Origin of the sequence: Corynebacterium sp. AOP40-9SA-29 (genome assembly GCF_052377405.1) — a bacterium.
GTDB lineage: Bacteria > Actinomycetota > Actinomycetes > Mycobacteriales > Mycobacteriaceae > Corynebacterium.
The window spans coordinates 57370-138482 of the sequence record NZ_JBQSWR010000008.1 but is presented as its reverse complement, the minus strand read 5'-3'; the positions used below and the strand labels follow the sequence as shown (position 1 = coordinate 138482).

The window sequence follows — 81113 nt, the reverse complement described above, 5'->3', positions numbered from 1 at the left end:
CGCTGCTCGCCCGCGACCCGGAGACGTGGGGCTTCCTGGCCGGCACGAACGCAATGGTCTACACCGGTCTGCTCACCTGCGCGGTCACCGGGTTCGTGTTCTATCTCGTCGGACGTACTCCGGTGATCAAGTGGGTGCTGCACCCGCCAGCCCTGCCGCGCAGGACGCCCCGACGTACCCGCGAGGCGGTCCGGGAGAACGTCGCGGTCTAGACTGGCTCCCCGTGCGATATTTTTACGACACCGAGTTCATCGAGGACGGCACCACGATCGACCTGGTGTCGATCGGGGTGGTGGCCGAGGACGGCCGGGAGTTCTACGCGATCTCCACGGAATTCCGCGAGCGTAAGGCCGGGGACTGGGTGCGACGCAACGTCCTTCCTCTGTTGCCGCCGCGCACTGACCCCGCCTGGATGTCGAGGGCGGAGATCCGTGCACGGCTATTCGCCTTCCTGGTCCCGGGGCACCGCGAGGGGGACTGGCTGCCGGCGTCGAAGCGTCCGGAGCTGTGGGCGTGGGTGGGAGCCTATGACCATGTGGCGCTGGCCCAGCTGTGGGGGGACATGACCGCATTGCCGCAGGAACTGCCACGGTTCACCCGCGAACTCAAGCAGTTGTGGGAGTCGGCGGGGCGTCCTGAATTGCCGGAGGCACCCGCCCGAGCGCACGACGCGCTGGAGGACGCCCGCGCCAATGTGGTGAAGTTCCGCCTGTCAAGATAGGGCGGTTCACCATTCGGACAGAGCGTCTCGTATGATGACGCTCATGGGTTGGACAATAGACGCACCTCTCGAAGAGCTTCCTGATCTGCCGCCGCTGCCCGGCGCCCTGGAACGGGTCTTTCAGGACACCATTGCACGTGACGCGCAGCAGCAGCCGTCATGGGACCAGGGGCACGCCGACCGCGTGCGCAAGATCCTGGAATCCGTGCCGCCGATCGTCGTAGCACCGGAGATCCGCCGACTGAAGGCAGAGCTCGCCGACGTGGCGCTGGGCAAGGCATTCCTGCTGCAGGGTGGTGACTGCGCCGAGACCTTCGAGTCCAACACCGAGCCGCACATCCGCGGCAACGTCAAGACGCTGCTGCAGATGGCTGTCGTGCTGACCTACGGTGCGTCCACGCCCGTGGTGAAGATGGCACGTATCGCCGGGCAGTACTCCAAGCCGCGCTCGGCCGACCGCGACTCCAATGGCCTGCTCAACTACCGTGGTGACCTGGTCAACGGGATCGGTGCCACCGAGGAGGATCGTCGCCACGATCCGTCGCGCATGGTGCGCGCCTACGCCAACTCCGGTGCAGCGATGAACCTCATCCGTGCACTGACCAGCTCCGGAACCGCCGACCTGGCGAAGCTTCACCTGTGGAACCGCGAGTTCGTCGCGAACTCCCGTGCAGGGGCCCGCTACGAGGCCCTGGCCGGCGAGATCGAGCGTGGCCTGGAGTTCATGAGCGCCTGTGGTGTGCAGGACTCCACCCTGCAGACCGCGAACATCTACTGCTCCCACGAGGCCCTGGTGCGCGACTACGAGCGTGCCATGCTGCGTCTGGCCCACGGTGACGACGGGGAGGACGTGCTCTACAACCTCTCCGCCCACCAGATCTGGATCGGCGAGCGCACCCGTGGGCTGGAGGACTTCCACATCGCCTTCGCCGCGATGGTCGGCAACCCGGTCGGCGTGAAGATCGGGCCGACGACCACCCCGGAGGAGGCCGTCGCCTACGTCAAGAAGCTCGACCCCCACAACGAGCCGGGCTCGCTCACACTGATCACCCGCATGGGTTACGACAAGATCCGCGATGTGCTGCCCCCGATCGTCGAGGCCGTGGAAGCCACCGGCCACAAGGTCATCTGGCAGTGCGACCCGATGCACGGCAACACCTACACCTCCTCCAACGGCTACAAGACCCGCGACTTCGACCGCATCATCGACGAGGTCCAGGGCTTCTTCGAGGTGCACCGGGCTGCCGGTTCACACCCCGGCGGCGTGCACATCGAGTTCACCGGTGAGGACGTCACCGAGGTCGTCGGCGGCGCCCAAGACATCACCGACCTGGACCTGCCGTCGCGCTACTCCACCGTGGTGGACCCCCGCCTGAACACCCAGCAGGCTCTGGAGCTGTCCTTCCTCGTCGCGGAGATGCTGCGCAAGTAAGCGGTAAGTAGCACCCCCGCGCGGTGCGCTCTACAGCGTGCGCACCGTCACCGTGTCGCCGACGGCGGCACGGGAGGTCGGCCCGGGCGACTGGGTGATGACCCGTCCGTCGGACCGTCCGTCGACCTCCATCGAGAGGCCCTCGTCTTCGAGGGCCTCTCGAGCGCTATCTACCGACCGTCCGATGATGAAGGGGACGCGCACCATCGTCGACTCGTTCAGGGTCACCGTGGTGGACGACGAGGGGTCCACGCGAGTACCCGCGGAGGGTTCCTGGGCGGCGATGTCGCCGCGGGAGACCGAGGTGTCGGCCACGCCGTCACCGGTGGTGGGGGAGAGCCCCAGGTCGCGCAGTTCCGCGGCCGCCTCCTCGGCGTCCATCCCCTCGAGGTCGGGCACGGTGATCGCATTGGAGAGCACCAGCGTCACCGAGGAGGAGCCGGGGACCTCGGTCCCGGCGTCAACGTCGGTACCGATGGCGTCGTCACCGTCGACATCGGCGTCGAAGCGGCGGGTGACCTCGCCGACCTCCAAGCCGGCGGCCTCGATGGCGCGACGCGCCTGACTCTCGGACATGCCGTTCACATCGGGCACGGTAACCGGTCGAGCACCCTTGCTGACCTGCACGGTGACCACTGTGCCGATGTTGACTTCCTGGCCGGCCTGCGGAGAGACTTCGGCGACGATCCCCTCGGCGACGTCGTCGGAATACACCGACTCTTCCACATTCCAGGACAACGTCCGGTCGGAGAGTTTCGCCTGGTAGGCACTGAGACTATCGGTCTCCCCGGGGGTGGGGACGGTGGGACGTCCCCGGGAGACGAGCACGGCGACATCGTCGCCGCGCACGGCGCGTTCCCCCGCGTCGGGGTCGGTGCCGGTGACGGTTTCCTGCGGTTCGTCGTCGGAGTAGACGTCGTTGACCACCGCGGTGAACCCGGCCGCCTCCACGGCCGCCCGCGCGCCGCTGACGTCCTGCCCCAGGACCTGGGGGATCTCCCCGTAGCGTCCGGAGGTTCCCCACCAGCCGGCAATGGCGACGGCGACGACCAGGACGACAAGCAGGACGCCCCACACCAGGGTGGCGGCCCCGCTGCGGTTGGTTAGCGGACGCTTGCGGCGCGGCGCCGGGGAGTTTTGGACGCCCTCCTGCGGGGCGTGCTCCTCGGCTTGAGGGGCAGGGGGCTCGTCCGCTGGTTCGGGATAGTAGGGCGGGACGAGGTTCGTTTCGGCGGTGTGGGCGGCCGGAAAGTCCTGTCGGGTCTCATTGGTGCCGAAGACGCCGGTGGCCATCGCGTCGTCGTCCCAACTCAGCCGGTCGGAGACGTGCGAGCCCTCCAATGCGCGGTGGACCGCGCTGGTGGTGGGGGCGGGGACGAGGAAGTCCGGGAGGTTGAGGTCGCGTCGGGTGGTACGCACCGCCGCCAGGAATCCATTTCCGTCGGGGAAGCGTGCGGAAGGATCGCGCCTGGTGGAGCGCAGGACAAGGTCATCAAGTTCCGGCGGGACCCCGGCGATGAAGGAGGAGGGGGCGGGGACCTCGTTGTCGAGGCGCATCAGCGCGGTCTCTTCCGGGGTCGACCCGCGGAAGGGAGTACGTCCGGTGAGGAGTTCGAAGAGGAGGATACCGGCGGAGTAGACGTCGCCCTGCGGGCCCACGTGGCCGCCCTGCACCTGCTCCGGGGCGAGGTAGGCGGCGGTGCCGATGACCGGGCCGCCGGCAGAGACATCGCGCCGTGAGGCCCGAACCAACCCGAAGTCGGCGAGTTTTACCTGGTGGTCGTCGCGGATGAGCACATTGTCGGGTTTGACGTCGCGGTGCACCATCCCCTCGTCGTGCGCTAGTGCCAGGGCCTCCAGAACGGGTCCCATCACCGCGAGAGCGGCATGCGGGGGCATGGGTCCGCGCTCGCGCAGCAGTTCACGCAGGGTTCCGCCGCTGATCAGCTCCATGACCAGGAATACGTGATCGCCGTCGGGGCGGCGGTCCACCCCCTGGTCGAAAACATTGACCAGGCACGGGTGGTTGAGGCGCGCCACGGCGCGGGCCTCGCGTTCGAACCTGGCGCGGAAGGCCGGCTCGCGGGCGTACCCAGGGTCCAGGACCTTGGCGGCGAGATCGCGGTCCAGACGGGTGTCTACGCAGTGGTAGACCACCGACATTCCTCCGCGGGCGATCGTCTCGCCGATGCGGTACCGGTTGTCCAGCAGGTCACCCGGCTGTAGCTGGGGCTCCATGATGCTCGGCCCGCCTCCTTTCTTCTACGGCTATCGGGGAAGTATACGGGGCGGGCGGGCAAAGCCCGGAAAGTGCGTGGGACGGGATAGGCTGGGTGCCGTGAGTGAGAAAAACGACGGCGTCGGTTCCGACGCCACCTCCGAGAACAATCAGCCCGACAATTCCACCGAGTCCACCGAGTCCACCGGCCGTCGCCTCGCCGAGGCGATCTCGGGCCTGCCCGCAGGAACGCAGGTCCTCAACGTGCCCGAGGTCGCCGAGGTGCTCGACGTCCTGGTGACCCGTGTGATGGACGATCTGAACAGTCACCGTCTCGTGGCCGTGCAGGTCGACGGCGTGCGTCAGGTCCCCGCCCGGTTCTTCACCGACGGCGGCGAGATCAACCGCTTCGTCCCGGGGCTCGTCGCACTGCTGGCCGACGGTGGTTACAGCGATGCGGAGATCCTGGAGTTCCTGTTCACCGAGGATGAGTCACTGCCGGGCCGTCCCGTCGACGCCCTGCACGGGCACCTCGCCCGGGAGGTCATGCGCCGCGCCCAGGCCATGGCCATCGCCTGACCTCTCCGACCGGTCCTCGCTGCTCCGCAGGCAGGACGTCGCGGCCCACCACATCAGCAGGCCGACGACCACGAGCCACCACAGGGAGTAGAGGCGGTTGTTTCCGCCGCCGTCGAAGGTCATCGACATCACCATCGACAGCCACGCCACCACGATCACCGCGCGGCGGTCGCGGATCCACACGCCGAACAGTGCCAGCGGTGCCATGTAGTACCAGGGCAGGACGACGGCGTTGAGGACGCAGGTGACCGCGTAGGCCGCTGTCGCCCCGACCATGGCGTCCCTGGCATTGCGCCGCCAGATGAGCCAGCAGGCCACGAGTCCGAGGAGCATGAGGACCATCGTGACCGGCCGCAGTACGGCGACGATCTCGTTGAAGTAGATCTCCTCGGTGAACAGGCTCAGGGGGCGTACCAGCAAGCCTGCCAGCAGGGACGCCAGGGACAGCGGGTTGATCACCTTGGTATTGCCGCTGATCTCGGCGACCCACCCCCAGGTCTGGCCGCTGGCCCAGGTGATCACTGCGACGGAGACCAGCATTACCGCCAGCGAGCCCAGCCCGCCGAGCAGCATGGAGACCAGACGGGCCGGGGAAATGCGGGTCAGGTCGCGCAGTATTTCACGGCCGCTACGGCGGGGACCGTCCGCCCCGGGGGCCTCGCCGGCACGACGTGCCACGAAGACCCACACCAAAAACGGCAGCGCGAACAGAGCCGTCGCCTTCAACGCCACACCCGCGCCGATCAGGGCGGAGCCGTAGATCAGACCGCGGACCGGGGCGGCGCGCAAGCCCAGGTACAGGCCAGTGCACACGAGGGCCATCATCGTGACTTCGTTGTGCATGCCGCCGATGAAGTGGATGACTGCCAGCGGGTTGGCCACACCGATCCACACGGCGAGGTCGGGGGAGCTGCCGAGCCTGCGGGCCAAGCCGGCCACCGCCCACACGAGTACGGCGAAGCTGGCCAGGGAGAGGATTTTGTAGGCGATGATCCCGGCGGTGATGTTGTCCCCGGTGATGCGGGTGATCCCGTCGCCGATCCACAGGTGCAGTGGACCATATGGGGTGGTGGTGTTGCGCCAGTCGCCACTGACCTCGAAGAACATGCGTCCGGGGTTGGCGGAGGCACCCACCTCGTAGGCGTTGAGGCCATCGCGGGCCAAGGTGCCCTGCATCAGGTAGGAGTAGATGTCGCGGCTCATCAGCGGGCCGGCGAAGAACAGCGGGGCGACCCAGGCGACGATGGTCGGGGTGCCGAGTTTCTCGCCCAGCCGGATGATCCGTCCACCGACAACGATCCACGAGGTGATCATCAGCAGGATCGCCACCCACATGAACACCACCACGATGCCGTAGAGGTGGCCGAAGCCCAGGTTGGACCAGCCCAGTTCCTGCAGGATGCCACCGCGGTTGCGTGTGGCACCCACGGAGTGCGAGCACAGCGCCAGCAGCACAGAGCCAATCACCCCGAGGAGGACGGCCGTGCGCCGTGGCATATCCCGTAGCCGGGCTCCGGTCCGTGTCAGCACGTTTTAGCTCCTTCGCTCCGTGAGTTGCTCGGCCACGCCGACGAGGTCGTCGGTGACGGCGTCGCCGAGGCCGCCGGCGCGCAGAGTCTCCACAGCCCGGTCGGTGAGGGTGCGGATCAGCGCGTTCGACTCGGTCGCCGCGCCGGAGTCGACGATAATTCCGCGCAGGACGTCGACCTCGTCCTCCGTGGTCGCCGTCCCCATGCCGGCGCGCAGCCGCGCGGCGGCGGACGGGTCGGCCGCGTCGGCGGCCCGCAGGGCGCTGGCCACCAGGTAGGTTCGTTTACCGGAGCGCAGGTCGTCGCCGGACGCCTTGCCGGTGAGCGAGGGGTCACCGAAGACGCCCAGGTGGTCGTCCTCCAGCTGGAAGGCGATGCCGATGTCGCGGCCCACCGAGCGCAGCATCTGGACGGTCTCCGCCGGCGCGTCCGCCAGGACGGCTCCCAGGTGCAGGGGACGCTCCACGGTGTAGGCGGCGGTCTTGTAGGTATTGACCTTCCACGGTGCCTCAGGATCCTCGGAACCGCTGGCCTCCACGGAGATGTCGAGCATCTGCCCGGCGATGACCTCGGTGCGCATGGCGCGCCACGGTTCGCGCGCGCGTCGCAGCGCGGCGGCGGAAACCCCGGAGTCGGCGAGCATGTCATCGGCCCAGGCAAAAGCGAGGTCGCCGACGAGGATCGCCTGGCTCACCCCGTAGCCTGCGGCGTCGCCGAGCCACCCGTCGTGCCGGTGCCGGGCTTCAAAGGAACGGTGCACGGTGGGACGTCCGCGGCGGGTGTCGGAATGGTCGATGATGTCGTCGTGGACCAGGGCGCAAGCCTGGATGAACTCCAGGGAACTGGCCGCGGTGATCAGTGAGGTGGCGTCCGTTCCCGCGTCGAGGGAACCTCCACCACCTTCCAGGGCGCACCGCACCCCGGCCCAGGTGAAGAGGGGACGCAGGCGCTTGCCGCCGACGATGAACGCCGAGAGCTCGTTGATGCCCTGCTCGATAACGGGGTCGATGCCATCGAATTCCGTGTGCCTGGCGGCAAGGAAGTCGGTGAGGGTGGCGTCGACGACCAGCGGGACGTCGGACAGCGGGCTGTCCACGCGCCAGGTCGGCGCCGGGGCCGCGTCGGCCATCAGGTGTGCCTCCGTAACAGGGGAATGAGGGGACTGGGTGATTCCTCCCCATAGTAGGGACCGGGGTGACGAAAGCGGACCTCGACCTGCCCGAGACTCCGGGTGGTCTTCTAGGATGGGGCGCTATGGTCAACGAAATTCACCGCGAAACTCACCGCCCCGCCCCGGCGAGCCTGCAGGTCGCCGTCGCAGACACCCTCAAGTGGGGTACTCCCGGACGGGTGCCGTTCTCGGTGGAGTTCATGCCCCCGCGCAATGACGAGGCCGAGCAGCGCCTGTGGTCTGCGGCGGAGGCCTTCCACGATCTCGGTGCAAGTTTCGTATCGGTCACCTACGGTGCCGGCGGCTCGAGTCGCGAGCGTACCGAGCGGGTGGCGTCGCGGCTGTCCGTGAAGCCGTTGACGACGCTGCTGCACCTCACCCTCGTCGATCACCGAGAGGAGGAGCTCCGCGACATCCTGCGGGAGTTCGCCTCCCTGGGCCTCACGAACCTCTTGGCCTTGCGTGGCGATCCGCCGGGTGATCCCACGGGTGACTGGTCGCCGGTGGACGGCGGACTGAACTTCGCCCACGAACTCATTGAACTCGTCCGGTCGATGCCGGAGTGCTCGGACTTCGACATCGGCATCGCGTCCTTCCCGGAAGCGCACTACCGTGCCGGAAGCCTGGAGAATGACACCCGCTACACACTGCAGAAACTGCAGGCGGGGGCGAGTTACTCGATTACCCAGATGTTCTTCGACGTCGACCACTACCTGCGGCTGCGCGACCGGCTGGCGGCGGCGGACCCGGTGCACGGGGCCAAGCCGATTATCCCGGGCCTGATGCCGATCACGTCGCTGCGCTCCGTGCGTCGACAGATGGAGTTGGCAGGGGCGTCGCTGCCAGCCTCGCTGGAAGACGAACTGACCAGGGCGGCTGCCGGTGACGAGGTGAAGAACGCCGCGTCCATCCGTGCAGCGGGCATTGAGGTGACCTCGAGGATGGCAGAGCGGCTCATCGCCGAGGGTGCGCCCGACCTCCACTTCATGACGATGAATAATGTGCGCGCCACCCAGGAGGTGCTGCACAACCTGGGCATGGCACCGGCCTGGGGCCCGGAACTCGGGCAGGACATGGTGCGTTAAGACGGGACTGTCGGGACCTCAGCCCCTGGGGAGGGTGAGGATCCCGAACGGGCGGGGGTCAGAGCCGAAGCGGAAGCTGCGCAGCAGGTCCTGGAAACCCACGGTCCGGTAAAGCGACCAGGCCGCGTTGGACTCGTCGGGAACCTCCGGAGTGGAGAGCATCGCCACTGGACTGTGGAGATGGGGGAGTAGGGCGTCCAGCATCGCCCGTCCGGTGCCGTGCCCTTGAAAGTCGGGGTGGACGTGGACCTCGGAGATCTCGTCGTAGTCGCTGAGCAGGTCGTCCGCCTCGTCGGGCGTATGCCCGGACAGTCGTAGCCCGCGGTGGACTTCCCGGTACCACCAGCTGTGCCGGTCGCCAGGGAAGCCGTATGCCACGCCGACCGCGCGGTGCCGGGAGCTGCCGGGGTCCGGGGTGGAATGAGCTGGGTGGGTCAGGGCAACGACGCACCGAAACCCCGGTTTCCGGGCGTTGGAAATCCAGAGTTGGCGGCGTTGGCTGAACGTCTCCGGCGGGTAGTCCATGGCCCGGAGGTGGATGTCGACGAGCTGGTCGATCCTCCTCACGTAGTCCTGGGCGGACAGAGGGCACACGCTAATTCGGAGGTCGTCGTTCACTCCACCATTGTGACAAATCGGAGCCCGAGGGGCCGGAAGTTCCCTTAAACTAGAACACATGTTCGAGGTATGCTTTGTTTGTCGATCTCATGTCCGGGGTGCCCGGTAGTTTCATCTTCAACATCGCAACGTGGAACGGGACGAAGGAGGCGGTCATGGTTCAGGGAGCAGGCGACAATGTCGCAAGGATGGCGCGGTCGCGCCGGGGTGGGGCAGTCCTGCCGGAGACGTTCATCATTGAGGCGGAACGTCTGCTGGAACTCAGTAGGACGGACCTCGTCCGGGAGGAGCGGCTCACGTGGGCCTACCGGGCGGCGCTGCGTGCCGCTGGCGCGGTCATCCAGTTCGCCAGGAAGAAGCGTCGTCGACTTCCTCCGGGTAGTGCCTGGGAGAAGGTCCGGGCCCTGGCGGGCGATGAGGACATGGATCGCTGGTGCGCACGCTTCGCCCCGCATGCGCGGTTGGTCGCACAGGTGGAGATGGGCCTGGTTCCCGATCTCGGAGAGCAGGCCGTGGCGGAGGTCTACCACGACGCCTGCGAGTTCCTCGATGCCGTTCGGGGCATGGTCGGATACCTGCCTGAGGTAGCGTGACGGCTCTTCGTTCACCCTGGGGTAGGCTGGTGGTCATCGAGCCGGAACTTTTCTCACTCCTTGTGCGTTAACACGGTAGAGACAGAACAACCGTCAACTTCTACACCCGACACCTCAGGGGAGGACGATCGTGGCACTTTCGGAACAGGAACGGCGCATGCTGCAGGAGATCGAGCAGGCGCTGATTGCCGACGACCCCAACCTCGCTCGGCAGGCCGCCGGGGACGGCTCCGTCGGCGGCGGCAGCTTCAACATCGGTATCCGCTCTGTGGCGGTATTCCTCCTCGGCGTCTGTCTGCTGATCGCCGGTATCGCACTCTCGCAGAACAGCCTCTGGTTTGTAGGCCTCAGTGTTGTCGGGTTCCTCGTGATGTTCGGCGGAGGCCTGCTGGCCTTCCGTGGGCCGTCCGGGGGAGGGCGTGGTCGAGCGAAGGCCAGCCCCGCCTCCAACAAGAAGGGCCAGGGTTCCAACGGCGGCGGAGTGGCCGACCGTATGGAAGACAGCTTCCGTAAGCGCTTCGAGTAGACCTCCGGAGTAGTTCGGCGGACAGGGGACCGCCAACCTGTCGCACACACCAACAGCGGGCGGGTCCGATCACTGATCGGGCCCGCCCGCTGTTTTTGTATGCCACCCCACCCTCCTGTCCGCCCGCCCTCCCCACTTTGCTCCACCTGGCCCGGTGGGTGCGGACCCCACTGCGGCACGGGAGGGCTCTGGCGTGCCGAAAGTGCGTCGATCTGCCCGTCCGATACGTCGGCGACACGGGCCTGCGGGTACTCCCAGCGAGTTCTACGAAAACTTCCCCCACCTTCCCCCACCTTGCACCTGTTCTTATACCTGCAGTTCACGCGGTCGGAGCATAGAGGCTATTGTCAGGTACCTGGCGCCATATGCAACTTCTGTGGTCTCGTGTGACTGGTGGGCTAGTCAGTGTGGTTGGAAGTGGGGTACTGTGGGGCGCACTGGGGCACAATGGTCCCCGGGACAACTTCACAGAGAACGCATACGGCAACAACATTTCAGATGCCCGGGACGTCCGGGGGAGGGAGCCGACATGTTCTTCGGCACCTTCACCCCGAAGCTTGACGACAAGGGTCGGCTGACTCTTCCCGCCAAGTTCCGCGAGCAGCTCTCGGATGGCCTCGTCGTCGTCAACGGTCAGGATCACAGCCTGGCCGTACACACGAAGGCGGAGTTCCAGGTGCGCGCGTCGAAAGCAGCCGCAGCGTCCCGGTCGAATCCGCAGGCGAGGGCCTACGTCAGGAATCTGGCGGCCAGCGCCGACGAGCAGGAGCTCGACAAGCAGGGCAGGATCACCCTCTCTGCGGGGCACCGGGGCTACGCAGGGCTCAACAAGGACTGCGTAGTCATCGGTTCGGTCGATTTCATCGAGATCTGGGATGCCGAAGCATGGGACGCCTACCTGGCCGAACATGAGTCGGATTTTGCTGACGGTGACGACGACTCCCTCGCCGGGATCATCTAAGCCACCGCCTATCCCTTAGCCGTATGCCCCGCGACGCCGGTGGGACTGTGTGCCGGCCCTCATCTGCGCGGACGACCTTGATTTTGATGTACTTCCCCGACATCAAACCTGGCCCGTGCAGGTGAGGCCCCGTGTACAGTCCCGGCGGCGTTGCCACGACCACGTGAAGACAACAGGACCGGACGAGCGCCCCTGACGAAAGGACCACCCCGATGACCGTCGCCGACGACGAGAAGCAGCCACGCGTCTCTGGCGAGCACGGGCACGTCCCGGTCATGCGTGACCGCATGGTCGACCTCGTCGGCAAGGGCGTCGATTCCGAGCAAGCACCCGAGAACCCCGTCATCGTCGACGGGACGCTGGGTGCCGGTGGGCACACCGAGGTCTTCCTCGAGCGTTTCCCGCAGGCCGTCGTCGTCGGACTCGACCGTGATCCGGCCGCCATTGCCCAGGCAGAGCAGCGGCTCGCCCGGTTCGGCGATCGTTTCGTCGCCTTCCGTACCCGCTTCGATGGTCTCGGCGACGCGATCGACACCCTGGTGGAGCAGGGGAGGATCCCCACCACCGCCCGTGAGGTCGGTGTGTCGGGCTACCTCTTCGACCTGGGTGTCTCGTCCATGCAGCTCGACCAGGCTGGTCGCGGCTTCGCCTACTCGCAGGACGCACCGCTGGATATGCGCATGGATCCGGACCTGCCCGTCACCGCCGCGGACATCCTCAATACCTACGCCCACGGCGACCTGGCCCGGATCCTCAAGACCTATGGGGACGAGCGCTTCGCCGGCAAGATCGCTTCGGCGGTGCTGCGCGAGCGCGAGGTCGAGCCGTTTACCACCTCGGCGCGCCTGGTCGAACTGCTCTACCGCACGATCCCCGCGGCATCGCGTCGCACCGGTGGGCACCCGGCGAAGCGCACCTTCCAGGCCTTGCGGATCGAGGTCAACGCCGAGCTCGACTCCCTGGCCGCGGTCATCCCCGAGGCAACGGCACGCCTGCACATTGGCGGGGTGGCGGTCTTCATGAGCTACCAGTCCCTGGAGGACCGCATCGTCAAGAAGGCTCTCGCCGATCTGACGGTGGATCACACGCCACCCGGATTGCCAGTGGCCCTGCCCGAGTTCGCACCCGATTTCGAGCTGGTCACCCGCGGTTCGGAGAAGGCTTCCGAGGCCGAGATCGAACAGAACCCCAGGGCCGCTCCGGTCCGTGTCCGGGCCGTGACCCGTATCCAGAACTCCGAGAACCCCCACCGAGACGCACAGCGAGGAACCAGATGAGCACCGCCACCGCAGCCCGTCAGCGCACCCGCGAGCACTCCGGCACGACCGGCCACGAGGACTTCGGTTCCGAGGGAGACGTCCGTCAGGGGCATCCGACCCAGGGCGCGCAGGCGCCCTCGCGCCGCAGGACGCACAGCAGTCCGGTGCGTCGCCGCGGCTCGCGCCAGCAGGTCTCCGTTCGCGGCCGGCGGGTGTCGGTGCCGACGGCGAAGGAACGTTCTGTCGTCCGCACGTGGGTCGTCCTGCTGTTGATCTTCGTCGCCGGTGTGGCGTTCGCCATGTACCTCTCCGGCAAGACCACCGAGCAGTCCTTCCAGCTGTCTGAGGCACAGGAGACGAGCACGTCGCTGTCCAATGAGCTGGAGTCGCTGCACCGCGACGTGGAGGACGCCTCCTCGACCCAGCGCATCGCCGCCGAGGCGTCCCGGCTGGGCATGGTCGCCCCCGGGCAGGCCGGCGTCCTGAACGTGGAGGGCGACGAGGTCAACGAACTTCGCGCCGCGGATCCCAGCTCCACGCTGCCGGTCACCGATATCAACGGTGAGGTCACCGCCCAGCGTCCCACCAGTGATCCCGATGCCACCGACCAGGTCCCGGGGCTCGCCCCGCAGGCGCTGGAGAACGAGAACACCGGCGACACCGGTAATAACGGTAATAACGCCGAGGCTCCCGCCGATCAGAACAACGGTGCGGCCTCGACCGGAGAGCTTCCCTACTGAGACACTTCGAAGACACGCCCGGAGTCCAATGCCCCGGGTGTAGCGTCCGTGGCACGACAATGGACGGCATGCATTCGCTGCGGGTCGTCAGGGGCCCGGTCGAGACGATCTTGTGTTGAGTTTCGCGGAAGGGAGAGGTCACATTGGCCCAGGACAGGGACCGGAATAGGCACGCCGGGCGCGACAGCCGAGATCAGCGACCCCCGCAACGCCAGTCCCGTCCGGGGCAGGGCGGTGTCCCCGGCAACTCCTGGCGGACCCTCGACATCGGTGTCGGCAGTTTCGGTCGGCGTGGCACGGCGGTGCTCATCATCGTCGCCGTCCTGGTGCTCGCCCTGTTGCTCAGGCTGACATGGGTGCAGCTGGTCAAGGGCCCGGAACTCTCGGCGATGGCCAGTGAGCAGCGCACCGCGGTCATCACTGAACCTGCCCACCGTGGCGACATTGTCGACCGCAATGGGCAGCGTATGGCCTACACCATGGAGGCCCGCTCACTGTCGGTGAACCCGCACCTGCTGGAGTCGTATATGCAGGACCGCCACGACCTGGACCCTGAGGGAGTCTCGGAGCCCGAGGAGCGCATCAAGGAGATCGCCGACGGTCTGCCGGACCTGCTGGAAGAGTCGGACGCGCAGTCCGGCGAGTCCGAGTCTGATGACACCTCCACCGCCTCAGAGGTGAAGTCCGACGAGATCCTCGAGAAGCTCACCTCCGACTCCACCTATGAGGTGCTGGTGCGCGACGTCGACCCGGACGTGGCGGAGAAGGTCAGTGCGGAGTTCCCGGAGATCACCGTGGAGCGCCAGGACATCCGCCAGTACCCGAATGGTGCGGTGGGCCAGAACGTTATTGGCAAGATCAGCCGGGACAACGAGGGCCAGTTCGGCATGGAGCTCTCCCAGGACTCTCGCCTGCAGGGAACCAATGGTTCGCGCACGGTGGACGTCGGTGCCAACGGTCTGGCCATCCCGGGTTCTACCCGCGACCGGCACCCGGCGGTCGACGGCGACGCCTATGAGCTGACCCTCGACCTGGAGGCGCAGACCTACATCCAGCAGCTCGTGCAGCAGGCCAAGGACAACTCCGGGGCGGACTCCGCCTCGGCGGTGGTGCTGGACTCGTCCACCGGCGAGGTTGTCTCGATGGCCACCTCGGACACCATCAACCCGCAGGGCAATATCGACGAGCAGCTGGAGGACGGCAAGGTCTTCGGCAACCGTGTGGTGCAGGACGCCTACGAGCCCGGGTCGGTCGCCAAGGTGATCACCGCCGCCGCGGCGATCGAGGACGGCAAGACCACCCCGGACGAGGTCCTGCAGGTCCCGGGCAGCATCGACATGTCCGGTGTCACGGTGAAGGACGCCTGGGACCACGGTGTGGTGCCGTACACCACCACCGGTGTCTTCGGTAAGTCCTCCAACGTCGGCACGCTGATGCTGGCCGACCGGGTGGGCGAGGAGAGCTTCTGGGACTACGTGCAGAAGTTCGGCATCGGCCAGGCCACCGACCTGGGCCTGCCGAGCGAGACCAGTGGCTATGTACCGGACCTCTCCCAGTGGTCGGGCGGTACCTTCGCCAACCTGCCGATCGGGCAGGGTATGTCGATGAGCCTGCTGCAGATGGCCAGCATCTACCAGACCATGGCGAACGACGGTGTGCGGGTGACTCCCAGCATCATCAAGTCCGCCACGGATGCGGCCGGCAACGAGATCCCGCAGGACGAGCCGGAGTCGGTGGAGGTCGTCTCCCCGGAGACGGCCCGTACCGTGGTGGACATGTTCCGCGCGGTCAACCAGTCCGATCCCACCGGCGTCCAGCAGGGTACCGCGCCCACCGCGGGCATCGAGGGCTACCAGACGAGTGGCAAGACCGGTACCGCCCAGCAGATCGACCCGGAGACCAGGGCTTACTCGAACTCGGACTACTGGATCACCTACGCCGGTATCGCGCCGGCGGACGACCCCCGCTTCGTCGTGGCGATCATGCTCGACGATCCTGAGCGGGGCACCGACGGCAGCGGTGGACAGTCCGCCGCCCCGTTGTTCCGGGACATCACGTCCTGGTTGCTCGACCATTACAATGTGCCGCTCTCCTCGGAGGCCGCACCTCGACTGACGTTGGAGGCGCAGTGAGCGTGAAACCACCCACCCTGTCCGCACTCGCGGAACTGACAGGAGGGCGCCTGGTGGCGCTCGGCGAGAGCGGTGACTCCGGTGACTCCGGAAACACCGTCGTCGCCGGCGCGGCGATCGACGCGCGCTCGGTGCCGTCCGGCGGCATGTTCATGGCCGTGCCCGGCACCCGGGCGCATGGTGCGTCCTACGCGGGCCAGTCCGCCGGCGCGAGCGTGCTCACCGACGAGGCCGGCCTGGAGGTGCTGCGCGCCGAGGGCGTGACCACCGATGTGCTGGTGGTCGACGACTGCCGTGCCTGGCTCGGCCCGGTGTCCGCGGAGATCAACGGCCACCCCTCCCGGTCGATGACCGTAATCGGCGTAACCGGTACCAGCGGCAAGACCACGACCTCCTACATGGTCGAGCGCATGCTGCTCGACGACCACGGCGTGGGCCTCATCGGCACGACCGGTACCCGGATCAACGGCACCGCGGTGCCCACCTCGCTGACCACGCCGGAGGCCCCGACGCTGCAGGCGTTGTTCGCCCGGATGCGCGACGAGGACGTGACGCACGTGGTCATGGAGGTCTCCTCCCACGCGCTGGTGATGGGTCGGGTGCGCGGAGTGGACTTCGACGTCGCCGCCTTCACCAACCTCAGCCGCGACCACCTGGACTTCCACCCCACGATGCAGGACTACTTCGAGGCGAAGTCCCTGCTGTTCACCACCCCGCAGGATCCCGGTGCGGGCTTGCCCGCCGCGGTGGTCTGCGTGGATGACGAGTGGGGACGCAGCCTCGCCGGCACGCTCTCGGCCAGCGGCACCGCGCCGGTCACGGTCTCGACCACCGGCACCCACGGGCAGGACGCCGCGACGTGGTCGGTCTCCTCGGTGGAGGTCGGTGCGGACGGTCTGCAGCACGTCACCGCCATCCACGCGGGGCAGGACGTAGCCTTCCCGGTCTCGCTGCCCGGCACCTTCAACGTAGCCAACGCAACGGTGGCGCTGGCCTGCGTGGCCGCCGCCGGCGGCACAGCAGAGACCGTCGCCGCCAAGCTCGGCGACGTCCGCGTCCCGGGCCGCATGCAGTCGGTCACGGTGGAGGCCAATGGTTCGCGCTACCCGGATGACTTCCTCGTCCTGGTCGACTACGCCCACAAGCCGGGCGCCGTCGCCGCGGCCCTGTCCACCCTCGCCGACCAGATCGAGCGGGCCGGCCATGGTGGACGTGTCGGCGTCGTTCTCGGTGCCGGCGGCAATCGGGACCATGAGAAGCGTCCGCTGATGGGGGAGGAAGCGGCGAAGGTCGCCGACCTCGTGATCGTCACGGACGACAATCCACGCGATGAGGACCCGGCGACGATCCGTTCCGAGGTTCTCGCCGGGGCCCGCGAGGAGCTCGCGAACCGCCCCGAAAACACGGGCGTGGACTTACGCGAGATCGGTGACAGGGCCGACGCGATCAGGGCCTCGGTCGCCTGGGCCCGTCGGGGCGATATCGTCATCATTGCCGGAAAGGGTCACGAGACCGGTCAGATCGTCGGGGACACCGTTCTCGAGTTCGACGACGTGGCTGAAGTTGCACAAGCACTCAGGGATAGACAGGACGGACAGGAACCGACACGATGATTGAGATGACAAGCGGCACCATTGCCGAGGTCACCGGAGGGCAGCTCGTTGACGGAGCTACCGCGGAGACCGTCGTGACGGGGCCTGTCGAGTTCGACTCCCGTCGGATCACCCCAGGCAGCGTCTTCATGGCGCTGCCGGGCCAGCGCGTCGACGGCCACGACTTCGTTCCCGGTGCCCTGCGCGACGGCGCGGCTCTGGTCATGGTCGGACGCCCCGTCGGGGCGCCGTCCTTGCTGTGCGCCGAGAACGCCGGCGAGAACGCTGGTGAGGGTACCGACTCCGCCCAGCGCAATGCCGCCTACCTGGACAGCGATCCGGACGGGGTCGGCGAGCGCGTGCTCACCGCCGTCGGACGTCTGGCCCGCTACAACACCGATACCCTCGTCGCCGAAGAAGGTCTCACCGTGGTCGGTGTGACCGGTTCGGCCGGCAAGACCTCCACGAAGGACCTGCTCGGCGCCGTGCTCACCCGTGGTGGTGAGACCGTGGCACCTCCGGGGAGCTTCAACAACGAGATCGGCCACCCCTATACCGCGTTGAAGGCAGGACGCAGCACCCGCTTCCTCGTGGCCGAGATGTCCGCGCGCGGCCAGGGCCACATCGCTCATCTGGCACGCATCGCCCCGCCGCGGGTCGGCGTCGTCCTCAACGTCGGCACCGCCCACCTCGGCGAGTTCGGCTCCCGCGAGGCGATCGCCCGCGCCAAGGGTGAGCTCGTCGAGTCGCTGCCCTCGGCGGCGGACGGCGGCCTGGCCGTGCTCAACGCCGACGATGACTTCGTCTCGGCGATGCGCTCGCGCACCGACGCCCGCATCGTCCGGTTCTCCATGCACGGCAATGAGGCGGACTACAGCGCCACCGACATCACCCTCGACGAGGTGGCGCGCGCGTCCTTCACGATGCACCACCCGCATGGCGAGCCGGTGCAGGTCACCCTGGGCGTCTTCGGCGCCCACCAGGTGTCCAACGCCCTGGCCGCCGCCGCGGTCGGCATGGAGAGCGGGCTGGATGCCGCCACCGTCGCCGGTGCCCTGAACAGTCACGTCGCTGCCAGCGAGAACCGGATGGACGTGCGGACCCGCGCGGACGGCGTCACCGTGATCAACGACACCTACAATGCCAACCCGGACTCCATGCGCGCCGGCGTCGACGCCCTGGCCTACACCGCCACGGGACGTCCCGACGCGCAGAGCTGGGCCGTCCTCGGCCAGATGGGTGAGCTCGGTGATGGGGCACGCGAGGAGCACTCCCGGCTGGGAGAGGTGCTGGCCCAGCGCCACATCGGCAATGCCGTCATCGTCGGAAATGGCGTTAACCAGAATGCCCTGGCAGAGTCAGCGGAGGCACACGGGGTTTCCGTGCGTCAGGTAGAAAACGCCGACGCCGCGGTGAACTTCCTGGACCTCAACGTCGGTGCTAACGACGTGGTCCTGGTCAAGGCGTCCTACGCCGATGGCCTGTGGAGTGTCGCCGAAGGCCTTTTCGTCGGTGAAGAAGAGAGCAGGTAACCGCAGCCATGACACAGATCATCGTCGCCGCACTCGCGGCGTTCTTCGTTTCGATCTTCCTGACCCCGGTCCTGATCCGGCGGTTCTCCGCCGAGGGCATCGGCCAGGAGATCCGCGAGGAGGGGCTGAAGTCCCACCTGCGTAAGCGCGGTACGCCCACCATGGGCGGTATCGCCATCCTCGCCGGCATCACCGTCGGCTACCTCGCCGCGGTGCTCGTCGGTCTGTTGACCAATGGCACGGGTCCCGGTGTGTCCGGCTGGCTGGTGCTGGGCCTGACCCTGGCACTCGGTGGGCTCGGCTTCGCCGATGACTACATCAAGGTCATCAAGGGCCGGAACCTCGGGCTGAACGCCAAGGCCAAGCTCGCCGGCCAGCTGGTCACCGCCCTGATCTTCGGTTTCCTGGTGCTGCAGTTCCCCAACGCCGACGGCCTCAAGCCGGCGTCGACGAAGCTGTCGTTCACCCGCGACATCAACACCCTCGACCTCGCCGTCGGTGGCGCGGTCGTCGGCACGATCCTCTTCTTGATCTTCATCTACCTCGTCATCTCGGCGTGGTCGAATGCGGTGAACCTCACCGACGGGCTGGACGGACTGGCCTCGGGCGTGACCGCCATGGTGCTCTCGGCCTATGTGGTCATCACCTTCTGGCAGTTCCGCAACTCCTGCTCCGGCGCCGCCGAGGCCGGCTGTTACGCGGTGCGTGACCCGCTGGACCTGTCGATGCTCGCGGCCGCCGGCCTGGGTGGCTGCGTGGGCTTCCTGTGGTGGAACGCCGCCCCGGCGAAGATCTTCATGGGCGACACCGGCTCCCTGGCCCTCGGTGGCCTGGTCGCCGGGCTGTCGATCGCCTCGCGTACCGAGCTGCTGATGATCATCGTCGGCCTGCTGTTCGTGATGGAGGCCGCCAGCGTGGTCATCCAGGTCGTATCCTTCAAGTCCACCGGTCGCCGTGTGTTCCGCATGGCACCCTTCCACCACCACTTCGAGGCCGGGGGGTGGGCGGAGACCACGGTCACCGTGCGCTTCTGGTTGCTGTCGGCGTTGTTCGCCGTCGTCGGTGTGGCGGTGTTCTACTCGGAGTGGTTGAGCAACTCGCCACTGTAAGATGCATTCAGGACAGGAGAGCGATCACACATGGTGAACCAGACCGTCGAGGCTATGCGCAGCGGGAACGTCCTCGTGGCCGGTGCGGGCGTGGCCGGTGCCGGAGTGGCCCGCATGCTCGGGGGCCTCAGGCACCTCAGCGCGCCCGATCGTGCCGTTACGATCGCCGATGACAATGTTGCCGCCGGTGGCCGCCTCGCTGAGGAGATCGGTGCCCGCGCCGTCACCGTCGTCGACGCTGTCCAACTGCTTGCCGACGGGGCATTCGCCCTCGTCATCACCTCGCCGGGGTGGCGTCCGGACGGACCCGTCGCGGTGGCCGCCGGTGAGGCCGGCGTGCCTGTCATCGGGGACGTCGAGGCGGCCTGGCTGGCCGACCGCGCCGGACTGTTCGGGCAACCGCGGACCTGGCTGGCGGTCACCGGCACGAACGGCAAGACCACAACCACGGCCATGTTGGACGCCATCCTGCGCGCCGATGGACGCAGTTCCCTCGCCGTCGGCAATATCGGTACACCTCCCGGTGAGGCGCTGCTCGCCGAACCGCGGGTGGACGTGCTGGCCGCGGAGGTCTCCAGCTTCCAGCTCCACTGGGCGCCGGACTTCGCGCCGGACGCCGGCTGCGTGCTCAACCTCGCCGAGGATCACCTCGACTGGCACGGCTCCTTCGACAACTACGCCGCGGACAAGATGCGTGCCTTGACCGGTGCTGTCGCCGTGGTCGCCGCCGACGATGTCCGCGTCGTTGCCGGCGCCTCTGGCGGCTCCGGTGTCACCGGGGAGCGCCGCGCATTCACCACCGGTGACCCTGCACAGGTCGTCGAGCCGGCAACGCTCGTCACCGGTGTGCGCGATGGCCGACTCGTCGAACTCGATACGTCCACCGGCACGCTCACCGACCTGGCGGACGCCGAGGGCATCTCGCCTCCCGGGCCTGCCGGGGTGGCCGACGCCGCTGCGGCGGCGGCACTCGCCCGCAGCGTCGGAGTATCCACCACCGCAGTGGCCACAGCGCTGGCGGACTTCCGGGTGCAGGCACACCGCGGCCAGGTCGTTGCCGAGGCCGATGGTGTGCGCTGGATCGACAACTCCAAGGCGACGAACCCGCATGCCGCCTCCGCCGCACTGCGCGGTTTGGCGGACGTCATCTGGGTGGCCGGCGGTCAACTCAAGGGGGCGGCCGTCGACGACCTGGTCGCCGAGGTCGCCCCCGGCCTGCGCGGCGTGGTGCTGCTGGGTGTGGACCGCGCGATCCTGGCCGACGCCCTGGAGCGCACCGCGCCGGACGTCCCGGTGCGAGTCATCGACGAGACCGACCCGGTCGCGGCGATGAGCGCGACGGTCGCCGCCGCCCGCGACCTCGCGGTGTCGGGTATGTCCGTCGTCCTGGCACCGGCGGCAGCCTCGCTGGACATGTACGACGGAATGTCGCACCGCGGTGACCTCTTCGCCGCAGCAGCACGGAAGGACGGCGAGCCATGAGCGTGAAGGACCAGCCCACCCGCACGGAGTCACCGTGGCAGGGCATCCGGGAGCGCGGCCGCCGGGTCCTGGCGACCCCGCAGTTCAACTACAAGGTCATCATGAGCGTGACCGCCATCCTCGTGCTCATCGGCCTCACGATGGTGCTCTCCTCGTCGATGGTCACCTCCATCGACAGCGACACCGGCGTCTTCGGCGAGTTCATGAAACAAGCCGTCGTCGTGGCCGCGGGCCTGGTGGGCATGTGGTTCTTCCTACGGATCACCCCGAGTACTGTTCGCAACCTGTCCGTGGTCTTCCTCGCCATCTCCCTGGTGCTGCTGATCCTGGTGCTGATCCCCGGCATCGGTGTCGGCGGTACCGAGGTCGGCTCGAACTCGTGGATCCGTTTCGCCGGCATTGGCATCCAACCCTCCGAGGTGGCGAAGTTCTCCCTGGCTGTCTGGGGTGCTGCCGTGGTTGCTGCCCGCTCGCGGGTGAGCAATTCTGCCCGCTTCGTGCTGAACCCCTTCTTCGTGGTGTGCGCGGTGATCCTGGGCCTGGTGCTGCTGCAGGACGACCTGGGCATGATGCTGTCCTTGGCCGCCGTGGTCGCCGCGATGCTCTTCTTCGCCGGCGTGAGCACCATGGCGTTGATGTCGGTGGTGGCGGCGGCCGGAGTGGTCTTCGTGATCTACAGCCTCCAGCACACCTTCCGAAGCGCCCGCTTCAGTTCCTGGACCGAGACCTTCACCCTGAGCTTCAACGACGCCACCTCCCGCGGCGCCACCTTCCAGTCCAGGCAGGGCATTCTGTCCTTGTCGGACGGCGGGCTGCTGGGCCAGGGGCTAGGCCAGTCACGGGCGAAATGGCTCTATCTTCCCGAGGCGGCGAATGACTTCGTCTTTGCCATCCTCGGTGAGGAGCTTGGCCTGCTCGGTGCCGGCCTGGTCGTCATCCTCTTCGGCGTGCTGGCCTGGTTCGGCATCCGTACCGCCACGGCGCAGACCGACCCCTTCCTGCGGCTGCTGGCCGCGGCGCTGACGATGGGTATCACCGTCCAGGCGTTCTACAACATGGGCTATGTGGTCGGCCTGTTCCCGATGACCGGTGTGCAGTTGCCGTTGATCTCCGCAGGTGGTTCTTCGGCGGTGGTGACCTTGGCCTCCTTGGGCTTGCTGGCCAATATCGCCCGCCACGAGCCGGCGACGGTGTCGTCGATGCAGCACGAGGGGAGGCCCTTGATCGACCGGATCCTGTTCCTCCCGGAGCCCGAGCCCTACCGCCCCGGCCAGGAGCGTCGGGAGCGTGTCCGGGAGCAGCCGAAGCGGTACGGTGAACCAGTGACTCGTCGGCGTCGGCCGCCGCCCGGCGAACCGTCGGGGGAGCGTTCCAGCGAGCCGCGTTACCGTGGCCAACGGGAACCCCTTCCCGAACCCAGACGTTCCCGAAGTACCAGAAACTCAAACCACACAAACCAGCAGTACAATCGCAGGAGGCGTTGAGCCGTGTCCCCCTCTTCCCGTCCGTTGTCCGTCGTCCTCGCGGGCGGTGGGACGGCCGGGCACATTGAGCCCGCACTCGCCGTAGGCGATGCCGTCCGGCGCGCCCGTCCGGACGCCCGGGTCACCGCCCTGGGCACGACCCGCGGGTTGGAGACAACCCTGGTCCCGGACCGCGGTTTCGACCTGGAGCTCATCCCGGCGGTGCCGGTGCCGAGGAAGCTGAACAAGGATTTGTTTACCCTGCCGTTCCGCCTTGTCGGGGCATTGCGACAGACCCGCCGGACGCTGCGCGACGTGGGTGCGGACGTCGTTATCGGTTTTGGTGGCTATGTGTCCGCCCCGGCGTACCTCGCGGCGAAGTCCCTGCGCCTGCCCATCGTGGTGCACGAGGCCAATGCGCGTGCCGGCATGTCCAATAAGCTCGGCGTGCGTCTGGGCGCCCGCCCGCTGGCGGCGTCCGGGGACTCCGGTCTGAGTAGCAAGTCGGGGGATGCCGAGGTCGTCGGCATCCCGGTGCGTGAGTCCCTGCTGTCGCTGGACCGCGCGGCGCTGCGCGCGCAGGCCCGCGAGTTCTTCGGGCTGGACGCCGAGCGTCCCGTCCTGCTCGTCACGGGCGGCAGCCAGGGGGCGGCGTCGATCAACTCCGCCGTCGCCGCGGCGTCCGGCACCCTTGCCGACGCCGGCATCGAAGTCCTGCACGCCTACGGTCGCAAGAACGATGCGCCACAGGTTGCGTCCTCCGGAACGTACGTCGCCGTGCCCTACATCGACCGCATGGATCTCGCCCTCGCGGCGGCAGACATGGTGCTGTGCCGCTCGGGTGCGATGACCGTGGCGGAGATCTCCGCCTGCGGCCTGCCCGCGGTGTACGTGCCGCTGCCGCACGGCAACGGCGAGCAGGAACTCAACGCCCGCCCCGTCGTCGCCGCCGGTGGCGGGGTCATCGTGCCGGACGCCGACCTGGACGCCGGACGCGTCGCGCGCGAAGTCGTCCCGCTGTTGCGTGACCGCACCCGGTTGCAGGCCGCCGGCGAGGCCGCCGCGGCCGCCGGACATCGCGATGCGGCGGACCGCATCGCCCAGATCGTGATCAGTGAGGCAGGGGAGAAGAAGTGAGCGACAAGTACAGCCTCGGTGACCTCCACCGCGTGCACATGGTCGGTATCGGTGGTGCCGGCATGTCCGGCATCGCCAGGATCCTGCTGGACCGCGGCGTGCAGGTCAGCGGCTCGGACATGAAAGAGTCCCGGGTGGTGCTGGCCCTGCGCGCCGCGGGTGCCGAGGTGGCCGTGGGCCACCGGGCGGAGAACCTCACCCTGGCCGGTGACGGCACCCTGCCGGATGCCGTCGTCACGTCCTTCGCGGCGATCCCGCAGGACAATCCGGAACTCGTCGCCGCCCGCGAGGCTGGCGTGCCGCTGCTGCGTCGTTCCGATGTGCTCGCCCTGCTTATGGAGGACCGCCGGGCGGTGCTCATGGCCGGCACGCACGGCAAGACCTCGACCACCTCGATGGCCGTCGTGGCCCTGCAGCACGCGGGCATGGATCCGTCCTTCGCCATCGGCGGTCAGCTCAACCGGGCGGGCACCAACGCCCACCACGGGACCGGGGACGTCTTCGTCGCCGAGGCCGACGAGTCCGACGGCTCCTTCCTGTCTTACTCACCCGAGGTCGCCGTGGTGACCAATGTGGAGCCCGACCACCTCGACTTCTTCGGCACCGAGGAGGCCTACCGGGACGTCTTCGGCAAGTTCGCGGGACGCGTCGTCGCCGGCGGTGCCCTGGTCGTCTGCCTCGACGATGAGGGCAGCGCCCATCTCGGCGAGGAGGTCGTCGCCGGACGCGTCGAGGTGGCCGAGGGGGTACGCGTGCTCGGCTACGGTACGTCCGACGCCGTCGCCGCACACCCCTCTGTTCCCGTCGGTGCAGAGATCCAGTCGACCTCGCCGCTGCCCGATGGCGGCACGCAGGCGCAGGTGCGGCTCGGCAGTGGCGTCGGTGGTGCTGAGGTCTCCGTGACCGTGCGTACCCCGGGGCTGCACATGCTGTTCAACGGTGTGGCCTCCCTGCTCGCCGGCGTGCTCGTCGGGGCTTCCGCCGAGGGCATGGCCGCCGGTGTCGCCTCCTTTGACGGTGTGCGACGCCGGTTCGAATACCACGGTGCCGCGGGCGGGGTCGAGGTCTACGACGACTACGCCCACCACCCGACCGAGGTTCGCGCGGTGGTCACCGCCGCACGCGAGAAGGTTCAGGCCCGGCAGACCCAGACCGGTGAGGCCGGACGCGTCGTCGCGGTCTTCCAGCCACACCTGTACTCCCGCACGTTGGCCTTCGCCGATGAGTTCGCCGAGGCCTTGTCCCTGGCGGACGTGGCGGTGGTCCTTGACATCTTCGGCGCCCGCGAGGAGCCGGTGGAGGGCGTGGATAGCAGGATCATCACCGATCGGATCGACGCGACCACCGAGACGCACTATGAACCGCATTTCGCCGATGCCCCGGCCCTGGTCGCCGGCTTCGCGATAGACGGGGACGTGGTGCTGACGGTGGGTGCCGGTACGGTCACGATGCTCGCCGACGAGATTCTGCGCGCCCTGGGCGAGGCCTGATCGCCGATGGCAGGCAACAACCGCCGCAACCGCAGCAACCGCAACGCCCGTCGTGACCCGCGGCGGCGTCGCCGTCTGGCCGTCGTCCTGGGCGGGCTCGCCCTGGTAGTCGTCTTGGCGGCCGTGCTCGTCTTCAGCCCCTTGCTGCAGGTGCGTTCCATCGAGGTCGAGGGGACGGAACGGTTGGCCCCGGAGGACGTGATCGCCGCGGCCTCATCGGTGGACGGGCAGAATCTGCTGTTCGCCGACACGGACGAGGCGGCACAGTCGGTGTCGGCCCTGCCGTGGGTGGAGAAGGTGACCGTGTCGCGCGACTGGCCATCCTCGGTGCGGGTGCAGGTGACCGAGTTCGAGGCCGTCGGCGTCGTCGACGGTGACAGTGACGGCCCGCTGGTGATCAATGAGCGTGGCCGGGTCTTCCTGCGCGGCGAGAGCCCCGAGGGGGCTGTCCCGGTACGGGCGTCCGCCGATGATTCGGCGGCCCTCACCGCCGCCGGTGAGGCGCTCGCCGCGCTGCCGGCGGAACTGCGTGACCAGGTCGAGGAGCTGGAGGCGTCCTCCGCCGAGGAACTCACCCTGCGCTTCCCGGAGGGCCGTGAGGTCTACTGGGGTTCGGCGGACCGCGCGGACGAGAAGGCCGAAGCCACGCGGGTGGTTCTTACCCGTGAGGGCGACCGGTGGAACGTCTCGAATCCGGCAATGCCCTCGGTCCGGGAGTGAGAACTCTCAACCCGACGTTGAGGGATACGACACGCACGAAAAATGAGCACGGAAATCACCGCCGTGTCACACACAATTGGTCGCAGAGTTAGCAGCGACAGCACACGGGCAAACACTGGCCGTAACACCGGGAAAGAGAGCGCACACCATGACCCTCTACGACAACCACCTCGCCAAGATCACCGTCGTCGGTGTCGGTGGCGGTGGTGTCAACGCCGTGAACAGGATGATCGACGCGAACCTGCAGGGTGTGGAGTTCGTCGCGATCAACACCGATGCGCAGGCACTCCTGCTCACCGACGCGGACACCAAGCTCGACATCGGCCAGGCCGAGACCCGCGGGCTCGGCGCCGGCGCCAACCCCGAGGTCGGACGCAAGTCCGCCGAGGATCACAAGGAGCAGATCGAGGAGGTCATCGAGGGCTCCGACATGGTCTTCGTGACCTGTGGTGAGGGTGGTGGCACCGGTACCGGCGCGGCTCCGGTCGTCGCCAATATCGCCAAGAAGAAGGGCGCGCTGACCGTCGGCGTCGTAACCCGTCCGTTCACCTTCGAAGGCCAGCGTCGTTCCAAGCAGGCGCTCGAGGGCATCGAGGCCCTGCGCGACGTCTGCGACACGCTCATCGTGATCCCGAACGACAGCCTGCTCAAGATGGGCGATGCGGACCTCCAGCTCATGGATGCCTTCCGCAAGGCCGACGAGGTCCTGCACTCCGGTGTCGAGGGCATCACCCGCCTGATCACCACGCCCGGTGTGATCAACGTGGACTTCGCCGACGTGCGCTCCGTGATGACGGACGCCGGTTCCGCCCTGATGGGCATCGGCAGTTCCCGTGGGGACGACCGTGCGCGCAAGGCCACCGAGCTGGCGATCAACTCGCCGCTGCTGGAGACCACGATGCAGGGTGCCAAGGGTGTGCTGCTGTCCTTCGCCGGCGGTTCCGACCTGGGCCTGTTCGAGGTCAACGAGGCGGCGACGATCGTCCAGGACCTCGCGGACGAAGATGCCAACATCATCTTCGGAACGATCATCGACGACCAGCTCGGTGACGAGGTCCGCGTGACCGTCATCGCCACCGGCTTCGACGATTCGCCGAACGTGGTCGCCCAGCCGCGCCGCGGTCAGCACCGCGCACCGGAGACCTCCAACAACCAGCAGGCACAGCAGTCCCAGCCGGCACAGCGTGCCCAGCAGCCCGCCGCCGAGCAGTCCCAGCCGGGAATCTTCAACGGGGAGGAGGCACCGGCCGCCCAGCGTCAGCAGGAGGAGTCGACGAGCTTCACCCGCCGTACCCGTTCTGGTGTGCCCGGCTCCTCCGAGTCGGCGAACTCTTCGGGCCTGTTCACCTCGAACGGCGACCGCCGTGACAACCGCGACCGCCGCGATGACGGAGACGACGATCTCGATGTCCCGACCTTCCTCTGAGCCGGTGGAACGTAGCGTCCGCAAGGTCGTCACCGACCGTCACGGCGGTGCGTCCACGGGAGATTTCGACTCCTTCAATCTCGCCGCGCATGTCGGCGACGACGAGGCGTCCGTCGCGGCGAACCGCGCACGCCTTGCCGAACTGATTGGCGTGCCCGAGCAGCGCATGGTGTACATGGAGCAGATTCACTCGCCGAATGTCACCGTGGTGACCGCGGAGATGCTCGATGAGTTGGACGGCGAGCCGGTGGAGTTCACCGATTCGCTGGTGACCGCCGAGCCGGGCGTCGCCCTGGTGGTGCTCACCGCGGACTGTGTGCCCGTGCTGCTCTCCGATGAGGAGGCCGGCGTGGTTGCCGCCGTGCACGCAGGACGCATGGGCGCGCGCAATGGCGTGGTGCCCGCGACCTTGCGCCGCATGGTGGAGCTCGGCGCGGTGCCGGCGCGCATCCACGCGCTGCTCGGCGCTGCGGCTGCCGGTGTGGACTACGAGGTGCCTGAACACATGGCTGCCGACGTTGAGGACCGTCTGCCGGGGTCACGGACGACGACCTCACGCGGAACCCCGGGCCTGGACATCCGTGCGGGGATCACCCGTCAACTGCTCGGTGAGGGTGTCCGCTCGGTCGACGCTGACCCGCGCAGCACCATCTCCGAGGAGAGCTTCTTCTCCTACCGGAGGGAGGGGCGGACGGGCCGCCAGGCCTCCGTGGTTTGGATTCCCGACGCTTGACCGGACTTCCCGGTAATTTCGATAGCAGACGACCCCCGCACGACACATCCCAGAGAAAGCGAGACAGACCATGGCAGACGGAATCACCGGGAAGGTCAAGGATTTCTTCGGCTTCGGTGACGTTGACAGCTTCGATGACCCCTACTATCGCGACGAGTTCGAGGAGGACCGCGGCGGCTACCGTTCCTCCGGTCGCTACCAGGACCGCGAGGACGAGCGCGACCGGGACCGCGACTACGAGCGTCCTGAGCGCACCGAGCGTGCCGAGCGCACGGAGCGCGCAGAGCGTCCGGCGCGCTCTGAGCGCTCCGAGTACGACTACCGTTCTTCGCGCACGCCGCGGCGTGCGGAGACCCCCGTCGCCCCGGTGCCGGCCACTCCGTCCCGGGAGCCTCAGGTGGTCCGTATCGCGTTGAGCTCCTTCCAGCAGGCCGGGGAACTGGCCACGGAGTTCAAGGCGGGGGACATCGTGGTACTCAACCTGTCTGCCATGGAGAAGTCCGAGGCCAGTCGCGTGCTCGACTTTTCCGTTGGTCTGGCGAAGGGGCTCGACGGTACGCTGAAGAAGCTCGGCGGGATCCGTAACTTCGCTTTGATTCCTGCTTCCGTGACCCTTGAACAGAGCCAGCTCGACCAGCTGGTGGAGGACCAGTAGAACACCGTGGCTGCCACTCTCTATCTCATTGCCCTGATCCTCCGGCTGTACTGGTTCATCCTCCTGGCGAGGGTGATCATCGAGATGATCCGTTCTTTCTCGCGCCAGTGGAGGCCGTCGCGGAGGTTCACGCTGATCGCCGAGCCGATTTTCAGGATGACCGACGTCATCGTCCGGCCGTTGCGCCGCATCATCCCGCCGTTGCGGCTGGGAGGGGTGGCCTTGGACGTGTCGGTGCTGGTGCTGTTCTTCGGTATCTCGATCCTGACGTCCATTCTGCTGAGCGTCGCCAACGGCATGATGTGATGTCGGGGGCGGGGCGTTCTTGCAGGTGGGAAAACGCCTGCTGTATAACTGACCTGAAAGACTACACATAAGGTTGAACCTGAAGCCTTATGACCGTGGTCGCTGATAAGATCGTGACCGACTCACCGTCCGGCCCCACTAGGCTGGCGGAACACATCGACTGTGAAGGGAACTACCGATGCCGTTGACTCCCGCTGACGTTCATAACGTGGCATTCAGCAAGCCGCCGATCGGCAAGCGTGGCTACAACGAGGACGAGGTTGACCAGTTCCTCGATCTCGTCGAAGACACGCTCGCCGAGCTGCAGGACGAGAACGACGATCTGCGCGGGCAGGCCGGTTCCGGTGCTGCTGCACCGGTTGCCGCCGCCTCTGCCGCAGGTTCGTCGGACGACTCGGCGCTGAGCGCCGAGCTGGACGAGGCCCGTGCCCGGGTCACCGAGCTCGAGGCCGAGCTCGCCAAGGCGCAGGACGCCACGGCCGCCGCCGAGAAGCGCGCGACCGCTGCCGAGGACAAGGCCACCGCCGCTGAGAAGCGCGCGGAGGCTGCACAGTCCCAGGCTGCTCAGGCACAGTCCGCACAGTCCACCAAGGCCCCGGCTGCCGCCCAGGCGCAGGCCCCGGCGGACACCGCCGCAGCGTCCGGCACTGCCAACGCCGACACCCACATGCAGGCCGCCCGCGTCCTGAGCATGGCTCAGGAGATGGCGGACCGTCTCACCGGCGACGCCAAGACCGAGTCGCAGGGCATGCTGGACGATGCCCGCAACGAGGCCAACCGCACCCTCGAGGACGCGAACACGAAGGCGAGCTCGCAGCTCTCCGACGCGCAGAAGCGTTCCGAGAAGCAGCTGGCTGACGCCGATCAGCAGTCCCGCAAGTCCGTTGCCGAGGCGCAGCAGAAGGCCGACACCCTGGTCGCCGATGCGACGCAGAAGTCCGAGACCTTGATCGCGGATGCGACCGCACAGTCCGAGGCTCAGGTCCGCGCGGCCCAGGAGAAGGCCGACGCCCTGCAGAAGGACGCCGAGCGCAAGCACACCGAGATCATGACCACGGTGAAGAAGCAGCAGTCCGCGCTGGAGAGCCGGATCGAGGAACTGCGGACCTACGAGCGGGAGTACCGTACCCGCTTGAAGACCTTCCTCGAGTCGCAGCTGGAGGAGCTCAACAGCCGCAGCACCGCGGCCCCGAACTCCAACATCGACTTCGGCGAGAAGTAGGCCTGACGGCAACCGACATGCTCGCACTGTCCCTGCTGATGTCCCTCCTGGGGTTCCTGGCTCTGCTGGTGGCCCTGTACGTGGGATCGACGTTCTGGGCGTGGGTTTGTATCGGCGTCGCCGTCGTTGGACTGGTCATCTTTGCGGTGGACCTGATTCTCCACCGCAGACGATGACACGTATACTTCATTGATGACCGGCCCCGCACCGCCGTGCGGGGCCTTTCATTCGCACTGATCCGGCCATCACCGGGGAGCGATCCGGAAGAAAGGCGCACTACCACTTAATGGTTGCGCCGAGTAGAGCCGGACGTGGTCGCGGCACGTCACAGCCGTAGGAACAAGTGGGATTGCCCGGTACGGCGGTGTCGTCGGGGAGCCCAAGCGGGGTGGTACCGCGTTGTCCGGTCATTGTGCCGGGCTTACGTCCCCGCGGACCGTGAGAAGCACACTAACTTACGAGGAGTCCGCGATGAGCACCCCCGCAGGCGGAGCGTACCCGCACACCGACATGTCGGACGGCACCAATTCCTTCCCCACAATGGAAGAGAATGTCCTGGACTACTGGGGTCAGGACGACACCTTCCAGGCATCCCTCGACAACCGTGAGGGCGCCCCCGAGTACATTTTCTACGACGGCCCGCCCTTCGCCAACGGTCTGCCGCACTACGGTCACCTGCTGACCGGCTACGTCAAGGACATCGTCCCGCGCTACAAGACGATGCGCGGCTACCGCGTGCCGCGAGTGTTCGGCTGGGACACACACGGTCTGCCGGCGGAGCTGGAGGCGGAGAAGCAGCTCGGTATCACCGATAAGGCCGACATCCAGAAGATGGGCCTGGCGAAGTTCAACGAGTACTGCGCGACGTCGGTGCTGCGCTACGCCGATGAGTGGAAGGACTACGTCACCCGGCAGGCCCGGTGGGTGGACTTCGACAACGGCTACAAGACCATGGACATCACCTACATGGAGTCGGTGATCTGGGCGTTCAAGGACCTCTACGACAAGGGCCTGATCTACCAGGGCTTCCGGGTGCTGCCGTACTCGTGGGCCGAGCACACCCCGCTGTCGAATCAGGAGACTCGCCTGGACGACTCCTACAAGATGCGTCAGGACCCCACGCTCACGGTGACTTTCCCGGTCACCGGCGCGCAGCCCGGCACCGCCGCGGTGGAGACGCTGGCGGCCACCCCGGCGCTCGCCGAGGCCTCCGCCCTGGCCTGGACGACCACCCCGTGGACGTTGCCGTCGAACCTGGCGCTGGCGGTCAACCCGTCGGTGACCTATGTGCTGGTCACCGCCGCGCAGGATGGCGCGGACGCGATCGCCGGACGCAGCGTCCTGCTCGCGAAGGACCTGGCGGGTGCCTACGCCGCGGAGCTCGGCGAGGACGCCGAGGTCGTCGCGGAGTTCACCGGCGAGCAGCTGGTGGGGCTGACCTACGAGCCGATCTTCGGCTACTTCGCCGACCGGGCGGAGCTGGGGGAGAAGCGTGCCTTCCGGATCCTGGCGGCGGACTACGTCACCACCGAGGACGGTACCGGTGTGGTTCACCAGGCGCCGGCCTTCGGTGAGGACGACATGCTGACCTGCAACGCCGAGGGTATCGACACGGTGGTCCCGGTGGACATGGACGGCAAGTTCACCTCCCTGGTGCCGGACTACGAGGGCCAGCTGGTCTTCGATGCCAACAAGGACATCATCAAGGACCTCAAGGCCGCCGGCCGGGTGGTGCGCCACCAGACCATCGAGCACTCCTACCCGCACTCCTGGCGTTCCGGTGAGCCGCTGATCTACATGGCGCTACCGAGCTGGTTCGTGTCCGTGTCGTCCTTCCGCGACCGGATGGTGGAGCTCAACCACGAGCAGATCGAGTGGATCCCGGAGCACATCCGCGACGGGCAGTTCGGCAAGTGGCTGGAGGGCGCGCGCGACTGGAATATCTCGCGTTCGCGCTACTGGGGCTCACCGATCCCGGTGTGGGTGTCCGACGACGACGCCTACCCGCGCACCGACGTCTACGGCTCGCTGGACGAGCTGGAGGCGGACTTCGGGGTGCGTCCCGAGTCGCTGCACCGTCCGTACATCGACGATCTGACCCGTCCGAACCCGGACGACCCGACGGGCCGCTCCACCATGCGCCGCGTGCCGGACGTGCTGGACGTCTGGTTCGACTCCGGGTCGATGCCGTTCGCGCAGGTGCACTACCCGTTCGAGAACAAGGAGTGGTTCGACTCCCACTCGCCGGCCGACTTCATCGTGGAGTACATCGGCCAGACCCGTGGCTGGTTCTACCTGCTGCACGTGCTCTCGACGGCACTGTTCGACCGTCCGGCGTTCACGAAGGTCGTCTCGCACGGCATCGTGCTCGGCGACGACGGACTGAAGATGTCGAAGTCGAAGGGTAACTACCCGGACGTCAATGAGGTGTTCGACCGCGACGGTTCGGACGCGATGCGCTGGTTCCTGATGAGCTCGCCGATCCTGCGCGGCGGCAACCTGATCGTCACTGAGCAGGGCATTCGCGAGGGTGTTCGCCAGGCAATGCTGCCGATGTGGAACGCCTACTCCTTCCTGCGGCTCTACGCGCACACCCCGGCGCAGTACGACACCTCCTCCTCGAACGTCCTGGATCGCTACATCCTGGCGAAGCTGCACGACACGGTCGAGGCGGTCACCGGCTCGCTGGACGCCACGGATATCGCCGCGGCTACGGACGAGATCCGTCAGTTCTGCGATGCGCTGACCAACTGGTACGTGCGTCGTTCACGCGACCGCTTCTGGGCGGGCGACTCCGGTGAGGACGGCCACCCGGAGGCCTTCAACACGCTCTACACCGTGCTGGAGACGCTGTGCCGGATCGCCGCTCCGCTGCTGCCGATGACCACGGAGGTCATCTGGCGGGGTCTGACCGGTGAGCGTTCGGTGCACCTGACCGACTGGCCGTCGGCGGACGACCTGCCGGCGGACGCGGACCTGGTGGCTTCGATGGACGCTGTGCGCGGGGTCTGCTCGGCGGCGTCGTCGTTGCGCAAGGCCCACAAGCTGCGCAACCGCCTGCCCCTGCCGGGCCTGACCGTGGCCCTGCCGGAGTCCGCTGCATTGGCGGACTTCTCGTCCATCATTCGTGACGAGGTCAATGTCAAGGAAATTTCCTTGACTGACGATGTGTCTTCCGTGGGGCGCTTCGAGGTCGTCGTCAACGCGCGTGTCGCTGGTCCGCGACTGGGCAAGAACGTCCAGACCGTGATCAAGGCCGTGAAGACCGGCAACTACACGGTCGCCGAGGATGGCACGGTCACCGCCGACGGCATCGAGCTGGTCGACGGTGAGTTCAGCCGCAAGCTGGTCGCGGTCGACCCGGACAACACCACGGAGATCCCGGGTGGCGATGGCCTGGTCGTCCTGGATACCGCCGTCACCCCCGAGCTGGAGGCCGAGGGCTGGGCCGCCGACCGCGTCCGCGGTGTGCAGGACGCACGCAAGGCCTCCGGCTTCGACGTCTCCGACCGGATCACGCTGACGCTGTCGGTACCGGCGGACAAGCAGGAGTGGGCCGACCGGCACGCCGACACGATCGCCGGTGAGGTGCTGGCGACCTCCGTGACCGTGGTCGTCGACGAGACGCTGAGTCACGATGTGGGCGACGGCGTCACCGCTGAGGTGGCGAAGGTGTAGTCCCCTCCGCCTCGTTGATCTGCCCCGGACGGTTCGCCGTCCGGGGTTTTTGGCGTCTTTGCTCCGAACCCTTGACAGTCGAACACAGCGTCGATAATGTGATTGTCATCGGGAGCGGTTCCATGAATCTGAGGGGCAAGACATGGTGCAGGACGGTACGGGACCAAGCGTCATCGAACGTGATTACGAGGAGTTGTACTTCGACTGCGACGTCGAGTACGTGGAGGAGAACCTCGACGAACCCTGCTGGGCGGTCAGTGCGCAGGAGGTGATGTTCAACGCCAAGCGCGACATCAACGTCCTAGAGCTCGACATCGCCCGGGATGCGGCACCGACACCGGGCATGGAGGTCTCCCGCCACGTCCGGAAGTTGTCGGTCGGGCTGGGGGTATCGAAGGGCAAGGCCTTGGCCTACTGCGACATCGGGACGATGTTGACCAGGATGCACGGGGTTGGCCTGTTGCTGCAGAACGGTGTGTTTTCCTTCGATCACCTGCGCGCCCTGGCAGATTCTGTCGTCGCGGTAGACGACGAGCACCTCGAGGAGGTGGAGCGCGGCCTGCTGGGCGTGCTTACGCCGACGGTGCCGCGTCAGGCGGTGCCCGGGGTGATCACCCTGCGCCGTCTCGTTCAGCAGGTTGTGGCGGAGATCCAGCCCTCGGCGCGTCCGCTGGACCCGGAAGGGTGCGGGGAGGTTCCGCCGCCGCAGTGCCAGCTCGACTTCTCGGTGGACACCCGTGCGGATGCCGCGACGGTCTTCCACGTCACCGTGCCCACTGACGAGGGCATCGGGGCGATCCGCATCATCGACGCCGTTGCCGCTGCCCGCGACTGCTCCCGTGCGCAGGCGTTCATTGACCTGGTGCATGGTCAGGCAGGGGATGTGTCGGTGACCTTGAACTGCTACCGCAACCTGGACAGCGGCACGATGCACCTGGAGAGCACCTGGCTGCACGAGGTGGCCACGGAGCGCTGGATGGAGCGGGTCACCGAGTTGTGCGTCGCCGGCCACAGCGAGGTCTCCGGCTACACGCCCTCGGCCCATCAGCGCGCCACGGACGCGGGGCGGGACGGCACCTGCCGGTTCCCCGGCTGCGATCGTCCTGCCGCGGAGTCGCAGATCGACCATGTGACCCGCTGGACCGGTGACGATGAGGAGGAGAACGAGGAGGAGGACGGGGGAAAGACCGCCACCTGGGCGATGCACTCGCTGTGCCCGGGGTGCCACAGTCTCAAGACCCGCGGTCTCTACGACGTGACCATCAACCCGGACGGCTCCGACTGGTGGACCAGCGTAGAGGACGGTCACGTATACGTGACCACCCCGACCGGCCCGCTGGCCGAGGCGGTCCTGGACTTCGACACCCGCCTGCACCGTAAGGTCCGTACCTTGGCAGCCCACAATGAGGCCAGGTTGCGCCGGATCGGCGAGGTAGTCGAGGCCGCCCGCATCGCGGCACAGGAGGTGCCTTTTTGATGGTGCTCGAGGCCCCCGGAACTACACTCGGGGGCATGAACTCCACGCAGCGATGGGTGGTCCACCTCGACATGGACGCGTTCTTCGCCTCCGTGGAGCAGTTGACCCGCCCGACGCTCGCCGGACGTCCCGTCCTCGTCGGCGGTGCTTCCGGACGAGGCGTCGTGGCTGGGGCGTCCTATGAGTCGCGGGTGTACGGTGCCCGCTCCGCCATGCCGATGCAGCAGGCCGTGCGACTGTGTCGCGGCAAGGCTGTGGTCGTGTCGCCGCGGTTCAGCGTGTATTCCACCGTCTCTGCTCAGGTCTTCGAACTCCTCGGGCGTGAGGAAGACACCGTCGAACAGCTCAGCGTGGACGAGGGGTTCGTGGAGCCGGAATCATTGGTGGGGCTGGACGCCGCGGCGGTCGAACGCTGGGCCCGCGACCTGCAGCACCGGGTCGACTCCGAGATCGGCCTGCCCTGCTCGATCGGTGTGGCCACCACGAAACTGGACGCGAAGATGGCGTCCGACCTCGCCAAGCCGCACGGGGTGACGGTGGTGGGTGCCGACCGGCGGGAGGAGGTCTTCGGACCCCGTCCGGTCGGGGAGTTGTGGGGTATTGGCCCGGTGGCGCAGGGAAAGCTCGCCGACGTGGGCGTCACCACCATCGGCGCGTTCACGGCGATGGATGACGTGGACGTCAAGGGTTTGCTCGGTTCGGTGGGGCTGCAGGTCCTTGGCTACGCCCGCGGCGCGGACACCCGTCCGGTGGCACCGCGGGCCCGGTCGAAGCAGGTATCCGCGGAGCGCACCCTGGAGGTCGACGCGGCGACGACGGTGGAGGTTGACCCGGTGCTGGTGCTGGCGGCCACCGCGGCGCGTCGGCGTCTGCTCGGCGACGGTCGTGCGGCGCGCACGGTGACGGTGAAGACCCGCACCGCCGACTTCAAGGCCCACACCCGCTCGACCACGCTGGTTACCCCGACCGACGACCTGGACGAGATCCTCGCCGCGGCCCGCTCGGTGGTGCCGCGGCCCGAGGTGTCCGGCGCGGTGCGGTTGGTGGGTGTCAGCCTGTCGGGGTTGACCGAGGAGCGCCAGGCCGTGCTCTTCCCGGAGCCCGGCACCGTCGCCGTGGAACCGGAAACCGTGACAGAACCCGAACCCGAACCAGAACCAGAACCGGAGACCCCGGCCATCGCCTGGCGTACCTCCGCGGACGTACACCACCCTGAGTTCGGCCACGGTTGGGTGCAGGGCACCGGCGCGGGCGTGGTGAGCGTGCGTTTCGAGACCCGCTCCACCGGTCCGGGCCGGGCGCGCACCTTCGCCGTCGACGACCCGGACCTCACCGCAGCGGACCCGCTGGACAGTCTCAGCTAGCTGGGCTAGCTAGCGCGACGGACGGCCAATTCACACAGCAGTTCCATGCGCGCTTGCGGGGCGGTGAGTTCGCCGCCGGAGCGCACCCCGGCACGGGCGAGGGAGCGTCCTCCACCGGCGCCGCCGTAGACCAGCTGCACACCGCCGGACGCCACGCGGCTGGCGACGACGACGGGGATGCCGGCCTCGACGGCGCGGTGGGCACCGTCGGCGAGTACACCGATATTGCCGGACCCGAAGGCCTGCACGACCACGCCGTGCGCCCCGGCGGACACGGCGGCGTCGATCGCGGCGGGGTCGGCGCCCTGGCACGCGGACACGATGTCCACCCGCAGTCCGGCCAGCGGGGCCGGGGGAGCGGACGGGTCGGCCAGCCGCGCAGGGCGGGTGATGCTGCTAGGGGTGTCGAAGGCGGCGTCGGCGGTGGTGTGCACCTTGCGCACGCCGTAGGCGGGCGAGGTCCGTCCGCCCAGCACGACGGCCGGGTGCAGGACGCGGCGCGCCGCCTCGATCGCGTCGCGCAGGTTGCCCGGGCCGTCCGGCGCGGGGTCGTCGGCCGGACGCTGCGCGCCGGTGAGCACCACCGGCCCGCCGATGAGACGGTCGACCGCCATGGCGGTCTCCTCCATCGAGTCGGTGCCGTGGGTAACCACGACCGGGCCGGCGCAGCGTGCTTCGTGGATGTGGGCGAGCAGGACGTCGAGGTCAGCGAGACCCATCGTGGAGGAGTCGAGGTGCAGGACGTCCCGGGCGTCGCGGACGGCACCGCTGGCATCGGCGAGGAGGTCGGCGATGGTCCTGGTGGGGACGAGGTCACCGCGGTCGTCGCGGGCGCAGGCGATGGTCCCGCCGGTCGCGAGCACGGTGGGGGCGAGGGTGGTCTGGTCAGTCACGGATTACAAGGCTACCGTCCCATCGGCGGTAGACTCTCGTCATTCGCCGTACATCCACGACTCGAAGGAGCGTCGTCACAGTGAGCATCACGACCACTCTGAACCCCCTGAAGCGACCCCGCGCACTCGCCGCCGTCATTGCCCTCACCGCCGGCCTGTCGGTCACCGCCTGTTCCTCGGACGACTCCGACGACAGCTCGTCGGAGACCACCGCGGCACAGACCACCGAAACGACCCCGCTGCCCGACGCGCAGGAGCTCGGCGACATCCTCGCCCGTGCCGTCGACCCGGGTGTTCCGGCGGAGGAGAAGGCCGACACCGTGGAGAACGGTGAGCAGGCCGTGGACCTCTTCGACGTGATGATCCAGTCGCAGCAGGAGTCCGGCGCAACCTTCGAGGTCATTGATCCGATCCTCCCCGGAAACACCCCGGATGAGGTCATGGCGACCATGAACCTCATCCAGCCGGATGCCGAGCCGGTGCGGATGGACGGCGTGAAGTTCATCAACGACAACGGCCAGTGGAAGCTGTCCCAGGAATGGGCCTGCACCCTGGTCAGCAATGTCGCCCCCGACCAGGTCCCCGAGAGCTGCGCCCCCTTCCTCGAGGAGGCCCCCGACCCCGCTGCCGAGCAGGACGCACCAGCCGAGGACGTCCCCGCCGCCGAGCCTGCCGCTTAAGCAGGTTCCCAGCTGGACCTCGTGCGCGAGGTCTGCACCACGGTGACCGGCGAGTCCGATTCACCGTAGGTCACGCTCGTCGACGTCTCGATCATGCCGGACACCGGCACGGGACGTCGCAGGTCCACCGTGATATTGCCGGTGGACTCGCTGTCGGAGCCCACCACTCTCAGGTCGGAGCCCGACATCTGCTGCACCGAGGGGGTGCGCTCCACGTCGACGTCGAGCTCGATGCGTGAACCCTCCCGTGACACCAGGGTGTAAGTCACCCCCTGTCGCATGGAGATCCCCAGGTTCGGGTCGTCGACCTGGCCGGTGACCGTCCAGCGGGCACCGGTGCCCAGGTCATCGGCGGGGAAGACGACCGGCACGTCCGTCATCTGGGTGAAGGAGCGCTCCACGTTCGATCGTGCCGCGTCCGAGGCCTCCTCGGGCGCGGTGAAGCCGCGCGTGGTGACGCGTCCGTCCTGGTTGTAGTTCTGGGTCATCGTGAAGCCCTCGGCGGTGGAGAGATCCTCATTACCATCGGTGTTATCGCCCGACGGGCTCCCGGCGACGACCTCGGCCTCTAGCTCATCACCGTCGGTGGAGGTGGAGACGGTGACCGGGACCTCCATGGTGACATCCTCGTAGGGCAGGTCGTCCTCGCTGGTCTCGTCAGAATCACCGCCCTCGATGCTCTGCCCCCACCCCTGGGTCGCCTTGTAAACGGTCTCGGTCTCCGTGTCGTCGCTGAACCACACCAGCGGTTCGCGCGGGGCGTCGCCGGTGTCGTCAACGGTGACGGAGACACCGGACACCGGAGCGTCCACCGGTTCTTCGGACGACGCGGAGTCGCCAGAGGAGCATGCGGTGAGGACCGAACCCGCCAGCAGCGTGGTCGTCACGGTGGTCAACAGGGTCGGCAGGAGTCGTTGGGTGCGCACGTGGGTCAGCGTACCAACTGACGGCGGGGCAACAGAGGGTCGCGGGCGGGGACATGCCGCGACGCGATAGGATCATGGCCGTGACTGTTTTCAACGTCCGACCCTGGGCGCTCCTCCCACTGGCCGGCATCGTGGCCGTCGACCAGCTCACCAAGTGGCTCGTCGTGGAGAACCTCGAACCCGCCACCGCGTACCCGGTGGTCGGTGACATCGCCCGGCTGTACCTGATCCGCAACTCCGGGGCGGCGTTTTCCATGGGGGAGAACGCCACCGTGGTGTTCTCCGTGATCCAGATGGTCGCCGTGGTCATCTGCGTGGTGCTGGCCTTCCGGGTCCGCAACCCGTGGGCCGTGGCTGCGGTGGCGTTGATCGGCGGCGGGGCGGCCGGCAACCTCATCGACCGGATCTTCCGCGCCCCCGGCGGGCTGCACGGCCATGTGGTGGACTTCGTGTCCGTCGGCAACTTCGCGATCTTCAACGTGGCGGACGCGGCGATCAGCGTGGGCGTGGTGGTGTACCTGGTGTACGCGCTGATTGTCGAGCCACGGCAGGCGCGCGCTGAGGAGAAGGCAGAATGAGTGGGCAGCGGGAGTCGCGGTTGATGCCGGTGCCGGACGGCCTGGCGGGGATGCGGGTGGACGCCGGGCTGTCGAAGTTGCTCGGGTTGTCGCGCACCGTCGTCGCCGAACTCGCCGAGGCCGGCGACGTGGTGCAGGACGGAAAGACGGCGGGCAAGTCTGACCGGCTGGTCGCCGGGGCGTGGCTGGACGTCACCCTGCCGGAGCCTGAACGGGACCTCGCCGACGAGCCCGCCGAACTCGTCGAGGGCATGGAGATCCTCTACTCCGACGACGACGTCATCGCCGTGAACAAGCCCGTCGGCGTCGCCGCGCACCCCACCATCGGCTGGGACGGGCCCACGGTGACCTCGGGTCTGGCGGCGGAGGGGTTCCGTATCTCCACCTCCGGCCCGCCGGAGCGTAAGGGCATCGTGCACCGGTTGGACGTCGGGACGTCCGGCGTGATGCTGGTCGCCGCCAGCGAGCGCGCCTACACGGTGCTCAAGCGGGCATTCCGCGACCGGACGGTGGAGAAGACCTACCATGCGCTGGTGCAGGGCCACCCGGATCCGACGGTGGGCACCATCGACGCGCCGATCGCCCGGCACCCCGGTGCGGGGTGGAAGTTCGCGGTGCGTGAGGACGGCCGCCACGCCGTGACGCACTACCGCACGCTCGAGGCGTTCCGGCAGGCCACGATGCTGGAGGTGCACCTGGAGACCGGACGTACCCACCAGATCCGCGTGCACTTCTCGGCGCTGCACCACCCGTGCTGTGGGGACCCGATGTACGGGTCGGACCCGGCACTCAGCGAGTTCCTCGGACTGCAACGTCAGTGGCTGCACGCGGTGCACCTGGGCTTCACGCACCCGAACGGGCGGTGGATGGACATCGAGTCGCCGTACCCGGAAGACCTGGACGTGGCGTTGGAACGCCTGCGGGAGGTGAACTGATGCGCGCCTCGCGGCAGATCGCGCCGGACCGTAAGGTGCGGCGTCGGCGTGAGTGGGAGGACACGCGTCGTCCTGCGTGGGTGATGTGGTTGTCGGTGTTGTGCCTGGTGGCGCTGGCCGGCACGGTGATCGCCCTGGCTGGTTCGGACCGTATGTCCCGTCCCCAGGCGATCAACGGCGACATGCTGGGCCCGGACAACAGCGAGACCCTGGACGAGTACGTCACGCGCGCGGGGACGACGCTGCGGGACACATCTGACGAGGCCCGCTGGGCCCTGGTCACCCCTGCCGAGCCGGCCGGGACGCAGGAACTCACGGAGATCTTCTCCGGCATGTCCGGCATGCGCGTGTCGACCCTGCTGTACGCGAACTCGCGGTGGGAGATCGCCGAGCCGGCGGACGGTCACCGGCGGGCGGACGTCTTCGCCGCCGCCCGTGACCAGGTCGCCGCGAACGCGGGGGCGGGGGAGGACGACCCGGCGCTCGACGTCCTCGGCGTGCTCGTGCACGCCACGCCGGACGACCTGGCGACGCTGGACGACCGCGAGGACGTGCTGGCGGTGGAGGCGTTGCCGCCCGATGCGTCCTACGGGCGTTTCGGGCTGCGCGCGGTGACGGCCGACGAGCGAGACCAAGCACAGGAACAGGCGGCAGACCGGTGATCTGGGGTGTCCTGGCCTACTTGATGTGGGGGTTCTTCCCCGCGTTCTTCCCGCTGCTGCGCCCGGCGGTGCCGATGGAGATCCTGGCGCACCGCTTCGTGTGGACGCTCGCCTTCGTTGTGGTGGTCATGGCGTGCACGACCGGTTTCCGCTGGGTGCGTCAGATTTCCGCGGGCCTGTGGCTGCGCATCACCGCGGCCGCGGTGCTCATCGCCGGCAACTGGGGGCTGTACATCTACGCGGTCAACAATGACCACGTCGCCGATGCCGCCCTCGGCTACTTCATCAACCCGCTGGTCAGCGTGCTGCTGGGCGTGGTGGTGCTGCGTGAGAAGCTGCGCCCACTGCAGTGGGTGTCCGTGGGCATCGCGGCGGTGGCGGTGGTGATCCTCACGGTGGCGTTGGGGTCGCCGCCGGTGGTGTCGTTGGGGCTGGCGTTGTCTTTCGCCGGCTACGGGCTGTTGAAGAAGCGGGTGCCGCTGACCCCGCTGCAGTCGTTGACGGCGGAGACCGCGGTGCTCGCGCCGGTGGGTGTGCTTTTCCTGGTGTGGCTGCAGTCCCAGGGGGAGAACACGATGGTGCAGGGCGGGCACGGTGTGGGCCATGTGCTGCTGCTGATCACCGCCGGGGCGATCACGGCGCTGCCGTTGCTGTGCTTCGCGCGTGCGGCCCACGAACTGTCGTTGACCAGCCTGGGGATGCTGCAGTACCTGACTCCGGTGATGCAGATGCTGTGGGCGGTGCTGGTCGTCGGCGAGTACATCGAGCCCGCCCGCTGGGTCGGGTTCGCGGTGATCTGGGTGGCGCTGCTCGTGTTTGTCACCGATACGCTGATCAACGCGCGGCGCACCCGGCTGCGGAAACTGGTCTAGATTCCGAAGACCCGGTCGACCATCGGGTTGCGGAACATGCCGGACGGGTCGACCTGCGCGCGCAGCTCGGCGACGTCCGCCAGATCGGGGTGCACGGCGGCGAGGCCGTCGTGGTCGAGGGTGTGCAGCTTGCCCCAGTGCGGGCGTCCGCCAGCGGCGACGAGGACCGGCTCGACCACGGCGAAGAGCTCACGGTAGTCGTCGCGGTGGTAGCGGTGCACCGCGATGTAGCAAGATTCGCGACCGTTCGCTGTCGACAGCGGGACGTCGTCCGCGGCGGTGCAGCGCACCTCCAGGGGGAAGCCCACGGGCAGCCGGGAGGCGTCCACGGTGCGGTGGACCTCGGCGAGGACCTCCGTGGCGTCGGCCAGGGGCACGGCATACTCCATCTCGTTGAAGCGCACCCGGCGCGGGGAGACGAAGACGTCGTGGGCGGTGTCGGAGTACTCGCGCTGCGCCAGGCTCGCCGCCGCCAGACGGTTCATTGCCCCGGTAGTGCGCGGTACGTGGTGCATCAGCGAGCACATCGCCGCGAAGGCGGCGTTGCTGACGAGTTCGTCGTCGACGAACGCCCGCCAGCGCGGCACGGGGCCGGGCAGGTCGGCGGACGCGGCGTCCTGCAGGCTGTGGCGGGTATTGGTCTTGACGTGGGCGCGGTTGGTGCCGGGGAACCAGTAGTACTCCAGGTGGTCGACGGCGGCGGCGCGGGCGGGGAAGTCGGCGACGAGTTCCGCCAGCGGTTCGGCGCACTCCACGGCGGAGAGCACGAAGGAGTCGACGACCGCCATGGTGATGCGGGTGGTCACCCCGAGGGCACCGAGGGAGACGCGGCCGAGGTCGTAGAGGGGGTCGCCGGGACCAACGTCGTGCACGGAGCCGTCGGCGGTGACGGTGCGCAGCCTGCGGACCATCCCGGCGAAACCGGTCAGCCCGATGCCGGTGCCGTGGGTGCCGGTGCTCACCGCGCCGGCCAGGGACTGCGGGTCCACGTCGCCCTGATTCGCCAGTGCCAGGCCGTGCGGGCGTAGCAACGCCGGGACGTCGCGCAGGCGGGTGCCGGCCAGGAAGGTGACCTCCATGGCGTCGCGGTCCACCGACACGAGGCCCGAGAGGTGGTCGAGGTTGACCAGGATCCCGACGGTCACCGCCACGGGGGTGAAGGAGTGGCCCGCGCCCACGGCCTTGACCCGCAGGCCCTCGCGTGCCGCCCGGAGGACCAGGTCGACGACCCCGTCCTCGGTGGTGGGCTGCTCGAATGCGGCGGGGGTGGCGTGCTGTGTGCCCGACCAGTTGCGCCATCTCATGTGAAGCTCCGTCCTTCGCCCCGGTAGGTGGGCCATTCGTCGATGATGTCTCCGTCGCTGACCACCAGCACGGATTCGGTGAACTCGGCCTGCTCGCCGGCCTTGGCGTGGCGGAACCACACGTGGTCGCCGAGGTCCATCGCCGCGGCGACGTCGCCACGCAGCGGTGTCTGCACCTCCCCGGCACCTTCCGTGGCACTCATGCGCAGGCCGCGGGGGTAGTCGACGACGGGGACGCGGTCGGCGCCGGGAGGGCCGGACGCGATGCGTCCTCCGCCGGCGACGGTGACGATGTCGGGTGCGGGCCGGCGCACCACCGGCAGCACGAACCACTGCGCCGAGACCGGACGGAATGCGGAGTAGTGGTCGAACAGGCCCGGGCCCACGACCCCGGAGCCGGCACCGATCTCGGTGACCACCTCCTCGGCGGTGGTGGACTCGATGGAGCCGGTGCCGCCGCCGTTGACGAACTCCAGTTCGCCGTCCACCGCCTGCACGGCCTGCACGATCGCGGCCCGGCGTGTCGCGAGTTCCTTGGCGGAGACCCGCTTGACCGCGGTGACCAGCGGGGAGGTGTCCGTGGTTCCGGCGATCTGCCCCTCGTAGGCCATCAGGCCGACCAGGCGGAAACCGTCGCGGTCGCTGACGGCCTCGGCCAGGGCGCGGGCCTGCTCCACGGTGTGCACCGGCGAGCGGCGCGCACCCAGGTGCACCGGGCCGAAGGACAGGGAGGCGTCGACATCGATGCACACCCGCAGGACGCCACGTTCGGTCGGCGGGACGACGGCGTCGATGAAGTCGAGGTGCTCCACCGAGTCGACCATCACCGTCACCGACCGCAGGTAGGCCTCCCCGCACATCAGCCGGTGCAGCAGCTGCCGGTCGGCGCTGGGGTAAGCGACGAGCACGTCGTCGCACACCCCCTCGTCCACCAGCCACATGGCCTCGCCCAGGGAGTAGGACAGCAGCCCCTGCACACCATCAAGAGTGAGGAGGCGCTCGATGAGAGCGCGGATACGCACCGACTTCGTGGCCAGACGGATCGGAGTGCCCGCGGCACGCCGGACCATGTCCGCGGCGTTGGCCAGCGCACTGTCCAGGTCGAGGACGGAGAAAGGGGCGTCGAGGTGCGCGACGGCCTCGCGCACCGCAGGTCGTGGTGTACTCACGGGGTTGAGGATACGTCGCGAAACCCCCCGGTGTGTGCCGGTTTCGGATATCATCACCGGACATGACTGTGACGAGTGTTGAACAATTCGGGAGTCCGCTGTTGGAGCGGGTCTTCCGGGCACCGGGGCACACCGGTCCTGAAGGCAACATCGGGCGGTGGGAGGGACTCGCCGGGGACGACGCGTGGGTCGCCGAGATCACCCGCCTGAAGCGAGAACGCAATGCGGTGATCCTGGCCCACAACTACGAACTCCCCGAGATCCAGGACATCGCCGACCACACCGGCGACTCCCTGGCGCTGTCGCGCATCGCCGCGCAGACCGACGCCGAGGTGATCGTCTTCTGCGGCGTGCACTTCATGGCCGAGACCGCCAAGATCCTCTCCCCGGACAAGACCGTGCTGATCCCCGACGCCGAGGCCGGCTGCTCCCTGGCGGACTCGCTGAACGTCGAGGAACTCGCCGAGTGGAAGTCCGAGCACCCCGACGCCCTGGTCGTGAGCTACATCAACACCACCGCCGCGGTGAAGGGCCTGACCGACGTGTGCTGCACCAGCTCCAATGCCGTCGACGTGGTCGCCGGGCTGCCGGAGGACCGCGAGATCCTCTTCGGCCCGGACCAGTTCCTCGGCGCGCACGTGCGACGACAGACCGGGCGCGACAACATTCACGTCTGGGCCGGAGAGTGCCACGTCCACGCGGGCATCTCCGGGCCCGAACTCGCCCGCCGCGCCGAGGAGAACCCGGACGCCGACCTGTTCATCCACCCCGAGTGCGGCTGCGCCAACTCGGCGATCTACCTCGCCGGCGAAGGCGTGATCGACCCCGCCCGGGTGCACATGCTCTCCACCGGGGAGATGCTCACCAGCGCGCAGGACGCCGCGGCCGCCGGACGCGGCAAGGTCCTCGTCGCCACCGAGGTCGGCATGCTCCACCAGCTCAAGGGCGTGGCCCCCGACGTGGACTTCGCCCCTGTCAACGAACGTGCCTCCTGCCCCTACATGAAGATGATCACGCCGGCGGCCCTGCTGCGCTGCCTCGCCCTGGGCACCGACGAGGTCGACGTGGCCGAGGACGTGGCCGCGCAGGCCCGCCTCGCCGTGGAGCGGATGATCTCCGTCGGCACCCCGGGAGGCGGCGAATGAGCGACGCGAGAGCACTGCTTCCGACGACCGACCTCGGCACCCTTGACGGTGACCCCTCCCTGTTCTCCTCCCTGGCGTGGGCGGCACTGCAGGAGGACATCGCCGCCGGCGATGCCACCACCCTTGCCACCGTTCCGCGGGACCTGCAGGGCAGCGCACGCCTCATCGCCCGTGTCCCCGGCGTGATCTCCGGCACCGACGCCGTGCGCGCCGTGCTGGACGCCGGGGCGTCCAACCCCGTGCTCGGCGGACGCGTGGAACTGCAGGACGCCCTGGCCAACGGTGCCCGCGTGGCACCCGGTGACGTGGTCGGCGTGCTGGAGGGACCGGTCCGGGCGATCCTGCAGCTGGAGCGCTCCGTGCTCAACGTGCTCTCCCACGCCTCCGGGGTGGCCACCCACACCGCCGCCTGGGTGGATGCCGTCGCCGCCGCCCGCGACGGGGTGGCCGTACGCGACTCGCGCAAGACCCTGCCGGGGCTGCGTCTCCTGCAGAAACGCGCCGTGGTCCACGGTGGTGGCACACCGCACCGCTACAACCTCTCCGACCAGGCGATGGTCAAGGACAACCACGTCGTCGCCGGAGGGGGAGTGGTCGCCGCCTACCAGGCGGTACGCGCCGAAGACACCGCGCTGTGGTGCGAGGTGGAAGTGGACGACCTGGAGCAGCTGCGTGAGGTGCTGGGCCTGGACCTGCCGCCGCAGCAGGTGCTGCTCGACAACTTCGACGTACCGACCACCCTGTCCGCGGTGCGGCTGCGCGACGAGATCGCGCCGGGTGTGCTGCTGGAGTCCTCCGGCGGGCTGACCCTGGACAGGGCCGGTGACTATGCGGCCGCCGGTGTGGACTCGCTCGCCGTGGGGGCGCTGACCCACTCGGTGACGGCGCTGGACATTGGGCTGGACCTGTAGGGGTTCTCGCCTGGCTGTCCCCGTCCCGGTTCCACTTGGTGCTCCGCCACCTTGAGCCCTCAGGTCGCCCGGAGGGGGTTGAAACGACCTGAGGGCTCAAGGTGCGGTGGGGCGGTTCGAGCATTGCGGAGTCGGGGGCTGTGAACTGCTCAGATGGCCCCTAACCGTCGTCCTGCCGGACTCCTAGTCGTCGTTCCGTCGGATCTGTGGGGTGCAGGCGCGCCGGGAACTAGTATTGAGGTGTGTACGACATGGAGATGGAGGTGACTGCCTGATGCGCATCCGTAGAACAGGGGCAACGACCCTGGCCACGACAGCGGCGACGGCTACGACGGTGTTGTTGCTCGCCGCCTGCACCTCGTCCGGGGAGGACGGGGGACAGGACGGCGCGGACCCGTCAGACACGGTGACAGCGACAGCTACTGTCACGGAGACCGTCGCCGAGCCTGTCACGTCCAGCGAGACTCCCACCGAAACTCCGACCGAGGTGCCCGGCGAAGAGGTCGAGGCCTACTTCTCCACCGCCGGCCAGGAGGTCGGCGTCGCCGGGTTGGAGTCGGAGGAAGAGCCGATCATCGTGCGGGACGTCCCCTCGTCCACCGGCACACAGGTAGCGGAGGTCGACCGGCTCGGGGCCGTGGAACTTGCTGGACGGGAGTGGAACAACACCCAGGACCCCGACGAGGGCTTTTGGGCGCAGGTGCGGGTGGACGGTGTCACCGGCTGGATGCCCAGCGCTCACCTCTACCATTTCGCCGCGACTACGGATGTCACCGACGACTACCGGGACGTGACCGGGGACAGCGAACAGGCCGTGGTGGAGGCGGTTGGTCAGCAGGCGGCGAGCATGGCGGAGTACGTCCTGCTGACTACACCGGACTATGCCGGTGAACCGTTCTACCGGGTGGACGTCACCGGGATGAAGGACGATGCCCAGGCCGGTGAGCGACTATTCGTGACCCTCGGGGAGAATGATGGTGGCTACGCGGTCGACAAGGTGGAGCGCACCCTGCTGTGCCATCGAGGCGTGAGCGGCGGGCTGTGCCTGTAGGAGTTGATAGGTACCTAATCCCGGAGTTCTTCCTGCCGGCGAATCCAGTCGCCCATTCCTGGAGTGATGAAGTGCAGGCCTCCGGCGGGGCTTCGATAGATGGTGCCCTTCTTGATCAAACGTTCGCGAAGATAGCCAACCGAACGCACCGGCACCCCGAGTACCTTGGCGACGTGTCCGCCGTTGGGCTCGTTGTCGTCGATTTCGGCGGTGGCCAGTGCGACGAGATACTCCCGTTCCCGGCGGCTCGCGTCCTCCCAACGGCTGATGAACAGTTGCTCGAGATCCGCCTGAATTCTTGGTGCAGCTTCCGCGACGTGATCGGCCCGAATGGTTGTACAGCCACTGGAGGCGCGCCAGGCGAAATGGCCGGCGACCTGAATCGCGTAGGGGTAGCCCCCGGACATTGACAACAAGGCGTCGGTGGCATCGCTCTGGAGCGGCCGGCCGGACTGTTTCGCCGGACCGGAGAGCGCGTCCCGCGCATCGGGGTCCGATAGTGAGTCGAGCGAATGCCACTCGGCACGTTCCAGGTAAGTGGGGAGACGGCTGCCACGCGTTTCGCGCAAGGACGGGAGCGCCGCCACGGCGACGACAAGTGGCCAGTTTTCGGGCACGTTCTCCTGTAAGGCTCCGCCCAGCTCGTGGAGATCTGCAGGACTGGCGTTCTGGAGCTCATCCAGGGTGAGGAGTAGTCCGCTGTTTCGGGAGCGCGCGACCGTCAGGGTCGTGTGAAACTCCTCAGCTAGGCTGTTTACCTGCTGTTTCTCCGATGTCGAGATGTCCACTCCAGCACCGATGCCGAAGGCGCTTGCCTGGAGTGTCGTACCCGTGATCGCGCGCTTGCCGTTCTTCTCTTGTGGGACCGTACCGTCGAAGACGCTTCGGACAGCGCGGAGCTTGCTCACGAGTTCGGTGAGTATGCCAGTTGATTTCGCCTCGACATGCACCGCAGGCCAGGAGTGCTGTTGGGCGGCGATGTGCGAGATTTCGCCGAGCGTCACTGTTTTTCCAACGCCACGGGGACCCACCAGGATGAGCGGGCGAGGGGTTCTCTTGTCGAGAGCTGCGACCTCGAGTGCCTCTGCGGCAGCGTCGACGACCTCGCCTCGTCCAGCGAAGACCATCGGAGCCTGGTTGAACCCTGGGGTGTAGGGGTTCGGGATTCGTGCCGGGAGCTCACTCATAGAGCAAAGTATAGCGTGTATAGCACTGTAGAGCGTGTATAGCACAGTAGAGCATGTATAGCGCTGTATAGCACCGCGGGGACGACCGGTGCACCCCGATCTGGCGGCCGCCCGACTTGCCCCCACAAGTAGACTGACCCCCATGAAGAAGTCCTCCTTCGTCCACCTGCACAATCACACCGAGTACTCCATGCTCGACGGGATGGCGAAGGTGGACCTGCTCGCCGAAGAGGTGTCGCGGCAGGGCATGCCTGCGGTCGGCATGACTGACCACGGCAACATGTTCGGCTCCGACGCCTTCTACCGGGCGATGACCGGTGCCGGCGTCAAACCCATCATCGGCATCGAGTGCTACATGGCACCGGAATCCCGCCTGATCAAGGACCGGGTGCGCTGGGGTGAGCCGGATCAGAAACGCAACGACGTCGCCGGCGGCGGCTACTACCTGCACCAGACCATGATGGCGGAGAACGCCACCGGGCTGCGCAACCTCTTCCGGCTGTCTTCCCTGGCCAGCTACGAGGGTCAGGTGTCGAAGTACCCGCGTATGGATGCCGAGATCGTCGCCGAGCATGCCGACGGCATCATCGCCACCACCGGCTGCCCATCCGGCGACGTGCAGACCCGTCTGCGTCTGGGCCAGTTCGACCAGGCTCTGGAGGCCGCGGCGATGTGGCAGGACATCTACGGCCGCGACAACTATTTCCTCGAGCTGATGGACCACGGCCTGGAGATCGAGAAGCGCGTCCGCGACGAGCTCCTGGAGATCGGCCGCAAGCTCGACCTGCCGCCGCTGGTCACCAACGACTGCCACTACGTCCTGCAGAAGCAGGCCAAGCCGCACGAGGTCATGCTGTGCGTGCAGACCGGCGCGACGATGGACGAGCCGACCCTGGACGAGGGCGGGCGTCGTTTCGCGTTCTCTGGTGACGGCTACTACATCAAGCCCGCCGAGGAACTGCGCAACTACTGGGACCCGATCGTGCCCGACGGCTGCGACAACACCCTCTGGATCGCCGAGCGCGTCCAGGACTACGGCGAGCTGTGGGAGGAGCACACCCACGACCGCATGCCGAACTACGACGTCCCCGAGGGCCACACTCCCACCACCTGGCTGCGCCACGAGGTCCAGATCGGCCTGGTCGAGCGTTTCAACGGCGGCGAGGTGCCCAAGGAGTACCTCGATCGGGCGGACTACGAGATCGATGTCATCGACATGAAGGGCTACCCGTCCTACTTCCTCGTCGTCGCCGACCTGATCAAGCACGCCCGCTCCATCGGCATCCGCGTGGGGCCGGGCCGTGGTTCGGCCGCCGGTGCGCTGGTGGCCTACGCGCTGACGATCACCAATATCGACCCCATCGACCACGGGCTGATGTTCGAGCGCTTCCTCAACCCGGAGCGTCCGTCCGCACCCGATATCGATATCGACTTCGACGATCGTCGTCGTGGCGAGATGATCCGCTACGCCGCGGACAACTGGGGCCAGGACAAGGTCGCCCAGGTGATCACCTTCGGCACGGTGAAGACCAAGCAGGCGCTGAAGGACGCCGCGCGCGCCCACCACGGCCAGCCCGGTTTCCAGATTGCCGACCGCATCACCAAGACCCTGCCCCCGGCGCAGGCGGCCAAGGACATCCCGCTGTCCGGCATCATGGACCCCAACCACGACCGCTATCAGGAGGCTGCGGAGATCCGCACCCTCATCGAGACCGACCCGGTGGTCAAGGAGATCTATGACGACGCCCTCGGTCTGGAGGGAGTGGTGCGCCAGGCCGGCGTGCACGCCTGCGCGGTGATCATGGCGTCCGTCCCGCTGCTCGACCACATCCCGATGTGGAAGCGTCAGCAGGACGGCGCGATCATCACCGGCTGGCCCTACCCGGCGTGCGAGGCCATCGGCCTGCTGAAGATGGACTTCCTGGGGCTGCGCAACCTCACCGTCATTGGCGACTGCATCGAGAACATCAAGAAGAACCGGGACGAGGACCTCGACCTCGAGAACCTGACTACCGACGACCCGCAGTCCTATGAACTGCTGGCCCGCGGCGACACCCTCGGCATCTTTCAGCTCGACTCCGGCGGCATGCAGGAGCTGCTGAAGCGTATGCGCCCGACCGGCTTCAACGACATCGTCGCCGCCCTGGCGCTCTACCGTCCGGGGCCGATGGGTGTCGGTGCGCACTGGGACTACGCGGACCGCAAGAACGGGCGCAAGCCCATCGAGCCGATCCACCCGGAGCTCGCCGAGGCGCTCCACGACATCCTGGAGGAGACCTACGGTCTGATCGTGTACCAGGAGCAGATCATGAGGATCTCCCAGAAGGTCGCGAACTACACCGCCGGTCAGGCCGATGGGTTCCGTAAGGCCATGGGTAAGAAGAAGCCGGAGGTGCTGGCCAAGGAGTTCGAGAACTTCGAGGCCGGGATGAAGTCGAACGGCTTCTCGGACGCCGCGATCAAGACCCTGTGGGACACGATCCTTCCCTTCGCCGGCTACGCGTTCAATAAGTCGCACGCCGCCGGTTACGGCCTGGTCAGCTTCTGGACCGCCTACCTCAAGGAGCACTACACCGCCGAGTACATGGCGGCCCTGCTGACCTCGGTGGCGGACAAGAAGGACAAGTCGGCGATCTATCTCGCGGACTGCCGCCACCTGGGCATCAACGTGCTCTCGCCGGACGTCAACGAGTCCGACTACACCTTCAAGCCCGTCGGGCTCGACATCCGCTTCGGCCTCGGCGCGGTGCGCAATGTCGGTGAGGACGTCGTCGACTCGATCGTGGCGACGCGCAAGGAAAAGACCCCCTTCACGGACTTCTCCGACTACCTCGACAAGATCGACGCCACGGCCTGCAACAAGCGCGTCACCGAGTCCTTGATCAAGGCCGGAGCCTTCGACTCGCTCGGCCACCCGCGCAAGGGCCTGATGCTGGTCTTCGAGGACGCCGTCGATTCGGTGACCTCCACGAAGAAGGCCGCCGCGCGCGGCCAGTACGACTTGTTCTCCGGGCTCGACGCGGTGGAGGACGACGCCTTCAAGGTCGACGTCCCCGACCAGCACTGGGAGCGTAAGCACGAGCTCACCCTGGAGCGCGAGATGCTCGGGCTCTACGTCTCGGGCCACCCGCTGGACGGGTTCGAGGCGTCCCTGGACTCCCAGATCGACACGCCCCTGACCACGGTGATATCCGGCGAACTGCCGGACAAGCGGGCCATCAAGGTCGGCGGCATTATCTCCAGCGTGGATCGCCGCGTGGACAAGAAGGGCAATCCCTGGGCCATTGTGACCATCGAGGACCAGCACGGTGCGCAGATCGAGCTGCTGTGCTTCTCCCGGACGTATGCGCTGGTCGCCCCGATGATCGCCGAGGACAACATCATCCTCGCCCAGGCCGAGGTCAGCATCCGTGACGACCGCACCAGCCTGTTCTGCAATGACCTCAAGCCCGCCGAGCTTTCCATCGGTGCCGGTGCTGGAGTCCCGCTGCGTCTGCGCATGCGCATCGACCAGTGCACCCCGGACAACATGGACCGGCTCAAGGGCGTGCTGCACAATAACAAGGGCGATTCGGACGTCTACCTCACCCTGTTCGACGGCACGGAGGAGCTGCAGTACATGCTGCCCGCTGACCTGCGGGTGGCGCGCACGTCCTCGCTGATGGGAGACCTGAAGGCGTCGACCTGGGCCGGCGTGCTCGGGTGAGTGCCGCCCCCACCCCGGCCTATCTGCGTCCCGGAACCGACCGGCCCGTCGCCGAGACGGAGGTGAAGCGCTCCCGGTTCATCGCCTGTGCCGCCCGCGTCACCGACGAGGCCGATGCGCGGGACTTCCTCGCCGAGATCCGCGCTGCCTACACGGATGCTCGGCACCACTGCAGTGCCTACGTCCTGCACGTCGATGGTGCGAACCCGGTGGAACGCTCCAGCGACGACGGCGAACCCGCCGGCACCGCCGGCCAGCCGATGCTCGAGGTGCTGCGCGGCTCGGGCCTGCAGGACATCGCCGTGGTGGTCGTGCGCTACTTCGGCGGGGTCAAACTCGGCACCGGCGGACTGGTCCGCGCTTACCAGGACGCCACGCGCGCGGTGCTGGAGCAGGTCCGCGTGCTGCGCCGCGAACCGCGCGATATGTGGACGCTCGACGTCGACCACGCCGAGGCAGGACGCATCGAGGCGGAGCTGCGGGCGCGGGGGCTGGAGGTCGCGGCGTCCTACTCCGCGACGGTGGCGCTTACGCTCACCGTCGCGGCAGGGGAGGACCCTAGCGGGATTGTCAGTGAAATTTCAGGTGGGTCTCTGGAAGTTGTACGCGACGGGTCTCGCTGGGACGACGTGCAACCCCGGTGAACGGGGGTAGACTCCAGGTATGACCATGGACAACAACTCCGACAATCCCGTTGCCCGTCGTAAGGCCGACGTTCGCAAACGTTCGCGGTCGATCCAGGTGTCCGGGGGCATCGCGGTCGCCGGAGGGGTGCTGGCCGTTTTGACCACGGCAACGACGTTCTTCCTCGTCATCGCCATCATCGCCCTGGTCGTGCTGGGCTGGAACGCGGTGAAGGTCCGCGAGGTGCTCAACCACAAGGACGAGTGGTGAGCGATGGCGCGGATCGACGCGTGGGTGTGGTCCGTGAGGCTGTTCAAGACCCGCTCCGCCGCCGCTGACGCCTGCCGTGCCGGCCACGTGAAGGTCAACGATGCGGCGGTGAAACCCGCGCAGACCATCGCGGTGGGCGATACCGTGCGTGCCTGGGTGAACCACCGCGAGTACATCGTGGAGGTCGCCGAGATCGTGAGCAAGCGCGTCGGCGCGCCGCATGCCCGGCAGTGCTACGTGGACCATTCGCCACCACCCCCACCGAAGGAGGTGCTGGCGTCGATCCCGCGGCGCGACCGGGGTGCCGGGCGGCCCACCAAACGGGAGCGCCGCCAGATCGATCAGCTGCGCGGGCGCTGACCCATACGCTGCCACCGGTTGCCCAGTCGGCCCGGCCGCGAAGACGCATGGTCGCCGATATGCACCGTGCGCCGGATGTGGTCACGGCCGTAGGTGAACAGCAGCAGGTCATCGATGAGACGCACCTGCCCGGGCGGGTAGTCGTAGCCCATCGTTTCCTGTAGCCGGGCCAGTGCCTCGGGGGAGCACAGGACGCTGAGTTCGCCGATGGTGGTGACACCGTTGGCCGCGAGCATGTCCACGGCGAAGCGGTAATACTCGGCCTTCGACATGGGGTAGCCGCCGCCCACCAACATCGTGAGCACGCCGGGCAGCATCGTGGCGGTAAGTTCGGTGTCCGCGGTGTCCCCGGACTCGTCGGGGTCCTCTTCGACGCTGGTGGCGTGCGCGACATTGTCGAACTGCTGGTCCGCCAGTTCGATTAGCCCGGCCGCCAGCGTGAACGCACGGTGGACCTCCGGACTGAGCTCGTGGCCGGGGTTCTTGTAGCGCACGTCGTGCTCGAACTCCGCCCACGCGTGCTGCAGCACGGTGCGCACCTGGATCTCAATCAGCCGCCCGTCCAGATCCGTGCCGCCGGATCCCTCGACCAGGGTCGGCAGCCTGCGCCCGCTGATCCTGGCGATCACGTGGGAGGAGGCGTAGCCGAACTCGCCGCGCACCGCCGTTTGCGCCGCCTTGTCGGTGACCGAGACGACGTCGAACAGGCTGCGCATCACCTCTACCAGCAGGACGATGTCGGAGGTGGTGTACACCGTGACCCGCACGCCAAGCACGTCGTAGGCGGAATCGAAGTCCTGGTAGTCGGGGTGGGCGGAGTCGTGGATCTTCGCCAGGTAGCTGCCACGATCCTTGATACGCACCGATACCTGGTCGAAGGCCAGGCCCGCGTCCGAAAGCTCGTCGGAGAGGACCTTCTGGATGTCGGACACCACGGTGGGGTGACCGGCGAGCCAGGAGTCGAAGTCGTGCAGGACGGCGGAATCTTTCATGGCACCGACTCTAGCGCCTTGCAGTGCCCGGCCGAGATGTCGATCGGGCCGGTGCACGGTACTGAGGGTGTCGGTCCCGAGGAGACGAACAGGCGTTGGTCGGCGGTGACGTGAACGGAGGCCGTAGGGGAGAGGTGGTGGTCGTCCCCGCCCAGGATGCGGTGCGTCGGGATTGCGAGCAGGGGGTGGGCGATCAGCCCGGCGGCGGGGAAAGGGGCACCGATGACCGCGATCTCGCGCACGCCCCCTCCGTCGTCGCGGTGGCGCAGGGCTGTGCCGTGTACAGCGGTGAGGTCGCCCAGGATGCTGAGCATGTCCGTGGCGGCCTGCTGCCACAACAGTGCCGCGCTACTGCGGTGCACGCTCAGATCGGCGACGGTGAGTGGGGTGGGCCCGTCGTGCACTACGGCGACCAGGCCGCCACCCAGGGGGACGCTCAGCGGCGCGGTGGGTTCGAAAGGATCGAAGGTGTCGAAGGTGGCGTGCTCGGCGGTGGTGACGGTGTGGAGGTGGAGTTTCCGGCTCATACCGGTAGAGGGACTCCTAGAAGGGCGCGGAGGTTCCCTTCACCTCGTCGAGATCCGGGCGCCGCGGCTTGCCCAACGCGGCGAGGAACTCGTTGAAGGTCCACAGGGAGATCTCCTGGCCCTTGTCCTTGAGCTCGCGGGCGCGCTTCTCCTTGCTGGTCACCGAGTCCCATTCGCCCATGACCAGCAGCGTGGTCTTCTTGGTGACGTTCTTTCCGACCGTGCCGCCGGCCGCAGCGATCATGTCCCACACCTCACCCTTTTCGTAGGGGGCGAAGTCGCCGGTGACGGTCACGTTCTGGCCGAAGACGGGGCCATTGGCGTCCGCTGCGGTATTCGCCTCCGGGACGGTGTCCGGGGTGGCGACGCGCTTCCACGTCTGCTGCGGGGCGGAAGTACTTGTGGAGGCCGGTTTCTCGGCAGCCTTTTCGGCCACCTTCCCCGCCGGCTCCTCCACCGGCTCAGCGGGCGTCTCGGGCACCCTCTCCAAGGGCTGGCCCGACTGCAGGTTCGTCAGCAGCTGGTGCACGGTGGCGAACTCCTCCTGCTGCCCGGGGGCAAAAACCACCACGTCGGACGCCCCGCGCGTCGCGGGGAAACCGCGTACCGGACGCAGTGCGGCGTTCGCTGGCGCGGTCGCCAGGGAGAACTGGATCCAGCCGGGCGAACTCGCCGTCGGCGCGTGGCGGTACCAGCCGCGCAGGTCCGCCGGAGCCACGGTCAATTCGGCGAGCTCGGGTGGCAGCAGTGTCTGGCCCATCGGCGTCCGGCGGACGCGGACCCCGTCGCCGTCGACCGTGACGTCCGCCCCGTGTGCGGTGACCGTGTGCGCTGCTGCCGTGGTGCTCATGGCGTCCGATCCTAGTTGGCGACGCCGTCGAGGACGAGGTCGACCCCGGAGAGCACCTGCGACACCGGACGCGGCGCCCCGCCGGCGGCCTCGGCGGTCTGCAGGTCCGTCGCCGCACCCAGCAGATAGCGGGACAGCACCCAGCCGGTCAGTTCACAGTCCTGTGCCGGGGAGCCCTCCAAGGCAGCGGCCAGGGTGTCGGCCGGGTCGTGGCCGCTGGTGCCGGCCGCCAGCGCGGCGGCGACGACCTCGGCACCGTCCCGTACCGCCAGCAACCCCTCGAGCACACCCTCCGCCGCGGCGTAGGTGCGTGCACGCCAGTCGGGCGGCCCTGCGTCCGTCCCAGCGTCCTGCGTCTGTTCGGTGCCCAGCAGGATCCGCTCCGCGATCCCGCCGAGCAACTCCTGCTTGCTGGGGTAGTGCCAGTACAGGGCGCCGGGGGCGACCTCGAGGGTCTTGGCCAGTCGCCTCATCGTGAGGTCGCCGAGGCCGTACTCGGAGAGGATGTCGAAGGCGGCGGCGTGGATTCGGTCGCGGTTGAGCTGCACCCCGCCCAGTGTAACGACCCAGCGTAATGATCCGGGGGAGTGCGGCTAACGTTCCGGTGACGGGCGACGTTGTAGGGTCGTAGCTGTAGTACGAGTGCGAGAAGGGAACCTTTCATGTCACCACGGGTGTCTGGCCGCCGGCCGGGAATCACCAAGGCGGTCCTCACCGGTGCCGTCGCCGTAACACTGGCGACGACGCTGGGCCTGTCCGCCTGCGGCTCGGACGACGACGCCGACGAGGCGTCAACGAGCACGTCCAGCGCGTCCAGCACAGCCAGCAGTTCGTCGAGCGCTACCAGCGCTGCGGCGTCCTCCGAGAACCCTGAAGGGTCCGAGGATGCTGGTGCCGAGGACGCGGAGGGCGCTGAAGATGCCGATGCCGAGAACCCGGACGGTGCCGAGCCCGCCCCGGAGGACAACCAGGACGGCGTGGACGCCCAGGGTGGCGACAACAGTGCCGCCGGTGCCCCCGCAGGTCAGGACGACGCCGCGCAGATCACGGCTCTTGAAAGGGGGTTCGCTGAGGATCGTACCTACAGTGAGTACCTCCGGTACACCTATGAACACACCTGTAACGCCGATCTTGAACAGACCGTGGGGGGCCGCGAAGCGGCCATGGAGGACGCTGACGCCAACGGTGAACTGGGGCAGAAGCGGGTCAGCGAGGTAATGGCTTCGCTCCCAATCATTCACGGTGTCAATGACATCCGTGTGAATGGTGACCGCGCAACTGCTAATCTCGATCAGACTATGAACGGGAACCGTCAGACTCTGCCGAAGAACTACGTCCGTGAAGACGGACAGTGGAGGACCTGCATCGCCTGATGGCATCTCGTCGAACACTGATCGGACAGTCGGCGAAGACCCTCACGGTCTTCCTGGCTGTCTTCAGCATTTCCGGACTCCTGTGGGGTTGGTGGCGTCCCGCGATCACCGCCGTGATCACCGACACCGGCGCGGCCGAGGTCGACCCGGCGACGTCCGGTGCCCCGTTCCTCTCTTTCGCCGTCTTCGCCGCGGCGACCGGCCTGCTCGGCGCACTGCTGGCCGGCTGGTCGTTCTGGCGATCGCCCCGGCTGCGCGGCCCGGTGATGATGATCGCCGTGATCGTGCTGGCCTTCCTCGGTGCCGCGGTTTTCCTGCTCTTCGGCAACTGGCTGGCCGAGACCCTGCACGGCACGGAGATCACCGCCGGACTTGCCGACAGCCTGAGCCCGGGTCAGGACTTCACCATCGTGTCCCGGGTGACCGGGGCTGCTGGGTTCCTCGCGGCACCGGCTGCGGCGGCGGTCGTCTACTGGACCTGCTCGCTGTTCGCCCCGGACACCGCCTTCGAGCGGTAGGCCATGTCAGCTGGGTCATGCCCCAGGTAAGAAAAACACCGTTTTCCTACCTGGGGCATGACTTAGCTGACATCAGCCCTCGCGCAGCTGCCGCAGTTCGCGGTAGGCCTGCCAGACGGACCCCTCGTCGCCGGAATCCTCTAGGTCTGTCCCTAGCTCATTTCCCAGCTCATCCTCCCCAGCGCCCGTCTCCTCCGGCACGAGGCGCAGCTGCCCGTGAGCTCGGTCCAGGGCCACGTCGCAGGAGGAGTTCTGGCCGAGCTCCAGGTGCAGCGACGCCGCGGCGACCCAGTTCATCGCGGCACTGCTGTGGTCGTGGGCGTCGGTGAAGGACCTGGCGGCACGCGTGGCGTATTCCAAGGCGAGGTCCTCGCGTCCGGCGTCCTCCCAGATCGCCGACATGTCCTCATTCCAGTCACCCAGGTGCCAGGAGAACATCGGGTCGTCGGCGAGCCCGTCGGAGCCCTCCAGGATCCGGCGGGAGCGTTCCATCATCTCCACGGCACGTGAGGTGTCGCCCACGTTGAGGTGCTCGCGCGCGGCCGTGCGCAGCGCCTGCGCCGCGGCTAGCGGGCGGTCGAGTTCGCGGTAGAGCGTGCAGCTGCGCTCCAGCAGGTTGGCGGTCACCACGTGCTGCCCAGAGGTCGAGGCGGCCACGCAGGCCATGGTGAGACAAGCGAGGGTGCGTTCGGTATCGGGGGAGAACATCGACCAGTCGGCCGTCGCTACGGCCAGGGCGAGTCCCTCCTCCAGGTTGCCCACGCCGATCGCGGCGCGGGCGCGTACGGCACGCAGGTTCAGCACGGCAGGGGAGACCGGTGCCCCGGCTGCCGCCTCGTCGACGCGCACGGCCAGGTCGTGGGCGGCGGCGTAGTCGCCGTCGGCGTTGAGCAGCTGGCAGGCCTGCTCCGCCCGGTGCATTCCTTCCAGGGGCGCGCCCAGTTCCAGGGCGATTTCGGCGCACTGGCGCCAATGCTCCAGGACCGTGTCGTTATCGTCCTCGGTGAGGGCGAAGTAGCCGAGCAGGTCGTGGGCCTCGTAGCGGGTGGTGGGGGAGTCGGAGGCCAGCATCGTGGTCGCCACGGCGACAGCGGCCTCCACCTCGCCGTCGGCGTGCAGTTGCTGGGCGCGGGTGAGCTCCCGATCGCCGATGGCTCCATGGCTGGTGGTGAACCTGTCGGCGAGGTCGCGGAAGACCGGACGCAGCGGGACGGTCTGCGGTGTCGCCAGCGACGTCGCGCAGGTCAGCCCACCCATCGCGGCCAAGGACAGGCACGTGGCCTGGTGGCGCGGCAGGGTGGCCCCGGTGATCGAGGCGTCCTCCCCGAGGGTGGGGCCGTCGGCGTCGGGACGAAAGGCGAGGATCGAGGCATGCAGGTCGTCGAGCAGACGGGCAGCCGGCGGCAGATCGGCCAGATCCACGCCATCGGACTCCACGACCATCGCCACCAGGCACAACGCCGAGTCGGCGAGGACGGCAGAGGCGTCGTCACCGGTCTCGCGGGCCAGGTGTCGCCACTGCATGACCGCCTCGGCGGACTCTTCGTGCAGTTCCAGGCGGTCGGCAACGGCGGCGCGCAGGACGTAGAACTCGGTGCGCAGGTGCGCCGGGGCGTCCTGCGGCAGGTCTGTCGCAGGATCGGCGAGCCAGTGGCGAGTGCCGAACTGGCTCGTGAGACGCCAACTGGTGGCGTGGTCGCCGGCGGACGTGGCGGCGACGGACGCCTGCAGCAGGTCGACGAGCGGTAGCGGGTGTGAGGACACCGGCGGTGACCCTCCGTCCTTTCCTCGGTGCGGTAACGGGCTAGAATCACAACACGTTACCCGTTCACCGACCCTGGAGACGATCCCACGCCATGCTCTCGCGCCTGGACCTGAGGGGCCAGACCCCCTCCACCGCCGAACTTCGTCGAATCCTGCCGCGCGGCGGCACCGACATCGACCATGTTCTCCCCGCGGTGACACCGGTGGTCGAGGCCGTCCGCGATCGCGGAGCCGAGGCCGCCCTGGAGTACGGGGAGACCTTCGACCACGTCCGCCCGCCGTCGGTGCGCGTGCCGGAGGACGTCATCGCCGCCGCTCTGCGCGACCTCGACCCGACGATCACCGACGCCCTGGGCGAGGCCATCCGCCGCGTCCGCGCCTTCCACGGCGCCCAGAAGCCGCAGGACGCTTCGGTCGAGGTCGCCCCCGGCGGCGTGGTCTCCGAACGCTGGATCCCGGTCAACCGCGTCGGGCTCTACGTGCCCGGCGGCAATGCCGTGTACCCGTCCTCGGTGATCATGAATGTCGTGCCCGCCCAGGAGGCCGGCGTCGGCAGCCTGGTGGTGTCCTCGCCGCCGCAGGCCGACTTCGGCGGCTGGCCGCACCCCACCGTGCTCGCCGCCTGCGCCCTGCTCGGCGTGGACGAGGTCTGGGCCGTCGGCGGTGGTCAGGCCGTCGCCCTGATGGCTTACGGTGACTCAAGCGATCCCGAGCTCGAGCCGGTCGACATGATCACCGGGCCCGGCAATATCTTCGTCACCGCCGCCAAACGGCTGTGCCGGTCGGTGGTCGGCATCGACTCCGAGGCCGGCCCCACCGAGATCGCCGTGCTCGCCGACTCCACCGCCGACCCCGTCGCCGTGGCCTATGACCTCATCAGCCAGGCCGAGCACGACGTGATGGCCGCCTCCGTGCTGATCACCGACTCCGTGGAACTGGCCGACGCCGTGGACCGCGAGATCGAGGCCCGCTACCAGGTCACCCTCAACGCCGACCGGGTCGCCGAGGCGCTGACCGGCGAGCAGTCCGGCATCATCCTCACCGACAGCCTCGACGAGTCCGTCCGTGTGGCCGACGCCTACGCCGCCGAGCACCTGGAGGTGCAGACCTCCGACTCGGCGGCCGTGGCCGCCCGGATCACCAACGCCGGGGCCGTGTTCGTGGGCCACTACGCGCCGGTGCCGCTCGGCGACTACGCCGCCGGGTCCAACCACGTGCTGCCCACCTCCGGCACCGCCCGGCACTCCTCGGGCCTGTCGACCCACACCTTCCTCAAGCACGTCGACGTCATCAGTTACGACCGTGGCGCGCTCAAGGAGGTCGCCGACACGGTGACTGCCCTGGCCGACGCCGAGCAACTGCCCGCCCACGGCGAGGCCGTGCGTGCGAGGTTCGAGAGCGAGGAACGTTAGATGACTGACAACGCCGCCCAGATCACCCTGTCCGACCTGCCGCTGCGTCCTGAACTGCAGGGCAAGTCCGCTTACGGTGCCCCGCAGCTCAGCGTGACCAACCAGCTCAACACCAACGAGAACCCGTACCCGCCCAGCGAGGGCCTCGTCGAGGACCTCGTCGCCGAGGTCCGTCGCCTGGCGTCCACCCTCAACCGCTACCCGGAACGCGACAGCGTGGAGCTGCGCCAGGAGCTGGCGTCCTACGTGACCCGCCAGACCGGCGTCACGGTCGGGGTGGACAATGTGTGGGCCGCCAACGGGTCCAACGAGATCCTGCAGCAGCTGCTGCAGGCCTTCGGCGGGCCCGGGCGCAGCGTGCTCGGGTTCACCCCGAGCTACTCGATGCACCCGATTCTCGCCGCCGGTACGCAGACCGAGTTCCTCGAGCTGCCGCGCAGCGCGGTGGACTTCGGCATCGACGTCGATGCCGCGGTGCGCACCATCGAGGAGAACCGTCCCGACATCGTCTTCGTCACCACGCCGAACAACCCCACCGGCGGGGTTACCAGCGTGGCCGATCTGCGCCGCATCCTGGATGCCGCGCCCGGCATCGTCATCGTCGACGAGGCCTATGCGGAGTTCTCCGCCGAACCCAGCGCCACCGCGCTGATCGCTGAGTACCCGTCCAGCCTGGTGGTGTCGCGCACCATGTCGAAGGCCTTCGACTTCGCCGGCGGACGCCTGGGCTACTTCGTCGCCGACCCCGCCTTCATCGAGGCGGTGATGCTGGTGCGCCTGCCGTACCACCTGTCCACGCTGTCGCAGGCGGCGGCGACCGTCGCCCTGCGTCACAGCGACGAGACCCTGGCCACCGTCGACGCCTTGCGAGACGAACGCGACCGGGTCGTCGCCGCACTCGTGGACCTGGGTTACGGTGTGGTGCCCAGCGAGTCCAACTTCATCTTCTTCACGCTGCCCGGTACCGGCTCCGGCACCAGTTCCTCGGCCCACGAGGTCTGGCAGCGCTTCCTCGACCGCGACGTGCTGATCCGCGACGTCGGGGTCCCCGGCCACCTGAGGATGACGGTCGGGCTCCCGCAGGAGAACGACGCCTTCCTCGCCGCCGCCGCAACGATCATCGGAGATTTCACGTGAGAACCAGCCGCATCGAACGCACCACGAAGGAGTCCTCGATCACCGTCGAGATCAACCTCGACGGGACCGGGACGACCGACATCGCCACCGGCCTGCCCTTCTTCGACCACATGCTCACCGCCTTCGGCTCCCACGGGTGCTTCGACCTGACCGTGCACGCCGACGGCGACACCGAGGTCGACGCCCACCACACCGTCGAGGACACCGCCATCGTGCTCGGCCAGGCGATCAACGAGGCTCTCGGCGACAAGAAGGGCATCCGCCGCTTCGCCGACTCCCACATCCCCATGGACGAGACCCTCGCCCACGCGGTGGTGGACGTCTCCGGGCGCCCCTACTTCGTGGGTACCGGTGAACCGGAGACCATGCTGACCACCGTGATCGGCGGGCACTACGCCACCGTGATCAACGAGCACTTCTTCGAGACGCTGGCCTTCAACGCCCGCATCGCCTTGCACGTGCGCTGCCTCTACGGCCGCGACCCGCACCACATCACCGAGGCGGAGTACAAGGCGGTCGCCCGGGCGCTGCGTGCGGCGGTCGAGCCGGACCCGCGAGTGACGGGGGTGCCGTCCACCAAGGGGACGCTGTGAGCGTTCTGAAGGTCAGGGGCGTGCCCCTGATGCTGCTGAGCGTGTTCTGCGCGTTCCTCGGCTGGTCGATGCTGCTGCCGGTCATCCCGGTGGCGATGCTCGACGCCGGCTACGGCGACTCGCTGGCGGGCCTGTCCACCGGCATCTTCATGGCGGCGACGGTGATCACCCAGGTCTTCGTGCCGCGACTGCTGCGCCGGTGGGGCTACGTCCCGGTGATGTTCTGCGGTGCGGTGCTGCTGGGTGTGCCGTCGGCGCTCTACCTCATCGACGCCGGGTCCTGGCTGATCCTCGCGGTGTCCGCGGTGCGCGGCGTGGGCTTCGGCGCGGTCACCGTGGCGCAGTCGGCGCTGCTCGCCGAACTCGTGCCTGTGCAGCAGCTCGGCCGGGCGAACGCCTTCTTCGGCGCCTCGATCGGTGTCGGCGAGATCATCGGGTTCACCGTCGGCCTGCCGCTCTACACCGCCGCCGGCGACGTGGTCTTCCTCGTCGCCGTGGCCTGCGGCGTGGTCGGCGGTGCCGGTGCACTCGGCATCCCGTCGCTACGCGCGGCGAGCGTGGGCAAGGACGCTGCGGCGGGAACGCAGGACGCTGCGGCGTCCGATGCGTCTGATGCGTCCGCCACCGTGCGCGCCCCGCTGTGGAAGCTGGTGCTGGTGCCGATTGTGGGACTGTGCACCGGGGCGATGGGCTTCGGCGCCTTCTCCACCTTCACCGCCCCCGCCGTGGGCGGGATCGACGCGTCGGCGGCGGCCACCCTGGCCGGTATCACGCTGGCCGTGATCGGCGCCGGCCAGATCCTGGGCCGCACCATCTCCGGCTGGTGGGCCGACCGCATGGGCGAGCCGGGACGACTGGTCGTGGCAGCCTCACTGTTCTGCGTCGGTGGCATGCTGGCGATGTCCACGCTGATCCACACCGCCCCGGTCGGGGCGGCGCTCATCGCCGGCGCCCTGGGTGCCGCGGCGGTATTCGGACTCGGCTTCGGTGCGATCCAGTCCGAGACCCTGCTGATGATGTTCTCGCGCATGCCCAAGGAGCGGGTGTCCGAGGCCTCGGCGATGTGGAACATCGGCTTCGACTCCGGCACGGGTGCCGGGTCCACGGTGCTGGGTGTCACGGCGACCTCCACCGGCTACGGCGGGGCCTTCCTCGTCGGCGCCGGACTGGTCGGTGTCGGCACCGCCACGCTGGCCGGCGACCGTGTGCTGGGACGCTCCCGCGTCACCGAGCACCAGAACGTCCGCACGCGCCTGCGTAGCTTGCGTACCCGGGGCGGATCCTGAGACCCGCGGCCTTGTAGGATCTCTGCACATGGTGGAAAAAGCAGCTCCCACGGTCGCGCTCCTGGACTACGGTTCCGGCAACCTGCGCTCGGCGCAGCGGGCGCTGGAGCACGCCGGTGCCCACGTCACGGTCACCGCGGACCCGGACACCGTCCTCGCCGCCGACGGTCTGCTCGTGCCGGGCGTCGGCAACTACTCGGCGTGCATGACCGGGCTGCGCGCCGTGCACGGTCCCCGGATGATCGGGGAGCGGCTCGCCGGGGGACGTCCCGTCCTGGGCATCTGCGTGGGCATGCAGGTCCTCTTCGACCGCGGGGTCGAGGGCGGCGGGCTGGACGGCACCGGGGCCGAGGGCTGCGGCGAGTGGCCGGGCACGGTGAGCCGCCTGGAGGCGTCCGTCCTGCCGCATATGGGCTGGAACACCGTCGACGCCCCCGCGAACTCCCAGATGTTCGCCGGCGCCGCCGCCGACGAACGCTACTACTTCGTGCATTCCTACGGTGCGCGCTCCTGGGAACTGGAGACCGACGGGCACACCGTGGCACCGTCGGTGACCTGGTCCACCCACGAGGACTGCCGGTTCGTCGCCGCCGTCGAGAACGGCCCGCTGTGGGCCACCCAGTTCCACCCGGAGAAGTCCGGGGAGGCCGGCGCCCGGTTGCTGCGCAACTGGCTCGCCACCCTGTAGCTTCCTGCCCTGTAACTTCCCAGCCAGACCACCACCAGCACCCTGAACCACGCGATAGGATACTTCTCATGACCCTCACCCTGCTCCCCGCCGTCGACGTCGCCGATGGACAGGCCGTACGCCTGGTCCAGGGGGCCGCCGGCTCCGAGACCAGCTACGGTGCACCACTGGACGCGGCCCTGGCCTGGCAGAACGCCGGTGCCGAGTGGGTCCACCTCGTGGACCTGGACGCCGCCTTCGGCAAGGGGAGCAACTTCGACCTGCTCAACGAGGTCATCGGGCGGCTCGACGTGAAGGTGGAGCTCTCCGGCGGTATCCGCGACGACGCCTCCCTGGAGCGCGCCCTGTCGACCGGTTGCCGCCGGGTCAACATCGGTACGGCCGCCCTGGAGAACCCGGAGTGGTGCGAGAAGATCATCGCCGAGCACGGTGACCGGGTCGCCATCGGCCTGGACACCCGCCAGGTCGACGGCGAGTGGCGGCTGCGCGGGCGCGGCTGGGTCTCCGACGGCGGCGACCTGTGGGAGGTCCTGGAGCGCCTGGACTCCCAGGGCTGCTCGCGGTTCGTGGTCACCGACGTCTCACGCGACGGGATGCTCAACGGCCCGAACATCGACCTGCTGCGTGATGTGGCTGCGGCCACCTCAGCCCCGGTCGTCGCCTCCGGCGGTATCTCCAGCCTTGACGACATCCGCGCCCTGGCCGGCGTGGCGAACGAGGGCGTGGACTCCGCCATCGTGGGCAAGGCCCTGTACGCCAACAAGTTCACCCTTGAGGAGGCCCTCGCGGTCACCAGGGAAGAAGCCCAGGCGGTGCCCGGTGAGTGACAGTAGCGACGAGATCGACACCCGCGCACTGCTGGCCATCGCCGAGGCCGCGGTCGACGAGGCGGAGGCGACGTTCTCTGCCGCCGTCGGCGCCGAACCCTCGGTGATGAAGAGCCCGGGCGACTTCGCCACCGAGGCCGACCTCAGCGTGGAACGCCAGTTGCGTCACCTGCTGACCAGCTACACGGGCCTGCCCGTGCATGGCGAGGAGTACGGGGTGGTACTTCCCGGCGAGCCGGTGGAGGTCAACCCGAACGACGGCATGGCCGACGACCTCGACGGGCCGCGCCGCGACAGGAGCGACAGACCCGCCTCACCAGAGCGCGGCGAGTCGCTCAGCCGCGCCGACGCGGACAAGAACCCCGGCCTCGACGAGCTGCCCGAGACCTGCTGGGTCGTCGACCCGATCGACGGCACCGCCAACTACGCCGTGGGCAATCCGTTCTGCTGCATCCTCGTCGCCCTCGTGCACAAGGGTGAGGCCGTGGTCGCAGTCACCGAGATGCCGCTGCTCGGCCAGCGCATCACCGCGCGCAAGGGCCACGGCCTCTACATCGACGGGCACCCCGCGCGTCCGATGCTGCCGTCGAACCCGGGCATCACGCAGATCAGCTTCGGCTCGATTTTGTCGCAGCGCCGCGGCAACCTGCCGATCTCGTACCGCCAGGACATGCTCAACGCCATCGGCCGGACGTACCCGCGCATGCGCGTCACCGGTTCGTGCGGCATCGACCTGGCATTCACCGCCGCAGGCATCTTCGGCGGCACGGTGACGTTCAGCCCCAACCTGTGGGACAACGCTGCCGGCCTGCTGCTCGTCCGGGAGGCGGGTGGAGTGGTCACCGACTTCAACGGCGACCCGTGGCGTCCCGGCGTCTCCGGCCTGGTGGCCGGCGAGCCGGAGGTGCATTCCATCCTGCTCGACCACATCCGTTCGGTGCCGATCGGCACCGCCGCACGCAATGCCCAGGAGATCATGGACCGGGGAGGAATAAGGTGAGTATCCGATGAGTGTCGCTGTACGGGTCATCCCGTGTCTGGACGTCGACGACGGCCGCGTGGTCAAGGGGGTCAACTTCCTGAACCTGCGCGACGCCGGCGACCCCGTGGAACTCGCCGCACGCTACGACGCCGAGGGTGCCGACGAGTTGACCTTCCTCGACGTGTCCGCCTCGAAGGACGGCCGTGGCACCATGCTCGACGTGGTCCGCCGCACCGCCGACCAGGTGTTCATCCCGCTCACCGTCGGTGGCGGGGTGCGCTCGGAGGAGGACGTCAACCAGCTGCTGCGCGCCGGTGCGGACAAGGTGTCGGTGAACACCTCGGCCATCCACCGTCCGGAACTGCTCAGTGAGCTCTCCGCCCGTTTCGGTGCCCAGTGCATCGTGCTGTCCGTCGACGCCCGCCGCGTGCCTGCCGACGAAGACCCCCAGCCCAGCGGTTTCGAGGTCACCACCCACGGCGGCTCACGCTCCGCCGGCATCGACGCGGTGGAGTGGGCCGTGCGCGGCCAGGAACTCGGCGTCGGGGAGATCCTGCTGAACTCCATGGACGCCGACGGCACCCGCGACGGCTTCGATCTCGACCTGCTCGCCCAGGTGCGCGCCGCGGTGACCATCCCGGTCATCGCCTCCGGCGGGGCAGGACGCGTCGAGGACTTCCCGCCCGCCGTGCAGGCGGGCGCGGACGCCGTGCTCGCCGCGTCCGTCTTCCACTTCGGCGACATCGCCATCGGCGAGGTCAAGGACGCCATGGTGGAGCAGGGGATCGAGGTGCGCCGATGAGCGCGCTGACCAGCAACGAGGATGTTCGCGGCGTCGAGCTCGACGCGGACGTGGCCGCCCGCCTCAAGCGCGATGCGTCCGGCCTGGTCGCCGCGGTCGTGCAGGAGCACGGAACCGGCGACGTCCTGATGCTCGCCTGGATGGACGACCACGCGCTGGCGCACACCCTGGCCACCCGCAAGGCGACCTACTGGTCGCGCTCCCGGGGGGAGTACTGGGTGAAGGGGGAGACCTCCGGGCACACCCAGTACGTCCACGACGTGCGTCTCGACTGCGACGGCGACACCATCCTGCTGACCGTCGACCAGACCGGCGGCGCCTGCCACACCGGGGACCACACCTGCTTCGACGCCGACCGGCTGCTCCAACCTGAAAGACCTGTAGATGACTGAGTACGACACCGCCGACCCCTATACGATCACCGACCGGGCGACCTTCCGCCGCCTGGCCGCGCGCAACCGGGTCGTCCCGGTCGCGCGCAAGGTCCTCGCCGACGGTGAGAGCGCGATGAGCGCCTACACCAAACTCGCCGGCGGACGTCCCGGCACTTTCCTGCTGGAGTCCGCGGCTCCGGGGCAGTCCTGGTCACGCCACTCCTTCATCGGTACCGGCGCGCGCTGCGCGCTGACCGCCAAGGACGGCGACGTGCACTGGATCGGCACCCCGCCGGCAGGTGTTCCAGAAGGTTCCGACCCGCTGGAGGTGATCCGGGAGAGCCTGGAGCTGCTGCACACCGACCCGGTGCCCGGCCTGCCCACCCTGACCTCCGGTCTGGTGGGGTACATGGGCCACGACGTGATCCGCTACATCGAGGACCTCCCCGATACCTGCACCGATGACCTGCAGGTCCCCGATATGGTGCAGCTGCTCGCCGACACCCTGGCGGTCATGGATCACCACGAGGGCACCATCTGGCTCATCGCCAATGCGGTGAACTGGGACGGATCCGACGACCGCGTCGACGCGGCCTACGACGACGCCGTTGCGCGCGTCGACGAGATGGAGCGGCGCCTGGCGTCCGGAGAACACCTGCCCTCGGCGACGTTCAGCACCCCGGCGCCGCAGCCGCGCCGGCAGCGCACCCTCGACGACCACAAGGCCCGCATCGAGACGTGCAAGGAGCACATCCGCGCCGGCGACGCCTTCCAGATCGTCCTGTCGCAGCGCTTCGAACTCGACACCGACGTGCCGGGTGTAGACATCTACCGCATGCTGCGGGTCTCCAACCCCAGCCCCTATATGTTCCTGCTCAACGTGCCGGACGACTCCTTCACCGAGACCGCCTTCCAGATCATCGGCTCCTCGCCGGAGTCGCTGGTGCAGGTCTCCGACGGCCGGGTGACCACCTTCCCGATCGCCGGGTCCCGCCCGCGCGGCGCCAGCTACGAGCAGGACGAGCTGCTGGAGAAGGAACTCGTCAATGACGAGAAGGAGAACTCCGAGCACCTGATGCTCGTGGACCTGGGCCGTAACGATGTGGGCCGGGTATGCACGCCGGGCACGGTGGAGGTCCACGACTTCCGGCATGTGGAGCGCTACAGCGCGATCATGCACCTGGTTTCCGGGGTCAGCGGACGGCTCGCCGAGGGCAAGACTGCCCTGGACGCCTTCGTCGCGACCTTCCCGGCCGGCACGTTGTCCGGCGCGCCCAAGCCCTCTGCCCTGGGCATCATCGACCAACTGGAGGACACGCGACGAGGTGTCTACGGTGGGACCGTGGGATACTTCGACTTCTCCGGCAACGCCGACCAGGCCATCGCCATCCGTACTGGCCTGTACAAGGACGGCACTGTCTACGTACAGGCCGGCGGCGGCATCGTCGCCGACTCCGACCCCGACGCCGAGGACGAGGAGACCCGGAATAAGGCCTTGGCGGTGCTGCGCGCCGTCGCCGCCGCCGAGACCATGCAGGACGTGGCACGGTGAAGCGCCTCGGAGGACGCGGCCTGGCCCTGCTGCTGACCGTGCTCGGTGCCGCCGGACTGTGGGGCGCGGGCCAGATGACCTGGCTGACCGTCACGGTCGAGGACGACAAGAGTGGCGAGTCCGTCAAGAACATCATCGGCTCGGTGTGGGACGCCGCCGGCACCCCGCTGGCCCTGGCCATGCTCGCCGCGGTGATCCTGTCCATGGCGCTGCAGCCCCTGGCCCGACGGATCCTCGGCGGCATCTCCGCACTGTTGGCGGCCGCCGCCGGTTTCGCCGCGGTGAACTTGCTCTCCGGCGACCCGGACCTGGACCGGGCCCAGGCGCTGCTGGTCAGTGGTGCGGGCACGCAGCGCGAGTCCGACCCCGTGCAGATCTCCGAATGGGCCGTGGTGCTCGACGGGCAGGTGCACACCTGGCCGGTCGTGCTCTTCCTGATTTCCGCTGCCCTCGGCGTGATCGGTGGTGTACTGCTGGCGATGAAGCCGGGTGCCGCGCGGTCCGGCCACAGCAAGTACGAGACCCCCGAGGCCCGCCGCGAAGGCGTGGAGAAGGACCTCGACGACAACCCCGGTTCCGGACGAGTCCTCTGGGACGCCCTCGATGCTGGGGTGGACCCGACCGATCGTGACGCGCAGGATCGTGACGCGCAGGATCGTGACACAGGCGACGACGCCCGCCCGGTGTGAGCTTCACATCACCCCGATGTCATTCCCGCCGGGGTGTGGCGTTAGCATTGATTCTTTCAGCTGCACCAGATACTTGACCTCAGATACTTGACCTCCTGGGAGGAACGATGGCAACCGTACTCGACGACATCATCGCCGGCGTGCTCGAAGACACCGCGCGGCGCGAGTCCGCGGTCCCCTTCGCCGAGATCAAGGCCATGTCCCTGGACATGCCGCCAGCCTTGGATGCCCGCGCGGCCCTGGCCGGCCCGGAGGTGAGTGTGATCGCCGAGGTAAAGCGGGCGAGCCCGTCCAAGGGGCACCTCGCCGATATCCCCGAGCCCGAGATCCTGGCCAAGGCCTATGCGTCCAACGGGGCCAGCGTGATCAGCTGCCTCACCGAGGAGCGGCGCTTCCACGGCTCGCTGGCCGACTTCGACAAGGTCCGCGCGGCCGTCGACGTGCCGCTGCTGCGCAAGGACTTCACCGTCAACCCGTACCAGATCCACGAGGCCCGCGCCCATGGTGCGGACGTCGTCCTGCTGATTGTCGCGGCCCTAGACCAGGACCGGTTGACCGCCCTGCTGGACCGCACCGAGTCCCTCGGGATGACCGCCCTGGTGGAGGTCCACTCGGAGGAGGAGGCCGACCGGGCCGTCGCCGCCGGAGCGTCCGTCATCGGCGTCAACGCCCGCAACCTCAAGACCCTCGAGGTCGACCCCGGTGTGTTCTCCCGCATCGTGCCGCGGCTGCCGGACAGCGTGGTCAAGATTGCGGAGTCCGGGGTGCGCAATACCTCCGACCTGCAGGCCTACGCCAACGCCGGGGCGAACGCGATCCTGGTGGGCGAGGGGCTCGTCACCGCGGCGAACCCGGGGCAGGCCTGCCGTGCGCTGGTCGCCGCCGGGCAGCACCCCGCGTTCCGCCCGGAGCCGAAGTGACGTCCGCGGCGTAATGTACAGTTCCTGGGTGTGAGTACACCATCCGGGAACGACAGAAGTGACTTCAAGAACACGCTCGGCCTGCCGACGGCGGGGGAGGTCCTCGCCGTGCCGACCGCGCACGACGCGGACGACAACGGTCACTGGGGCAACTACGGGGGACGCTACATCCCCGAGGCCCTGATGGCCGTCATCGAGGAGATCCAGGACTCGTGGGCGAAGGCCCGGGCAGACCAGGACTTCCTCGACGAGCTCGACGAGCTGCACCGCAACTACACCGGCCGGCCATCGCCGCTCTACTTCGGCGCACGGTTCTCCGAGGCCGTCGGTGCCGACGTGTGGTTCAAGCGTGAGGACCTCAACCACACCGGTTCGCACAAGATCAACAACGTGCTCGGCCAGGTCCTGTTGGCCAAGCGCATGGGTAAGGCCAATGTCATCGCCGAGACCGGTGCCGGCCAGCATGGTGTCGCCACGGCCACGGCGTGTGCCCTGCTGGGTCTGGAGTGCCGGATCTACATGGGTGAGGTGGACGCGCGCCGCCAGGCCCTCAACATCGCCCGCATGCGACTGCTTGGCGCGGAGGTCATCGAGGTGACGGTGGGTTCGGCGACGTTGAAGGACGCCATCAACGAGGCCATGCGTTACTGGGTCGCGAACGCCGATGACACCTACTACTGCTTCGGCACCGCGGCCGGCCCGCACCCCTTCCCGGAGATGGTCCGGGACCTGCAGCGCATCATCGGTGTCGAGGCGCGCGCGCAGATCCTCGCCGCGTCCGGTCGTCTGCCGGACGCGGTCATGGCCTGCGTCGGTGGCGGCTCGAACGCCATCGGCCTGTTCCACCCCTTCATCGACGACGAGGGTGTGGCCCTCATCGGCGGCGAGGCCGGTGGCGACGGGGTGGAGACCGGACGCCACGCCGCGCCGATCACCGTGGGCTCCGAGGGTGTCTTCCAGGGGTCCTTCGCCGCGCTGATGCAGAACGAGGACGGCCAGATCACCGAGTCGCACTCGATCTCCGCCGGTCTGGACTATCCGGGCGTGGGCCCGGAGCACTCCTTCCTGGCCAAACAGGGTCGGGCGGAGTACCTTCCGGTCACCGACACCGAGGCGATGGAGGCCTTCCGACTGCTGACCCGCACCGAGGGCATCATCCCCGCCATCGAGTCCGCCCATGCCGTCGCGCTGGCGGTGAAGGTCGGTGCCGAGTACACCGCGGGGGAGAGGACGACATCGGACGGGGCACGGCCGGTGTTCATCGTCAACGTCTCCGGACGTGGCGACAAGGACGTCGACACCGCCGCCACGTGGTTCGGCATGCACCCGGAGCAGGGCGAGGCACACACGGACGAGGAGAACAACTGATGAGCACACTGTCCGAGGTCTTCACCTCCGCCCGGGCCGACGGCCACGCCGCCTTCGTCGGCTACCTTCCGGCCGGTTACCCTACGCTGGACGACTCCGTGGAACTGGCGACCACGCTGGCCCGCCACGCCGACCTCATCGAGGTGGGCGTGCCCTTCACCGACCCGATGATGGACGGCCCGACGATCCAGGAGGCCGCGACGACCGCCCTGGAGGCCGGTTTCCGCGTCCGCGACACCTTCACCGTGGTCCGCGCGATCACCGAGGCCGGCGGCAATGCGGTCATCATGAGTTACTGGAACCCGATCCTGCAGTACGGTCCGGAGAAGTTCGCCGAGGACCTGGCTGCGGCCGGTGGCCTCGGGTCGATCATCCCGGATCTGCTGCCGGAGGAGTCCGCCCGCTGGAACGACGCCTGCCGGGCCAACGGCCTGGACAACGTCTACCTCGTGGCACCGTCCACCACCGCCGAACGCCTCGACCTCACGGTCAACGCCGGTGGCGGGTTCATCTACGCCCAGTCGCACATGGGCGTCACCGGCGCGCAGGAGGACGTCTCCTCGGATGCCCGCGACCTCGTCGCGCGCACCCGCGCGGCCACGGACCTGCCGGTCGCCGTCGGGCTGGGTGTGAAGAATGGTGACCACGCCGCCGCGATCGCCGACTACGCCGACGGCGTCATCGTCGGTTCCGCGCTGATCTCCGCGGCGTCCTCCGGGGTGGACGCACTGGAGACCCTGGCCAAGGACCTGTACGAGGGGGTCCGTCGGTGAGTACGCAGATCCTCGCCGCGATTCCCTCGCCGCCGCAGGGTGTGTGGCACCTGGGCCCGGTGGCCTTGCGCGCCTATGCGCTGTGCATCCTTACTGGGATCGTCGTGGCGGTGTTCTGGACCGTGCGGCGCTATGTGGCGCGCGGCGGATACCCGGAGACCGTGATCGACTGCGCGATCGCCGCTGTGCCCGCCGGCATCATCGGTGGACGGATCTACCACGTGATCACCGATCACCATCTGTACTTCGGTGAGGGGCGCGACTGGGTTGATGCCTTCAAGATCACCAACGGCGGCCTGGGGATCTGGGGTGCCGTGGTCCTCGGCGGCCTGGCCGTGTGGGCGGTGCTGGCGTACAAGAAGGTGCCGCTGGCTCCCTTCGCCGACGCCGTGGCCCCGCCGATCCTGCTCGCCCAGGCCATTGGTCGCCTCGGTAACTGGTTCAACCAGGAACTCTACGGTGGCGAGTCTGATGCCCCCTGGGCACTCGAGATCTACCGGCGCGTCGACGCCGACGGCAACATCGACCAGATGGACGGGGTCTCCGACGGCACCGTGCTGGCGACCGTGCAGCCCACGTTCCTCTACGAGCTGTTGTGGGCGCTGCTTGTGGTGCTCGTGCTCGTGTGGGCCGACCGCCGGTTCCGCCTCGGCGGCGGGCGGGTGTTCATGCTCTACGTGGCGGGCTACACTTTCGGGCGTTTCTTCATCGAGTCGATCCGAACGGACGCGGCGACGACCGTCTTCGGCGACGTGCGCATCAATAGCGTGGTCTCCGCGGTGGTCTTCGTCGGCGCCGTGGTCCTGTTCGTGCTCACCCGATCGCGTACCCGGGAAGAGCCGGAGTACGTGGCAGGGCCGCCGCGTGAGGATCTTGAGGAGGACAGCGAAGGGGAACGTGAAGGGGACGCTGAATCCGATGCAGAAGCTTCTGAGGCATCCCGTGGTAGCGGTCGCGGGGGCACAGGGTTATCCTCGGACAGGTGAGTAGACGCACCAAGATTGTATGCACCCTGGGCCCGGCAGTGGCCTCCGCCGACAAGATCCGTGAGCTCGTTGGGGCGGGGATGAACGTCGCCCGCCTGAACTTCTCCCACGGTGAACACGCGGATCACCAGCAAAACTACGAGTGGGTCCGGCAGGCCGCCGAGGAGTCCGGCAGCTCCGTCGGTGTTCTCGCCGACCTGCAGGGCCCCAAGATTCGCCTCGGCCGGTTCGCCGAGGAGAAGACCTACTGGGAGACCGGTGAGGAAGTCCGGATCACCGTCGATGACGTGTCTGGCACCCACGACCGGGTCTCCACCACCTACAAGCAGCTCGCCCGTGATGCCCGCCCCGGCGACCGCCTCCTCGTTGACGACGGCAAGGTCGGCCTCGTCTGCAAGGCCATCGACGGTAACGACGTGGTCTGCGAGGTCGTCGAGGGCGGCCCCGTCTCCAACAACAAGGGCGTGTCCCTGCCCGGCATGAACATCTCCGTGCCGGCCCTGTCGGAGAAGGACATCGCCGACCTGCGTTTCGCCCTGACCATGGGCGCGGACGTCATCGCGCTGTCCTTCGTCCGCTCCCCGGCGGACGTCGAGCTGGTCCACGAGATCATGGACGAGGTCGGCCGTCGCGTGCCGGTCATCGCCAAGCTGGAGAAGCCCGAGGCGGTTGACGCACTCGAGCCGATCATCCTCGCCTTCGATGCCATCATGGTCGCCCGTGGCGACCTGGGTGTCGAGGTTCCGCTGGAGGAGGTGCCGCTGGTGCAGAAGCGCGCGGTGCAGATCGCCCGCGAGAACGCCAAGCCCGTGATCGTCGCCACCCAGATGCTGGACTCGATGATCGAGAACTCCCGCCCGACCCGCGCCGAGGCGTCCGACGTCGCCAACGCCGTACTCGACGGTGCGGACGCGGTCATGCTCTCCGGCGAGACCTCGGTGGGCAAGTACCCGGTGGACACGGTCAAGACGATGTCCCGCATCGTCACCGCCGCCGAGATCGACGGCGAGGTGCCGCCGCTGTCCCACGTGCCGCGCACCAAGCGTGGCGTGATCAGCTTCGCGGCGAAGGACATCGGCGAGCGGCTCAACGCCCGCGCGCTCGTGGCCTTCACCGCCTCCGGCGACACCGCCCGTCGTGTGGCCCGCCTGCGCTCTGACCTGCCGCTGCTGGTGTTCACCCCGTACCAGGAGGTGCGCAACCAGCTGGCCCTGACCTGGGGTGCGGAGTCGTACCTGACCAACGAGGTCTCCACCACCGACGAGATTATGAAGGAGGTGGACTCCATCCTGCTGGGCAAGGCGGGTTACACCCGGGAGGACGCCGTGGTCATCGTGGCCGGTTCGCCCCCCGGAACCGAGGGCAACACCAACATGATCCACGTCCACCTGCTCGGCGAGGACACCGCGTAGAAGGAGGCCCCACCAGGATGATCGACGCACGCGACACGGCACTGCTGTTGGAGGGCGGAGGCATGCGCGCCTCCTACAGCGCTGGCGCGGTGGACGTCCTCATGGACCACGACGTGCAGTTCGGCTGGGTCGGGGGCGTCTCCGCCGGCGCGACGCACCTGGTCAGCTACCTCAGCGGAGAGCAGGACCGCCTGCGCCGCAGCTTCGTGGACTTCGCCACCGAACCACAGTTCGGTGGCTGGACCTGGCTGCTGCGCGGCAAGGGTTTCTTCAACGCGGAGTTCATCTACGGTCAGGCCCACACCCTTGATCTTCCGCGGCCCTACGATGCCCGCCTCGCGCTGGAGGGGGACACGGAGTTCCGGATCTGCGCCACCCGCGCCGACAACGGTGACCCGGTCTACTGGGGACGCGAGGACATCAGCTCCGGCCAGGAACTGATGGACCGCGTCCGGGCGTCCTCCACGATCCCGTTCGCGATGCCGGTGCCGCGCATCGACGGGGTGCCCTACGTCGACGGCGCGCTCGGACCGTCCGGCGGGATTCCGTTGGACGCCGCGCTGGCGGATGGCTACGACCGTTTTTTCGCCGTACTCACCCACCCTCGTGGCTACGTAAAGCCGCCGATGGGACGCTCGAAGGTGTGGCGCACGCTGCTGCGCCGCTACCCGGCGGTCGCCGAGGCACTGCTCACCCGGCACATTCACTACAACGCCACGATGCAGCGGCTCTACGCCCTGGAGCGCGCCGGCCGGGCGTTCCTGTACTTCCCGGAGGACGCCGCACCGGTGAGTTCCACCGAGCGCAAGGTCGACGTTCTGCGCGACTCGCTGGCGCGAGGCACGGAGCAGGCGCTGCGCGACTGGGACGGCATGAACGAGTTCCTCGGCCGCGAGGCCGTCGGCTCCGCCTGAGCCTTACTGGCGCGTCAGTCGCGCCAGAGGTAGGCCAGTACGGCCGCCGTCGCCGCCCGCGTGGCGGTGTCCACGGTGCCCGGTGCGGGCAGGAACTGCGGCGAGTGGTTACCCGGGACGTCCTGCGCGACCCGGTCGGCGGCGACCGCAGCGTCCCACACGTCCTGTTCGGTGCAGCCGGTGAGCAGGAACTCGTAGGGCACGCCGAAGTGGCGGGGGATCTCGGAGAAGTCTTCGGACGCCGTCCAGCGGGCGGCGTCCTGCGAACGCTCACCGAAGACCTCATCGAGCACGGGACGCACCCGCTCGTGCACGCCGGCGTCGTTGTCGGTCAGCTCGCCGCGCGCGGAGTAGACGACGTCCGCCGGCTTCGGCGTGCCCGAGGCCGCGCACTCGGCCTGGATGACCCGCTCGATCGCGGCGTAGGTGCGGTCACGCACGCCAGTGTCGTAGAAGCGGCAGTTCAGCACCAGCGTGGCAGTGTCGGGGATGGTGTTGTTCGTGTGGCCGGCGGTGAGCGTGCCGACGGACACCACGGCGAAGTCGTCCGCGGCGACCTCGCGGCCCACGATGCCCTGCAGACGCACCACGATCATCGCGGCGAGGAACGTCGGGTCGATGGAGTTGTGCGGTGCCGACGCGTGCGAGGACACCCCGTGCAGCGTCACCGTGATGGTGTCGCAGGCGGCCATCACCGGGCCGGCCGAGGAGAACACCGTGCCCACCGGGCCGGGCATCACGTGCTGGCCGAGGCAGACGTCCGGGGCGGGGATACGCTCGGCCAGGCCGTCCTCGATCATCGACGTGGCACCGCGGGTGACCTCCTCGGCAGGCTGGAACAGGGCGATGAAGGTGCCCGACCAGGCATCCTGCCGGGCGTCCATGATCTCGCACAGGCCCATCAGGGCGGTGGTGTGCACGTCGTGGCCGCAGGCGTGCATCACGCCCGGGTTCTTGGAGGCGTAGGACGCCCCGGTGTCCTCGGTGACCGGCAGGGCGTCGAAGTCGGCGCGGTAGAGCACCGTCGGGCCGTCCCCGTTGCGCCACACGGCGGTGATGCCGTGGCCGCCGATACCGGTGGTCACCTCGGCGCCGAGGGCGCTGAGGCGCTCGAGGACGTGTGCGGCGGTCTGCTCCTCGTGCTCGCTGAGCTCCGGGTTCTCGTGCATCCACGTGTAGAAACCGTCGGCCCAGGAGAGGTCCACGCCGTGGTTGCCGATGAACTCCGCGATATCAGGTGTACTCATGGCCCCGAGTGTAGTGACGCTGGTGTCCTCTTCTTAGGGGCGGTCCCGGCTCGGGGTCTGTGGTGGCTCTCGTTCGATGTTGGGGCAGGTACTCCTTCTGAGTTATTCGAACATGTGGTTGACCATGTCCGTGGCATGTAGTACACTTCCGTCAAGGAAGCCAACCAAGGGGGACGCTGGCACCATGACTACCGACAACACCACACCCACCATGAGCATGGACGACATCCAACGCCACCTCAACCTCGGCGAAATGCTGCTCATCGCGAAACTCCGCGACATCGCCACCACCGAACGCTTCGCCACAGCGCTGGCACTACGCGGACGTTCCCGAACCGACGCCTCCCGCTTCGCACACGCAGGCGAACTCGCCGCACGTAACCTCGAACTCTTTTGTGCAGTGCTCACCACCGGAATCCTCGCCGCCGACCATCTCGCCCTGATCCGCCGGCTTATCCACGCCCAACTAGACACCGTGCCCCAGGCCCACCACGATGAGATCACCGCACACCTCGACGCCGCCGTGAACAAAGACGTCACCCCCTGGCTACGCGACACCACCGAACTGGTCACCCTGCGCGAACTCCGCGACCGCGTGCGCGCAGCAATCCTCGACGCCGCCCCGGAACTGGCCAACGACACCGCCCTGGCCCAGGAAGACACCGCCACACTCAAACGCCGCGGCAAGCAACTCGTCCTCACCGGCGGCGACGAAGTCACCCTCGCCGCCATCGACGATGAACTCGACAAGAAAGCCCGCGTTCTGCTCGCCGATGCCCGCCGCCGGCAGGAAGACATCCCCGAAGAAGAACGCACCGTGCTGCCGACCCGCTCACAACTCAAAGCACAGGTACTGCTCGAACAGCTCGGCGACAACCCAGCCTCGATGAAAATCCGCGTGAACCTGTACCGTGCGACCCTCGACGGCATTCACGGCACCGGAGCCGGCTACGTCACTGGCGTCGGCTGGATTGACCCTTCCACCGCCCAGCGCCTGGAAAACGAGTCCGGCTATGTACGCGTCCTGCACACCAACCCCGACAAGTACCCCGACACCGAGGCCTACACCTTCACCACCGCGCACAAGGACTACCTCGACGGACGTGATGCGACCTGTCGGTTCCCGAACTGTGATGTGCCGGCCACGCTGTGCGACAACGACCACATCATCAACTCCCCGCACACCGACCCCACCAGCGACGGGATCACCCATCCGAGCAACGGGCAGAAACTGTGCCGCCCGCACCACCGGCTGAAAACCGAGGGGGTGTGGACCTGCTCTACCACCGACGACGGGTTCACCATCGACTGGGAAGGTCCCAACAACAGGCGCTACACCACCCACGCCACCGGCCCGTTGGCCCAGGCCTACGACCCGGACGCGGTCTACCCCGCATATCCCGACGAACCCTCCGAACCGGTCGAAACTCCAGAACCTACCGAACCGGATGAGCCAGTCGAACCGGTTGAACCAACCGGACCAGACGGTCCCGACGACCTCGACCCCACCGAGGACCCACCGGCCTAGAAGCCACCCGCTGCCACACAGAAAGCCCCCGCACCCTCACAGGTGCAGGGGCCAGACGTGCGGGCCAGGGGCCAAGTCGGTGGGTTAGCCCTGCACCGCCGGGTTATAGCGCAGCGAGTTGCGCTGGAATTCGATCTCCCCACCCAGCCGGATCCCCGGGGCAAGGCGCCCCTCGTCACGGGCCGCGGTCAGTTTCTCGAGCACCTGCGACTTGAGGTCAGCGGGGCTCAGGGTGTTGATGAAGATCTTCGTGCCACCCTCGAACCCGGCCATCGTCGAATCCCGCCACTTGATCATGATCCGCCACGGCATCGGCACGTCCACGTCCAACGGCCGGTGCAGCCACTCCTCGTTCGAGGGCATGTGCGGCCCGGCCGCGACATGGCAGGCGTGGACGAGGTCGGCCACCGCATCGCGTTCCTCGACGCTGATCAGCCACGGCTCGGTCGTACCCGAACGGGAGAACACCTCCAGGGTCGGCCAACGGTGCCCGAACCCGGCGAAGGCGATGGCATGGTCGTTCTCCGCGACGATGAGGTTGTGGTGCCCGGCGTAGTCCACCGCCCACTCGTTGTACATGTTCGGGTTCGCCCGCACCTGGGCGATCTCCGTCTCGTTCTGCAGTCCGTGCTCGTCGATGGCTACCAGCTGTTTGTGCAGGTGCTCGATCGATGCGCCGGCGGGCTCTAGCCAGTTCTGGAATGCCGCGACGTAGCGCACGTACGGGTTGGCACGGTAGAGCCTATCCATCGCGTCCACGGTGAAGGCGATGTAGAGCCGGTGGTCCGACCAGCTCATCTCACCGGAGCTGAGCAGCTGGTCGCTGCGTGTGGCCCCAGGGACGTAGTGGTCGCGGGCGAGGATGATGTCGTGTCCGCCGCCGAACAAGGGCCCGCCGAGCTCGTTGATGCTCTGCACCGCCTGCTCTTCGGTGAACAGGGCGTCGATCTCGGACGCAGGACGCCCCGCCGCGGCCAGGCGGATGCGCAGCAGCTGCTCGACGTGGTCGCGTCCTTCCGGTTCGGCGAGGTATTCCGCCATGTGCCGGGCGGCCGTGGCGTCCATCCGGTGGCCGTAGTTCACCAGCCAGTAGTCGTAGGTGAGGATCTCGTAGAGGTTCGCCACCCGCCGGAACAGCGGGTCGGTCGACTCCAGTTGGGAGACCGTGAGGCCGCGCAGGATGCGGGGGTCACCGTTGTCGTCGATGACCATGCGGGCCTTCTCCGGGGTGGTGCGCAGCAGATTGGCGATGCCGAAGTCGGTCTGCGTGTCCCGGTTGCCGTCGTTGACCTCGACGATCTCCTCGGGACGTTCCCGGATGGGGCGGTGGCCGCGGCTGGGCACGGTCCATACCTCGGTCCCGGAGAACGGGTTGA

Annotated in this window: 75 protein-coding genes and 1 pseudogene (1 of these 76 running past the window's edge); 60 read left to right on the top strand and 16 right to left on the bottom strand. The window is 68.1% G+C overall.

The features are described from left to right. The 3 genes and pseudogenes from ACT3SZ_RS13940 to ACT3SZ_RS13930 all read left to right on the top strand — a co-directional run. Positions 1–212 (top strand): annotated as a pseudogene (locus tag ACT3SZ_RS13940) (hypothetical protein); the annotation flags it as partial. Positions 213–223: 11 nt separating this feature from the next. After that, complete coding sequence (locus ACT3SZ_RS13935; RefSeq protein WP_444619570.1) at positions 224–721, top strand: polyadenylate-specific 3'-exoribonuclease AS; 498 nt, start codon at positions 224–226, stop codon at positions 719–721. A gap of 43 nt (positions 722–764) precedes the next feature. Further along, positions 765–2153: a class II 3-deoxy-7-phosphoheptulonate synthase gene (locus tag ACT3SZ_RS13930; protein WP_444619568.1), complete on the top strand. Its 1389-nt coding sequence runs from the start codon at positions 765–767 to the stop codon at positions 2151–2153. Between the two features lie 30 nt (positions 2154–2183). Here the strand turns inward: ACT3SZ_RS13930 and pknB are convergent, their stop codons facing one another. Then, positions 2184–4391: a Stk1 family PASTA domain-containing Ser/Thr kinase gene (gene pknB / locus ACT3SZ_RS13925; RefSeq protein WP_444619566.1), complete on the bottom strand. Its 2208-nt coding sequence runs from the start codon at positions 4389–4391 to the stop codon at positions 2184–2186. A gap of 208 nt (positions 4392–4599) precedes the next feature. Here pknB and ACT3SZ_RS13920 point away from each other — a divergent pair, with 208 nt between their 5' ends. After that, complete coding sequence (locus ACT3SZ_RS13920) at positions 4600–4950, top strand: Rv2175c family DNA-binding protein (RefSeq protein ID WP_444619587.1); 351 nt, start codon at positions 4600–4602, stop codon at positions 4948–4950. Here the strand turns inward: ACT3SZ_RS13920 and ACT3SZ_RS13915 are convergent. Beyond that, the gene (locus ACT3SZ_RS13915; protein ID WP_444619564.1) at positions 4864–6480 is read right to left on the bottom strand and encodes an alpha-(1->6)-mannopyranosyltransferase A; all 1617 of its coding nucleotides are present in this window, start codon (positions 6478–6480) and stop codon (positions 4864–4866) included. The genes ACT3SZ_RS13920 and ACT3SZ_RS13915 overlap by 87 nt on opposite strands. Before the next feature lie 3 nt (positions 6481–6483). Beyond that, positions 6484–7608: a polyprenyl synthetase family protein gene (locus ACT3SZ_RS13910; protein ID WP_444619562.1), complete on the bottom strand. Its 1125-nt coding sequence runs from the start codon at positions 7606–7608 to the stop codon at positions 6484–6486. Positions 7609–7733: 125 nt separating this feature from the next. Here ACT3SZ_RS13910 and ACT3SZ_RS13905 point away from each other — a divergent pair, with 125 nt between their 5' ends. Further along, a complete protein-coding gene (locus ACT3SZ_RS13905) occupies positions 7734–8735 on the top strand; it encodes a methylenetetrahydrofolate reductase (RefSeq protein WP_444619560.1) in 1002 nt (333 codons plus the stop codon). Between the two features lie 18 nt (positions 8736–8753). On the opposite strand, the gene ACT3SZ_RS13900 is transcribed toward ACT3SZ_RS13905, so the two are convergent. Next, complete coding sequence (locus ACT3SZ_RS13900) at positions 8754–9353, bottom strand: GNAT family N-acetyltransferase (RefSeq protein ID WP_444619554.1); 600 nt, start codon at positions 9351–9353, stop codon at positions 8754–8756. 155 nt (positions 9354–9508) lie between these two features. On the opposite strand from ACT3SZ_RS13900, the gene ACT3SZ_RS13895 reads away from it, so the two are divergent. From ACT3SZ_RS13895 to ACT3SZ_RS13785, 23 genes are all read left to right on the top strand, one after another. Next, positions 9509–9946, top strand: a complete 438-nt coding sequence (locus tag ACT3SZ_RS13895; protein ID WP_444619552.1) for an SAV_6107 family HEPN domain-containing protein — start codon at positions 9509–9511, stop codon at positions 9944–9946. 130 nt (positions 9947–10076) lie between these two features. Next, entirely contained in the window at positions 10077–10472 is a 396-nt protein-coding gene (locus tag ACT3SZ_RS13890; protein ID WP_444619550.1) for a DUF3040 domain-containing protein, read from the top strand. A gap of 529 nt (positions 10473–11001) precedes the next feature. Further along, complete coding sequence (gene mraZ / locus ACT3SZ_RS13885) at positions 11002–11433, top strand: division/cell wall cluster transcriptional repressor MraZ (protein ID WP_444619548.1); 432 nt, start codon at positions 11002–11004, stop codon at positions 11431–11433. Positions 11434–11645: 212 nt separating this feature from the next. Then, positions 11646–12710 (top strand): 16S rRNA (cytosine(1402)-N(4))-methyltransferase RsmH, encoded by a 1065-nt coding sequence (rsmH, locus tag ACT3SZ_RS13880; protein ID WP_444619546.1) that lies wholly within the window; start codon positions 11646–11648, stop codon positions 12708–12710. Then, complete coding sequence (locus tag ACT3SZ_RS13875; protein WP_444619544.1) at positions 12707–13432, top strand: hypothetical protein; 726 nt, start codon at positions 12707–12709, stop codon at positions 13430–13432. The genes rsmH and ACT3SZ_RS13875 overlap by 4 nt, the downstream gene beginning before the upstream one ends. A gap of 266 nt (positions 13433–13698) precedes the next feature. Beyond that, positions 13699–15564, top strand: a complete 1866-nt coding sequence (locus ACT3SZ_RS13870) for a peptidoglycan D,D-transpeptidase FtsI family protein (RefSeq protein ID WP_444619585.1) — start codon at positions 13699–13701, stop codon at positions 15562–15564. After that, positions 15561–17177 (top strand): UDP-N-acetylmuramoyl-L-alanyl-D-glutamate--2,6-diaminopimelate ligase, encoded by a 1617-nt coding sequence (locus ACT3SZ_RS13865; protein ID WP_444619542.1) that lies wholly within the window; start codon positions 15561–15563, stop codon positions 17175–17177. Before ACT3SZ_RS13870 ends, ACT3SZ_RS13865 begins: the two co-directional genes overlap by 4 nt. After that, a complete protein-coding gene (locus ACT3SZ_RS13860; protein WP_444619540.1) occupies positions 17174–18688 on the top strand; it encodes a UDP-N-acetylmuramoyl-tripeptide--D-alanyl-D-alanine ligase in 1515 nt (504 codons plus the stop codon). The genes ACT3SZ_RS13865 and ACT3SZ_RS13860 overlap by 4 nt, the downstream gene beginning before the upstream one ends. An 8-nt stretch (positions 18689–18696) precedes the next feature. Continuing rightward, the gene (gene mraY / locus ACT3SZ_RS13855) at positions 18697–19797 is read left to right on the top strand and encodes a phospho-N-acetylmuramoyl-pentapeptide-transferase (RefSeq protein WP_301441983.1); all 1101 of its coding nucleotides are present in this window, start codon (positions 18697–18699) and stop codon (positions 19795–19797) included. Positions 19798–19827: 30 nt separating this feature from the next. Beyond that, the gene (murD, locus tag ACT3SZ_RS13850) at positions 19828–21279 is read left to right on the top strand and encodes a UDP-N-acetylmuramoyl-L-alanine--D-glutamate ligase (RefSeq protein WP_444619538.1); all 1452 of its coding nucleotides are present in this window, start codon (positions 19828–19830) and stop codon (positions 21277–21279) included. After that, a complete protein-coding gene (locus ACT3SZ_RS13845) occupies positions 21276–22763 on the top strand; it encodes a peptidoglycan glycosyltransferase FtsW (protein WP_444619536.1) in 1488 nt (495 codons plus the stop codon). Before murD ends, ACT3SZ_RS13845 begins: the two co-directional genes overlap by 4 nt. Before the next feature lie 3 nt (positions 22764–22766). After that, positions 22767–23879: an undecaprenyldiphospho-muramoylpentapeptide beta-N-acetylglucosaminyltransferase gene (gene murG / locus ACT3SZ_RS13840; RefSeq protein WP_444619534.1), complete on the top strand. Its 1113-nt coding sequence runs from the start codon at positions 22767–22769 to the stop codon at positions 23877–23879. A 38-nt stretch (positions 23880–23917) separates the two neighbouring features. Beyond that, a complete protein-coding gene (gene murC, locus ACT3SZ_RS13835) occupies positions 23918–25369 on the top strand; it encodes a UDP-N-acetylmuramate--L-alanine ligase (protein ID WP_444619583.1) in 1452 nt (483 codons plus the stop codon). Positions 25370–25375: 6 nt separating this feature from the next. Further along, the gene (locus ACT3SZ_RS13830) at positions 25376–26089 is read left to right on the top strand and encodes a cell division protein FtsQ/DivIB (RefSeq protein WP_444619532.1); all 714 of its coding nucleotides are present in this window, start codon (positions 25376–25378) and stop codon (positions 26087–26089) included. 148 nt (positions 26090–26237) lie between these two features. Beyond that, the gene (ftsZ, locus tag ACT3SZ_RS13825) at positions 26238–27515 is read left to right on the top strand and encodes a cell division protein FtsZ (RefSeq protein ID WP_444619530.1); all 1278 of its coding nucleotides are present in this window, start codon (positions 26238–26240) and stop codon (positions 27513–27515) included. Then, on the top strand, positions 27496–28248 hold the full coding sequence (pgeF, locus tag ACT3SZ_RS13820; protein WP_444619581.1) for a peptidoglycan editing factor PgeF: 753 nt from the start codon (positions 27496–27498) through the stop codon (positions 28246–28248). The genes ftsZ and pgeF overlap by 20 nt, the downstream gene beginning before the upstream one ends. Positions 28249–28318: 70 nt before the next feature. Beyond that, entirely contained in the window at positions 28319–28903 is a 585-nt protein-coding gene (locus ACT3SZ_RS13815) for a cell division protein SepF (RefSeq protein ID WP_444619528.1), read from the top strand. A gap of 6 nt (positions 28904–28909) precedes the next feature. Next, positions 28910–29209: a YggT family protein gene (locus ACT3SZ_RS13810; RefSeq protein WP_444619526.1), complete on the top strand. Its 300-nt coding sequence runs from the start codon at positions 28910–28912 to the stop codon at positions 29207–29209. Between the two features lie 178 nt (positions 29210–29387). Then, the gene (locus tag ACT3SZ_RS13805) at positions 29388–30431 is read left to right on the top strand and encodes a DivIVA domain-containing protein (protein WP_444619525.1); all 1044 of its coding nucleotides are present in this window, start codon (positions 29388–29390) and stop codon (positions 30429–30431) included. A 17-nt stretch (positions 30432–30448) separates the two neighbouring features. Next, positions 30449–30607, top strand: coding sequence for a hypothetical protein (locus ACT3SZ_RS13800; protein ID WP_444619523.1), 159 nt, complete (start codon positions 30449–30451; stop codon positions 30605–30607). A 295-nt stretch (positions 30608–30902) separates the two neighbouring features. Further along, a complete protein-coding gene (gene ileS, locus ACT3SZ_RS13795) occupies positions 30903–34109 on the top strand; it encodes an isoleucine--tRNA ligase (protein ID WP_444619521.1) in 3207 nt (1068 codons plus the stop codon). 142 nt (positions 34110–34251) lie between these two features. Beyond that, positions 34252–35586 carry an HNH endonuclease gene (locus ACT3SZ_RS13790; RefSeq protein ID WP_444619520.1) on the top strand — a complete coding sequence of 445 codons (1335 nt, stop codon included), beginning with the start codon at positions 34252–34254 and terminating at the stop codon, positions 35584–35586. 35 nt (positions 35587–35621) lie between these two features. After that, complete coding sequence (locus ACT3SZ_RS13785) at positions 35622–36950, top strand: DNA polymerase IV (RefSeq protein ID WP_444619518.1); 1329 nt, start codon at positions 35622–35624, stop codon at positions 36948–36950. Between the two features lie 5 nt (positions 36951–36955). Here ACT3SZ_RS13785 and ACT3SZ_RS13780 read toward each other — a convergent pair whose 3' ends face one another. Continuing rightward, entirely contained in the window at positions 36956–37843 is an 888-nt protein-coding gene (locus tag ACT3SZ_RS13780; protein ID WP_444619516.1) for an asparaginase, read from the bottom strand. A gap of 80 nt (positions 37844–37923) precedes the next feature. Here ACT3SZ_RS13780 and ACT3SZ_RS13775 point away from each other — a divergent pair, with 80 nt between their 5' ends. Next, positions 37924–38523 carry a hypothetical protein gene (locus tag ACT3SZ_RS13775; protein ID WP_444619514.1) on the top strand — a complete coding sequence of 200 codons (600 nt, stop codon included), beginning with the start codon at positions 37924–37926 and terminating at the stop codon, positions 38521–38523. Here the strand turns inward: ACT3SZ_RS13775 and ACT3SZ_RS13770 are convergent. Continuing rightward, positions 38520–39449, bottom strand: a complete 930-nt coding sequence (locus ACT3SZ_RS13770) for a hypothetical protein (RefSeq protein ID WP_444619512.1) — start codon at positions 39447–39449, stop codon at positions 38520–38522. The two genes, ACT3SZ_RS13775 and ACT3SZ_RS13770, sit on opposite strands and share 4 nt — an antisense overlap. An 80-nt stretch (positions 39450–39529) precedes the next feature. Between ACT3SZ_RS13770 and lspA the strand changes: the two genes are divergently transcribed. From lspA to rarD, 4 genes are read left to right on the top strand one after another with little or no spacing between them, the layout of a single operon-like run. Then, entirely contained in the window at positions 39530–40027 is a 498-nt protein-coding gene (gene lspA, locus ACT3SZ_RS13765) for a signal peptidase II (RefSeq protein ID WP_444619510.1), read from the top strand. Beyond that, on the top strand, positions 40024–40962 hold the full coding sequence (locus ACT3SZ_RS13760; RefSeq protein ID WP_444619509.1) for an RluA family pseudouridine synthase: 939 nt from the start codon (positions 40024–40026) through the stop codon (positions 40960–40962). Before lspA ends, ACT3SZ_RS13760 begins: the two co-directional genes overlap by 4 nt. Beyond that, entirely contained in the window at positions 40962–41624 is a 663-nt protein-coding gene (locus ACT3SZ_RS13755; protein WP_444619507.1) for a hypothetical protein, read from the top strand. The genes ACT3SZ_RS13760 and ACT3SZ_RS13755 overlap by 1 nt, the downstream gene beginning before the upstream one ends. After that, a complete protein-coding gene (gene rarD / locus ACT3SZ_RS13750) occupies positions 41621–42496 on the top strand; it encodes an EamA family transporter RarD (RefSeq protein ID WP_444619505.1) in 876 nt (291 codons plus the stop codon). The genes ACT3SZ_RS13755 and rarD overlap by 4 nt, the downstream gene beginning before the upstream one ends. On the opposite strand, the gene ACT3SZ_RS13745 is transcribed toward rarD, so the two are convergent. Together ACT3SZ_RS13745 and ACT3SZ_RS13740 are read right to left on the bottom strand one after the other, a co-directional pair. Beyond that, the gene (locus ACT3SZ_RS13745; protein ID WP_444619504.1) at positions 42493–43800 is read right to left on the bottom strand and encodes a D-arabinono-1,4-lactone oxidase; all 1308 of its coding nucleotides are present in this window, start codon (positions 43798–43800) and stop codon (positions 42493–42495) included. The genes rarD and ACT3SZ_RS13745 overlap by 4 nt on opposite strands. Then, positions 43797–44969 carry an amino acid deaminase/aldolase gene (locus ACT3SZ_RS13740; RefSeq protein WP_444619502.1) on the bottom strand — a complete coding sequence of 391 codons (1173 nt, stop codon included), beginning with the start codon at positions 44967–44969 and terminating at the stop codon, positions 43797–43799. Before ACT3SZ_RS13740 ends, ACT3SZ_RS13745 begins: the two co-directional genes overlap by 4 nt. 62 nt (positions 44970–45031) lie before the next feature. On the opposite strand from ACT3SZ_RS13740, the gene nadA reads away from it, so the two are divergent. The 3 genes from nadA (at position 45032) to ACT3SZ_RS13725 (ending at position 48076) form a co-directional block, all read left to right on the top strand. Beyond that, the gene (gene nadA / locus ACT3SZ_RS13735) at positions 45032–46114 is read left to right on the top strand and encodes a quinolinate synthase NadA (protein ID WP_444619500.1); all 1083 of its coding nucleotides are present in this window, start codon (positions 45032–45034) and stop codon (positions 46112–46114) included. Continuing rightward, the gene (nadC, locus tag ACT3SZ_RS13730; RefSeq protein WP_444619498.1) at positions 46111–47025 is read left to right on the top strand and encodes a carboxylating nicotinate-nucleotide diphosphorylase; all 915 of its coding nucleotides are present in this window, start codon (positions 46111–46113) and stop codon (positions 47023–47025) included. The genes nadA and nadC overlap by 4 nt, the downstream gene beginning before the upstream one ends. A 274-nt stretch (positions 47026–47299) precedes the next feature. Then, the gene (locus ACT3SZ_RS13725) at positions 47300–48076 is read left to right on the top strand and encodes a hypothetical protein (RefSeq protein ID WP_444619496.1); all 777 of its coding nucleotides are present in this window, start codon (positions 47300–47302) and stop codon (positions 48074–48076) included. A gap of 14 nt (positions 48077–48090) precedes the next feature. Here ACT3SZ_RS13725 and ACT3SZ_RS13720 read toward each other — a convergent pair whose 3' ends face one another. Then, complete coding sequence (locus ACT3SZ_RS13720; RefSeq protein ID WP_444619494.1) at positions 48091–49263, bottom strand: ATP-binding protein; 1173 nt, start codon at positions 49261–49263, stop codon at positions 48091–48093. A gap of 142 nt (positions 49264–49405) precedes the next feature. On the opposite strand from ACT3SZ_RS13720, the gene dnaE reads away from it, so the two are divergent. From dnaE to ACT3SZ_RS13700, 4 genes are read left to right on the top strand one after another with little or no spacing between them, the layout of a single operon-like run. Continuing rightward, positions 49406–52969: a DNA polymerase III subunit alpha gene (gene dnaE / locus ACT3SZ_RS13715; protein WP_444619492.1), complete on the top strand. Its 3564-nt coding sequence runs from the start codon at positions 49406–49408 to the stop codon at positions 52967–52969. Next, positions 52966–53613, top strand: coding sequence for an IMPACT family protein (locus ACT3SZ_RS13710; RefSeq protein WP_444619490.1), 648 nt, complete (start codon positions 52966–52968; stop codon positions 53611–53613). Before dnaE ends, ACT3SZ_RS13710 begins: the two co-directional genes overlap by 4 nt. Positions 53614–53632: 19 nt before the next feature. Next, positions 53633–53863: a hypothetical protein gene (locus ACT3SZ_RS13705; protein WP_444619489.1), complete on the top strand. Its 231-nt coding sequence runs from the start codon at positions 53633–53635 to the stop codon at positions 53861–53863. A gap of 3 nt (positions 53864–53866) precedes the next feature. Beyond that, positions 53867–54223: an RNA-binding S4 domain-containing protein gene (locus ACT3SZ_RS13700; RefSeq protein ID WP_444619487.1), complete on the top strand. Its 357-nt coding sequence runs from the start codon at positions 53867–53869 to the stop codon at positions 54221–54223. On the opposite strand, the gene ACT3SZ_RS13695 is transcribed toward ACT3SZ_RS13700, so the two are convergent. Genes ACT3SZ_RS13695 through ACT3SZ_RS13680 form a run of 4 tightly spaced genes read right to left on the bottom strand, consistent with a single transcriptional unit; the run spans position 54205 to position 57140 of the window. Continuing rightward, entirely contained in the window at positions 54205–55215 is a 1011-nt protein-coding gene (locus tag ACT3SZ_RS13695) for a GTP pyrophosphokinase (RefSeq protein ID WP_444619485.1), read from the bottom strand. The genes ACT3SZ_RS13700 and ACT3SZ_RS13695 overlap by 19 nt on opposite strands. Beyond that, positions 55212–55742, bottom strand: coding sequence for a hypothetical protein (locus tag ACT3SZ_RS13690; RefSeq protein WP_444619483.1), 531 nt, complete (start codon positions 55740–55742; stop codon positions 55212–55214). Before ACT3SZ_RS13690 ends, ACT3SZ_RS13695 begins: the two co-directional genes overlap by 4 nt. Positions 55743–55758: 16 nt before the next feature. Then, positions 55759–56592 carry a BRCT domain-containing protein gene (locus ACT3SZ_RS13685; protein ID WP_444619481.1) on the bottom strand — a complete coding sequence of 278 codons (834 nt, stop codon included), beginning with the start codon at positions 56590–56592 and terminating at the stop codon, positions 55759–55761. Positions 56593–56603: 11 nt separating this feature from the next. Beyond that, entirely contained in the window at positions 56604–57140 is a 537-nt protein-coding gene (locus ACT3SZ_RS13680) for a TetR/AcrR family transcriptional regulator (protein WP_444619480.1), read from the bottom strand. Between the two features lie 114 nt (positions 57141–57254). Here ACT3SZ_RS13680 and ACT3SZ_RS13675 point away from each other — a divergent pair, with 114 nt between their 5' ends. Together ACT3SZ_RS13675 and ACT3SZ_RS13670 are read left to right on the top strand one after the other, a co-directional pair. Continuing rightward, positions 57255–57965: a hypothetical protein gene (locus ACT3SZ_RS13675; RefSeq protein WP_444619479.1), complete on the top strand. Its 711-nt coding sequence runs from the start codon at positions 57255–57257 to the stop codon at positions 57963–57965. Continuing rightward, complete coding sequence (locus ACT3SZ_RS13670) at positions 57965–58483, top strand: hypothetical protein (RefSeq protein ID WP_444619478.1); 519 nt, start codon at positions 57965–57967, stop codon at positions 58481–58483. Before ACT3SZ_RS13675 ends, ACT3SZ_RS13670 begins: the two co-directional genes overlap by 1 nt. Positions 58484–58555: 72 nt before the next feature. Here ACT3SZ_RS13670 and ACT3SZ_RS13665 read toward each other — a convergent pair whose 3' ends face one another. Further along, positions 58556–60247, bottom strand: coding sequence for a hypothetical protein (locus ACT3SZ_RS13665; protein ID WP_444619477.1), 1692 nt, complete (start codon positions 60245–60247; stop codon positions 58556–58558). 92 nt (positions 60248–60339) lie between these two features. Here ACT3SZ_RS13665 and hisD point away from each other — a divergent pair, with 92 nt between their 5' ends. From hisD to ACT3SZ_RS13580, 17 genes are all read left to right on the top strand, one after another. Further along, on the top strand, positions 60340–61659 hold the full coding sequence (hisD, locus tag ACT3SZ_RS13660; RefSeq protein WP_444619476.1) for a histidinol dehydrogenase: 1320 nt from the start codon (positions 60340–60342) through the stop codon (positions 61657–61659). Then, complete coding sequence (locus ACT3SZ_RS13655; protein WP_444619475.1) at positions 61660–62796, top strand: histidinol-phosphate transaminase; 1137 nt, start codon at positions 61660–61662, stop codon at positions 62794–62796. Further along, a complete protein-coding gene (hisB, locus tag ACT3SZ_RS13650) occupies positions 62793–63389 on the top strand; it encodes an imidazoleglycerol-phosphate dehydratase HisB (protein ID WP_441579362.1) in 597 nt (198 codons plus the stop codon). Before ACT3SZ_RS13655 ends, hisB begins: the two co-directional genes overlap by 4 nt. After that, entirely contained in the window at positions 63386–64675 is a 1290-nt protein-coding gene (locus ACT3SZ_RS13645) for an MFS transporter (protein ID WP_444619473.1), read from the top strand. Before hisB ends, ACT3SZ_RS13645 begins: the two co-directional genes overlap by 4 nt. A 28-nt stretch (positions 64676–64703) precedes the next feature. Next, the gene (gene hisH, locus ACT3SZ_RS13640; protein ID WP_444619471.1) at positions 64704–65363 is read left to right on the top strand and encodes an imidazole glycerol phosphate synthase subunit HisH; all 660 of its coding nucleotides are present in this window, start codon (positions 64704–64706) and stop codon (positions 65361–65363) included. Between the two features lie 68 nt (positions 65364–65431). Further along, a complete protein-coding gene (gene priA / locus ACT3SZ_RS13635) occupies positions 65432–66190 on the top strand; it encodes a bifunctional 1-(5-phosphoribosyl)-5-((5-phosphoribosylamino)methylideneamino)imidazole-4-carboxamide isomerase/phosphoribosylanthranilate isomerase PriA (protein ID WP_444619469.1) in 759 nt (252 codons plus the stop codon). Next, a complete protein-coding gene (locus ACT3SZ_RS13630) occupies positions 66183–67190 on the top strand; it encodes an inositol monophosphatase family protein (protein ID WP_444619468.1) in 1008 nt (335 codons plus the stop codon). Before priA ends, ACT3SZ_RS13630 begins: the two co-directional genes overlap by 8 nt. Before the next feature lie 7 nt (positions 67191–67197). Beyond that, complete coding sequence (gene hisF / locus ACT3SZ_RS13625) at positions 67198–67974, top strand: imidazole glycerol phosphate synthase subunit HisF (protein ID WP_444619466.1); 777 nt, start codon at positions 67198–67200, stop codon at positions 67972–67974. Continuing rightward, a complete protein-coding gene (gene hisI, locus ACT3SZ_RS13620; RefSeq protein WP_444619464.1) occupies positions 67971–68366 on the top strand; it encodes a phosphoribosyl-AMP cyclohydrolase in 396 nt (131 codons plus the stop codon). Before hisF ends, hisI begins: the two co-directional genes overlap by 4 nt. Continuing rightward, positions 68359–69900, top strand: coding sequence for an anthranilate synthase component I (locus ACT3SZ_RS13615; RefSeq protein ID WP_444619462.1), 1542 nt, complete (start codon positions 68359–68361; stop codon positions 69898–69900). Before hisI ends, ACT3SZ_RS13615 begins: the two co-directional genes overlap by 8 nt. Beyond that, entirely contained in the window at positions 69897–70589 is a 693-nt protein-coding gene (locus ACT3SZ_RS13610; protein WP_444619460.1) for a TIGR02234 family membrane protein, read from the top strand. The genes ACT3SZ_RS13615 and ACT3SZ_RS13610 overlap by 4 nt, the downstream gene beginning before the upstream one ends. Positions 70590–70696: 107 nt before the next feature. After that, complete coding sequence (gene trpC, locus ACT3SZ_RS13605) at positions 70697–71509, top strand: indole-3-glycerol phosphate synthase TrpC (protein ID WP_444619458.1); 813 nt, start codon at positions 70697–70699, stop codon at positions 71507–71509. 30 nt (positions 71510–71539) lie between these two features. Continuing rightward, a complete protein-coding gene (gene trpB, locus ACT3SZ_RS13600; RefSeq protein ID WP_301441700.1) occupies positions 71540–72877 on the top strand; it encodes a tryptophan synthase subunit beta in 1338 nt (445 codons plus the stop codon). Beyond that, positions 72877–73650 carry a tryptophan synthase subunit alpha gene (gene trpA / locus ACT3SZ_RS13595; RefSeq protein WP_444619456.1) on the top strand — a complete coding sequence of 258 codons (774 nt, stop codon included), beginning with the start codon at positions 72877–72879 and terminating at the stop codon, positions 73648–73650. Before trpB ends, trpA begins: the two co-directional genes overlap by 1 nt. After that, complete coding sequence (lgt, locus tag ACT3SZ_RS13590) at positions 73647–74636, top strand: prolipoprotein diacylglyceryl transferase (protein WP_444619454.1); 990 nt, start codon at positions 73647–73649, stop codon at positions 74634–74636. The genes trpA and lgt overlap by 4 nt, the downstream gene beginning before the upstream one ends. Then, positions 74633–76048, top strand: coding sequence for a pyruvate kinase (pyk, locus tag ACT3SZ_RS13585; RefSeq protein WP_301441697.1), 1416 nt, complete (start codon positions 74633–74635; stop codon positions 76046–76048). Before lgt ends, pyk begins: the two co-directional genes overlap by 4 nt. A 17-nt stretch (positions 76049–76065) precedes the next feature. Continuing rightward, the gene (locus ACT3SZ_RS13580; protein ID WP_444619452.1) at positions 76066–76962 is read left to right on the top strand and encodes a patatin-like phospholipase family protein; all 897 of its coding nucleotides are present in this window, start codon (positions 76066–76068) and stop codon (positions 76960–76962) included. Positions 76963–76976: 14 nt separating this feature from the next. On the opposite strand, the gene ACT3SZ_RS13575 is transcribed toward ACT3SZ_RS13580, so the two are convergent. Then, complete coding sequence (locus ACT3SZ_RS13575; protein WP_444619450.1) at positions 76977–78209, bottom strand: amidohydrolase; 1233 nt, start codon at positions 78207–78209, stop codon at positions 76977–76979. Between the two features lie 184 nt (positions 78210–78393). Here ACT3SZ_RS13575 and ACT3SZ_RS13570 point away from each other — a divergent pair, with 184 nt between their 5' ends. Continuing rightward, positions 78394–79737 carry an HNH endonuclease signature motif containing protein gene (locus ACT3SZ_RS13570; RefSeq protein ID WP_444619449.1) on the top strand — a complete coding sequence of 448 codons (1344 nt, stop codon included), beginning with the start codon at positions 78394–78396 and terminating at the stop codon, positions 79735–79737. A gap of 84 nt (positions 79738–79821) precedes the next feature. On the opposite strand, the gene ACT3SZ_RS13565 is transcribed toward ACT3SZ_RS13570, so the two are convergent. Continuing rightward, a protein-coding gene (locus tag ACT3SZ_RS13565) for a DUF4921 family protein (protein WP_444619579.1) crosses the window boundary here: on the bottom strand, positions 79822–81113 show its 3' portion. Its footprint extends 76 nt past the window's final position; only the last 1292 of its 1368 coding nucleotides appear in the window; its start codon lies beyond the right edge, outside the window; the stop codon is at positions 79822–79824.

Bases quoted from the DNA above. Each gene is read 5' to 3' on its own strand.
- ACT3SZ_RS13930 (WP_444619568.1), top strand. From the start codon at position 765: ATGGGTTGGACAATAGACGCACCTCTCGAAGAGCTTCCTGATCTGCCG.
- pknB (WP_444619566.1), bottom strand. From the start codon at position 4,391: ATGGAGCCCCAGCTACAGCCGGGTGACCTGCTGGACAACCGGTACCGC.
- ACT3SZ_RS13910 (WP_444619562.1), bottom strand. From the start codon at position 7,608: ATGGCCGACGCGGCCCCGGCGCCGACCTGGCGCGTGGACAGCCCGCTG.
- ACT3SZ_RS13905 (WP_444619560.1), top strand. From the start codon at position 7,734: ATGGTCAACGAAATTCACCGCGAAACTCACCGCCCCGCCCCGGCGAGC.
- ACT3SZ_RS13895 (WP_444619552.1), top strand. From the start codon at position 9,509: ATGGTTCAGGGAGCAGGCGACAATGTCGCAAGGATGGCGCGGTCGCGC.
- mraZ (WP_444619548.1), top strand. From the start codon at position 11,002: ATGTTCTTCGGCACCTTCACCCCGAAGCTTGACGACAAGGGTCGGCTG.
- rsmH (WP_444619546.1), top strand. From the start codon at position 11,646: ATGACCGTCGCCGACGACGAGAAGCAGCCACGCGTCTCTGGCGAGCAC.
- ACT3SZ_RS13875 (WP_444619544.1), top strand. From the start codon at position 12,707: ATGAGCACCGCCACCGCAGCCCGTCAGCGCACCCGCGAGCACTCCGGC.
- ACT3SZ_RS13860 (WP_444619540.1), top strand. From the start codon at position 17,174: ATGATTGAGATGACAAGCGGCACCATTGCCGAGGTCACCGGAGGGCAG.
- mraY (WP_301441983.1), top strand. From the start codon at position 18,697: ATGACACAGATCATCGTCGCCGCACTCGCGGCGTTCTTCGTTTCGATC.
- murD (WP_444619538.1), top strand. From the start codon at position 19,828: ATGGTGAACCAGACCGTCGAGGCTATGCGCAGCGGGAACGTCCTCGTG.
- ACT3SZ_RS13845 (WP_444619536.1), top strand. From the start codon at position 21,276: ATGAGCGTGAAGGACCAGCCCACCCGCACGGAGTCACCGTGGCAGGGC.
- murC (WP_444619583.1), top strand. From the start codon at position 23,918: ATGGTCGGTATCGGTGGTGCCGGCATGTCCGGCATCGCCAGGATCCTG.
- ACT3SZ_RS13830 (WP_444619532.1), top strand. From the start codon at position 25,376: ATGGCAGGCAACAACCGCCGCAACCGCAGCAACCGCAACGCCCGTCGT.
- ftsZ (WP_444619530.1), top strand. From the start codon at position 26,238: ATGACCCTCTACGACAACCACCTCGCCAAGATCACCGTCGTCGGTGTC.
- pgeF (WP_444619581.1), top strand. From the start codon at position 27,496: ATGTCCCGACCTTCCTCTGAGCCGGTGGAACGTAGCGTCCGCAAGGTC.
- ACT3SZ_RS13815 (WP_444619528.1), top strand. From the start codon at position 28,319: ATGGCAGACGGAATCACCGGGAAGGTCAAGGATTTCTTCGGCTTCGGT.
- ACT3SZ_RS13805 (WP_444619525.1), top strand. From the start codon at position 29,388: ATGCCGTTGACTCCCGCTGACGTTCATAACGTGGCATTCAGCAAGCCG.
- ACT3SZ_RS13800 (WP_444619523.1), top strand. From the start codon at position 30,449: ATGCTCGCACTGTCCCTGCTGATGTCCCTCCTGGGGTTCCTGGCTCTG.
- ileS (WP_444619521.1), top strand. From the start codon at position 30,903: ATGAGCACCCCCGCAGGCGGAGCGTACCCGCACACCGACATGTCGGAC.
- ACT3SZ_RS13790 (WP_444619520.1), top strand. From the start codon at position 34,252: ATGGTGCAGGACGGTACGGGACCAAGCGTCATCGAACGTGATTACGAG.
- ACT3SZ_RS13785 (WP_444619518.1), top strand. From the start codon at position 35,622: ATGAACTCCACGCAGCGATGGGTGGTCCACCTCGACATGGACGCGTTC.
- ACT3SZ_RS13760 (WP_444619509.1), top strand. From the start codon at position 40,024: ATGAGTGGGCAGCGGGAGTCGCGGTTGATGCCGGTGCCGGACGGCCTG.
- ACT3SZ_RS13755 (WP_444619507.1), top strand. From the start codon at position 40,962: ATGCGCGCCTCGCGGCAGATCGCGCCGGACCGTAAGGTGCGGCGTCGG.
- ACT3SZ_RS13745 (WP_444619504.1), bottom strand. From the start codon at position 43,800: ATGAGATGGCGCAACTGGTCGGGCACACAGCACGCCACCCCCGCCGCA.
- nadA (WP_444619500.1), top strand. From the start codon at position 45,032: ATGACTGTGACGAGTGTTGAACAATTCGGGAGTCCGCTGTTGGAGCGG.
- nadC (WP_444619498.1), top strand. From the start codon at position 46,111: ATGAGCGACGCGAGAGCACTGCTTCCGACGACCGACCTCGGCACCCTT.
- ACT3SZ_RS13725 (WP_444619496.1), top strand. From the start codon at position 47,300: ATGCGCATCCGTAGAACAGGGGCAACGACCCTGGCCACGACAGCGGCG.
- ACT3SZ_RS13720 (WP_444619494.1), bottom strand. From the start codon at position 49,263: ATGAGTGAGCTCCCGGCACGAATCCCGAACCCCTACACCCCAGGGTTC.
- dnaE (WP_444619492.1), top strand. From the start codon at position 49,406: ATGAAGAAGTCCTCCTTCGTCCACCTGCACAATCACACCGAGTACTCC.
- ACT3SZ_RS13705 (WP_444619489.1), top strand. From the start codon at position 53,633: ATGACCATGGACAACAACTCCGACAATCCCGTTGCCCGTCGTAAGGCC.
- ACT3SZ_RS13700 (WP_444619487.1), top strand. From the start codon at position 53,867: ATGGCGCGGATCGACGCGTGGGTGTGGTCCGTGAGGCTGTTCAAGACC.
- ACT3SZ_RS13695 (WP_444619485.1), bottom strand. From the start codon at position 55,215: ATGAAAGATTCCGCCGTCCTGCACGACTTCGACTCCTGGCTCGCCGGT.
- ACT3SZ_RS13690 (WP_444619483.1), bottom strand. From the start codon at position 55,742: ATGAGCCGGAAACTCCACCTCCACACCGTCACCACCGCCGAGCACGCC.
- ACT3SZ_RS13685 (WP_444619481.1), bottom strand. From the start codon at position 56,592: ATGAGCACCACGGCAGCAGCGCACACGGTCACCGCACACGGGGCGGAC.
- ACT3SZ_RS13675 (WP_444619479.1), top strand. From the start codon at position 57,255: ATGTCACCACGGGTGTCTGGCCGCCGGCCGGGAATCACCAAGGCGGTC.
- ACT3SZ_RS13670 (WP_444619478.1), top strand. From the start codon at position 57,965: ATGGCATCTCGTCGAACACTGATCGGACAGTCGGCGAAGACCCTCACG.
- hisD (WP_444619476.1), top strand. From the start codon at position 60,340: ATGCTCTCGCGCCTGGACCTGAGGGGCCAGACCCCCTCCACCGCCGAA.
- ACT3SZ_RS13655 (WP_444619475.1), top strand. From the start codon at position 61,660: ATGACTGACAACGCCGCCCAGATCACCCTGTCCGACCTGCCGCTGCGT.
- hisH (WP_444619471.1), top strand. From the start codon at position 64,704: ATGGTGGAAAAAGCAGCTCCCACGGTCGCGCTCCTGGACTACGGTTCC.
- priA (WP_444619469.1), top strand. From the start codon at position 65,432: ATGACCCTCACCCTGCTCCCCGCCGTCGACGTCGCCGATGGACAGGCC.
- hisF (WP_444619466.1), top strand. From the start codon at position 67,198: ATGAGTGTCGCTGTACGGGTCATCCCGTGTCTGGACGTCGACGACGGC.
- hisI (WP_444619464.1), top strand. From the start codon at position 67,971: ATGAGCGCGCTGACCAGCAACGAGGATGTTCGCGGCGTCGAGCTCGAC.
- ACT3SZ_RS13615 (WP_444619462.1), top strand. From the start codon at position 68,359: ATGACTGAGTACGACACCGCCGACCCCTATACGATCACCGACCGGGCG.
- trpC (WP_444619458.1), top strand. From the start codon at position 70,697: ATGGCAACCGTACTCGACGACATCATCGCCGGCGTGCTCGAAGACACC.
- trpA (WP_444619456.1), top strand. From the start codon at position 72,877: ATGAGCACACTGTCCGAGGTCTTCACCTCCGCCCGGGCCGACGGCCAC.
- ACT3SZ_RS13580 (WP_444619452.1), top strand. From the start codon at position 76,066: ATGATCGACGCACGCGACACGGCACTGCTGTTGGAGGGCGGAGGCATG.
- ACT3SZ_RS13575 (WP_444619450.1), bottom strand. From the start codon at position 78,209: ATGAGTACACCTGATATCGCGGAGTTCATCGGCAACCACGGCGTGGAC.
- ACT3SZ_RS13570 (WP_444619449.1), top strand. From the start codon at position 78,394: ATGACTACCGACAACACCACACCCACCATGAGCATGGACGACATCCAA.